Origin of the sequence: Sulfurimonas sp. (assembly GCF_026196735.1) — a bacterium.
Taxonomy (GTDB): domain Bacteria; phylum Campylobacterota; class Campylobacteria; order Campylobacterales; family Sulfurimonadaceae; genus Sulfurimonas.
Window position 1 is genome coordinate 288,357 of the sequence record NZ_JAPHUF010000007.1, and the last position, 108,128, is coordinate 396,484.

The following is a 108,128-nucleotide window of genomic DNA, read 5'->3' on the forward strand; positions in this document are numbered from 1 at the left end:
TTACGAATTGTCCAAGCACGAACTTCTTTAACACCTGCTGTAAAGTAACTCATTAGACCTAACTTGTCAAAACCTTTATGGATAATTTGATCAAGCCCAGACTCTTCAATACCGAGTTCATTTAAAAAGTCTTCAGCTTCTTGCGGCTCAAGTCCAATTAATTCTTCTTCAACCTTTGCACAAAGTTTTATGATTTCACAATTATTTTTTTGTGCATGCTCTGCTAATGCTGCAACATATGGATTGTCATCCATTGAATCACCCTCATCAGTCAGACTTTCCTCATCAACATTTGCACCATACATAATCTCTTTATTGGTTAAAAATCTAACTTCATGATTTAGTTGTTGATACTCTTCTGTATTGGTTTTTTCAAAGTTCCTAGCTAAATTACCTTCTGCTAAAAACTCTAAAAGTTCTTCTGCTATACCTAAAATCGCTTTAGCACTTTTATCGGCTTTAGCTTGTTTTTTTAGTCTCTCTATTCTATTTTGTAAAACTTCAATATCAGCTAAGATTAGCTCAGTCTCAATAATCTCAACATCTCTTAATGGATCTATGCTTCCCTCGTTATGGACAATATTGTCATCATCAAAACATCTTACGATTTGTAAAATAACTTCTGTCTCACGAATGTTTGATAAGAACTTATTTCCCAAGCCTTCACCTTTTGATGCACCCTTAACAAGACCTGCAATATCAACAAAATCAAGTGTTGAGTATTGGATTTTTTCAGGGTTTACTATTTTGGCAAGCTCTGCTAGTCTTGAATCAGGAACTGGAACTACCGCTTTATTTGGCTCTATCGTACAAAAGGGATAGTTTGCCGCTTCTGCATTTTGTGCTTTTGTCAGTGCATTGAAAGTTGTTGATTTGCCTACATTTGGAAGTCCCACAAGACCGATACTTAAACCCATATTTTCTCCGATATTATTTTATAAATTTACATTTAAACTACAAATTTAATAATTTGTGGAATTATACTGAATAAACCTTATAAACTACAAACCACTTATTGATATATAGACAGAGTTTTGTTCAATAAGTAAGTTATAATTATATTGAAAATCTTTATATTTAAAGATGTGATAGAATAATCAAATAAAATGCAATAATATAAAACATATAAATTTGAGTTTAATTGTACAAAGTAGTGAATTCTTTTATGTTTTTTATAATTATTTAAGAATGTCTTTAGAATATGAATAGTACACTTATAGTATATAACAAAAAGGATATAAGATGAAACAATATACATTACTATCGGTGGCTTTGGTACCTGCACTTTTAAGTGCTATGACCGTGACTGAAGTTGTTCAAAAAACAATTGAAACACATCCTCAAATGACAATGAAGAGGGAGACGCATAATGCACAAAAAGAGTTGCTCACATCAGCTAAGTCCGGTTATCTGCCAACGCTAGATATATCGTATTCAGTTGGTCCTGAACACACTAGAACAATAGCAAATGGTAGAGAAACTGAAAGTTTAACGCGTCAAGATGCTTCAGCTACTTTGGCCTTAAATGTATTTTCTGGTTTTGATACAAAGTATGGGGTTGAACAGCAAGAAGCGCTTATCTTGTCTGCAGGTAATTCGGTTATGGAAAATGCAAATAATTTAGCACTAGAAACTGCTTCATATTATCTAGATGTACTTAGATACCATGAACTGCTTCAAATTGCTAAAGAAAACACAGAAGTTCATAGAAAGTACCTTTCACAAATCAAAGAAAAAGTTGATGCCGGAGTTGGTCGTGCGTCTGATTATAAGCAGACTCTTTCTCGTTATGAGGGTGCTTTAAGTGTTCAGTATTTAGCGCAGCAAAACTATGATAACTCAATCGCAAGTTTTCAGCGTATATTACCAGGACCTGTATCTGCTGCGGATTTAGAGAAACCGACAATTGGAAATATTCCTGCTGATAACATGGAGTCTTTAGTTGAGATTGCTTTGCAATACAATCCTACTATAAATGTTTCTAGAAATGATATAACAGTAGCTAAAGCAGCTTTGAGACGCTCTAATTCAGCTTTTTATCCAAGAGCAGATATTGTTGCTACAACTTATTGGAATAAAAATGTACATGGTATCTCTAGCAGTACAAGTGCTGTAAATCCACTAGGTCACGAGATAGACTCTGGACAAAATGCTCTCTTGGTACTTAGTTATAATATCTTTAACGGTATGTCAGATAGAGCAAATGCACAAGCAAATCAACATAAACTACTTAACAAAAGAAGTACACTTGTAGATTCAGAGCGCTATATCAAAGCTTATACACAAATTGCATGGCAAACATTTGAGTCAACAAGAGAACAGTTGGTTCATATTGAGAAAAATATTGACGCAAGTGCTGAGACAGTAGCTGATTATAGAAAAGAGAATGAACTAGGTCGTAGAAGTATTATTGACCTTTTAAATATTGAACTTGAATATAACGGTGCAAGAAATCTTAAAGTCACAGCAGAATATGATCGCTTGTTGGCTTACTACCAAATCTTATCATACACTGGCAAAATAATGGAAGAAATGAATGTCATCCAAGTTTGTGACTAAAGATCCGATACTTGAGTGCTTGGTGATTTTCACCAAGCTCTACAATCGTCCATTTAGTGCAGATGCTCTTGTTGCCGACCTTCCAGTTGCTCCTGGCAGGGTTACTCCTAAGCTTTTTTCACTTGGGACAAAAGGTTCAAAATCAGCTTTTCATCGTGCAGCACAGCGTGCAGGATTTAGCTCTAAGTTAGTAAATTACTCACTTAAAGATATATCCCCTTTGCTTTTGCCTGTTATCTTGATCTTAAAAGGTGATAAAAACAATGAGAAAGCTTGTATTTTAACAGAAATAAGCCCAGACAAAAAGTATGCAAAAATTATTTTACCCGAAGTAGGAGAGGGTGAAAACTGGATTGAAACAGAGTTTTTAGAAGCAGAGTATATTAATTTTGCTTATTTACTAAAGCCTGAACATCACTACAAGGATGCACATAAACGCTTATTAAAACATGAAAAGAACCATTGGTTTTGGGGAACTCTCTCCTTTTCTAAAGGTATCTATATGGATGTGATTGTTGCCTCTTTTTTGATAAATCTTTTTGTTATGGCAAGTCCGATTTTTACTTTAAATATCTATGACAGAGTTGTACCAAATAATGCTATAGATACCATGTGGGTCTTTGCTACGGGTATTGCGGTAATTTATGTATTTGATATAATTTTAAAATTTTTGCGCTCGTATTTTCTTGAAAATGCAGCTAAAAAAAGTGATGTTATTATGTCATCAATGATATATGAACATGTAATGAATCTTAATATGGCATCAAAACCTGGTTCTGTTGGATCATTTGCTAGTAATTTGAAAGATTTTGACTCAATTAGAGGTTTTTTTACTGCATCTTCGATTGCTACAATGATAGATCTTCCATTTACGATTATATTTTTATTTATTATTTATATCATTGGAGATTGGTTAGTAGCAATTCCAATGATTAGTGCTTTAATTATAATTATTTATAGTTCCATTGTTGAAAGACCAATGCGACATAGTGTTCAGAGCACATATGAGGCATCTGCACGAAAAAATTCTGTATTAATCGAGTCAATAGCGGCATTAGAGACTATTAAAGCTTTAGGAATAAGCGGGCAGTATCAATGGAAGTGGGAAGAGGCAACCGGTGATGTTGCACAAAAAGGTCTAAACTCTAAAATATTGTCAAATTCAATTTCAACATTTGTCAATTTTGTAGTTCAGTTAAATACTGTCGCTATCGTAATTGGCGGTGTTTATGCAATAGGCGAAAAATCCTTGAGTATGGGTGGATTGATAGCTGTTGTTATGTTGGGTTCAAGAACGCTGGCGCCTCTAGGACAGGTTGCATCTTTAATAGCTAATTTTCAACAAACAAAAACGGCATACGATGGTATTAACAACATAATGCAGCTGTCTGTTGAGCGTGATGAAGCTAAAAAATTTGTTCATCGTCCAACATTTAAGGGTAAAATCGAATTTCAACATGTAAGTTTAATTTATCCAAATACAGAAAAAAAGATTTTAGATGATGTTAGTTTTGTAATAAACCCTGGAGAATCTGTTGGTATCATAGGTACAAATGGTTCTGGAAAAACAAGTATTGAAAAACTTATATTGGGACTATATGAACCTACTGAGGGCTCTATTTTGATTGATGGAATTGACATTAAACAGATAGACCCTGCTGATTTAAGAAGAAGTATATCTTATGTACCGCAGGATGTTGTTTTATTTCAAGGTACTTTAAAAGACAACATTATTTTTCGGTCTCCTGACGCAAGTGACGAAGATATATTGTATGTTTCAAAACTGAGCGGAATAAGTGATTTTGTTGATAAACATCCTATGGGATATGACATGCCTATCGGTGAGAGAGGTGATGGTCTCTCTGGCGGGCAGAAACAGTCTATAAGTGTTGCTAGAGCTTTTATCCATCCTGCACCGATTATTTTGCTTGATGAGCCAACAAATTCAATGGATAGTATGCATGAGAATAACTTTATAAATACGCTGGCTTCTTATAAAAAAAATAAAACCACACTATTAATATCACACAAAAATAATTTATTGGCACTCAGTCAAAGACTTATTTTGTTAGATCAGGGTAGGGTAGTTCTAGATGGAACATATGCTGAAGTTGTCAAAAAACTAAATAGACCAAAAAAAAGAGTAAATCATGAGTCTTGAAGATAAATTTGTAGAGTACTCATATAAAAAAAAAGATATTAAAAATCTTCGTGTAAAAGACGATGACGATTTGGAGTATATGAACTCTGTTAGTTCAGCAATGTTGATGCATACATCATTAAGCACTAAGCTAATGTTATGGACAAGTGCATTTGTAATTGTATGGTTGATATATTGGGCTTATAATGCTGATATTGACGCGTTAACCCGCGGTCAAGGTAAAGTTATTCCTTCTCAACAGATACAAGTAATTCAAAATCTAGAAGGTGGTATTGTTAGTGAAATTCTAGTTAAAGAAGGAGAGGCTGTAAAAAGAGGAGATATTCTTATCAAAATTGATGATACAAGTTTTCTCAGTAATTTTGCAGAGAATCAACTTCGCTACAATGAACTTCAAGCAAAAACAACCAGACTTTTAGCCGAATCAACCGGCAAGCCGTTTAAAGCATCTAAAAGAATAAAGCAAGAATCACCAGAGCTGATCAAGCATGAACTCTCTTTATACAGAAGTAATAAAGAACAGTTAGAAAACAATATACTTATTTATAACCGTCGTTTGCAGCAAAAAAGAAATGAGCTTACGGAGGCTCAAGCAAAATTGGTTCAACTTACCAATAATTTCAATCTAATCTTAAGAGAAGTGGAACTTAATAAACCATTAGTCAAAAAGGGCATTGTATCGGAGGTGGAATTTCTGCAACTTCAAAGACAAGCAAGCAGTATAGAAGGCGAAATGAAAGCTATAAGTCTATCTATACCTCGTCTTATTTCTGTGCTGGAAGAACAAAAAAATAATATAAAAGAGGTTGAGTTAGCCTTTAGAAATGCAGCAAAAGAGGCATACAATGAGGCTAAGGCTGAAATGGAGAGAATTGAGAGATCAAATATTGCCCGTGAAGACAAGGTAAAGCGTACATTTGTTCGTTCTCCGGTGGATGGAACAATAAAACAATTATTGGTTAATACTGTCGGTGGTGTCGTTAGACCGGGAATGGATATGCTCGAAATAGTCCCAGTTGATGATAAACTTTTAATAGAAGCAAAGGTAAGACCTGCTGATATTGCGTTTTTATTTCCAGGACAAAGAGCAATAGTGAAATTTTCTGCTTATGACTTTGCAATATATGGTTCTCTAAGGGGCACATTAACACACATAAGTGCGGATACCATTATTGACCCAATTGATAAGCAAAGTTATTACCTTGTACGAATTAAAACCGATAAAAATTACTTGGGCAATGAAAATAAAAAGCTACATGTCATGGTTGGTATGACGGCAGATGTAGATATTATTACAGGAAAGAAAACTGTTTTAGACTACATATTGAAACCAATTTTGAGAGCAAAAGAAAATACATTAAGCGAAAGGTGACAGTTATGCAAAAGATAATACTATTTACAAATATGTCTTCTATTAGAAAACATTGGGAAAATGCTCTTACACAAACTTATCAAACTGTATGCATAGATGATTGTAACAAACTGGCATCATACTTAAACAAACATACAACGCCAATAATTATACTTTTTGATGAGATGAGTGTTGCTGATATTCATAAGTCACTACAAATATTAAAAAAATACAATTTTATATCAGTTTTGCTTTTTAATGCTGCACCGGAAGTACATCATGCATCTACCCTTTTAGGAGAGGGTATTAGAGGGTATGAAAATTCATACATACATAAAGACAATTTACTAAAAATGATTGAGAGTGTTAACAATGGGCACAATTGGCTTTTTAGTGATTTAACGCATTATATTATCAATAAATATATTCAAAAAAATGCTGAAGACGAACCTGACTTTATGCCAACTTTAACGGAAAAAGAAAAAAGTATCGCACTTATGGTAGCAGATGGATTATCAAATAAAGAGATTGCAAAACTCGAAAGAATAGCCCTCTCAACGGTCAAAGGACACATAAGACATATATTTGAAAAAGCAAATGTAACGGATAGAATATCACTTGCGTTAAAATTTAAATAATAAGCCTCACAACTCAAAGTTTTTAATTAATATTTGCGATAATTTAGAAGGAAAAATTTAAATAGTTTGTGAAGTAGATTCCCACGCTTTTGCGTGGGAATTAGTAAAACTATAACCTAGTCTACATCAATTGGTATTTCAATATCAATCAATAATTGTACACTAGTATCAGCTACATTGGTGTATGTGTTATAACCACTTTCAGTTACTGTAGGAGATGTGTCGACTACCCAACCGTTAGCAGCTATGTCATTGACTGAATCACCTGCATCGCCTGTGATTTTAAGTACATTATCGGCATCGGATAACTCAATAACATCAGCTAATGTAATATTTGATAAATCGTGATTACCAACAGTTAAGTCTATCTCATCTAAAGAATCTGGTATGCCAGTTTCAATAGTACTAGTATCATTATCAAGATCAAAATCATTAGCTTGATCTACTAATGCTTCTACATCAATTGTGCCCTCAGCAGAAGTATCAAAAGTAAGAGTCTGATTTTCAAAATTGATTTCAAAGTTGTCTAAATACCACACCTCAGCCCAACTATCCCCGCCTTTAGTGTTAGAATCTAAAGAGACATCTACTTTACCATCTTCATCAGCTATAACTTGCATAACTACATGGTATACACCATCGCCGCTAGTTGCATAAAGTGTTTGCGCAGAATCATTTGCTGTAATCTCTATAGAATCGTTACTATTCCAACTATAATATTTGCCTGGTTGATTTAGTATTAAATCAAATTCTACTGAGACTTCTAGATTTGCATAATCGCTACCCAAATCAAACTCTCTATGTACTACAGTGTTTTCATCAAATGGACCAAATTTATTTTTCGATAAATCCCAGTCGCCACTAGCACTAAATCCACCTTTTGTGTAGTCCCAGCTCCAGCCTTCATTATCCCAGTTAGAAAAATCTTGCGATACAAGATTGCTAACATTAGCGGTTACAACTCCTGTAATATCATTAACACTAACTTCCAAAGTTTTCATATCAGAAGCACCGAACTGATCTGTCACTCTTACATCTAAATTGTACGATGGAGCAAGTTCGTAATCTAAAGATTGACCATCTTTTACAAAAATACTCCCATTATTGTCAATATCAAAGATACCGTAATCATTATCTAATGAGTATGTTAAGACAGCACCCGCATCAACATCATCACCAACAACATTTCCAACTATGCCAGATGTAGTTTCGTTAAAACTAGTAGCTGCATAAAGCTGTACATTATCAAGAAGTGGACCGTAATTGTCTGAAGATTCCTCGGCAAACATCAATGTATTTGCACCATCTACAGCATCTACTTCAAAAGTAAATGTTTTCCATGTGCCATCAGTTTCATGCATATCTGCTTCAGTAATAGATGCTATTTGAGTACCATTCCAAAGAACTATAAATGCATTGTCTTTTGTTGCCGCATCTCTTGTTGCTGCATCAAAATTTAAGATGAATTTTCCTTCTTTTAAATTAAGTGTTTGTGATAATGTATCAACCACTCCGTTATAGTCTAGCTCTGCATGCTGATCACCATCTGACGCAGCATAACCGTATGTGCTAAGGTGATCCCATATTTCAACTTGATCTGCAGCTACCCAACCTGGAACTCCAGTTGCAAAATGTGCCCATGTTCCTGATGAAATATCAGGATTTTCAAAACTTCCATTAACAACTAGATTATCTCCACCGAACACGCTAAGAGTTGGTGCATCATTTGTACCTTGTATTTCAACTACTACAGGTTGTGTATCTGTAGCACCATGCTCATCAGTTACAAGAACATTAAATACTTCAGTAACAATTTGATTTTCATTAAGCGCTTCTGTCGCTGGTAAATCATTGTTTAGAGTATATGTCCATGTTCCAGTTGTAGAGTCTATAGTAAATGTTCCATATGTGTCACTTGGATCTATTACGCTCCATGTCAATATTGCTCCATTGTCTTCATCGGTTGCGTCTAAGTCTCCAGAGACTGTAGGTATTCCATCTACTACAACACCTGAGTCAGTTGTTCCGGCTTCAATAACAGACGCTGCTGCTTCGGCTCTAAAGTCAAAGTTTTCAGATGAGAATGCTATATATTCTCCCTCTGCCTCAATATTACCTATTTTGAGTTCTGGTTGGAATATATACTCGATACCTTGATCCCACCAATATATCTCAATATCGTGAAATCCATCACTATCTAAGCTAAAGCTATGATAATGAGTTTGAGGTGATTGATTAGCAGTTCTTGTTGCAACCGCCGTACCATCAATAATTATCTGGTACCCATCATCTGATAAAATTTTAAATGTATACTCACCGGCATCAAGTTCAACTTGACCTGTTAAACGAACTCCACCATCACTAGTATTGCCTGGATCAGCACTTAGAGTATGTGCATCAGCTTTGAGAAATGTTTGTAAACTCTCATCTGTAGAAACATGATATGTATCACCGTTTGAAAAGCCATGTGTTGTAATACCTAGTTCTCCATAATCAATATTTGTAGCTCTAAAGGTTGCATCTGGATCTTGATCCAAGATTTTTGCTTGAAAATCAGCTAAACTGTGAATTTGACTTCCTATGCCATAATACTCTCCGTTTAATCCGTTAAAGATATTAGGATTTGTACTATCTGTAATCTCTGGTGCATCATTTGTACCCGTTACAGTAATGGTAACTGTTTTTACTTCTGACATTGATGCTTCATTATTACTATCACCATCTAAAGGTGCACCGCTGTTATCTAAAGCATAATAATCAAACGAGACTGTTGCTGTTTGACCAGCTGCTAAAGCATTAAAGTTACCACTCATAGTGTAAGAACCATCGCTGTTCACTTCTATATTTAAATCGGTTACTCCCGGGGCACCTGTAACTGAAGGCTCACCATTCATATGATAAGTATGTAAGTCATTAAAATCATCATCTACAAGTGTTTCTGAAAGAGTTCCTGCAAATGTAGTTAATACATCTGTTTGATCAAAATCTGTCAAAGGATCTCCAGAGCTAGTTGTTTCAAGTAACTCTTCACTAATATCACTTACAATCGGCTGATCATTAGTACCAGTGATAGTTAATGTAACAGTTTTAGGTTCTGATATTGAAGATTCATCGTTATCTGTTCCAGTTCCAACACCGTTATTGTCAACTGCATAATAGTCAAATGTTACGGTAGCTGTCTCACCCGCTGCTAAAGCGTTGAAATTACCTGTAACTGTATAATCTCCATCTGTATCAACAACTACATTAAGCCCTGTAATAAGAGCTGGGTCTATAGCTTCTGACGCTACATCTGCTGTCTCTGCGCTGAGGAAATACTCATGTGTATCATTTGTATCATCGTCTTGAGCTGTTGCCAAGCTTGCATTAAATGTTGTAAGAACATCATCTTGTGTATCATCCACACCATTTTGGTAAGCATCGTCATCATGTGATTCATAGATTGCAGTTGCGGCAATAATAACTTCTTGTGAAACATTTCCTACTGTTTGAATATCAGTTACAGTACCACCCGATACATGTTGAATGTTTAATGCCGAATCTACAACTGTATCTCCAGAATTCATAACACCGAAAGTTATCGTATGAGTACCGGCTGTTGTAAAAGTGTGACTCAGTATTGTGTTTCCATTAACATCAGTATCAAAAACATCTTCAAGTGTTGTTAATACACCATCAATAACAACAAATGAAAAATCATTATAATAACTACTGTCATTTTCAGCATCAAAGAAATCCCAGTTAAAACTAACAGTCTCATTCGCAGCACTTGTTAAAGTAAACTTAATCGCCGAACCGTCAGTAGGAGAAGAACCAGTGTTTGAAATACCCATCTCGGCTAATGCTTCAATGGTAGCCAGAGTAGCCCCGCTAGCAACTAAACTCCAAAGTGAAACCTCTTCACCATTCGCATTTATGTCACTTACTATCGGCTGATCATTAGTACCGGTAATAGTAAAGGTAATAGTAGCCGGCTCAGATGTGTCAGACTCATCATACGGGTTTGCAGGGTCTGTCCCAACTCCACTATCATCAACTGCATAGTAGTTCACTGTAACTGTTGCTGTTTCACCGGCAGCCAATGCACCGAAATTTCCTACTATTTCATAATTAGCTGAATGTGGAGTTGCATCTTCATACGCATTATCTGTTAAAGTAATACTCTCAATAGTAACATCAACTGGTGAATCTATTGTTATACTTTCTTCATCTACAACAAATACATGTGTATCGTTTGTATCAACATCATATACACTTAACTCACCTGTTAAAACATTGTTTCCATCATCTGTTGTATCATCTACAAGAGGCACATCTGTATCGTCATGAGTTTCATAAATAATATTGTAAGTATTTACAAAATCTTCAAGAAGATTTGCAGCATAAATTTTCATATTAGCAACCACATTAGAAGGACCACCGTTGTTAAGATAATAATCTAATGGAATTGTTGAATATATAACAGTACCTTCTCCATAAGTGTATGCAAAAGTAACTACATGTGAAGGGTCTCCATCAGTCATAAGAACTTCCGCCCCCTCAGGTAAACTTTCTAAATCAACATATCCATGGTTGGAAGATGTTCCGCCATCTAAAGATGTATCATCAATGTCTCCACCAACGCCAGTTTCTAAATCATCATCAATTATTTCAATCTCGTCGTCATTTCCAAAATATCTATGAAAAACTATAGAACCTCCGTCTGGAAGTATTAGTGAACCACCTGTAACATATCTATCATGTATAATTAAAGTCATCCCACTATTAACAGCATCAGCTATACTTCCTAGCTGACTAAGATATTCCGATCCGTAACTTGAATTGCTTGGATTTTGAACATAAAGAGTATCTATACCTTCAAGTTCTGCAGAACTAAGGTGAAATAGTTGAATATCATCCAAACCAGCAGCATTAATACTTTCGACTTGTGTACTAACTCCTTCTCCCTGATTCATATCGTAGTATCCAACAACACCACCTGTTGATTCACCATTTATATTTATATCAGCAACATACGGCTGATCATTAGTACCGGCAACTGTAATAGTAACAGTAGCTGGATCACTTTCAAAACCTTCTGGAGTGTGAGTTTCTACAGTCTTATATGTAAAAGTAACATCTCTTGTCTCGCCAACACCTAAATCTTGGAAATCATCTTCAGTATTGTAAATATATCTACCATCAGGAAGCAAGATAAGAGAACCTTCGCTTGGTCCATCTACTAAAACAAAATGAAAAGGGTTTCCATCAGCATCATGACCTAAAAGTTGTCCAACAACATTATTTGGATTATCTTCCATTGCCGTATTGAAAGCATCTTGGGCTGTTGGAGCATTATCATTTGTTTGATCATCCATCGTACCGACATCAACACCATCTAAACCTGCAAGGCCAGGGTTTGGACCTCTACCAAAACCCTGCACACTTGATTCAGCAACGATGTCACTAGGAGTAAATTTTCCGCTTCCTTCAGCAGCCTCTTCACCGGCTGCTGTCTCTAAATTAAATATATCAGCTAAGTTTTTATCACTAGCCAAGCTATCCATAACATCTGCACCGGCAATAACAGAACCATCTGTTAAAACTCTAAAGATACCATCATACGCAGTTGCTTCGGGAAGAGCCGTGTACTTAACCTGAAATAGCGCTTCAGGATCGACACTGATAATCTGCTCACCCTCATATATGAAACCATCATACGCTGGCTCACGCGCAACACCGTCAATACCGATAATCTTAACAGAACCTTCAGAAACCTGAACCTGTCCAATTGTTTTTCCACTAGCCATAACACACCTCCAAAATATAATTATAACTGCATGTTAACATATGTGTTTTAGTATGTAAATAGTACTTTGGTATTATTCTACAATTAAAGAACATATTAGTGTTTGTAATTGTTTTTTTATATTAATAAAACTTTTGATTTGTTAAAGAAAAAGGGAACTTGCTCTCCAAGATGGAGAGACTTAAGTTTTGGTTTAGGTTATATAGTTTTTAAAAAATGACTCATTAAACGGACGCCGGCACCGGTTCCGCCGTAAACATTACAATCCCATGGTGATTCCGTATAAGCAGAACCTGCAATATCAAAATGCATCCATCTGTTTTTATTTTCTTCTTTAATGAATTTATCTAAAAACATACCTGCAGTAATAGCACCGCCAAAAGGCTTTGAAGCAACATTTGAAATATCTGCTATCTCACTTTTTAGAAGTTTTTTTAGGTGTTTGTTAAATGGAAGAGAGCTGATAAGTTCACCAGAAGCCGTCCCGGCCTTTGACATGTCATGCTTTAATTTATGAGAATGTCCCATAAGACCTGTAGTGTACTGACCAAGAGCTACCATACATGCACCTGTAAGTGTTGCAAAGTCAAAGATATAGTCAGCTTTAACTGTGTCTTGTGCATAAGATAAAACATCAGCTAAAACCAAACGGCCTTCAGCATCTGTGTTTCTAACTTCAATAGTAGTTCCACTTCTTGATACAAGAACATCATCAGGTTTGTAAGCATCACCGCTTATCATATTTTCAACTGCACCGACAAAAGCGTGAATCTCAACATCAAGTTTTAACTCACTTGCAGCTTTAATCATACCTAAAACAGCACATGCGCCGGCTTTATCCATTTTCATAGTAACCATTGAAGTAGCAGGTTTTAAGCTAAGTCCGCCACTGTCATAAGTTAAGCCTTTTCCAATAAGGGATATAACTTTTTTAGGATTTGCAGGTTTGTATGCTAGATGAATCAATGCACTTCCGTGAACTGATGCGCGGCCAACAGCAAGCATAGCACCCATGTTCTCTTTTGCAAGACCTTCTTCATGAAGTATATTGCACTCTAAAGAGTTGTCGTTTGCAAGTTTCATAGCTAAAGCAACCATAGTTTGGGGATTTACTTCTTGAGGAGCATTATTTACAATATCACGAGTAAAACAAGTGGCATTTGCCACTATAAGTGCTTCATTGAAAGTTGTTTGCAGTTCGTCAAAATCAAGTTCATTGGCAGCTAGAGAGATCTCTTTTAAAGTCATCTCTTTTGGCTCAGATTTATAATTATTGAACTCATAGCCACCCAAAACAATACCTTCAACTAATCCAGTTAAGGAAGAGTTGCTTGCAACACTTATCTTTGCACTTTTATAATTTGAAGTTTTGAGTACTTTTATCATGCATGCAACGGCACTTCTTATCTCATCGTTCTTCTTTTTTTCTACACCACAAAACAAAATTCTTTTTTCATATAAAAAACATGTAGAATCTTGTTCTGCTTTAAAACCGGCACTCTCTAGTGTTTGGCTGTATTCATGCTCTGCTAAATCGTTAGGTGCTAAAAATTCTACCAATATCTCTGAGTCTATATCAGATATATTCTTGTTTATTAGTTCAATATTCATATTATTCCTATATTAGTTTATTTTAAATGCGGATGATAACCAAAAGTGTATAAAGTTGAGTTAATATTTTCATCTAATATATTTTCATAAACTCTTTTAATCATCAATCATCAAAGTGCAGTAAATCTTTAGCTTGAATCATATCTTTATCGCCTCGACCGGATAGATTTACGATAATTAATTTATCTTTTATATTTGGTAGTTTTTTTAGATATGCAACCGCATGTGCACTTTCAAGAGCAGGGATAATTCCCTCTTTTTGAGAAAGCCATACAAAAGCATCGAGTGCTTCTTTGTCAGTAATAAAATCATAACTAACTGATTTGTTGTCTTTATGAAAAGAGTGCTCTGGACCTATGCCTGGATAATCAAGTCCGGCACTGATTGAGTGAGCTTCTTGTACTTGACCGTCATCATCTTGGAGTAAGTAGCTCATTTGACCATGTAAAACACCTGGGCGACCTTGATTTAATGAGCATCCATGCTCTTTTGAGTCTATACCGTGCCCGCCAGCTTCAATACCTATGCATTCAACTTCCTCATCTTCTAAAAAGTGTTGAAACATCCCTATTGCGTTTGAACCACCGCCAATACATGCAATAACATGATCCGGAAGACGATTTTCTTTTTCTAGTATCTGTGCTCTTGTTTCATAACCTATGATAGCTTGAAAATCTCGAACCATCATAGGATATGGATGAGGACCGGCAACAGTTCCTATGATATAAAAAGTGTCTCTTGCATTAGTCACCCAGTGGCGAATTGCATCGTTCATGGCATCTTTTAAACTTCTTGAACCACTCTCAACCGCATTTACTTTAGCACCGAGAAGTTTCATGCGAAAAACATTAAGTTCTTGTCTTACAGCATCTTTTGCACCCATAAAGATTTCACACTCTAAATCTAAAAGCGCACAGATTGTAGCAGTAGCAACACCGTGTTGACCGGCACCGGTTTCAGCAATGATTTTTTTATAACCAAGTCTTTTTGCCATAAGTCCTTGAGCTATAACATTATTTACTTTATGAGCGCCGGTATGGTTTAAATCTTCTCTTTTAAAGTAAATCTTTGCACCAAGCTCTTTTGACATGTTCTCAGCATAGTAAAGTGGAGAAGGGCGACCTACATAATCTTTGAGGTAGTAATGTACTTCTTCCCAAAAATCTTTGTCAAATCTAATCGCATCATATTCATCACGAAGTTTTAAAAGTGCAGGCATAAGAGTTTCTGGAACATATCTGCCGCCAAAAATTCCAAAATGTCCATTTTTATCAGGATCAAACTTTGAAGGAGAGGGTATATACATCAGTTAACCTCTATCAGGGAATAAACATCAGTCTTTGTTTTTAGATTGTCAATACCATCTAAAAAGCTAAGACCAATTATAAAGCAGGCCTCAACACACTCTGCTCCAGTTTGGTTTATAAGTGTTGCAGCGGCATTTGCTGTTCCGCCGGTTGCTATCAAATCATCAATCATAAGTACTTTTGCATTTTTAACTTTTGAAAAAGCATCTATATGAACTTCAATCTCGTCCACACCATATTCGAGTGAGTATTTTTCACTTATAGTAGTATATGGAAGTTTGCCTTTTTTACGGATGGGAACAAAGCCAAGGCCAAGCATCTGTGCAAGTGCAGCTCCAAATATAAAACCTCTAGCATCAATGCCCGCAATATAGTCTAGATTATATTCTTTGTATCTTTGGTATAAATGATTCATTAAAACGCTGTAAGCTTCTTTGTCATTTAAAAGAGTAGTTATGTCCTTAAACACAATTCCAGGCTTAGGAAAGTCTTTTATGTCTCTGATAGAGTCTTCGATTATTTTTCTTTCTATTTTGCTTAATGTCATTTTTTCTCCTTTATAGTAAAGCGTCTATACGACCCTCAAGTGCTTTTATTTTGTTATTTAGGCGGTCAACATCACCTCTATGCTTCGTATTTCTTTGTTTAAGTATTTTAAGCTCATTTCTGAGTTTAGTTAATTCATCACTCAAAATATCAACATTACCCAAAGCGCGTTGTAGTTGAATCTGATACTTTCTAATTAGTATTTCTGCTTCTTGCAAAGTGAGCTTCATTAACTCATTGCTTCTTTGTTCTTTGCTAGTGATGCTTTTAAAGTAAAACATCTTAACGAATAGATAAACAGATACAATAGATAAAATTGTTAAAAGAGACCATTCCCAAAACATAAGCTTTCCTTTATTTTTTAAGAGTTTATTGCTTCAATCTTTGCTACTCTGCCAGTATGACGACCGCCATCAAAACTACCTGCACACCATGCATCAAGTATGGACTCAGCTACACCGCGACCTACGATTCTCTCACCAAAACATAGTATATTTGCATCATTGTGTCCGCGTGCAACTGTTGCAGTATATGCATCATGGCAAAGTGCTGCACGAATGCCGTGATGTCTATTTGCTGCCATACTCATGCCAATACCGGAACCGCAGATAAGAATACCTTGAGAGTCACTATCTGCTAAAACAGACTCTACAACTTTAACAGCATAATCAGGATAATCAACTCTATCTTTATTAAATGGACCAAGGTCTATTACTTCATGACCTTTGTCTTTAAGCAGTTCAACTGTGTAGTCTTTTAAATCAATACCGGCATGGTCAGTCGCAATATAAAACTTCATTTTTTTTCCTTTTATGATAATAGCAGATTTAAAACTGTCTGTACAGGCATTAATAGCAAATAATCTTTAAGCGGTGTCATTAAAATTATTAAAACAACAATTATTCCATATCTCTCATTTTTATAAAAAAATTCTGCAACTGCATTTACTTTGTATTTTAATGCCAAGTGCATTAAAAAATGAGCTCCATCAAACTGAGGAATAGGAAGCAGGTTAAAAACTCCCAGAACAACATTTATGATAAGCAGTTGAAATACAAATAGATAAGCGAAAATATATACCAAACTGTCAGCGTTTGTAGGTTGACTCATAGAGACTATAGCTATTGAAGCAAAAACTGCGAGAGTAAAGTTATATACAATTCCAGCTAAATCAACCTGCATTGCACCGTTGTATCCAGCATTTCTTATCACTGTTGCGGTGTTTATCGGTACAGGTTTAGCCCAGCCAAATAAAAAACCACTTTCTCCACCTAAAAGCATTGGTAAAAAGTACATAGCTGCAGGAACAATAATAGTACCAACCAGGTCTACATGTACAAGAGGGTTTATAGATAATCTGCCTGCATTTTTGGCAGTTGTATCACCGTACTTGTAAGCAACCCATCCATGCATTATCTCATGCCCAATGATTGCAACAGCCAGTGCTAAAACAGCTGCTAAAATTTTTAGTAAATCAATAGATTCCATAATCGTCTTTATCTGTTTTTATTCTCTCTTGAACGGCTCTGTTTAAAATAGAAGGAGCTTCTAAGTCCGTTGGAGTCTTTCCTATACGATCCCATCTGATTTCCCAGTCTTTGTCAACACTAAAGTAAACAAACCATGGCGTTCCTTCTATGTTTTCATAAGGAACTGCTCCCCAGAAACGGCTGTCATTTGAGTGATCACGGTTATCACCCATCATGAAATAATTGTCTTCGTCAACTTTAATTGGAGCGTAATTAAATAGCTGCATAGGGTATTGTCCGTTATTTATGATTTTTTCATCATTATGAATACCGGGATGTTTCTTCCTGTATGGATTTTTAACCCAAAGTTTTTGGGCAAAAACTACAAGTTCATGGTCTTTAAAGTTCTCTTTTATCCACTCGTCACCTTCGCTGTGGTGTATAAAAAGATCTTTCTTTAAAAGAAAAAGCTCATCTCCAGGAAGGGCAACACATCTCTTTACAAAGTGTGTTTTTGGATTGTGTGGAGGTCTAAATATAACAATATCACCTCTTTTTGGCTTGTCTCCATCCATAAGACGAAGAGAATCACTCCATGGCATGATAGATACTTCCAAAAATGGAAGATGCGGCATAGGTATGCCGTATGCAAATTTTTTAGCAAAAAGATGATCACCAATAAGAAGAGAGTCTTTCATTGAGCCACTAGGGATTCTGAAAGCCTGTGCAATGAAAAATATAACAAAAAGAACTATAATGATAGTTCCAGTCCATGAGTTAGAGAATTTATATGTTTTGTGTAAAAATTCTTTCATTAAATATTAGTCTCCATATCTGCTTTGGCTTTTGCATTTACTTTTGCAGCTTTTAGGGTATTACTTAAAAGCATTGCAATAGTCATAGGACCGACTCCACCGGGGCTTGGTGTAATGTATGAGCTTTTTTTACTTACATTTTCAAAGTCAACATCACCGACAAGTTTTCCCTCTTTGGTTCTGCTTACACCGATATCGATGATTACAACATCATCTTTAACCATATCTTGTGTTATAAGATTGATAACACCTACACCAACAAAAATCATATCAGCATTAAGAGTGTGTTTTTTCAAATCATCAGTAAAAATATGACATATTTCAACCGTAGCATTAGCATTTAAAAGTAGGGCAGCCATAGGTTTGCCGACAATATTTGATGCACCTACAACTACACAGTTTTTACCTTTTACATCAATGTTGTATTCTTCTAAAAGCTTCATAACTCCAAGCGGTGTACATGGCACAAAACCATCAAGGTTAGTGGCTAAGCGACCAACATTAAATGGATGAAAACCATCAACATCTTTCTCAGGAGCAACAAGTTCTAAAAGCTTAGTTGTATCAATGTGCTCCGGCAGAGGAAGTTGAATTAAAATACCATCAACATTCGTGTCATTGTTTAACATTGTGATTGTTTTTTCTATTGCTTCTTGCGAGATACTTTGAGGCATATCATGTGTAATAGAATAAAAACCAACTCTATCACATGCTTTTTTCTTCATATTTACATAAGCAGCACTTGCCGGGTCTTGACCAACTAAAACAACTGCTAAACCGGGTGTGCATCCACAAGTGTCTTTTAGTTTTTTTACTTCATCCGCTACTTGTATCTCTATTTTTTTTGAAAGTGCTCTACCATCAAGAAGTTGCATTTAAACCCCATAAATTATTTTTTTGTTATTATACCGTTATATATTAAAAGGTCGCTTTATGAGATATGTCTTGTTTTTATTATTACCATTTTACTTATATGCAGCTAGCAGTTTTATCACTCCTATGGAATACTCTTCATCATTATATAAAAATCCAAGAGGAATAGGCTGTAACAACTGCCATGGTAAAAATGGTGAGGGTAAATTAGTTGCTACTTATATGCACAAAGGCGAAAAAAAAAGTTTTGGCGGTCCTGCAATTAACAGTATGGATTTTGATAGATTTCATGAAGCCTTAAACAAAAGAATAAATGGAATGCCTAGATATTTTTTAACAAAAAAAGAGATTCAGGCACTTTATTTCTATTTGCAGCAAAAAGATAAGAAAAGTAAAAAAAATGAAAAATGATTTACTTCAAAAAATAAAAACAGCTTATGAAAATAGAGACTTAAAAGCTCTGGACACACTTGCTACTCCTGCATTTAGAGAAATCAATAAAAATAATGATTTTCGTTCTGTCTTAATGCTCTCATGTAATAATATAAAACACTTAAGTAAGATAGAGCAGCTTGAAGCAGAGTGTATTATGTTAAATTTAGAAGATGGAGTAAGTCCGCAAGACAAGTCTTTTGCCTTGGTATTATGTGCCATATTTTTAAAAGAACATCAAGAGAGTAATAAAAAAATTGTAGTAAGAGTCAATGCACTTGATGAAGGCGGATACGAAGAAATTACCTATTTAAATCAGTTTATGCCTGATGCTGTAAGAGTCCCAAAAATTAGAAATAAAGATGAAGTAAAAAGAATTCGTGCTCTATTACATGATGATATTGAGCTTCATCTTTCTATAGAAACTGCTGATGCATGGCATAATCTCTCTTCATTGAAGATTGACAAAAGAGTAACAACTTTTTATCTTGGCATATTGGATTTGTTTGCAGATATAAAATTATCCCAAAGTCTTATAAGAAGAGATAACCCAACAATGCTTTATATGCTTTCACACTTCTTAATTACATGTAAAACAATGGGTGTAAAACCAGTCTCATTTGTATATCAGGATTTTAAAAATTTAGAAGAGTTTAGTAAATGGGTTGAACTTGAAAAAAATATGGGCTATGATGCAAAAGGCTGTATATCTCCCCAGCAAGTTCTACATGTCAATAGTATATTTGTAGATGAAGAAAAAGAGCTAGAGAGAGCGCAAATAATTATAAAACTGTATGAGATGCATGCGCAAGAAGGCGTTACAGGCTTTGTAGATGAAGAGTTTGGATTTATCGATGAACCTGTCTACAAAGGTGCTTTGGCTTTAATATCAAAAGTTTCAATATCTAGCTAGATTGTAAAATACGTTATATCTGATTAGTATTTTCTCTTGCGGTCTTGGATATCTGCTGTAAGCGTATTCAATAGTCTCTTTTGTTGTGTCGTCCAGTACAAAATAGCCACTTGTTTTTATAAACTTAAAGTCTGTCATATCTCCATTTGGATGAAGGTAAAACTCTATTACATTGGTTCTGTTTACGTTAAGGTCTTTGGAAAGGTTTACTCTTGCTACTCTAGTTAATATTTGTTGTGTAATCCTTCTCATAATCTCTCGATTATCTAAAATATATTGTTGTTGACCAGGAGTAAGTTTGCCAAACTCGTCACCATATAACTCTTTTATATCATTGGTTATGTTGCTGCCGCTGCTTACCGTTTTCTTCTCTTTTTTAACTTCTTCATCTGATTTATCTTCTAAAAGCCAGTCATAAGAGTCATACTTAGGTTTTTTGACTTCTTTTGGTACTTTAGGCTTTAGTTCTACATATGGTTTAGTAGGCGGAAGAGGCTCTATCTTTGGTAAAGGTTCCGGCTCATGTTTTTCTTCTATTTTCTCAGGAGGGTTTATAGGCATCTTTTTAACAACCGGCATCTTCTCTATTTTCTTTTGGTCATATTTAACAGGTTCTTTTTTTGCAGGTTTAACTATCTCTTTTAGTTGTTTACCTTTTGGCATTGGCGGTGCAATATTTCTTGGTTGTTCAACAACTTTTTTAACCTCTCCTAAATCTTTGATTTTTTTTGGCATCTCTTTTAGAGCAACCTTTATCCTTTTTTCTTGGGGTTTTTTATCTTCTTTAATCTCTGGTAACATGCTCCCCAGTAGCCAAAATAGAAGAAGAAATATAAAGTGAATTAAAAGTGCTACAAAAAGTGCAAAATATGAACGATTCAAACGATTCCATTTATTTAAAGATATTTGAATTATTATAACTAATATAAATTAATACTTCTTAGCTATAATAACAAAAAAATATTAAGGTTATTTATGAGTATTGATAATTCACTTAAAGCTTTTGAGCAAGCACAAGATTTAATCCCAGGTGGAGTAAACTCTCCAGTAAGAGCATTTAGCAGTGTTGGAGGTTCTCCTATCTTTATAGCTGAAGGTGAGGGCGGATACTTAAAAGATATAGACGGCAACAAGTATGTAGATTTTGTGCAGAGTTGGGGGCCGCTTATCTTTGGTCACAGAGATGAGTCGATTGAAGCTGCTGTTATAGAGGCTGTTAAGCATGGTTTGAGTTTTGGTGCACCAACAAAGGCAGAGACAGAACTTGCAGAGCTTGTGGTATCTATGTTTGATTCTATAGACAAGATAAGATTTGTAAGCAGTGGAACAGAAGCGGTTATGAGTGCAATTCGTTTGGCTAGAGGTTACACGGGTCGTGATGATATTGTAAAATTTACGGGTTGTTATCATGGTCATAGTGATTCACTTTTAGTTGAAGCAGGAAGCGGGGCAGTTACATTTGGTAATCCAAGTTCACCAGGGGTTCCAGCCGATTTTACAAAACATACACTTTTAGCTACATACAATGACATAGAAAGTGTAAAAAAATGTTTTGCAGATTCAAAAGATATAGCATGTGTTATTATTGAGCCAATAGCAGGAAATATGGGTCTTGTTCCTGCTGATAAAGAGTTTTTAGCCCAGCTAAGAAAGATTTGTGATGAAAATGGAACGCTTCTTATTTTTGATGAAGTTATGAGTGGTTTTAGAGCTACAATAAATGGTGCTGAGTCTATTACTGGAACTAAACCTGACATAGTTACTCTTGGTAAAGTTATCGGTGGCGGTATGCCGGTTGGTGCTTTTGGTGCAAGAAAAGAGATTATGGCACAGCTTTCTCCTGAGGGACCGGTATATCAAGCCGGTACATTAAGCGGAAATCCGGTTGCGATGGCAGCGGGACTTGCAGCACTTTCAAAATTAAAGAAAAATGCATCAGTTATGTCTGTTTTAAATGCGCGCGCAACTAGACTTGTTGAGGGAATGCAAAAAGAGGCTGAGGCTTGTGGAATCACAATGCAGATAGATACAAGAGGAAGCATGTTTGGATTTTTCTTTAATGAAAAGCCTGTTAAAAACTTCGCAGATGCATGTAACTCAGATGCAGCACTTTTTGCAAAATTTCACTCTGGCATGCTTAATGAAGGTTTTTATTTTGCGTGTTCACTTTATGAGACAGGTTTTATTTCAACTGCAACTACTGATGAGATGATTGAAGATACTATCAAAGCAAGTGCAAGAGTATTTAAAGCGATAACGAATGCCTGAAGACAAAGAAGAACACACAGAAGAAAAAAAGCCTAAAATAAAACCGATTATTGAGGCTGCTGACAGTCTTTCACTCGGGATATCAATGGTCGTAGCAATTGTTATGGGCATTGGAATAGGCTATCTTCTTAGAAGTCTCACTGAAATATCTTGGACTTTTTGGATTGGTGTTTTTATCGGTATTGCTGCTGCAATTTTAAATGTATACAAAGCTTATTCAAAGCAGTACAAGGCGTATGAAGAGTTAGCAAAAGAACCTCGTTATGCAATGAAAAAACAGCTTGATAACAAAGATGACGATGATGAGGATTATGGTGAAAAAAACTATTAGACTTTTGTTTATAGTTGAGGCACTAATCTTATCTACAAATATAATATCATTTGAATTTTTTATTAATTTACAAATAGCCTTCCTTAGTAGTTTTTTTATTATTATGGGCTCAATGTATGCTTATAATAAAATGATTAAGACTCAGGTTGCTCAAGATAATATTGATGAACAAAGAGATGTCCTTGATGAAATAGAGGACCCTCATGAACTTTACGATGATGAACCTATAAATAATACTCCAGTAGAAGAGTTAGATTTAAAGGCCATAGTTAAACAAGAGAAGAAAAAGATAAAAATTTTAAATATAAAAGATATGAAAAAAGGCGGTAAAGCGAGTGTTTCACTTTATAGACTCGCACCTTATCTATTTTTGATATTAGGGTTTATCGCGCTCAAAAACAATGAACTATTGAATATTGGCATATATCTTCCATCACTGCTTGTTGGAATTGTTATAGGTTATAGTAGCTCTAAGAGTCTATATAGCACTTAAGATGTAATCATAGGAATATTGATAGTTACGGATTTTTTGATATCCATGTAAAAGCTTGTGTCTGTAGTTAAAACTTCCAATTCATTTATTTTTTGAGTATTGATGTTGTCTGCGGTAACTTCAACACAAAAAATACTATATTTCTTATCTTCAAATTTTATATGCTCACCAACTCTATAAAATATCTTAGTTAATATTTTTTTGTTTTCTTTAAAACAATCATATGTTTTATTTAAAATCTTTATAAAACTGCTTGAGTTAATAACTACATCGGGTATAGTTGGGTCAAATTCTTTAAGAAATTTTATTTTAGAGTTGATAGAATTTGTTGATATGCATAAATCTACAAGTGTATATATATTGTTTACTTCACCGACAGGTTTTGGCTTGTCTAGTTTAAAAGATGGTGACTGATACAATTTTATGCCAATTTCTTCATCATTTTCGTAACCGACTGTTAGAGCAAAAAATTTATATCGTCCAAAATCTAAGTCAATAAATGTGGTTTTAAAACCAAAAGAGAAGTTTGCATAAGTGGTTGCGAGGCTAAAAAGTTCGCTTGGAGTGATAGCACCGAGTAAAAATTGCGCTTGTGCATTTAGTGATATGACTTTGCCGTTTGAGCTAAAGAGTACGAAAGGGTTATAGTCGTACTCTATCCACTGTTGCTCAAAAGTCATATTGTTCAAGTTTTATTCTTCTATGTAGTTTTTAAGTTTTCTTCCAACTTTAGGATGTTTTAACTTTTTAATCGCGCTTGATTCGATTTGACGAACGCGTTCACGCGTTACGCTAAGCTCTTTACCGATTTCTTCAAGTGTTCTATCGCTTTCATCGTCCATAATTCCAAAACGAAGTTTTATAACAGCTTTTTCTCTTTCGTTTAGTTGTTCTAAAACGCCTTCTATTTGAACTCTTAAATCATCTTTTAATATCGCATCTGATGGAGAAAGTGATGCTTTGTCTTCTATGAAGTCGCCAAAACGGCCATCATCTTCGCTACCGATAGGAGCTTCAAGAGAGATAGGTTCTTTTGTTATCTTGATTACATTCTTAACTTTTTCAACTGAAAGCCCGACTTCTTCTGCGATTGTATCAACATCCGGTTCTTTACCGTGTTCTTGAAGGTGTTTACGCATAATTTTATTTATGCGGTTGATAGTTTCAATCATATGGATTGGAATACGAATAGTTCTGGCTTGATCTGCAATAGCACGAGATATAGCTTGACGAATCCACCAAGTAGCATAAGTTGAGAACTTATAACCTTTTTGGTATTCGAATTTATCAACCGCTTTCATGAGACCGATGTTTCCTTCTTGGATAAGGTCAAGAAAAGGTAGTCCACGGTTTGTATATCTTTTGGCAATTGATACAACAAGTCTTAGATTTGATTTTGCCATCTTAGTTTTAGATATTTCAGATATATTTTTACCGCGTTTAATCTGCTCTAAAATGTCAGCTAATTTTTCAGGTTCCATATCAAAGCTATTTTTTGAAGCTTCTTTTGTTTGAACAAGCTTTTTTATTTCCATATATGTACTAACCATAGTTGCTTCAGGAACCATATTGGCAATATCTTCTTTGTTGAGATCTTGAATTTTGCTAACAAGAACTCTGTGATTTGCTTTTAGAGTCGCATTAAATAGAGGAAGTTTATATTCCAATCTTTTTAGCTCTTTATCGTAACCCTCATCACTTTTAAGTGCAGTCTCCATCGCTTTTACAAGTTCATTGATAAGTTTTGAAGTTGGTCCTAAATCTAGCAGTTTTTCTTTTAAAACAGATTTTTTAAATGTCACATTTAAAAAATATTGAACTATTTCTAGAGTAAGTTCACCATCTAAATCTTCAGGTGCTTTTTCAGCAAGTTTTATCCACTCTTTTTTTGCTTTTTCTAAAGCTTTGAAGCTAATAGTGACTTTTTCAACTCTAGTTTTGTCTTTTGCTGTTAATGTTTTTTCTTCTTCATCTTCTGACACCTCTTTGTCTTCAGCATCATCATCTTCTTTTTCATCTTCAAAGCTTTTAAACAGCTCTTTAACTCTTCTCTCACGGTTGATAAGAGGCTCTTTGTAGTCTAAAATGAATTCTATCAGATAAGGAACAGAACAGATTGCATCAATGATGATACTCTCACCACCTTCAATCTTTTTGGATATTTCAATTTCTTCTTCTTTAGTCAGTAAAGGAATCTGACCCATCTCACGAAGGTACATACGAACTGGTGAGTCTGAACGAGACCATTCAAGCAGTTCATGCTCTTTTAATATATCAAACTTATCTGTTTCATTATTTTCAAGCATTTTTCTTTGCGCACTTCTTCTAGCTTCTGCTTCTTTATCGTTAAGAAGTTTTGCATGTTCAGATGAAGTGTAGATGCAAGCTTTATGTTTTTGAATAAGCTTAAATATATTTTTTGCCTGTGCTGCTGTTGGTTGTTTGTCAAAAAGTTCTATTAGAGATTCGTATGTTGAACACTCTTTTGGTTTTTGATTGGTAAAGAATGTTTCAATAGCTTTGTTGAGTTCTTTAGCTGTCATATAGAATATACCTTGTGGATGATTTGTATAAGATTTTTCAAAGGTGGATTATACCGAAATAGTCTTAATATTTACTTCTGTTTATTTTGGAACACCCTTTGCTTTATGCTAGAAAATATTGCAGATAAAGGGAATTCATGCAGAGTGGATATTATAGTTCAGCAGCAGGAATGGTTACACAGTTTAATCGTCTTGACACTATTGCAAATAATCTTGCTAATGTGAATACGGTTGGTTTTAAAGAAGATAATGTTGTTGTTGGTGACTTTATGCGTCTATATAAAGAAGCCAGAGATGAACTTCCAAATGCTAATCATACTAAAGAAGCAGCGCAATTCCTAAATAGAACAATAACTAAAGCACCTCAGGTTGTTGATTCTTATACTAATCACTCTCTTGGAACAATGCAGCAAAGTAACAATCCTTTAGACCTTGCACTTTCAAGAGAAGGACTTTTCTTTTTAGTTAAGACACCCGACGGAGTAAGGCTTACTAGAGACGGCTCATTTACAAAAGATGATGAGGGGAAGCTAGTCACAAAAGGTGGATATGAAGTTTTACCTAGTGATTATTTTGATTCTGAGGAGCCAATTAGACTAAGTCAGGGAGACACTGTTCTTGAAATAGATAAAAATGGACAAATGTTAACAAATGTACCCGGTACAGTAACTCTTACTGCTGGTTCAAAACTTTTTGTAGCGCAACCTGATAATATCGCTCTTCTTAAAAAAGAGGGAGATAACCTTTACAGATATGACGGTGTAGAAGAACTTAAGAGTTTGGAAGACACCGGAGCAGTAAAGCAGGGTTTTGTTGAAAAAAGCAATGTAAATGCTGTAAAAATGATGACACAGATGATAGAAACAAATCGTTTAGTTGGAATGTATCAAAAAGCTATGCAGGTACAGATGGATGATATGAATAACGACGCAATTAATAAACTAGCAAACACTAAAGGATAAAATATGATGCAATCACTTTATACTGCCTCAACAGGAATGTTAGGGATGCAGACACAGATAGATACAACAGCCAATAATATTGCCAATGTTAATACAATCGGCTTTAAGAAATCTCGTGCAGAATTTGCTGACTTGATGTACAAAGTTATGGAGTATGCCGGTACTTCAACAAGTGATGTTACTAAGAGTCCAACAGGTATAGAAGTTGGACTAGGTTCTCGCCCTACAGCTATCAATAAGATATTTTCAGAAGGTTCTTTGAAGCAGACTGACAACCAACTTGACATGGCTATCACCGGTAAGGGGTTTTTTAAACTTGAACTTCCGGATGGAACAGAAGTTTACTCAAGAAACGGTGCAATGAAGATTGATGCCAATGGCGCTATTGTAAATAGTGATGGCTACATGTTAGTTCCTCAAATGACTATTCCTGAAGATGCGACTAATATTACCATAGGTACTGATGGTACCGTTACTGTTGTTCAGCCTGGGCAGACACAGGCAACACAAATTGGGCAATTAGAATTGACTAACTTTGTAAATCCGGCAGGTCTTCACTCTATGGGAGATAACTTATACATCGAAACTGACAGTTCCGGCCAACCGGTAGCGGGTACTCCAGGTGTAGAGGGTTTAGGTATTCTTAGACAGGGCTTTGTAGAACTTAGTAATGTTGAGCTTGTTGTTGAGCTTACAGATCTTATTACAGGCCAAAGAGCTTATGACTCTAACTCAAAAGTAATCACCACAAGTGATGAAATGCTACAAACTACGAACAATCTCAAAAGATAATAACTTCATATAAATAAGCTTGATATTTGTTAAATATCAAGCAAGCTTCCCTTTAGCAATATCATTTTATAAAACTACAATCACATTTTAGATATAATCGCAAAATTAAATTAGAAAATATAGTTAGGAATTTATATGCAAAAAGCAAATATTGATGGTAAAGTTTGGAAATTCGGTAAAGATATAGACACAGATTTAATCATAGCGGCTCGTTATTTAAACACTTCAGTTCCCGAGGAACTAGCAAAGCATGTTATGGAAGATGCAGACCCAGAGTTTGTAACTAAAATGAGTGTTGGGGATGTTATAGTTGCCGGAGAAAATTTTGGTTGTGGCAGTTCGCGTGAACACGCACCAATCGCTTTAAAAGCTGCCGGTGTTGCCGCAGTAATCGCACCTACTTTTGCAAGAATATTTTATCGTAATGCATTCAACATGGGACTACCTATCTTTGAACTTAAAGAGAGTGCTGAGATAAATGAAGGTGATGAGATTAGTGTTGATATGAACAACGGAACTATAACAAATAAAACTACGGCTAAAACATACAACTTTACACCTATTCCAGAGTTTATGCAAGAGTTAATCGATGCAGGCGGACTTATGAGTTTTGCTCAAAATGAAATAAAAGCTCAGGAGAGTAAATAATGAAAACATATAAAATTACACTTATAAAAGGTGATGGAATCGGACCGGAGATAATAGACGAGGCTGTAAAAGTTTTAGACTCTGTTTCTTCATGTTTTGATTTCGATTTTGAGTATACAGAAGCTTTAATGGGTGGTTGTGCTTATGATATTGCAGGAGACCCGCTTCCACAAGAGACTATCAATGCTGCTCTAAATAGTGATGCTGTACTTTTTGGGGCAATTGGTGGAGAAAAATGGGATTCATTGCCTCGTGAGAAGAGACCAGAGAGCGGGCTTTTAAGATTTCGTAAAGAGCTTGGAGTTTACGCAAACCTTCGTCCGGCAGTTGTGTATGATGAGCTTATCAACGCATCATCATTGAAACCTGAGATTATCAAGGGTGTTGATATTATGGTTGTTCGTGAGCTTATCGGCGGTATCTATTTTGGTGAGCCAAAAGGTCGTACTGAAGACAAAGGCTGGAACACTATGGTCTATACAAGAATGGAAATAGAGCGTATTGCACATCAGGCATTTAAAATAGCACAAAAAAGAAGCAAAAGAGTTTGTTCAATTGATAAAGCAAATGTATTAGATGTATCTCAGCTGTGGCGTGATGTTGTAACAGAGATTTCTGCTCAATACCCGGATGTAGAACTTTCTCACATGTATGTAGATAATGCTGCAATGCAGCTGGTTTTAAATCCAAGTCAATTTGATGTTATGCTAACAGGAAATATTTTTGGTGATATTTTAAGTGATGAAGCCTCTATGTTATGTGGTTCTATCGGGTTGTTGCCATCTGCATCGGTTGGTGAGAAAATAGGTGTATATGAGCCAATTCACGGTTCAGCTCCTGATATTGCAGGGCAGGGAATTGCTAATCCGATTGCTACTATATCTTCTGCATCAATGATGCTAAGATATGCTCTTGGAGAAGTTGACGCGGCAGATAAAATTGAAGCTGCTATAAAAAGAGCTCTTAAAGAGGGATACAGAACAAAAGATTTGGCGCAGTATGATGCCAAAGAAGTTTGTTCAACTAGTGAAATGGGTTCTATTATTGCAAACTATGTAGCAAAATGAAAACATTAACCTTAGCAAATATATATGAACTTCAAGGACTTAAAGAAGAGGCTCTTGATATTTATAAAGAGATTTTAAAAAAAGACCCTTCTAACGGTGATGCTAAAATTGCTATAAGAAGACTCTCTGGAATGAGAAAAAAGTTTTTAAATGTAAATACACAGATGAAAGAGTTTTTTTTAAAAATGGACGGTGATGTTGAGTTTAACGAATTTGAAAGGTGGTTATTGAAGTCATGGAATTAAAAGATGTAATACTTTCTACTTTGGCAGAAATGGAAGATGTAAATAAACAAAACGACGATATAAAGCCAAAAAACAATATTGAAGTTAAGCCAAGAGAAGAATCCAGCCCCGTAATTCAAACAGAATCTCAAGTTTTTTCTGATACTTTGTTAACAGAAGAAAAAGGTTCTGATAATGAGATGATTTTTTTAAATTCAATGAGAGAAAGACTTCTTGTACTCTTTGAAGGTTTTCAAGCACCAAACAATACTAATATAGAAGCAAAAGTAGATATGACATTGAATTTTTTAGAGTATATGCTCGTTAGTATAGATACAAGAGTCGAAGAACTTGAAAAAGGTCATAAATAATGAGTCAATACAGAGTGCTTATAGATACAGATGATGAAAAAGGTCTAGTTCATAAAGTATCTACAGTTTTTTACAAAAATGACTTAAATATGCTTTCAAACAGCGAGTTTGTTGATAAAGAGAACAATAAGTTTTTTATGAGAAGTGTTGTTGATGGTGATATTGAGCTTAAAAAATTAAAAAAAGAAATCTCAGAGGCTATACCTTCAAATGCAAATATTGAAGTAATAGAACCAAAGAAGAAAAACATAATCATTATGGCTACAAAAGAGATGCATGCACTTGGTGATATTCTTGTTCGTCATGAAGCTGGAGAGCTTGAAGCAAATATACTTGCTGTAATATCTAACTATGATGATTTAGAATCTTTTGTAAAAAAGTTTGATATTCCTTTTATTACAATTTCACATGTAGGTTTAGACAGAGCAACACATGAGAGTAAAATACTTGAATGTTTAGCAGGATACAAAGATATTGACTATATTGTTTTAGCAAAATATATGAGAATTTTAACTCCTAGGTTTGTAGAAGCTTATGAAGATAAAATAATCAATATCCACCACTCATTTTTACCTGCTTTTATTGGTGCAAATCCTTATAAACAGGCTTATGATAGAGGTGTTAAGATTATTGGTGCTACATCGCATTTTGTAAACAATAACCTTGATGAAGGTCCGATTATAGCTCAAGAAGTTATACATGTAGACCATGCTTATGGCTGGAAAGATATGCAGCGCTCCGGTAAAGATGTGGAAAAAGTAGTCCTTTCGCGTGCTTTAAAATTAGCACTCGAAGATAGAATTTTTGTATATGCCAACAAGACTGTAATCTTTTAACATGTCGTTTAACCTTGTTCTTGTAAACCCACAAATACCAAATAATACCGGTGCTATTGGACGATTGTGTGTAAATGCCGGTGCATCTTTGCATATTATCAAACCAATAGCCTTTGATATTGATGAAAAAGCAGTAAGGCGAGCCGGCTTAGATTATTGGGAGAAACTGGACTTACATGTATGGGAGTCAATTGATGAATTTTTTCAAAAGAATGAAATAACCACAAATGCTCATTTTGCAACAACTAAAACAGATAGACCATACTTTGAAGCAGAGTTTAAAGAGGGTGATTTTATATTTTTTGGTAGTGAAACAGCAGGAATTCCTGAGGATATTTTAAATGCATACAAAGAGCAAAATATCACTATACCAATGACTAAAGACGGTAGAAGTCTAAATCTCGCTATAAGTACAGGTATAGTTCTTTATGATGCAGTCAGACAAAATTACTCTACATTTGGAGACAGTTGATGGGTGGATTTATTGATGGAGTGATGATTATTCTTTTTGTACTCTTTATGATTTTTATTTTTGGCGGATATCATAAAAATAAATCAGCAGCTCGTGAAGCAGAGAATGATATGAATAAAAAAAAATCTACTGAACAAAACAAAGATAAATAAAGCTAAACTATTAAAAAACTCTCTCTGCCCATTTTTCTAAACTATTTTCAAATCTCTCTAATAGACTTTGTGCATTTTTTACAATGATTGTCATTTCAAATCCTTTAATTAATTGTTAAATAGTACACATAAATTTATATTAATATTAAAAATATTGCATTTTGTCATATAATCTTTGACATTATTGCAAAAAAGTATTATAATTTGGTGTATTTGAATTAAAAATAAAGGAAATGTCATGAAAAACTTTTTAGAAATCATAGAAGAAGTTAAGAGTATTGTTTCTGCTGAATATAATGGTAAAAAAATATTTGATAAAGATGTTGCCGATCTGTTAGGCATTAGTCAAATGAACTTTGCAACTATGAAAAAAAGAAATAAAATTCCTTTTGGTGAGCTTTTAGATTTTTGTGCATTAAAGTCCATATCAATTAACTGGATGCTATATGGCCAATCACCAGAAAGCCTTATTGATGCAACAAACAAATTTTTTATGGTTAAATACTTTAATGATGTAAATGCATCTGCCGGTGGAGGCGGAGAGAATGAGTATGAAGATGCTCAACAGATAGAAATACCGCATGAATTTGTCCAGATGCTTGGAGGTGAGAGAGAGCTTCAAAATATAGAAGCTATTAATGTCTCCGGTGATTCTATGGAGCCTACTTTTAGCTACAATGACATAGTCTTTATCAATAGAAGTAAGACTGACCTTCAAAGAGGCGGTGTCTTTACCATAAGAACAGAAGCAGGCTTGTTTATAAAGAGAGTTCAAAAAAGAATAGACGGAAAAATAGATATAATATCTGATAATGAAGTCTATTCAACACAAACGCTTGACCCAAGAGAGATTGAAGTTATAGGTAGAGTAGTTAGTAGATTTGGTGAAGTTGACTAAAGGTTTTTAATTGAAATATGTTTTTATAATTTTATCTATTGTTATACTTGTCGGCTGTACGGTTAAAGAGCAAATACAAGTAGATGTAATAACTCCTGTTAAAGAGATTGCGGTTAAAACTGATGAAAACCTTACTTTAGAAGAAGTATCGGTAAAAGTTCCAAAAAAAGTCATACAAATATCTGACTTGATCAACATACCACAAGATGTTACACAATACTCACAACATATCTCTAAAAATGCAGTATTTGACACTACTCAGGAAAAATATGAAAAATATTATTTTAGAATATGGAATATTAACGATGTGCCAGAAACCTTAAACTCTATTAAATGGCCTTTTTCATCATTTAGTTTTGGTGAAAGTTATGGAGAGAACTTTCAGTTATTGGAGAAGAGTTTTTTTGACTATATGCTGGAAAATGCAAACTTTGATACATATGCAACAGTAAATAAAAATGCAGTTACATTGAATAATATTGATATTAGAACTTTTCCAACAATAAAACCGCTTTTAATGGATCCAACTCTTGCAGGAGAAGGCTTTCCGTTTGATTATATGCAAAACAGCACAATTTCTGCAAATAAACCAATATTTATTTCACACTATTCTAAAGACAGAGAGTGGGTATATATCTTTAGTAGTTTTGCATCAGGTTGGGTTAAATCGGATGAAATAGTTATAATAGATCAAGCATATAGTGATTTGTGGCAAAAAGCACAACAAGTCAGCATTGTAAAAGAAGATGTTCCAATATATGACAATAACGGAAACTTTTTGTTTAAGTCAAAGATAGGGATGATGTTCGCATTGATACAAGAAAATACGGATACATATACAATACTTACCGTCTCATCATATAAACATTCAAAACCACTTTATACAAAATCTAAAATATCTAAAGATATAGCTAAAAAAGGCATACTGAAGTTTAATGAGCACAATATAAATAAAATTGTTTCTGAAGTCTCTAAAACAAACTATGGTTGGGGCGGAATGTATGGGCAAAGAGATTGCTCTTCAATGCTTAGAGATATGTACGCTCCCTTTGGCATCTGGCTTCCTAGAAATTCGTATCAGCAGAGTAAAGTAGGAAAAGTAGTATCACTTGAAAATCTCAGTGACGAAGAGAAGATAAAACTCATAAAAGATGAAGCTGTTCCATTTGAGACATTTTTGTATAAAAAAGGACATATAGTTTTGTATGTTGGAACTTATAATGATGAAATTATAGTCTTTCACAACACTTGGGGAATCAAGACAAAAAAAGATGATGTAGACGGCAGAGTAGTGATCGGTAAGCCGATATTTAGCACTCTAAGATTAGGAAAAAATCAAGAAAATTACGATGAAGACTCAGAGATACTTCGAAATTTAAAAAGTATGAATACTTTTACGAAGCACCCTAAAGAAGATTAAGCTTTTATGTCTAAAAGCGAGCCAAACATTTCATCTTGTGTTTGAATGGCAGAAACATTTGCAGATGTTGCGCCTTGTACTATCATCTGGTCTGGAATCTCTTTAGATAAATCAGTTTGACTCTTTTGTGAGCCTGTATCATCTGTTTTACGGCTGTTGGCAGTAACAGAACTTCCAGTCTCTGACATCACCGTATCTGTCGGTCTAAACTTATCCGTATTTACATTTGCAACATTGTGCGCATTGTTGTTCATCATGGTTTGGTGAGCTTGTATAGATGAGATATTGTTTGATATATTCATTTGTACACTCCTTATCAGCTGTAAATTATAATAGTTAGAAGCTAAAAGTATGGTTATTTATTTGAAGTAGTTTTTTACATATAGAAAAGTATTCTACACCCCAAGAGTACTTCTTCGTTTTACTCAGGGCGTATGAAAAGAGATATATCTAGTGAAGATCGGCGTTTAGCTTAATCTCTCTGGTTGAACGAGAAGCTGTAATCTCACCGGTCATAGAGTTTTGTCTAAAGTGAAGACCGTGAAGTCCAGCTAGGCTTTTTCCTTTAAAGATTTCACCTTCCATAGTTAAACCTTTATTTACTTCTTGAATTTTAGCAAGCTCAGCAGGGTAAATACCTACTTTAGTACCTTCAAGAATTGCTAAACCTGCATCGATAATGCAGCCGTCACCCAATGGAATACCACAAGTTGAATTTGCTCCAAGAAGTGTGTTTTTACCAATAGAGATAGGGTTTCCGTCAGTTCCACTTAGTACACCAAGGATAGAAGCTCCACCACCAACATCACTTCCTGCGCCAACGATTGCAGAACTTGAAATTCGTCCCTCAACCATAACCGGTCCGGTTGTGCCGGCATTGAAGTTAATATAAGAAGAACCTGGCATTACAGTCGTTCCGGCTGCTAGCTGAGCACCAAATCTAACTTTTGAAGTGTCAAGGATTCTAGTGTTATCAGCAGGAATGATGTGCTGAAGGAATCTTGGGAATTTATCTACAAAGTCAATATGAGGATATTCATTTGCTAATTTTAGTTCAATTTCAAACTCACGAAGGTACTCAAGCTCAATTGGCTGACCGTTTGACCAAGCTACATTTGGAAGAGCTCCAAAAGCACCGTTAAGGTTGATGCTTCTTAGTTCAACTTTTGCTTGACTCATCGCATATAGTTTTAGGTATGACGCTTCAACGCTTTTTAGTGCTTCATCAGCAAATATAAATGTTACTTTAAACTCGCCTTCTAAAGAACCGCTATTCATGATTTGATTGTAAAGTGCAGATACAACTTGAATATTTTTGTGAGCATCTCCGTAAGCTTCATCCGCATAAGGAGTGAAGGCATTTAAACAGCTCTTTAAGAACGCAGCATTGATGTTACACACAACTTCACTCTCATTAAAATCTACTTCAATACCTTGTTCTGCTAGTGCTTTTATAAAAATAGCAGCACTTCCAAAATTCTCATTCCAGTTTACTAGAGGGTAAGTTGCCTGAAGAGTTTTTTCAATATTTAGCTGTCCGAAATCTACTCTACATATACCAAAAGCTAAAGGATCTTTATAGCCTTTAGTAGATGATTTGATATTTTCTATAAGTGCTTTAAAAGCATCTGTTGTTTCAATTATTTCCATGAATTCTCGCTTAAGTAATTTATTGGTCGCATTATACTTAAAAACTACTAACAAGAATTTATATATACTATCGTTCTAGGTTTTAATAACTAAATTTATATAAAAAAGAAAAAACATGGCTATGCATACCTGGATAGAATTTTTAAAAAACAACGACTACTTAAGTGTTAAAAAACATATAAAAGATGGATTAGATGTAAACGATGCCAATGAAAACGGTGAATCTGTTTTAGCTCATGCTCTTAGGTATGGGTGTGATATGGACTTGTTGATGCTTCTAATAGATTCCGGTGCAGATGCGTACGACTTTGATGAAGAGGGTGTGAGTATCTTTGACATGGCAATTACTTACGATAATTTAGACATGGTTAAATATTTAATAGATGAGGGCATAGATGTAAATGCAACACGAAGAAAAAGCGGGTTTACTCCCCTAATGGCTGCTGCATGCTATGGAAGAATTGAGGTAGCCAAGTTGCTGATAGAAAAGGGTGCTGACAAAAATGCGGTTGACTCAAAAGGAATTAGTGTTATTGATTTTGCAAGAAAGATGAATAAAAAAAGTATTTTAGGATTACTTGATTACGATGAAAACAGTCCTAAAAACACTTCTTATGCTAGATAAAAACTCTTAATCAAAAAATTTGCCTTGTCTCTCATCATCAAGAGGTTTGCGCTTTTCTTTAGCTAGCCACTCTTGAAGAAGTGCTTCAACAACTTTACTGAGACTCATCTTGTACCTATTTCTAGAGTACTTCATAGCTTCATCCCATGTTTTTTTATCTATTAATAAACTTCTTGTTACTTCATCTTTTGGCTGCATTATAGTCCTTAAGATGCTTGAAGCAGATTTACAAAACTTTTGTAACTCTCTACAATTTTTTTATTTTTTTGACTCTGTATATAAAATTCTATTGCTTTTTTCCCTAGTCTAGGTATTTCATTTTTAACTGCCCAACTGCTAACCGTACCTTCTGGAACTTCAAGTATATTAGCAAGATGTTTTTGTGTGATTTGCAGTTCACTACAAACTTCTTTAACTATATTTGCCTTTGCTTTAGATCTTTTTTTTCGTTTTTGCGGCTCTAAAACAAGGATATCCTCAGGCTCTTTTTTTACTTCTGTTTTTGTAGTGTTTTCATCTATCCAGTCCAATACTTCTGACGCACTTAAGACCCAATCTCTGCTGTTCATATTTTTTATAACTTCATTGGTAAAATTTAGAACATTTGTTTTAGCAAACTCTTCATTGGAGAGTTGATACAGGATTGAAAATGCCAATTGTCTCGCAGCAGGACCGGTATGACCCCAATCAAAGCCATTTTTTGATTCAGAATATAAATCATTTCTCAGTGAAAGTTCTAGTTCTCCGTAGGTTACAAACCTTGCTCCAAGTAATGTTTTGTGCCCTTTAAAAGCATGGTTGTTTCTCATGTTAGCCATATTTGCCTCTTAAATTTTAAATGTATAATGATCATCGACTTTATTGTTTTTTGCTTTTTTGTCACAAAAAGAAAAACGATAGACAACATATATGGATACACTTAGCAATAATAGTGCCAATAACCAAATTAACATGATGAATTTCCTTGATTTTTACTTATGTAGTAAATATCGACATGTGCATGATTATATTAAGCTGTAGGGGATTTTTAACTCGTTTAGATACTTTGTAAAAAGATTAAAATTGTTTTGTACATGTGACTTGTCTGAAGCACATAGTGATATCTCAACAGAGACTTTATCTTCGCCTAGTATAGGTAAAGAAGATAGTTCTATATCTGAAGGAATCTCTTTCATAACGGATACAAGGGTGTTTTCACTGGTTTGTGCAAGCAGAGTCAGTCTGTATTTTTCATCTGGTTCACTAAAAAATTCCTCAATTGCTGCACTAATCATAGGGTGTGCCATCTGCGGAAATCCCGGAACAAAAAAATATCTGTTTTTCAGAGAAAATCCTGACATGTTGTTTACAGGATTAAATAGCAAACTTGAGTCTACAGGCAAATCTGACATGTAAATTCTGTGTGGATATGCCTCGTCGCCAAATCTATCTACTATATCCTGCTCAAATTTTTTATGTCTTTGAAGTGGTTTTGATGTGAAAACTTCTGCAGCAATAGCCCTAGTCAAGTCATCTGGAGTAGAGCCTATTCCTCCAAATGAGAACATAACTGATTTTTTGTCATTTTTTATAAGAGTGTATATATTTTTAATAAGCTCTTCATTGTCTTTAATAATAAATGAAGCGGTTAGTTCATGCCCGTATTTAGCAAGAGCATTTTTTAAAAACTCAAAATGTTTATCTATTCGGCGACCATTAAGTATCTCAGTGGCAATTATGCAAGCGTAAAAGTTCATTGTGGTTTCTGCTTTTTATTTAATGTTATTTAGAGATTATACTATTATATAGAGTATAATTACAAAATTAAAATTATAAAAGGTGTTTTATGTCTTATGCACAAAAACTACAAGAGTTACTAACAAAGAGCGTTATCCCTGATTTAGATGAGAGATTAGACGAAATATTTGAAGAAATTGCTGACAACAAAGAAGCAAGCGAAGATGCAAAAGAAGAGATTGAAGAACTTCGTGAATTCAAAGCTGATTTGCAAGATGTTTTAGAAGATATAGAGAATGGGGATATTGAAGAAGATGAGTGCAAAGAGCTTATAGACGACATTTTAGAGGCTCAAAAAAGCAGCGAGGAAGAAGATTTTGGATTTTTTGAAGAGAATGAAGTTGAGCAAGACTAAATAACAACTTCATTACAGATATATAATTAAAAAATCAGGAGTCTTATGAACTGGAGAAATAAAACAGAATCTTTTTTAGAAAAAATGGGTTTAATTATTGCAAGAAATCCAAAAAAAATCATTTTAATAACTTTAGTGTTAAGTCTTGCAATTATTTCAAATGTTCCAAAGATTACCATAGATACATCAACTGAAGGCTTTTTGCATAAGGATGATCCTGCTTTAATCAGGTATGAAGAGTTTAAAAAGCAGTTTGGCCAAGATGAGATGATACTGTTGGCTGTTAAAACAAAAGATATATTTGATATAAATTTTTTGAAAAAGTTAAAAAAGCTACATGTAGATTTAAAAAACAACACTCCGCATTTAAATGATATAAACTCAATTATCAATGCCAGAAATACAAGAGGTGAGGGTGATCGGCTTATAGTTGAAGACCTGTTTGAAAACTGGCCAAAAGATGAAGCAGAGCTAAAAAACATAAAAGAAATAGCACTAAACAGTGAACTTTACAGAAATCTTATTTTTAATGATGACATGACTTTGACAACTATTATCATAGAGCCAAGTGCTTATGAGGATAGTGAGGGTGGAGATGATTTAGCAGGGTTTAGCGATGATAGTGCACCTGCAAAGGAACTTGAATTTTTAACTGATGAATCAAAGAGTGAGATGTCTAGAAAGGCTTATGAGATAGCACAAAAATATAAATCTGATGATTTTGAAGTATATTTAGCCGGTTCTTTGGCCGTTAATGATTTGATTAAAAAATCTATACAAAAAGATATGCAAAAGTTCGTCAAACTGGCACTTTTGATGATGATTATATTTTTATTTGTAGTGTTTCGCCGTGTTAGCGGTGTCGTTCTTCCAATCTTTATTGTTTTCATCTCTTTGCTTACAACAGTTGGCGTTATGTCGCTGTCTGGCACGCCTTTTACTATACCTACGCAGATACTTCCATCATTTCTTTTAGCTGTTGGCATCGGTGCTACCGTTCACTTGCTTGCAATGTTTTTTAAGCACTTTAATAAGCATGGCTCAAAAGAAGAAGCAATTGCTTTTGCGTTGGGACACTCTGGGTTGGCGATTATTATGACATCACTAACAACAGCTGCCGGACTTCTATCTTTTGCTTCTGCAGAGATTGCTCCTATTGCTGACTTGGGTATTTTTGCAGCTATCGGGATAATGATTGCACTTGTAAATACAATAATTTTATTACCGGCGATGTTAGCGGCAATTCCTATTAGGCCGGCAAAAGACAAACATGTGCAAAAATCTTTGAAGATGGATAAGTTATTAGTTTCGATTGCTGATTTTAGTATCAACAATGCTAAGTCCATAGCAGCTACAGGTGTTGTGATTTTTGTTGTTAGTTTATATCTTGCAACGGGTGTCAAATTTCAGCATGATCCTCTTAGTTGGCTGGAAGAAACATCTCATGCAAGGGTTGCTACGGCTCTAGTGGACAGCAAACTTAGAGGTTCTGTAACTATGGAAGTGATAATAGATACGAAAAAAGAGAATGGACTTTATAACTCGATACTGCTGCAAAACCTTGATAATGCAAGAAAAACAGTTCAAATGATAGAAAATGACAACTATTTTGTAGGAAAAGGATGGAGTGTTGCTGAAGTTTTAAAAGAGATTCACAGAGCCTTGCATGAAAATAAGCAAGAGTATTATGCTATTACAGACAATAGCGCTCTTATACCTCAAGAATTTTTACTTTTTGAAAACAGCGGAAGTGATGACTTGGAAGATTTGGTTGATTCATCGTTTTCAAAAGCGAGAATGACATTGAAACTGCCATGGATGGAAGCAAGTGAGTACGGTGAGCTTGGTAGCGAGCTTGAAACTATATTGAGAGCTGAGCTGGGAAATGATGTTGATATTACTATAACAGGTATGGTTCCATTGTTTCAAAGAACGCTTGTGGCAGCTATGAGTTCAATGGCTTCTAGCTATGTTACTGCCTTTGTGCTCATTACGCTTATAATGATAGCTATACTAGGAAGTGTAAAAGTTGGCTTAGTCAGTATGCTGCCAAATGTTTTACCGGTTGTCATGACGCTGGCAATAATGAATATTGCAAATATGCCCTTGGATATATTCACTATGCTTATCGGAGCGATTATTATAGGTTTGTCAGTTGATGATACTGTGCACTTCTTTCACAACTACTCGCGCTATCATGCCAGCGGTGTAGGTGTGAGAAAAGCTATACAAGAGACAATGATGGGCACGGGCAGGGCTATGATAGCAACTACTATTGTTTTGTCTTTAGGTTTTTATATCTACATGTTTGCTTCCATGAGCAACCTTGTAAACTTTGGAATACTAACCGGTAGTGCAATTATTATTGCTTTACTATCAGACATATTACTTGCTCCGGCTCTATTAAAACTTATATCTAAGGAAAACAAATGATTTTAAAAACACTGTTGGTAACTTTACTCTCATTAACGCCCCTTTTTGCTCTTAGCGGAGTAGAAATAGCACAAAAAGTGCATGACAGAGACGAGGGTGACAATGTAACATCGAAAATGAAGATGACGCTTATAGATAAAAACGGACATGAGAGAGTCCGTTTGCTAGACACATACGCAAAAGATAAAGGTGAAGACACGCTAAAGTTAATGTTTTTCTTATCTCCCGCAGATGTTAAAGATACAGGTTTTTTGACATACGACTATGAGGACAGCTCAAAAGATGATGATCAATGGTTATATCTGCCAGAGCTTAAAAAAGTAAAAAGAATCGCTTCTAGTGATAAAAGTTCATCGTTTATGGGCAGTGATTTTACATACTCCGATATGACTTCAAGAAATGTAGAGGACTATACATATGAAATTATGAAAGAGCCTGTTGTAAATGGTCATAAGACTTGGCAGATGCTGGTTACTCCTAAAACTCAAAAGACTATAGATGAAACCGGATATACTAAATCTATTGTTTTTGTAAGACAAGACAACTTTGTAATAATTCAAGCACTAAACTACATTAAAATAGGTAAAAAACTAAAATATATGATGGTTACAGGCCTTGAAAAAATTGAAGGTATTTGGACAACTACAAAGATTCAGATGGTGACGAAAAAAGGGAAAAAGACTCTTCATAAAACTGTTCTTGATTTCTCGGATATAAAATATAATCAAGATTTAAAAGAGTCGCTTTTTACCACTCGCACACTTGAGGTCGGTCCGTAAAAATGGCAAAAAAATCTCTTGTTTCATTTTATATCATTGCTGTTATTTTATCTGCAAATATTTTCGCAAACGAGTCAATAGAGGATGATTTAGGTGGTTTTGGGCAAGAGATAATTACCAAAGAAGTATTGCCGATACAAAAAGAAGAAAATGACTTTATACTTAGTGGTGATTTAGCTTTTAAAACCTCTGTTGGATATAAAAAACATAGTGTTGATGGTATTGAATACTCTGGTATAAATCAAGCTCAAACATCACTATATCTTCAACTTGACGGCAAGCTTTCAGATAACTGGAAGGTACGAATAAGTGCAAATGTGTTTTATGACGCCATTTATGACATGTATTCGCACAATGACTACAGTAAAGATATAAAAGATGATTACAAAACTCAGCTAAGGCTTGATGATACTTATATTCAAGGTAAGATTACTTCTAATATAGATGTAAAGATAGGCCGTCAAATCGTCATTTGGGGAAAATCCGACACCATAAGAGTAACAGATGTGATTAATCCTCTTGACAACCGCCTGCCGGGTATGACAGATATAGAAGATTTGAGACTAAGCGTTACTATGGCTAAGCTTGATTATTACAGTGGAGACTGGAATTTTTCTTTTATGAGCATTTTTGAAAACAGAATTATGCATGAAGCACCGCCAAGAAGTGAATTTTTTCCGGTAGATAGCATGTTTGCAGTTGCACCGGATCCATTTTTAAATCTTGAGACACCTAGTAACTCTTTTGACAACATGCAGTATGCTTTTGCTGCAAACGGTACATTTTCAGGCTGGGATCTGTCTTTTTACGCTGCACATGTACTTGATCAGAAGTGGCATTTTGACCATGTTCAGGGCAGTGTAGCTCTAACAGACACAACGAGAATAGTAAACAAAGTAGACATGCTAGGCTCTGCTGTAAACATAGCAGACGGAAGCTGGCTTTACAAGGCTGAAGCAGTGTATTTGAGCGGAGTGGGTTACAATACAACAGCAGACAAAAAAAATCGTTTGGATTTTTTAGTGGGTTTTGACTACTCTGGTTTTCGCGACACCGTAATCTCTTTAGAGGTTGCAAACAGACATATCTTTGAGTATGAAGCGCAGATGAAAAATCAAGCTGATTATGTAGATAAAGATGAGATGCAAACGGCTATTAGGCTTACTCGCTCTTTTGAGAACGAAACCATCAATGCAAATGCTCTAATAAGTATGTTTGGCTCAGAGTGGGAGAACGGAGGTTTTGCTAGAGTTTGGGTTGATTATGAACTTGCAGAAGCTTTGAGTTTAAACCTTGGAATAGTTGACTACATAGGTGGAGACAAAGTGTTCATGGACGCCATAAAAGATAACGACAGGGTTTTTGCAGATATTACTTATAGTTTTTGATTAAGGATAGATATGAGCTGGCGAATCAAAACTGAATCGTTTTTAGAAAAAATGGGCGTTACAATTGCTCTACATCCTAAAAAAATAATCTTTATCATATTGACACTAAGTATGATTATCATTTCAAATGTACCAAAAATAACTATAGATACCTCTACAGAAGGCTTCTTGCACAAATACGATCCTGCTTTAACACGCTACGAAGAGTTTAAAAAACAGTTTGGTCAAGATGAGATGATTTTTTTGGCTGTTAAAACAAAAGATATATTTGATATAGATTTTTTACATAAGCTTAAAGAACTACATGTAGATTTAAAAAACAATATTCCGCATCTCAATGATATAAATTCACTTATTAATGCAAGAAATACAAGAGGTGAGGGCGATATTCTTATCGTTGAAGATCTATTTGAAAACTGGCCTCAAAATGAAGTTGAGTTAAAAAAAATTAAAAACATAGCCGTAAATAATGAACTTTATAAAAATCTTCTATTTAATGAAGACAAAACCTTGACTACTATTATTATAGAACCAAGTGCTTATGAAAACTCTGTTGATGGTGATGAGCTTGAAGGCTTTGCCGATGAATCAATCGTACAAGAGGAGTTTGAGTTTTTAACCGATGAGTCAAAAGGAGAGATGCTTAATTACGCAAATGAAATTGCACAGAAATATAATTCTGAAGATTTTGAGGTTTATTTAGCAGGGTCAATGGCTGTGAATGATTTTATTAAAAAATCTATTCAAACAGATATGCAAAAGTTTGTAAAACTTGTTTTGTTGATGATGCTTATTTTTCTTTTTATTGTTTTTCGTCGCCTTAGCGGAGTAGTTCTTCCAATTTTTATAGTTTTAATCTCATTGTTAAGCACTGTAGGTGTCATGTCGCTGTCAGGTACACCATTTACAATACCAACTCAGATACTTCCATCATTTCTTCTGGCTGTGGGCATTGGAGCTACAGTACACCTGCTCGTGATATTTTACAAGCACTTTAACGAAAATGGCTCAAAAGAAAAAGCTATTTCCTATGCTTTGGGACACTCCGGTTTGGCAATTATTATGACATCAATAACAACAGCAGCCGGACTTCTGTCGTTTGGTATTGCTGAACTGGCTCCTGTGGCTGACTTGGGCATATTTGCTGCTATTGGTATAATGATAGCTTTAATTAATACTATTGTTTTACTGCCGACGATATTGGCGGTGCTGCCTATTAAACCTGCAAAAATGAATCATTTAAATAGCTCTATGCGGATGGATAAATTTTTAATCTTTATTGCTAATTTTAGTTTTAACCATGCTAAAACGATTGTGCTTCTTGGTATCGCTGTTTTTGTTGCCTCTGTTTACTTTGCTGCAGGTATCAAGTTAGAACACGAATCCCTTAGTTGGCTGCCTGAGAGCTCGTCAGTCAGAATATCTACAGAGCTGTTTGATAAGGAACTTAAAGGCTCCGTAACTATGGAAGTTATTATAGATACAAAAAAAGAGAATGGGCTTTATGATTCAGAACTTTTACAAAAAATAGATTTAGTCCGCAAAAAAGCTGAAGCCATAGAAAATGACAAATATTTTGTGGGTAAGGGATGGAGTGTTGCTGAAGTCTTAAAAGAGATTCACAGAGCTTTGCATGAAAACAGGCAGAATTACTATGTTATAACAGATAATGACGCTCTGATACCGCAAGAGTTTTTGCTTTTTGAAAACAGCGGCAGTGACGATTTGGAAGATTTTGTTGATTCATCCTTCTCTAAAACAAGATTGACCTTTAAGTTGAAATGGGTAGAAGCAGGTGAATATGGTGATCTAAACGAGGAACTTCGATCGCTTTTGAGAAGTGAATTAGGCGAGAGCGTAGATATTACAATAACGGGAATGATACCACTTTTTCATAGAACGATAGTAGCAGCCGGAAACACCCTTGTTTCTAGTTATGTAACTGCATTTATTCTTATCTCTCTTATAATGATTATACTGCTTGGAAGTGTGAAAGTTGGTCTTGTAAGTATGATTCCAAACATTTTACCGGTTGTTATGACTTTGGCATTTATGAATGTAACCGGTATGCCGCTGGATATGTTTACTATGCTTATAGGAGCGATTATAATCGGTCTGTCTGTTGATGATACGGTTCACTTCTTTCATAACTTTTCAAGATATCACAATCAAGGTTTAGGTGCTAAAAAAGCCATAGAAGAGACTATGCTGGGAACTGGTAGGGCGATGATAGCAACGACTATTGTTTTAGCTCTTGGTTTTTATGTTTATATATTTGCTACGATGAGTAACATTGTAAACTTTGGTATATTGACTGGAGGGGCTATTATTGTTGCTCTTATAGCAGATATCTTGCTTGCTCCTGCACTACTAAAACTAATATTCAAAGATGAAAGAAGAGACTTCAAAAACTTATAGCTATCTATTTGCTTTTTGTAGAGCTTTTTCTCTAAGCTTATCTTTTTTACTTTTGCTTTTGCCTTTGACGGGTGCCGGACCTTTTAGTTTTTTAGGAGCTTCTCCTTTTAGTTCAAACCCTTCTATCTGCTCAGGTGTTAGTTTTACCTTACATTTTTTCTCTATAATGCCAAAATGGTCTTTATCCTCATGAGATACAAACGAGATAGCTATTCCTGATTTACCAGCTCTTGCAGTACGGCCTATGCGATGTATATAGTCTGTTGGTGAGCGTGGCAGATCAAAGTTGATTATACATGTGATATCGTTAATATCAAGACCCCTCGCAGCAATATCTGTTGCAAATAAAATACGGATTTTTTTACTCTTAAAATCATTTAGAGTCTGTGTGCGCTCATCTTGGTAAAGGTCACCGTGAAATGATTCTGCCGAATAGCCATACTTTATGAACTTTGCAGCTATATTGTCTGTAGCTCTTTTATTTGCCATAAATACAAGTACCTGTTCCCACTTCTCTGTATCAAGTAAATATCTTAGCAGTGGACCTCGATTTTCACGATTTACTTCTATGACACGCTGAGTAACACTCTCAACTGTCGGTACTTTATTTTCTATCGTGATTTGAACAGGCTCTTGAGTGATTCTAGAAGCAATATCCAAAATCTTTTGAGGGTAGGTTGCTGAAAATAGAAGATTTTGACGCTTACTGGGTATCTCTTGGAGTATTACTTCAAGTTCTTCAGAAAAACCAAGATTTAGCATTTTATCTGCTTCATCAAGAACAAAAAAGTCAAGGTGAGAGAGGTTCATCTGTTTTTTTGTAAAAACATCAAGCAGTCTTCCGGATGTCGCCACCAAAATATCACACCCTTTTTGAATAGCAAAAATCTGATCTCCAAGACTCTCGCCACCAATAACACTAACCACCTTTGGTTTTCTATCTAAATCTGCACCAAATGTATTAAAAGTATCCGCAACTTGAAGTGTAAGCTCACGAGTAGGTGTCAGAACTAATGCTTTTATCTTTGCTTTACCCTCACCGACATTTTTTGACCAAAGTTCTAAAATCGGCAAAACAAAACTAGCACTCTTTCCGCTTCCTGTCTGAGCCATAGCCATAACATCCTTGTGCTCAAGTACAAGAGGGATAACTTTTTCTTGTACCGGTGTCGGTTTTGTATAGCCACTTTTTTTAAGCGCGTTTTGTATTTTTGCAGATAGTCCTAGTTTTGAAAATGGCATTTGGTTTCCATTTTTATTTTATTTACGCCGTTTATTGTAGCATTAATAATAAATCCTTTTTAATTAAGTTTATAATTTTAAAAAAACTTCTTTAGTAAGTCAGAACTACCGGATGCCGGAGAAAAGCTTGTGTTTATGCCACCTAAAGCATCTTGTTTTGAGTTAAGTAAAGAGCCAACATCACCAAGGTCCGCAGAAAGCCCTTCGCTTGAGCCTCCTGCTTTTTCCATTATGCCTGCTGTAAGCTCTTTTTCAAATCCTTTGGTCGCTTTTGAGACCATTGACTTCATACCCGAAGCTAGTTGTTTGTCTAGGTCACTTTTTACTTTAATATCTGGTTTTTTAATATCTCCGTTTAGAGATATATCTAAGTTGAACTTTGAGATGCCAGAGAGCAGGTCGTTTACAAGTTTTTGCGAAGGCATTGCAAGTTTCACTTCTTCAACGCTTACATTGCTTTTTGCTTTTATATTCATATCTGATACCTCACCATCAAATTTTGCATTTGCAACTATATCATTCATGCTTAAGGCCTTTATATCAAGTGCAGCTGTTTTAAAACCTGTAGCTTTTACATCGAAGTATGTATGTGCTTTTTCACCGCGTCTGTCATCAAGAATATCCACGGTTATTTTTTTGTACTGTTTGCCTGTAGCATCTGCATGAACCATCATAGGTTTCCAATAGAGTTTTTGGTTGCTTGAGAGATCTTTTACTTTTACCTCTAAAGTATCTTCTTTTAGTTTTATATTTATATTTGACTCTTTAATAACAAGCTCTGGAATCTCTGAAAGATTGGCATACTTAATCCATCTTCCTTCCCCGCGAGGAGGAGCAACTTCTTTAACTTCTTTTTTAGAGCCGTCATTTAAGTACGGACGCAACATTTCATAATATTTCAGTGCTTTTTGCATATACATGTCAATCTCATCGCTCATAAGCGTACCTATAAGGTTGGCTCCACCGCTTGCACTCAAAGAGTACTTCTCTTTAAGACGGTCTATGTCTTGTTGGGGAAGATTTTTAAGCTCATAAATCTGTTTTTTTAAGCGTTTTTGGTCTGCATCAAAATCTTTTTGTAGAGATGTATACTTATTTTTTAAGCTGGTTATTTTTGATTTTAGTTTATCTATATCACTCTTAGCAGAAGCTATTTTTGAGATGTCTGCATTTTGCAGACTTTTTTGCAGCGCGGCAGCATCTGCTTTTATCTCATCCACTTCATTTGTATTTTTTAGCTCAGATAAGATTTTTGTCCACTTATCTTTGGTCGCTTGTATGTCAGCACGCAGCTTTTGAGCTTCTGTAACCGACTTTAGTTCCTCTTTAGCTAAGATATCATCTACGCTTGGAATAGAAAACGGATTGCTTATCGTTGATGATGACTTTTTATCTTTAGTAGCGGCAGTAGCTTGTGTCTGTGAAATATAAGTGCTGTCGTAAGGATCTGCTGCAACTTTTCTTTTTTCATTAAAAGCCAAGGCATTTATATTTAGTTTCTCTATCATTGCTTTTTTCTCAACTAAAGCAGAAAAACCAAGGTCAAACTCTACATCTTCAACTTGAACGAGGTTATGTGTCAGCTTGTCTTTGTCTGCCACTTCTATGCCAGATATCTTTACATTTAGGTCTGAAAAACTTGAGCTAAAATCTTTAACACTTACCTTAGTTTGCAAAGAATACGAAAGCCCTTTTTCTATAGCCATACGAGCTAAAGGGTCAAAAATCACAACAAAAATTATAATTATTGCAGCTGTTAAGCCTCCAAAAACACCAAGCCCCCACCAGCGAAAAAATGAACTTGATTTTGCTTCTTCATTAAAAAGGTTCATCCAGCGAGTAAGTTTCCACTCGTTTAGTTTTATGCCTATCTGCTCTCTGTATAGAGTTACAACTTTGTTTAAAATTAACAGCATTGGAATAGCAAGTATAGTTGAAACAACTACTGAACCGGTCACGAGTGTATAGTTAAACGAGCTCCATCTAAACAACGCCGAGTTATACATGGAAGTAAATAGAGCATTTAAAGCATCATTTGTGAGTACTGTGTAACCAATAGACTCAAAAAGCGGGTCAAAGAGATAACCAACACCGCTAAATATCACAGTAAAAAGAAGAAAAAGTCCAAAATTCACATTTAAAATAAGTGCTATCAAAAGAATATCTAAAAGTATAAGAGAAAAGGATGGTAAAAATCCGGCGAACATTGCCAGGACTATTGCCCCTGAGAGTTGCCATGACTGACCTGAAGAGTTTAGAGCCTTAAACAGTTTGCGTGCAAGTTTAAACATTTTTAATCCTTATAGAATAATTTGACTATTATATACTAAGTCAATTAAAAACAATCAAATTGTATAACTGAAATATATTATTGTTTGTGTTTTGGTATACTTGCTGCTGTAAAAAAACTAAATATTACATGAAGGATTTTAAATTGGGAAAACAATACAAAGCATTACCAACAGCAGAAATAGAGTTCATCAAAGAGCAAAAACTTTTTTATATTGCATCATGCTCTAACCATGAGGTAAACCTTTCACCAAGGGGCTATGAGTCTCTACATGTCATAGATGAAAATACTTTGTACATGATAGACTATTTAGGTAGCGGAAACCGTACAGCAAGAGACATAGGCGAGGACGGAGAGATTACTCTTGTGTTTAATGCTTTTGAAAATAAACCAAAAATTCTTCGTTGTTTTTGTAAAGGAGAGGTTATTTTAAAAGATAATCCTGAGTTTGCAACAGCAAGTAGTTTTTTCTCTGAAGATATGAATGCAATTCGTCAGATATTTAAATTTAATATATATGCCGTAGAGACAAGTTGCGGTATGGGCGTTCCTATAATGGAATACAAAGAAGAGCGACCGCAAGTCCGTAATTTTGCACTTAGAATGCAAAAAGAAGGAAAGTTTGATGAGTATGTAAAAGATCATGAAGTTCCGCCAAACTTAAAAGAATTGCAAAGTTAGTTTTAACTTCATTTATATATAATTTCATCAATAAAACATATAGGATAAATATGAGAATAATATTATTAGGAGCACCGGGTGCAGGAAAAGGTACTCAGGCTCAATTTTTGACCAAAAAATACAACATTCCTCAAATCTCTACAGGTGACATGTTAAGAGCAGCTATCAAAGCCGGTACAGATATGGGTAAGATGGCTAAAGCTGCTATGGATGCAGGTCAGCTCGTAACTGATGAAATAATTATCGGTCTTGTAAAAGACAGAATTGCTGAGGATGACTGTAAAAACGGTTACCTTTTAGATGGTTTCCCTCGTACGCTTCCTCAAGCTGATGCTGTTACAAATGCAGGTATCGTTATTGACGCTGTTATCGAGATAGATGTTCCGGACTCTGAGATAGTTACTCGTATGGCTGGCCGTCGTGCTCACCTTGCAAGTGGAAGAACTTATCACTTAGTTTACAATCCGCCAAAAGTTGAAGGCAAAGATGATGAAACGGGAGAAGATTTAGTTCAGCGCGATGATGACAAAGAAGAAGTAGTTCTCGATAGACTAAAAGTTTATCATGAACTTACTCAACCACTTATCGGCTACTATAAAGACCAAGCATCTAAAATCGACACATTAACTTACATAACTGTTGACGGTACTGCTGACATCGCTGATGTTGAAGCAGCAATCGTTTCTAAGCTAGGCTAATCAACTTCTACATGTAGTGTCCAGAATTCTTCTGGGTGCTTTTATTGTTTTAAATTTACACCTCAAGATAGGTGGAACTTTGCCCTGTTTTATGACACTTCAAAAACTCTTAAAAATTTAGCTTATACAAAAGGTTACATAACTAATATGAAATTACTTTTGTATTGTTATTTAAGCGCAAAGCATAATATATATTGCTACTATCTTCCTAAATTATAGTTAATAAAAGGTAAAAAAATGAGCTTATCTGCAAGTGAACCGCAAAAATACACTCTTGAAGAAATAGAACTTGAAATTGCAGAGTTAAAGAAAAAAATCATATTATCAAAAGTTAACCATCACATGCATTTACATTTATGCATTCCCAGTTTCGGACTTTGGCCAATTGTTTGGGGCTACATTACTGTAGCTGCAAAGATCGAAAGAAATAAATATAAAAAAAGGTTAAACGAATTAACTAAAGAAAAAGAACTTTTAGTATAAAGTTTAATTCTAAAAAAAGTAAAATATTTTTTCCCGCTCCCGTGCTGTGTTTAAGAGCTATATTTTACTTTTAACGAAACTTCCCATTTCAGAAACTATTGTCTCGATAGTCCCTTCGCCACTTATTACATGCAAAAGATTTTTTGACTTATAAAAAGATTGAATGTCCGCTAAAGGCTCTGTGTAAACTTTCATACGATTATTAAAAACCTCTGTGTTGTCATCAGCACCGCGGGCGCGACCAAGAACTCTATCGCGAGCTGTATCTTCACTAACACGAACTTCGATAACGCTAGTAAGCTCTAAAGAAGAGTCTTTGCTAAGATACTCATCTAAAGCATTTAACTGCTCCATGCTTCTAGGATAACCGTCTATAATAATAGTGTCAGTAGGAGCATTTTTAATAGCATTAGTTATAGTTTTTATTGCTACTTCAATTGGAACGATTAAACCTTTAGAGATGTACTTATCTATCTCTAAACCAAGCTCACTCTTTGTTGCAACTTCTGCTCTTAACATGTCGCCGGTAGAGTAGTGTGTTATTTTGTCATTTTGCTTTGCTATTAACTGGGCATCTGTAGTTTTACCAGAGCCTGGAGCTCCGATAATAAGAAATAGTTTTTTCATAAGTGGGACTATTTAGTAGCTTGTTCGCGCAAACGAATATGTAAATCGCGAAGCTGATTGTTATCAACAGCACTTGGCGCTTTTGTAAGAATACAAGAAGCTTTTTGAGTTTTAGGAAATGCAATAACATCTCTAATACTTGCTTTTTTAGTTATAAGCATCATTAATCTGTCAAAACCTAAAGCAAAACCACCGTGTGGAGGTGCTCCAAATTTAAGTGCATCTAGTAAGAAACCAAATTTTTCTTGTGCTTCTTCTTCATCTATTCCAAGAAGTTTAAATACTTCATTTTGAACTTCTTCTTTATGAATACGGATAGACCCACCACCAAGCTCAGTACCGTTTAAAACAATATCGTAAGCGATAGATTCTATATCTTCAATATCTTCTTTATCAGTGTCTTTAGGCATAGTAAACGGATGGTGAAGTGCTTTTACACGACCATCTTCAATTTCAAACATTGGAAAATCAACTACCCATACAAATTCAAATGCATTTTCATCTACAAGATTCATTTTTTCATGCTCAGCAATAAAATTTCTTAATCTTCCCATATAATCCCATACAGTTTTTTTATCGCCAGCACCAAAAAACACAACATCGCCAACTTGCATATCAAGTCTCTCAACTAAAAGTGTTATGTCATCTTCGCTAAAGAACTTGATAAGTGGACCTTTAAGGCCATCTTCTTTCATTTGAAAATAACCAAGACCATGAGCACCAAATTTGCGTACATAATCTTCAAATGTTTTCATCTCACGCTTAGAAAACACTAAATCTGCACCAGGAACTTTAAGTGCTTTAATACGGTTAGTATTTGGCTTTTTAGCAATGTTTGTAAAAATTTCGTTGTCACATCTCTCAAAAATATCTATAACATCCACCATTTTAAGGTCGTACCTCATGTCAGGTTTATCAGAACCATACCACTCCATAGCATTTGTATGTGTTATACGGTTAAATGGAGCTTGAACTTCAACACCACAAGCTTTAAACATAGCAGTTAGAAGATCCTCAGCTACTTTTATAACATCTTCTTGATTACAAAAACTCATCTCAACATCTATTTGAGTAAATTCTGGTTGTCTGTCAGCTCTTAAGTCTTCATCACGGAAGCATTTTGCTATTTGGAAGTATCTGTCAAATCCGCCAACCATTAAAAGTTGTTTGAAAAGTTGTGGAGATTGAGGTAGTGCGTAGAATTCGCCGCTGTGAACACGAGATGGAACTAAATAATCTCTAGCACCCTCTGGAGTTGATTTAGTTAAAATTGGAGTCTCAACTTCTAAAAAACCGTTTTCATCAAGAATATTTCTAGCCGCGATTGCCGCTTTAGAACGAAGACGAAACACTTCATACATGTCAGGGTCACGAAGTTCTAAGTAGCGGTATTTTAGTGTAGTTTCTTCACCAACACTTTTATCGCCAATTACAAATGGAAGTGCAGCTGATTTATTCTCAATGATAAGTTCATTAACTATAATCTCAATAGCACCTGTTTTTAGTCTTGGGTTAGTTAAACCTTCACCACGAAGACGAACAGTACCTTTTGCAATAAGAACAAACTCATCACGAACACTATCTGCAACTTTATGTGCTGCTGCACCATCTTCTGGGTCACATGTAAGTTGAATAAGACCTGTTTTGTCTCTTAAATCGATAAAGATAATTCCACCGTGGTCACGGTAGTTGTTTGCCCAACCAGTTAGAACAACATCTTGTCCTACATTTGCTTCATTTAAATCTGTACAATAATGACTTCTCATAAAATAGAGTCCTGCTAAATAATTTTCGCGATTATATCGAAACTTAGCTTATAATTTCTTCAATGTCCTGAGAAAGAACGACACCTTCTCTTCTGTAAAGAATGGTGTCGCTGTCTTTGTATATGACCATCGTAGGAAGTCTGTGGACATGATACTGCTCTGCAAGATCTTGACAATCATTGCAGTCAATAAGTAAAAGAGATACATTTTCATTATCTTCTTCTAAATCTTCAAGTTCACTTTCAAGCGCATGACATGCATCACAAAACTCTGAGCCAAATTTCAATATAACTATCTGATTTTTGGCAAATTCTTGCGCCATAATGTTGTGAAACTCTATCTCTTGTATCTCAAAAACTGCCATTATTTCTCTCTTGTTTTCTTATTTGTGCAAATTCTAGCATATATATTTGTATATATAGTCAAATAAACAGTAGGAATAAAAATTGCTTGTTACATATAATTAAGGAGTGTTTTTGATAGGTATTAATAGCTACAATTCCAGTATTTCCACTGCTCTAAATACATCACAACAAAACTACAACAGAAGTAGTGAGACAAAAAATTCTGAAACAAAGAGAGTCTCTGAAGCTCAAGACTTTTACGATATAGCTAATAGTTATGATGTTAAAAACATTAGTGTTGGTGAAACGGCTGCTTTGTCCAAAGAGTTGTACAATAAAGAAGAGATCACTATAAAAGAACATGTAATGCTGTCTTCTGATGATAGAAGTTCTCAAGCAGATAAAAATGGAAACTATAATTTGATAGAAGAGTTTAAAACCAGAATGGAGCTAAATAAAAAACTAAGCGAAGAACAAAGTTTGAAAAACAACAAAGAAATCTTAGAAATTCTTACAAAACTAGATACCCTCAAATCAAGACAACCTTTAGATATAAAGATTTAACCCTGCAAAATTACGCTATCGTTGAGTTTTGATTGCAAAAAACTGTATAATCAACAAAATATTTTAAAAAGAGTCGCGTTTGAACAGTAAAAAAATCAAAACCGTTGGTGTAGTTTTAAGACCATCAACCCCCGAACTAAAAGATAGCTACAATAAGCTAAAAAAAATTTTCAACACTTATGACATAACTGTGCTTATAGAAGATAATAGTGCAAAAATGATAGGACTTGATGGAAAGGACTTTAAAAGTATCTGCCTTGATTGTGATTTCATAGTTAGTATTGGTGGAGATGGAACACTGATATCTACCGTTAGAAAATCATTTGATTTTGAAATACCGATACTCGGTATTCACGCTGGAAACTTAGGCTTTTTAGCGGATCTTTCCATAGATGAACTTGACTCTTTTGTTCAAAAAATAATTAAAGGCGAGTATATAGTTGATGATAGAGTGGTTCTTGAAGCGACAGTTATTAAAAACTCTAAAAAAGTTAAGATATACGCTTTTAATGACATCGTATTGACGCGTACAAGAGTTTCAAATATGATACATATTGAGACTTTAATCGACTCCAAATCTTTTAACACTTACTATGGTGATGGTGTAATAGTCTCAACACCAACCGGCTCTACAGCATATAATCTCTCCGCCGGCGGACCTGTGTTGCTGCCGATGACAAATGTGTTTTCCCTAACGCCGATATGCCCACACTCTTTAACTCAAAGACCCGTTGTACTTCCGGGAAAATTTGCAATAGAGATGAAAACATCAGAAGAGAGAGCCTTAATAATCATAGATGGACAAGATGTACATGAGCTTGAGCTAGGGGAGAGTGTACATATAAGACTAGCAACTAAAACTGTCAAGCTTATGCACAAAGACGACTATAACTATTTTGATGTACTAAAAGAAAAATTAAGATGGGGTGATTAGTCTTAATGTTTATCTAGAGAGTACTTTTTCCAAGCTTGTTTGGCTTTGTCAAAATTAGCATTTTTTGATTTTTTAACTAAAGCTGCACCTTTTTTAAGATCTTTTTTCACTCCCGATCCGGTTACAAAAAGCATGCCAAGATTGTACTGGGCTTCTGCTCCTTCTTTATCTATTGCTGATTCAAATAGATTGATAGCTAGTTTGTTTTTTTCGCTGCTTCCCAAATTTTTATAATAAGAAAGAGCTACGGTTATAAGAATAGTCTCGTCATTTTTGTTGAAAGTTTTAGCAAGTAAAGAGGCAGCCTTTTTAACATCTAGTTCTACATCATCTCCTCGTAAATATAGTAATCCCAACATAAACTGTGACTCTATTTCCCCAGCTTGAGCGCCTTTTTCCCAAAAACTAACAGCCGTCTTTATATCATCATCCCCATATGCCTCATCACCTTTTTCATAATAGCTTGCAAGTAATACCGTCGTAAAAAGTATTGTGGTAAGGACATGTTTGAACATTTTTTATATCTCCGTTTTTGTTTTGAATAATCAAGATTTTATACAATTGTATATATTATGTTAAAACTATATCATAAAATATACTATCAATAAATTAAAATATTGCATATTGACATAGAATTATTTACATGTAATAAAAAGAGATAAAATTAAAGAGTTAATAATAACAAAGTATAATTTTAAAATATTTTACAAGGCTACCTGAATGATAGAGAGATTTTTTTTAAAAGATTATCTTAGTTTCAAAGAAATAGAATTAAATTTGGCATCCGGTCTGGTTGTTTTTACCGGACCAAGTGGAAGCGGTAAGTCTATTTTAATGAACTCGATTCTATCATCTGTAGGCTCTGAAGCTTGTGAGGCATCACTCTGTGAATCAACAGTAACATGGGAACTTGATACTCAAAATACGGGTATAGAAAGTGATGATATAAATGTTTTTAAACATATAAAAAAAGAAAAATCAAGATACTTCATAAACAATCAAAGTATTTCAAAAAAAGCTATGAATGCTCTTGCTTCAGATTATTTAAGACATCTCTCTCTTAAAGATTTCAGCGACTTTGAAAATGAGAATCTGCTTTCTATTTTAGATGATAGGCTTGAGAATAAAAAACACAATGTGTTTGCTCTTAAAGATGAATACGCAGAGGCTTATTTAGAGCATAAAAGGGTAAAAAAAGAACTCACTAGTATTGAACAAGAGCAGAAGAAAATAGTAGAACTAAAAGAGTTTGCAACTTTTGAAATAAAAAAAATAGAAGATATAAATCCTAAAATCTCAGAAGACAATGAGCTTTTGGAAATTAAAAAAGAGTTGTCCAAAAAAGAAAAAGTCCTTGAAAGTATCTCCTTAGCCAGCTCTATATTTGATTATGAGCACAATGTATTTGCAGCTTTAAATTTACTAGATGTTGAAAACTCTTTCTTCTCAGATGCAATGAATGAGCTTAGAGCTACGATGGAGAGTGCTCAGGAGAGGTTTTCTGCTCTTGATGAAGTTGACATAGAAGAGGTTTTAAACCGTATAGAGGCACTCTCAGAGCTTAAAAGAAGATACGGAAGTGTTGAAGAGGCTCTTGAATATAAAGAGCAAAAGATTTTAGAGTTGCAAAAATATGAAAACATAGAGATAACCAAGGGTGACTTAGAGGCAAAAGAAGCAAGTCTCGCTAAAAAAGTAAAAGAGCTAGCCACTCAGCTTAGCAAACTTCGACATGTAGAAATAAAATCATTTAGAGATGACTTAAACAAGTACCTTAAAGAGTTGTATCTCAGAGATGCACAGATAGAAATAAAAGAGATAGACTATGAGCTATTTGGAAAAGATGAACTTGTATTAAAATTAAACTCAACAGAGCTTCAAAAAGTCAGTACCGGTGAGTTTAACAGACTGAGATTGGCTATATTGGCATTAAAATCAGAGTTTATGAGCAAAAACGGCGGTATTTTGATGCTTGATGAGATAGATGCAAATCTAAGCGGTGAAGAATCTATGAGTGTTGCAAAGGTTTTAAAGCAGCTCTCAAAGCATTTTCAGATATTTGTTATTTCTCATCAGCCGCAACTTACTTCTATGGGAGATCAGCACTTCTTGGTACACAAAAATGGTGATGAATCACTTGTAAGTGAGTTAGAGTTTGATAACAGAGTAGATGAGATAGCTAGAATCATCAGCGGTGACAATATAACAGACGAAGCTAAAAAGTTTGCAAAAGAGCTTCTACAAGCAAATAAATAAAGGCTGATTGATTGATAGTAGATACACATGTACATTTAGACGATGAAAGATACAGAGATGATTTGAACGAAGTGCTAAACCGTGCTAGAAAAGCCGGTGTTGAGCGTTTTATCATACCGGGTGCTGATGCAAAAACAATAGATAGAGCAGTTGAAATCTCTGAAGAAAATGATGATGTTTATTTTGCAGTCGGCATTCACCCTTATGATATGGATGGTTTTGGTGCTCTTGATTTTGACATGTATGCTAAACACAAAAAGTGCGTAGCTATTGGTGAGTGCGGGCTTGATTACTATAGGCTTGAAGGAACTGATGAGGAAAAAGATGCCCAAAAAGCAAGACAAAAGGAGGTTTTTATTGCTCAAATAGAATTGGCCAAAAAGTATAAAAAACCTCTGATTGTACATATACGCAATGCTTCTAGAGATTCTAAACAAGTACTGCTTGATAACAATGCAAAAGAGGTTGGAGGAGTACTGCATTGCTACAATGCAGATGAAGAGCTACTTAGCCTTGCTAATGAGAACTTTTACTTCGGTATCGGCGGAGTATTAACCTTTAAAAATGCAAGAAAACTTGTAAATGTACTTCCTAAAATTCCACAGGATAAACTTCTTATTGAAACTGATGGACCATATCTTACTCCAATGCCTCATAGAGGAGAGAGAAATGAGCCACTATATACTACCTTTGTTACACAAAAAATATCAGAACTTTTAGAAATACCATTGGATAACATTGATCAAATAACTACCAATAACGCCCTTAAACTCTTTAATATTTCTTAATATGAATAGCTTGTTAACTTGTTTTTATGTTTTTTTGGATAAAATCAATCTTTAAATCTAACAAATAGAGTTATATATTGAAATATTTTTTATTAATTTTTTTACCCGTTTTAGTAAGTGCCAGTTTAACATTTGATACGAACCACAACAAAGAAGTATCTATACTTGAGTCTTTTGACATAGAAGCATCTTTTTTGTATGATCCAATTTTAAATCAAATGAAAAATTCTAACAAGACTATCTATAAAGACAAACGATTTTTTAAAGCAATGGACGATGCATACCTGTTTATTCCAGCGATAAAAAATATTTTGGCTCAAAACAACATACCGGCAGAGTTTCTTTTCTTGGCAATGGCAGAATCCAATTTTTCAACTAGAGCTTACTCAAAAAAAAGAGCATCCGGTCTCTGGCAGTTTATACCATCAACAGGTAAGTTATACGGTCTTAAAATTGATCAGTATGTTGATGAGAGAAGAGACTTGGTAAAATCCACAGAGGCTGCAGCAAAATTTCTTACCCACCTACATAAAAAATTTGGAAAGTGGTATCTGGCTGCAATAGCTTACAACTGTGGCGGCGGAAGACTTAGCAGAGCAATAAAAAGAGCTAAAACTGATGATCTGTCTGTTTTGCTTGATCCAAAAAAGAAGTATATACCAAGAGAAAGCAGGCTTTACATCAGAAAAATCGTTGCTTTGGCTATGATGGGTAATGATGAGCAGTTTTTACTAAACAGCGAGTATGAATATCTTCTTAATCGCGCCAACGCATATTCGATTGCTACTGTAAAGGTGCCAAGGGGTGAGTCACTAAATAGAATTTCAAAACTTATCGGTATACCATTAGATGAGTTAAAAAAGCTAAACAGGCACCTCAAGTATGACTTTGCTCCTCCATATTTAAAGGGTTATGAAATGTATATCCCTTATGTAAAACTATCTGATTTTAAGCAAAAATATTTTGAAGAAAAAATACAAAATATATATAGAGTTCATGTTGTTTCAAGGGGAGAAAATCTCTCTTTAATTGGTAAAAAATATGGCGTTAACTATAAAGTTATTATGGATTTCAATAAATTGAAAAACTCAAGACTAAGTCTAAAGCAAAAACTAATTATTCCGATTGATAATAAAGCCAAGATTGAAAAAATTAATAGTAAGTTTTACTACATGGTTAAAAGTGGCGACACTCTAGAGTCTATCTCTAGGGCACACAAGATTAGTGTCAAGAGCTTGAAGCAGCAAAACAGCATAAAAGGCAGCTTGATTAAAGTAGGAGAGAGGCTAAAACTATATGAATAAACTTTCGATGCTGTTTATTGCTGCAGCGCTTTTATTTACAACCGGTTGTAGCACCAGAGACAAAAGAGTATATAAAAATTTTGGACAAACTAAAACTTATTCAGCAGATAAGAGTTCACATAGTCCTTATGTAAATAAAAAAGATTTTTCTCATCCTACAATGAGACCGTATGTGATTAGAGGGATAAGATATTATCCAACAGTAGTTAATGTCGGTGACGAGTTTAGCGGTAATGCCAGCTGGTATGGTCCAAAGTTTCACGGAAAACTTACTTCCAACGGTGAAAAATACAATATGCATGATATGACGGCAGCTCATAAGACTCTGCCTATGAATACTATAGTTAAGGTAACTAATCGCAGAAATGGGAAAAGCACTGTAGTTAGGATAAACGACAGGGGCCCATTTATCGCAACTAGAATTATAGATTTGTCAAATAAAGCGGCACATAAAATAGATATGGTCGGTGCCGGAACCGCTCCTGTAACTATTGAGATATTAGGATTTGACTCTAAGGGTAAAAAAAGAATACCTACGAAGAAGCAACTTGACGGTTCTCCTCAACAACAATCTTTAGAAGGATTTGCTCTGCAAATCGCTTCTTTTACAAGATTTGAAGGCGCGATTGCTACACAACAAAAACATGACGGAACTGATGGTTATAAGACTGTTATTAAAGATATGGAAACTGAGAGAGGCAGAATGTTTAAAGTATGGCTAAAAGGCTTTAAGAGTGAGCAAGAGGCTAGAGACTACAAGTCTCTTGGAAATTTTAAACATGCATTTATTGTGAGAGATGATTAATTGAAGAGGCTAAAATGATTACAAAAACAAGAAAAACAAAAGAGACAGATATTACAATTTCACTAGAATTAAACGGCACCGGTAAAAGCAATATAAATACAGGCGTTGGATTTTTAGACCATATGCTAGAAAGTTTTTCAAAACACTCGTTGATTGATATGGATATAGAGTGCAAAGGTGATACGCATATAGATGATCATCACAGTGTAGAAGATATTGGTATTGTTCTTGGCTCACTTTTGGCTGAAGCTATTTACCCTGTAAAAAATATGGAAAGATTTGGCTCTGCAAATATAGTTATGGATGAAGCATGTATCTCTTGTGATTTAGACCTAAGCAATCGTCCATTTTTAGTGTACGAGGTTGATGTTCATGGCAAAGTAGGGCAGTTTGACACAGAACTAGTCGAAGAGTTCTTTAGAGCTTTTGTTTTAAATGCTTGTATAAGTACGCATATTGTAATGCAAAGAGGAAAAAATAAGCACCATATTATCGAAGCCGCTTTTAAATCATTGGCTGTTGCTATTCGTCGTGCAACGCAAAAAAATGACAAAGTCGGAATACCAAGTACTAAAGATGTGCTGTGATTAAACTACTTATTCTTGATGTAGACGGCTGCATGACTGATGGTGGAGTTGTGTACTCATCAGACGGAGTTGAGAGCAAAACTTTTAATATCAAGGATGGACTTGGTATAAGTACATGGGTAAAAATGGGTCATCAGGTTGCCATTATCACGGGAAGACAGTCTACTATAGTAAAAAGACGCGCAGATGAACTTGGAATACAGCATATTTTTCAAGGTATTAAAGATAAAGATAGAGTCTTAAAAGAGCTTTTGGAGTCTCTTAATCTTAAACCTTATGAAGTTGCTGCCATAGGGGATGATTTGAATGATTTTAACATGTTAAACCTTGTCGGCAGAAGCTTTACCCCAAACAATGGCGTAAACGCAATTAAAGAGCTTGTAGATACTGTGTTGTCAAAAAATGGCGGAGACGGTGCTGTTAGAGAGATGATAGATATTTTAGTCGAAGAAAATGATTTAACAGATAAATTTTTGGCTGTTTGGGCATAGCATGAATATAAATATTTTTTTTACTATTGTATCTGCTATTTTGTTACTGATACTTTTTGCATTTAAGCCTTTAGATATCAAGCAGCAAGAGTTTACTGATGTACCTCTGTTTAGTATTACATCTTTTACAATGCATGAGTTGAATCAAGAGGGTTTAATTACTCTTATGAATGGCACCAAGGCAGTAAGATATGAAGATAGGTATACTGTAGATTTTATGGATTATACAGACAATTCTAAAGAGTATATAGCAAACATGAAATCTAATACCGGCGTGTATAAAGACGAAATCGTTGACTTAAACGGTGATGTAGTATATTTTAGAGAGGATGGACTGACTTTTGAAACGCAACATGCTGTTTATAATAAAAAAACAACCATAGCTCATGCAGACGGTAAGTATGTTTTATATAGAGGCAAGAATGTAGTTACGGGAGATAGGCTCCAATACAATAACTCCTTAGAGAGAATAAAATCTAAAAATGTAATAGCAAAATATCAACTTAAAGAGAGTAAAAAATGAAGTATATAACAATATTAACTGTTTTTTTAGTATTAAATCTATTTAGTGCAGAACTAAAAATTAAAGCAAAAACTTTTAGTGCTGATCAAAAGAGCGGAGTATCAGTATTTGAGGGTGATGTTAATATAATCAAAAATAACGATGAGTTAAATGCTTCTAAGGTAACTGTTTATACAGACAGCAATCAAGAACCAACAAAGTTTGTGGCAGAGGGTAGTGCATCGTTTACTATACAGACACTAGATGGCTCAAAATATAAAGGCAAGGCCCAAAAAGTAATATATATGCCAAAAGAAAAAGAGTATCATTTCTTTAAAAATGTTCAATTGAACCAGATTAATGAAAAAAAAGAAATTCACGGTGAAGAAGTTGTTTTAAAGACTATAGAAGGAAAAGCGTATGCTAAAGGCGCAGACACAGAGCCTGTGATAATGATTTTTGATATGCCAGAAGAGAACGAAAAGAAGAAAAACTAATGATTGAAATTGTTGACGCAAGCTTTGTAACATCTGCTCCAAATATTATGGCTGCACCAGACACCACGGAGCAGAATGAAGTTGTTTTTATGGCTCGCTCAAATGTTGGAAAAAGTTCTTTGCTAAATGCTCTTACAAACCATAAAGGTTTGGCAAAAGTCTCCTCAACTCCGGGTAAGACAAGACTAATCAACTACTTTGATGTTACTTTTATTGATAGAGAAAATTCTGAAAAAAGTTTTGCAAAATTTGTTGATTTGCCAGGCTTTGGTTATGCAAAAGTTTCAAAATCAATTAAAAGTGATTGGGAAAAGAACTTAACCGACTATATTTCAAAAAGAGCACAAATAAAGATCTTTATACACCTGATAGATTGCAGACATCCATTTTTAGAGATTGACAAATCGGTTAGTGACTTTTTGCTGGAAAACTCCAATGAAAGTCAATATATTTTGCAAATATTCACAAAGATTGATAAGCTAAACCAAAAAGAACAAAATGCACTGAGAAAAGAATTTCCTCATGCAATAATGGTTTCAAGTTCAAAAAAGAAAGGCCTGCCAAAAGTACTAAAGATTATTCACGATATTTTAAAAGAGTCAAGTGATTTACAAGAGTGTATTGATGAATATTGAATTAACAAAGGCAAAACTATCTGATATCCCAATGATGCAAGAATTAGTTCTTCCAGAAGTTGAATCGGGTATAATTCTTGTTAGATCTTCAGATGAAATAGCGACTAATATAAGATCATACATATTAGCTAAAGAAGATAATGTACTGGTTGGTTTTTGTGCACTTCATATCCATGCGCCATCATTGGCTGAAATTAGATCCTTGGTGGTTAAAGAGGATAAAAGAGGCAATGGAATTGGTGAAAAACTTATTGCGCAGGCAATGGATGAGGCTAAAACTCTTGGTGTTCACAAAGTTCTTAGCCTGACTTATAAACAATCTTTTTTTGAAAAACTGGGTTTTGTTGAAATTCCTAAAGAGTCCCTTCCAGAACATAAAATCTGGGCTGATTGTATTAAATGTAAACACTTCCCGATATGCAACGAAGTATCCCTTATAAAAATTCTTTAGCACCATATATATATGTTGCTTTATATTTAATATACACTGCTTTAAGCGGTATATATCTATTTTTACCGCCGCTATTAGCAGTTTTGTTTATACTCTTTACTAGAGCAATTAAGAATGAAGACAGTATTGGAATCATGCTTGTATCTTTGTGTTTAGTGTTTTTTGAAGCAGAAAACGGATATGCATTATTTAGTACTATTATATATTTTAGTATACTTTACAAGTATATAATGCCAAAAATAAGTCAAAATTTTAGTTGTAACTCTTGTATAAAACTAGCAACGGTACTTTTTGTATATCTTGGTTTTTTTCTTTTTTATTCTATTTTATCCAATGTCTTTTTACTTGAGATGCCCAGCATTAACTACTATATTATTTACTATCTTGTAATTGAATTTCTTATATTGAGCATATTGTGAAAATTAAATTTATTCTTTTTTTATTTATATTAACTTGGTTGGCACTGATTGTAAGAGTCTTTTTTCTTTCAGTTGAGTCAAATACTTACTATGAAAAATTATCTTACGATAACACAATAAAAATAGAAAAAATTGCTCCCGTAAGGGGTGAAATAGTTGATTTTAAAAACAGACCTATTGCAATAAATAAGCTTGGATTTAAAATACAATTAGCTCCACATTTGAGATCAAAGAAAAATATAGGTCAGTTTGAAGCTGAAATAGATAACTTGATTAAATTACTACCGCAGCTTGACAGAGAAAAAATCACTAAAAACTATATTAAGATGGATTCATATTATAATCATAACTATATTGATATTGTTGGTTTTGTATCGTATGAAGAGATTATGCCGGTATATTCGATGCTTAACTTAAGAGAAAATTTGAAAATAGTTTCATCTCCAAAAAGATACTATCCTTATGATGGTATTGGAGCTCATTCTATAGGCTATGTTTCTCGTGCTAACAAAAAGGATATTAAGGACAATAAGTTATTGGAGCTAATAGGATATACAGGTAAAACAGGTGTTGAGAAATATTATAATACCTACTTGCAGGGGCTTTCAGGAGAAAGAGAAATAAAAGTTAATGCAAATAACAAAGAAGTAGAAGAGTTGTCAATAACCCCAGCCAAAGAAGATAGAAAATTAACTTTAAATATAGATATTGAGTTACAAAAATATATATCATCGATGTTTGATAAAAAGGCTGGTGCTGTTATAGTGATGAGTGTAGACGGTGCTATTTTATCAGCAAGTAGCTTTCCTGAGTATGATTTAAATACTTTTGTATCCGGAGTTTCTTATGATACATGGAATAAACTTTCAAACTCTCTTGATAAACCTTTTACCAACAAACTAACCCATGGTTTATATCCGCCAGGCTCTATAATTAAAACCGGACTAGGTCTTGTGTATATCACTACAGATGTTAATCAGCACTGGAGTGTTAATTGTCGATCATCAATGCCTCTTGGAAAAAGAATATTTAGATGTTGGAAAAAGGGTGGCCACGGAAAAACCGGATTAAAAAAAGCTATAAGGGAAAGTTGTGATGACTACTTCTATAAAGGCAGTATTCAAGTTGGCATAAAAAAAATGAGCGAAGGATTGATTAGGTATGGACTCGGTAGAAAAACAGGAGTGGATTTGCCAAATGAGTTTATCGGCACTGTTCCGTCTCGTGAGTGGAAAAGAAAAAAATATAATCAGCCATGGTATATAGGTGAAACTGTAAATACTTCTATTGGTCAAGGTGATTTCTTGGTTACTCCGATGCAAATGGCGCAGTTTACCGCTTTGATGGCTACATCTAAGCTTCCTCGTCCATATTTTGCTAAGCAGGTTGGCGACATTGAAATTTTGCCAGAAACTCAAGATGTGTTGAATGACGATGAATTAAAAAAATTACCAATAATACAAAAAGCAATGTACGAAGTTTGTAATTATCCTAGCGGTACTGCTACAAACTATCTTAGCTCAAAGGTTACTATTGCAGGCAAAACAGGAACAGCACAGGTTGTAGGTATTTTACAAGACATCGAAGATAGAGAGCTAGAGCATGAAATGGAGTACTATACTCGCTCTCACGCTTGGTTTTCAACATATGGACCATATAAAAACCCACAGTATGTTGTTTTAGTTTTGGTTGAACATGGTGGACACGGTGGTGCTGCCGCCGGTAAAATAGTTTCTAACATATACAATAAACTCTTAGAGTTAGAATATATAAAGAAATAATCTACTTATTTAAAACAGATTTTTTAAAAAAACTGAGCTCCAAGAGAGCATTTTCTAAAGAAACTGAGCTCCAAGAGAGCATTTTCTAAAGAAACTGAGCTCCAAGAGAGCATTTTCTAAAGAAACTTCTTGTTACACAATTGCGTTTTGAATAAAAAGAGCTAATATTATTAGTAAAAATATTGCTCCAGCCTTGTTGTACAGTTTATTTGCCAGTATAAATACAAGTGTTATAGATGCTGCTACCATAATAAACATGTCAAATTTGGTTGCTATTAAATCGACTGTCAGTGGATTGACAAGAGATGCAGCCCCTAAAACCATAGAGAAATTTGCTACATTAGAACCGATAATGTTTCCAATACTCATCTCTGCGTTACCTTTTTTTATTGCAACCAAAGATACAACCAGCTCAGGTAATGATGTACCTAAAGCAATTAAAAATATTCCTATTATCCATTCACTTACACCAAAAGTACGCGCTATGTTTGTACCGCTCTCAACAACAAAACTGGCACCACCGATTGTAAGTACAAATCCAATAGCCAGAAGTACAATGGTTTTTGTCCACATGAAATTATTTTTAACTAAATCCTCATCTATATCACCTTCTAGATCTTCTCTAGAGTTTGAAAATAAGAATATAATATATGAAACCATCAATAGCAAATATAAGGCACCGTCAACTCTGCTGATCTCTCCATCTTGAACCATTATAAAAAAGAATACCAGTGGAACAATAACCCAAGCACTGTCGAGCGAAAAAAGGTCTCTGTTTGGAGTCATTTTTTTACTTATAAAAAATACAATACCCAGTACCATTGTAATGTTAAAAATTACACTACCGACAACATTTGCAACTGCCATCTCACTTTTATTAACTGATGCAGCCATCATGGATGCCGCCATTTCAGGCAGAGATGTACCAAATGCTACAAGAGTAGCACCAATAACAAAGTGTGAAATATTAAAGCGAAGAGCAATTCTCTCTGACTCTCTGATTATGAATTCAGCACCAAATATTAGGGCTGACATTGCTGCAATAAAAATTATAAAGTCCATTAAAATTCTATCCTTGTGTTCTTACTATTAAACTTTTTGGTAGCTTGAATTTTTCGATAAGCTCTTCTTCTTTTTTTCTCATTTGGCCATTGTCGACTTCATGATCAAATCCTAAGAGGTGTAATATACCATGTATAAAAAGCAGAGCTAGCTCATCATCTGTTTTATGATTTAATTCTTTTGCTTTACTTGTGACATGTGAAGATGATATTACAATACTTCCAAGAGGACTCATGGGCATCTCTTCGTACGGAAAACTTAGTACATCAGTATCTTTGTCTATGCCTCTGTGAGCCTTGTTTATCTCTCTTATCTCTTCATTGCTTGTAATAATTAGTTCTATTTCTTTTTTTGTTAGTGCTTGAGCTATAGTCTCTAACATATCTATATCAACATTCAATAAAGTTCTATTATCCAATTCAATCATAAGTGGAATTATATCTAAAGAGGCTTATTATTTGCAGATACACATGAAAATATGTGTGTTTTAAAAAGTTTTGGCAAAAATTAACTCATAATATCTACACTATTGCCAACACCGGTTTTTTGTGCCACATTTTTTTGCTGTGTGTCTTGAGATTCTTTCTCTATGCCTTCTAATACTTTTAATACTTGCTGTTCTTGAACTTCTGCAGCTTTTTTCATTACATCTACTTGAGCAGAAACTGAACCAGTGCCAGATGATACATCCATAACATATCCTTTTTTCTGTATATGGACACATTATAATCCTTGTTTCTTTCAATAAAGATTAAAAATTTATGTTAAAATCTTATTATGGATATTAAGAATAAAAAAGCTGTATGCGTCATGAGTGGTGGTATGGACTCAACACTCAGCGCATATATGATGAAAAATAGCGGATATGAAATAGTTGCTGTACATTTTAATTATGACCAAAGAACACAGAATAAAGAATTGGAATGTTTTCATAAAATATGTGATACATTGGGTGTGATAAATAAATATGTACTAGATTTGGTTTTTTTTAAACAACTAGGTGCTTCAGCATTAACTGACAAAAACATAGAAGTGCCAACGGAGGGTTTAAAAGATGGTGTACCTCTAACATATGTACCATTTAGAAACGGAATATTCCTTAGTATGGCAGCAGCTATAGCAGAAAAAGAGGGTGCTGAGGCTATTAGTATAGGCGTAGTCGAAGAAGATAGCAGCGGTTATCCAGATTGCACAGAAGAATACATCAAGAGTATGCAGAGCAGTATAAATCTCGGTACAAAAGATGAAACAAACATAGAGATAAAAATGCCTTTGGTGCATCTGCAAAAATCTCAGATTGTGCAAAAAGCGTTAGAACTTGAAGTTCCACTCTCTCTTACTTGGAGTTGTTACAAGAACGAGGATGAGGCTTGTGGCATGTGTGATAGTTGTCGTTTACGATTAAATGGCTTTAAAATAGCGGGTGTAGATGATCCAATCAACTATAAATGAGATAAGTTTTAATAACTTGCAAATTAAGCATATCTGTAAACCAAAGCTAAAAAACAGTTATATAAGTGTTAGTAAAAGTGGCGAGATAACTCTAAAAACATCTAGGGTCTCAAATAAGTATATACATGAATTGCTTACGCAAAAGGATTTGTGGATAAGAAAACAGCTTCTACATGTCAAACAAAATCCACCGTTTAAGATGAATTTAGAAGATGAAGTTTTACTATTTGGAGAGGTTTACAGTGTTGATATTGATGAAGCAAAAGAGCTAAGAGAGTATTTAGCTAAAGTAAAAATACCAAATGAACGCAATATACTAAAGTGTTATGACATTTTTTATAAATCCTACGCCAATAAATATTTGATTCCAAGGGTTGAGTATTTTTCAAATATTATGAATCTAAACTATAGTGAGATAAAATTTAGAAAGATGAAGAGTAGATGGGGTAGCTGCAGTTCAAAAGGTGTAATCACTTTAAATACACAGTTAATAAAAATAGATAAAGAGCTGATAGACTACATCATAGTCCATGAATTGGCGCATTTAACACACATGAATCATTCAAAAAAGTTTCATAATTTAGTTGAATCATACATTTCAAATCACAAAGAGTTAAATCAGAGACTAAAAGCTATTTACCTTCTTTGATAAAGTAGTTAAGATGGTATTTGCTTGATGGTGACCACATCATCCAGCCGCTTGTATTAACATCTTCTGTTGCTCTTATTTGCTCATTTATCTCAAACTTACGATAAACTTTTTTTCTGTCTGAGTAATCCTTAAAGTATTGAAGCCATGGTCTGACTCTTGAAGAATCTATTCTGTCTTTTATATTTTTAATGCTTCTATAAACTACAGCATGCGGGTGTTCAGCGGGGTAATCAAAATAAAATGAACCGCTTGCAAAACCTGATGGATAAAGCATCGGCGCTAAATAATCAGCGTGAGCAGCCAAAGATGTTACTGTTTGACCAATATTATTGTCATCGTCGCTCCAGCATATGTTTCCGTAGGTGTCAACAGAGATAAAAACACCATATTTTCTTAGTCTGTTTTGTGCCAAAATTAAAAAATCACTAATAGCTTTTATTCTATTTTTCTGTGTATTTTCTTTTGAGAATTTAAGTCCACTCCTAGCAGGAAATCTTATATAGTCAAAGTTTATTTCATCAAAGCCGACTTTTGCCGCCTCTTGGGCTATCATTATTGTGTATTCATGTGCTCTTTTATCATATGGATCAACCCAAGCCATATCATCATGATTTCTCCAAATGGTTCCATCAGGTTTTTTAATCGCATAATCTTGGTTGTTTGAGGCTTGAAGTTCATCTTTAAAGGTAACTATTCTAGCTATTGTATAGATGTTTTTTGATTTCATCAACTTCATAAACTTATGTATATCTCTATTGGTTCTGTCTTTGTGAGCTCCGTAACTATTTGCTTGCTCAAAAGAAGTAAGATATGAAGTTGAGCCATATTCGTTTTTTACATCAACTACAATGGTATTGATTTCTGATTTATCAATTATGTTTAAGAGTTCTTTTAGTCTTGGAGAATTGTTGCTGGCACGCCAAAAACTAAGGTATAGGGCTTTTACGGTTAAAGGTTCTAATTTGGCAACCGTGTTGTTATTTTCAGTATTTATTTTGTATGGTCTATATCCGCAAGCTTTGACATGTAGAGTTGTTTCATTAGAATCAATTGTAAAAGACCCATTTTCATCACTCTTAACACTGACATGTGAATCACTGATAGTAGCATTGTAAATAGGCTTAGAAGTATTGCCATCAGTAATACTACCGGTAAAAGAGGCAAAAAGCAAAGTTTGTAAAAGGGCAGTGATAAAAAATATTGGTTTCAAAAAAATCTCGCTATATTAAAGTATAAATGTGATTATACTTACTAATCTGTTATCTCTCATTTAAAAAATATCTTAAACTAGCATCACTCCACTCTTTAGATAGGCTCAAGTGCTTGTCAATTGAGTTAAAAACCTTTTCAAAATCCTTATTTTTGGTGCTTAAATCAGAAATAACTTCTTTTAATGCTTTTTTACCGGCTTCTATTACATCTTTTGGAAACTGCTGTATAGATATATCCAGCTCTTTTAATTTTTTAAGCGCATGAATATTTTGGGCATGAAATTCATAAGTCATATTTGAGTTCATTTCACTTGATGCAACTTCAATCATGGACTGATGCTCAAAAGCTAGTTTATTCCAAAACTGCTTATTAAAGGTGAGTTCAAGTATTGAACCTGGCTCATGCCATCCGGAATAATAGTAGGGTGCAACCTTATAAAAGCCCATCTTGATATCAAGTGCAGGACCAACCCATTCTGTGGCATCTATAACTCCACGCTCCAGAGATGTATAAATTTCTCCAGCTGGTAGAAGTATGGGGTTTACACCCATTTTTGACAAGACCTCGCCTCCTAAACCGGGAACACGCATTTTGAGACCTTGCATATCATCAATCGATCCAATTGGTTTTCTAAACCATCCACCCATTTGTATGTTAGTATTTCCGCCCATAAAAGGATGAAGATTATACTTAGCGTACTGCTCGCGCCAAAGTTCTAAGCCACCGCCAAAAAGCATCCACGAATTAATCTCTTCAGAAGTAAATCCAAAAGGGATACCGCTGTAAAGCGAAAATGCTGAGTTTTTGCCTTTCCAGTAGTACGGTCCGGAGTGAAAAGCATCTATCTGACCGCTAGAACATGCATCAAAAACAGCCAAAGCCGGGACTAGTACATTTTTTGGATATAGTTTTATTTCCAAAGAACCGCCACTTACATCTTTTACTCTTTGAGCAAATTTTTCAACACCCGTACCCATAATAGGAAAATGCGCAGGCCAGCTTGTAGCAAGCTTTATAACAATTTTTTTATTTTTGTTTATGTTCACTCTTTTTTTATACCCCAGGGCACCCTCTCTGGCTTCGCCATTCACCTCGTTATCATCTTTTTTTTGTGGGTGTTTAGAGTAGTCTATTGCTTGACGATTACTATCGTTGCATCCACTAAGAGCAAGTGCTGCAGAAGCTGTCGTCGCGGTCGTTAAAAAGTCTCTACGGTTCATATTTTAGTAATACCTTAAAAATTTCAAGTTCTTGTATTGTATCTAAAAAATATTATAGACTTAAAGTATAATCTCAAGAAAATATCGCATAATTAAAAAGTACTAAGGAACTACCATACATGAACATTATATTAAAAACATTTCTATCAATAACTTTTATCTCTACTCTGCTTAGTGCGAGTGAACTAAGCAGTGAAAACATAATCCAAAAGATGATAGTGGCATACGGTGGAGAAAACAATCTTGAAAAACTAGCTTCTTATGAGCAAACATGGGATATTGAAGCTAAGACAACAAACAAAAACGGTACTGATAATCGTAAGGTGATGATGCCTGATTTTCTAAGTACAGAGCTTATATATCCACATAAAACAGAGATAAGGATTCTGGCTAAAGATAGTGCTACAAAACAGTTTGGCAATAGAAAAATCCAAGCACAAGGCCCTATGTTGGATGCTATGAAACTGCAACTTATGAGACTGTTTAATCCTTTGGTTTTAAAAAATAAATTAAAAGATATAACACTACATGTAAAAGAAAACAGTTATCTGATTTCATTGAAAAATAACACCATAACAGCAGAGTATTTTGTCTCAAAAAATAATTTTTTAGTTGAAAAAGTTATCGGACGACTAAAAATGGGTTCACACAAGATGGAATTCTTAACAATATATGAAGACTACAAATCAGTCGACGGTGTCCTTGTGCACCATAAAGAGATAAAATATGCAGGTAGTGTAAATACAGCAATAATGAGACTTAAAGATATGAAATTTATACAGATAGAAGAAAATAGTATATAGTTTAAAAGTCTAAAGTTAACTGTGTTTGATTAATTATTGGTCTGTTTAAGATAGATTTATCTACACCGACAATAAGTGCAAAGTGAAAATTATTATTTTTTAGTATACCCATTATATCTTCTTGATTGTTGTAGATAAAAATATTCTCTGCTTTATCATATTTACATGTATGAGGAATAATATATACTATTGTAGCCCAATTCGCATTTTTTTGTAAAAACTTTATTTCTGCATCAATCATATCGCTATTTTTCTCAAATATAAGTACTCTATCGCTTGTACCAAAATCTTTTGGTTCAAAATTTTTATTTGTAAAAACAGCTTCAAAATGTTCTATAGGCGTAAATTTTCTAAGTCTATAGTTTATTTTTAGGCTTGTGTATAGATGCAGCAGTTCTTCTAAGTAAGGCATGAAAAACGGAGAGATAAGTTGTCTCTCGTAAAATACATTATCATATATGAAAGATGTCTCAAAGAGAGTCTGCTCCATGATTTCTATTGGTTTATAAATAGCATTAGGAATTGTTTTTACAGTTGCAAATATATTTTTATCATTTAGAGCAGGGCAGAAAAGTATGGTTGTTCTATCCTCTATGTTCCAAAGTGATTTAAAAATAGACCTTGTATCACCGCTAAGCGTAAGAAAATTTGTTTGAGTTATGACCTGCAGAGATAGTTTGAGAATTATTTCATTGCACTCGTAAGCTACTACCTCTTTTTCAATCATTTTAAAGCGCAGGAACCTTGTTAAAGCATTGTCAATACTCTCAACTTTTATCCAAGCAATCTCAGTGTCACTTATTTGTGTTGGTTTATCAAAAACAACACCGTATGCACCATTTAACACTGCTAATTCAATATCTTTCTCATCGTAAGCAAAAAAGAGATCACCCCTTTTTACTTTTTTTGCTTCAAAAGTTATATTTTCAAAAGTGTTTACGCATGGCTCATTTACAAGTGTTGCATGCGTAAGTGCTAGAAAATTTTCTAGTCTCATCCAATAGGTGTACCGACTTTTTTAGGTTTTTCCGGCCTAATCAAGCATAAGCCGTCTTCATCTTTTGCAGCTAGTAGCATACCCTCAGACATCATTCCCATGAGTTTAGCAGGCTTTAAGTTAGCAACAACACATACTTGTGTACCTATTAGCGACTCTGCTGAATAGAATTCTTTTATTCCAGCTACAACTTGTCTGTTGGAATTTTCACCCAAATCAACTTGTAATTTTAGAAGTTTTTTACTTTTAGGAACTTCCTCTGCTTCTACAACAACACCGACTTTTAGAGATGTTTCAAAAAATTGACCGATTTCTATAAGATTATCTTCTTCTTTTTTCTCTTTTTTAGCTGCTAATTCTTCTTTCATCTCATCGTTTGGATTATCATCAGGCATAGCTTTTGGCGCTTCTTCCATCAATGGCTCTTCAACGCGAGGGAAAAGAGGCGGAACTTTTTTAATATTAAATAATTTCAATAGTTTTTTATCTACAACAAGCTCTTTATAGCTAGTATTATCTATAGAAAAATTAAGTGCGTCAGCAATTATGTTTGTTGTTTTAGGCATTACTGGGCTGAGCATGACAGATGCCTTAGCAAGTATATTTGCAACAAGGGCAACTGTAGCTAAAGCTTCATCTTTTTTATCCTCTTTTATCTTAACCCATGGCGCATGTTCTTCAATGGCTTTGTTGCCTATAGAAAACAACTTCCATAACTCTTCAAGATATCTGTGTGTCTGAAGATTTTCCATAAGAGCATCAAGGTTATCAAGTATCTCGTTCATGTCGTTGAGTTCTTTTGTGTGATATTTCTCTACATCTACACTATTTATCTCAAAATCAGAGTATTTACCGCTCATACCGATGATACGGTTAAGTAGGTTACCAAGGTCGTTGCTAAGCTCTGAGTTGATTCTGTCGATGAATGCTCTTTGAGAAAAATCACCATCTTGACCAAATGGAACTTCTCTAAGCATGAAGTATCTTAGGTTTTCTACGCCATAAGCATCTGCAACTTCTTTTGGTGAGACAACATTACCTTTTGATTTGGACATTTTTTCGCCATCTCTTGTCCACCAACCGTGTGCGCCGATATGTTTTGGAAGAGGAAGATCAAGACTCATCAAAAATGCAGGCCAGTAAATAGCATGAAATCTAAGGATATCTTTACCAACAAATTGAGTTGAAGCTGGCCAGTAGTTCATCAGAGCATCGTCTTTGCCGTATCCAAGAGCAGTTATGTAGTTTAAAAGAGCATCAAGCCAAACATACATAACATGCTTGTCATCATTGAAAGATTTTGGCATCTTCACACCCCACGAGAAAGATGTGCGGGTAACAGAAAGGTCACGAAGACCTCCTTTTACAAAGTTTATAACTTCATTGCCACGAGAACGAGGTAAAATAAAATCAGGATTATCTTCATAATGTTTTAGCAGTCTGTCTTCATATTTTGAAAGTTTAAAGAAGTAGCTTTCTTCTTTTACGATGTTTGTTGTTCTTCCGCAGTCAGGACAAAACTCACCATCAGTAAGCTGAGTTTCCGGAAAAAAAGTTTCACAGCTTATGCAGTAGTTTCCCTCATAAAAACCTTTGTATATATCACCTTTTGCATACATTACTTTAAAAGCTTTTTGCACACCTATTTTGTGGTTTTCATCAGTTGTTTTTATAAACTTATCATAAGCTATTTCAAATTCATCCCAAAGATTTTTAAAAGTAGCACTCATCTCATCTGTAAATTCTTGAATAGATTTACCGCTTTTTTTTGCCGACTCTTCAATCTTTTCACCATGTTCGTCGGTACCGGTTAAAAAGTAAGTATCATGACCTTTTAATTTCTCATATCTAGCTATAGTATCAGCTATAAAAGTTGTGTACGCGTGTCCTATGTGAGCTTCGCCATTAACATAGTATATAGGGGTTGTTATATATTTACTCAATTTTTGTCCTTTTAAAATTCAAATCCACCAGTGTCGCCCTTGGACATACTGTTGTAAACAGACTTAACATAATCAGTCCGCAGTTCACAACTCAAATAGTGTTCACAACTACTGCAACTATTTAAGTTTTTGTCTATTTGACAGTTTTTAACTTTAACTATCATCTCCTCTAGATGCAGCTCAAACTTATCTAATTCATGACTACTTGTTACTTGCATAAACTTCTTTTACTCTTGCTATTTCGTATTTAGAACCGAAGAAACAAGGAGATGTATCGTGTATATGAGCATAATCAATTGTCATCAAATCATTTTGACCGTCGATAGCTCCTCCTCCTGCAGTTTTGAATATAAATGCGAAAGGAAATACTTCAAATAACTTACGAAGTTTACCTTCTGGCTTGTCAGATGTACCAGGATAACTAAATAGTCCACCACCTTTAAGAAGAATTTGGTGTAAATCAGGAACCATTCCTCCGGAATATCTTAAGCGATAACCCTCAGCAAAGAAACTATCTACCATCTCTTTATGGTATGGCTCCCAGTTTTGCTGAGTTCCTCCAGGTGCATTTAGTTTGCCTTTTTCATTCAAACGAATCTCTTTAGTAAATTCCCAATTTTCACCTTGAAGTAAATGAAGTTTTGCTTTATTATGGGCAAATACCATCTCAACGCGAGGACCAAAAACAACATAACATGAAGCAACCATATTTTTTGCACCAAATGCATTTTCGTATATTCCAAAGATAGAACCGACACTTAAGTTTACATCTACTAAAGATGAGCCGTCAAGTGGGTCGTAAGCAATAAAATATTTGCCATCTTTGTTCATTAGCATCTCTTTTTCTTTCTCTTCACTTGCAATTGTGTGTATAGAAGCTACACTAGAGAATTCCTCTTCAATTATCATGTCACATTTGATGTCAAGCTGTAACTGTGTCTCCCCAGAGCTGTTTTCTTGCTGTGAGTAACCGATATCTTTTACATCTATAGCATCTTTAATTCTTATTGCGCTTTTTTGAATTGCATCAAATATGTCAGTCATCTATTTATATTTCCTTCGCATTTTTAAATATCCAAGATATTACATCTTCGCAGTTGTTTATGTCTAAAATATCGACACCACTTGGTATATCGTACTCTTTTAAATCTAGACTATCATCTGTTGCAAGTGCATTCATATATGGAAAATAATCACTATCAATAAATTCTCTAAAGATACTTATTCTAGGCAGCGGCAGGTTTTTAAGCCCTTCAACTAAAAGAATATCAAATTTATCAAAAAGTCTTACCATCTCATCAAGCTCTTTTTGTCTATTTGAAAAATAAGTTGTACGATTAGGGGAGGTTACTATAACCTCTGCTCCGGTATCTGAAAACTTATAACTATCTTTTCCCTCAACATCAAAACGAGCCTTATCTTTAGGATCATGTTTGATTATGGCTACTTCTTTGCCATAATCATGAATGAGTTTTCTAGCTACTTTTAATATAAGTGTTGTTTTACCGCTGTTTGATGGACCGGTAAATGCGACGGCTAATCTTTTGCTCAAGTTATATCTTTTATTTAAAATTTAAGTGATTATACAAAATACTCGTTAAAAGCTTGTTTAATAAGATATAATTCTATCATTATTTACAGGAATTAAAATGAAATCTTTTTTAATACTATCTATTTTCTTATTGCTTTTTACCGGTTGTTCAAGTAAAAATGCCTTTGATCAGTTTGATATGGACGAGAAACAAGAACTAACTGTATCAAATTTACAAAGTACTAAGCTTGTGAGTAAAGACGGTGATGTAACCGGCATCGTATCGGTGGTTTATTTAAATGAAGTCTATCCATATTATTTTAGTGGCAAAGAATACTTTTTTGTGTACATGTATCTTAAAGACTCTAAAAATACAGAGTTAAGTATGACAATGAACGGTGAGGCGCCTCTTAAGTTGAAAAAACTATCAAAAATTAATAATTTCACTCATTTAGTAGATGTTAAAAGCGATTGGAATAAGTATTATTTAGCTACATTTGCCAATAGCGGCGATGATATCAACCTCGTTTTCGAAAGCGATCAGTCTTCTTCGGTTGTGTTAAAGTATCAAAAAGATCTAGAATAGAAACTTTCTCTCCTAAAACTTCTTTATACATTACATAGTTAGCTAAGACTTTCTTTCCATACTCTCTGCTTTCTGCGTTGGTCATCATTTCCATACTTAAAAAAGGTTCGTATTTTCCTTCTTTAAACTTGTCTTTGCGTAAAAACTTCTTTAAAAAACCCAAACCTCCATTATATGCATAAGCTATAAAAAGAGGGTGATATAGTGATTTTTTCATCCATTTTAAATGTGCTTTTGAGTATCTGATGTTATTTTTTGGAATAAACATGTCATCATAACGGGTTATTGGCTCATCAATAGTTTTGCTAATATGGTCTGTTACAAAAGGCATTATTTGCATAAGTCCTAAGGCATAAGAGTGAGATAATGCGGATGGTATCATATTGCTTTCTTGTCTCATAATCGCATATACTAAAGCTCTGTCATCGAGGCTTAAGTCTTCGAGATGCTCATCGTACGGCATTACATAGCCATGTATATTATATTTATACGCTTTTTGAATTATCAAAGATCTTACAGGCAACATGTCTTTTTGTTTATACTCTTGGGCAAGGTCAAAAAGGTCGTCCGTTTGTGTGGTTTTTATCTCTTTTAATATTTCATTCCAATGAAAAGGGTCAAGCAAGTTTTTGTTTGAAGTATTTTTATTGGTTTGAAGGCCGGTAAAGTAGTTGTCAACTCTCTTATCCATTTTGTCATGGGCATATAAAGAGTATATATTGATATCTTTGCTTTTTAGCAACTTGTCTAAATACTCTTGTTCTTTTGTTATAAAATATATCCAAAAATTATTTTTATCAATATTTTTTTGATACTTAGCCTTTGAGGCAGATAACTTGAAAAATTTTACGGCACTAGCTTCGTCGGAGTGTCTTAAATGGTTTAGAGCAAGATAAAATGTGGCTTGAGAATTTAGACTTTTACCACTCATTTTTAAAAGTGATTTTTGTAGTTTATTGAATTTATCATTATTTACCATAGTCTTAATAAAGTAAGAAATTTTTCTTGACTCGGCTAGTGAGTCGATAAACTCTTTATCAAATTCTATATTTAAGTGCTTGCTGCGATATTTGTAACCTGTGTTTGTCAGCAGTGTCAATATTGTGTCCGCATCGTAAGTTTTATAAGCATTTTTCGAATGATTTTCATTTAGTATTTTCAATATATTTATTTTTGATTCAGATTTTAATCTTTTTGCTAATTTTTCTCTTTGAGCGTTTGAAAGCTTGGTCGCTTTATAGGGAGTAAAGGCAAGCTCTAGGCACTCTTGGTCTTTGATAGATAAAAGGTTTTGTTCTTTTTTGCAAGAGAGCTTATATTTTACATGTTTATTTTTAGTTTTTTTTGCATAAGCATAAAAAAGTCTATTGTTTTTATTGTTATAGACCTGTTCGTAGGCTTTGTCTGCTTCGTCTGGAGTTATATTTTGTTTTAAAAATTGCCAAATCATAAAGTCTTTAGCACGACAAGGAGGCTTTGAGTTAATGTCTTCAAGACTTATCTTCGCATATCCGCTAACAAATAAAAGCGAAGATATAAGAAGATATTTAATCATATCATGTTACTTTTTACAGCATACCAGCTAGCACATTAAAAACATATGTCAAAAGTATGCTTACAACTTGCAAACCTATGATGATAACAAGAGGTGCTAAATCAATGCCATTGAAATTAGTTTTAATGTAGCTTTTAACCAGGCTGTACGCTGGATTTGTGATTCTATGAAGAAATTGTACTACCGGATTGTATGGATCAGGGTTTACAAAGCTAAGAAGAGCAGCGATAATAACGACCCATATATAAATCTCAATAATTCCTGTAAAAAGAGAACCTAATTGTAGAACTGCTTGACCTAAATTACTCATTTTACAATCTCTCCTATATAGTTTTTAATATATTTGTATATTTTAGCAACATCCGGTCCATGTTCGGCTCCAGTAAGCAAAAAACCAAGTGTTTTGGAGAAATCTGCATCTTTAAGTCCGGATTCTTTCATTATGTGATTTTTAAAATCATCATATTCATCAAAGTAGGGCGCATTTTTAATACTCTCTGTCACTATTTTAGCATCCTCTGTGAACTCTTTAGGAATCTCTTTTTTTGCAAAGATAGGTGCTATCTTAGATTTTAACTCTTTTGTAGTACTTACTTCTTCAAGATAAACTCTTGCAAGCTCACCAATCTCAGCATCAGCAAAACCAACATATCTTGAGAGTTCTTTTGCATCAAGGTTTTTGAGATGTTCTTTGTTGACATGTCTTAACATGTCGATATCAAAACGAACAGGGAATTTTGATATATTGCTTAAATCAAGCCACTCAATAGCTTCTGACATGTCAAAGATTTCTTTTGGCGGTTTGTTTCCGATGAGAATCAAATAGTTAGCGATTGCAGATGGTAAAAACCCTTCCTCTAAAAGCCATTTAACACTAGATGCATCATCTTTTATGCTTACCTCTTCGCCGTTGTCGTTTAATATAGCCGGCAAGTGAGCGTACTCTATTTTTTTCTCGTAAGCAAGTGAATTTCTTATTAACTCCTGTTTAGGAGTGTTTTTTATATGCTCTTCGCTGCGAATAACTAAAGATATATCGTTTAACATGTCATCAACAGCACATGCAAAGTCATATGTTGGTGTTTTGTCCTGTGACATAATGACAAAACTATCTAAATCTTCAGGTTCAAAATTGATTTCACCTTTTATATGGTCTTTTACAACTATCGCTTCATCAGGCTTTTTAACTCTAATGGTAAATGGATTTAAATTATCAATTACTAACTCATCAGGCAGATTTCTACAAGCATCATCATACAGATATGGTTTTTTTTGCTCTTTTGCTTCTTTGCGCTTTTTCTCAAGCCATTCAGAAGAGCAAAAGCAGCTAAATGCTTTTTTCTCATGTAGCAGTTGAAGCGCCATTGCCGTATGAAAACGAACATTTTGACTCTGATGTATTACCTGAGAATACTCTATGCCAAATAAATTTAAAATATCTAGTATTTCATCATCTTTACCCTCTATGTTTTTCTCTTTATCTAAGTCTTCTATACGAACGATTAAATCTTCGTTTCTTTGTTTTGAAACAATATAGTTAAATAGGGCAACTCTAAGGCTGCCTATGTGCATATCACCAGTTGGACTAGCTGCAAATCTTAACATTAAAAATCCTAAAAGTTATTTTTGTGATTTTAACAAGTTTTTGATTAAATACAAGATGTATGCTTATTATTCTTTCTCCTTCAAACAACTTCTCTAAGATGCTATAAGCACAAAGATGATAAAATACAACTCTTATAGTAAAAATTTCAAATCAAAACAAAGTTTCTTTAAAAAGGTTTAATAATAATGAGTCAAAGTAAAGATTTTTTACGCACAATAGTTGAAGAGGACTTAAAGTCAGGCAAGTATAAAGAGGTTGTTACAAGATTTCCACCAGAGCCTAATGGATTCCCGCATATTGGACATGCAAAGTCTATTTTTATAAATTTTGGAATTGCAAGTGACTACAATGGTCACTGTAACCTGAGAATGGATGATACCAATCCAACTACAGAAGATACGATATATGTTGAGGCTCTTAAAGATGCTGTAAAATGGCTTGGATTTGACTGGGGCGATGCTGTATATTTTACATCTGATTATTTCTCTAAGATATATGACTATGCTATACAACTCATTAAAATGGATAAGGCATATGTTGACAGCCTAACAGAAGATGAGATACGAGAATATCGCGGGACTGTTACAGAGTCAGGCAAGCGCAGCAAATTTGCACAGCGAAGTATTGAAGAAAATCTAGACCTTTTTGAGCGAATGAAAAAAGGTGAGTTTAAAGATGGCGAGCATGTTCTTAGGGCTAAAATAGACATGTCAGCAGCAAATATGAAAATGCGTGATCCACTTTTATATCGCATTAGACACGCACATCATTTTAGAGCAGGGGATGAATGGTCTATTTACCCGATGTATGACTTTGCTCACTGCTTGTCTGACTATATCGAGGGAGTTTCTCACTCTATCTGCACACTAGAGTTTGAAAATAATCGTGATATTTATAATTGGGTACTAGATACGCTTGGGCTTGAGTTGCCGCGTCCTTATCAGCATGAGTTTGCACGACTTGGCATTAACTATACAGTTATGAGCAAAAGAAAGCTTTTAGAATTAGTTGAAAATGGACAAGTTAGTGGCTGGGATGATCCTCGCCTTCCTACAATCGCTGGATATAGAAGAAGAGGGTATACTCCTGAATCTATTTTGAACTTTTGTGATCAAATAGGTGTAGCAAAAGCAAACTCAATGGTTGATGTCGCACAACTTGAATTTTGTATAAGAGATGACTTAAATACAAAAGTACCGCGCGTATTAGCAGTGCTTGATCCTTTAAAAGTGACAATTGAGAATTATGAAGGTCACGAAGAGATTGATGCTCCATACTACCCACATGATGTACCTAAAGAGGGCTCAAGAAAATTGCCTTTTTCTAAAAATATTTATATTGAAAGAGATGATTTTAAAGAAAATCCTCCAAAAGGTTACTTCCGCCTTACACCTGAGCAACCTGTGAGACTTAGACACGGGTATATTATTACATGTAAAGAAGTTATAAAAGATGCCGGTGGAAATATCTGTGAAATAAAAGCTGAATATCACCCTGATTCAAAAAGCGGCTCAGACAGTAGCGGTATCAAGGTTAAAAGTGCTATTCAGTGGGTAAGTGCAAAAGAGGCTAAAAGAGTGGAAGTAAGGTTATATGATAGATTGTTTTCTTGTGAAGCTCCGGAAGGAATACAAGATTTAAATCCAGACTCTTTACATGTTATAAAAAATGCACTTATTGAACCTGCTGTAATTCTGGATAAACCTGATGAGAGATTCCAGTTTGAAAGACAGGGGTATTTTTACGCTGATCCTATTGACTATACGGATGAAAAGCCTGTATTTAATAAAATTGTAGGTCTTAAAGATTCTTGGGGTAAAAAGACAAAAGCAGACAAACCTACACCAGAGCCTAAAGCACAGGCTAAAAAAGTGCAAGTGGATGGCGAAGTTGTGGCTATGACTGAAGCTGAGCAAGCACTATTTAATAAATATACTGCTCGTTCGATAAGTATTGAAATTGCAAATACACTGGCTCGTGATGAGAATCTTTCGTCATTCTATGAAGAGACTCTATCTGTGCTTAATAGTCCCGTGAGTTTGGCCAACATAGTAGTAAATGAAGTAGCTAGAGAGCTAAAGCAAACGCAAGCAAGTGAGCTAAAATTTAGCGCAGATCAAATAGCCGAGCTTGTTAAAATGGTCGATGATGAGACTATCTCAAGTAAAATTGCCAAAGAAGTATTTGAAGAGATGGTTAAAAGCGGAGAAAATCCAAAAAAAATAGTTGAAGACAAGGGACTTGTGCAGATAAGTGATCCCTCTAAAATTTCACCTATTATTGACGAAATAATTGCAAAAAATCCAGACAATGTAGCCAAATTCAAAGCAGGTAATACTAAACTTTTAGGCTTCTTTGTCGGACAAGTTTTAAAAGCCACAGGCGGCAAAGCAAACCCGACAGTGGTGAATCAGCTTGTAGCTGAGAGTTTAAAATAATAAACTAACCAAAAAGGCTAGTATTCGTACCAGCCTTTGTACATGTAACTCTGCTAATACCTTCATCTACAATAAGCTTAATCACTTTATCATAGCTCATCATACTTTTTATTTTGCATGCTTGAGAAAAATATCCAGAGCCGTTTGTTATGGCTGGTAGCATATTGGCTTGCATAAAAAAACAATGTCCGCTTTTATTTGCTTTTATATCTATTTGTCCAAAATCTCTAATTCCTAAATCAATGTATGCATCTATGGCAAGTTTGTTTACGCTGTTCATTACGGCATTGTTTTCAATTTCAACAAGTTTTTCTATATCATCTTTTTTCATTTTCTCGCCCAAAACTCTAAGCCTGCCGCTTGATTTAGGAGGTATTACTTCAATAGAAGATATTAATAGTTCATCATCTTTTGTTTTAATGATGGCAACGGTGAACTCTTGTCCATCCAAGTACTCTTCAACTAGAACAGGGATTTGATACAAATCATACAATGAAGATACTTTACTCTCAAACTCTGCAAAATTGTTTACAAATGATAAGTTGTCTGTGCTATTTTCAACTGAAGAATCTGAAGGTTTTAAAAATAGAGGATAGTTGATTGGTAAATCATTGTCTCGTTTATATTCTCCTGGAACTGCTGTAAAAAACCTTGCAGTACTTATGCCCTTATCTTTTAAGTATAACTTTGCAAGCACTTTATCAGAATCAAATTTCAAAGTCTCTCTTGATGAACCGGAATAATTAATATTATTTTTTTCAAAAAATTCTGAGAGCCAAATATTATCATCATTCTCGGTAGTAATATATTTTACAGCCAATAAAACTAAATCCGGTTTTCTGTGCACTACATCTTTTAAGTCTTTAAGTGTGTTACATATGCTTAGTTTAGTTGTATATCCTATCTTATTGATAGAATTTAAAATACTTTCGCACGCTTTGTTCTGTGTTGTAATAATTTCTATATTCATGGTACCCAACTTATCTGTTGTAAATAATATATATCGCTTTTAAAAAAAGCTACATTTGATTCGTCACATGTATATGTAAGTAATCAAGGTGTTTGATTGGTGTTGTTCTATAAAATAAGTTTAAGTAAAATTATAAGTCTGCCATCCCAAAAACAATGGAGCCTACTTGCCAACTTGTATGAAGTAACTAATATGTATATGTTGTATTATACTGTGTCCAGCTTATTATTGGCAGCGATTGTGCGTTTAATATAGAAATAGTTTTATAGTTGAAATTTTGTAAAAGTAAGTGGTGACCCCGAGGAGAATCGAACTCCTGTAACATGGATGAAAACCATGGATCCTGACCGCTAGACGACGGGGCCACATACAGTAATGGTTACTGAGCCGAAATTATATAGATTTATATCTTAATAAAGTATAAAAGGGCTCAGGTTTAGTGAAAATATATAATCTTAGTCGTAAAAATTACGAAGTGCTCTGATTATTACAGCATTTTTAGAAATACTTTCAGATTTTGCATTTTCATTAACAATTTCATAAAGGTCTAGAGGAAGAGAAATAGAGAATGTTTTTGTTTCAACTTTTTTCTTTTTCGCAATCATAGATACAACGCTTGTTAAAAGTTCGATTATCTTTTTTGTGTCAATTGGTTTTTGAATAAAACTGTTTACACCAACTTCAATTGATTCAGATATTTTTTCTATGTCATTACTCGCAGAAATTACAATAATAATTTGATTAGGATTTATCTCTCTTATTTTTCGTGAAAGTTCTATACCATCCATTTTTGCCATAATAATGTCAACAAATACCACATCTGGTTCACTTTTTGAGTATTCTTCTAATGCTTCTTCACCGTTAAAGCATGATTTTACATCTGAAAAAAAGTTTTTGAAAGTCGAACTTAGTAACTCATTTGCTACTTTTTCATCTTCTACAACCATAGCTGATAATTTTTTTGTTTGTTGCGTTAACTGCACTAAATCTACATTTGTCATAAGAAATTCCTTGTTTTAATATATTAAAGGAATTATAGCAGATTATTGAGTAACAAATTAAACAGAATTAGTATTGAATATGTTTGTACTTAACGAAATAGCACGAAATAGGGGAGATTAATGCTCAATTTGTTTTTAATCATTATATAAATATAATATTAATAACTGAATAAAACATCACTTTTTTTATTTTTTATAAATTATAATCTTAATTATTTTGTTTTTTAAACTGCTCTAGCCACTCTAAATCTGCTTCTTTTTCGTTTTCTTTTTGATCAAGCAAAGAATCAATAATACTAATTAATGTATCTTCGTCCATAAATTCAAGCAAAGCAGGATTGATATCTGTTTTGTGAATGCCATCATATGTGTTAAGCAGATTCTGTATATCTTTTATTAGTTGTTCTTTTTTACTCATTTATTTCTCCATGCTGTATTAAAACTCATTTTATTGATGTATATATCAGTAGATAATTTGACCAGACCGGCTCTGCTCATAATTAATTTAGCTTTTTTTGGCCAAGTTTTTCTATAATTAAACGAATGAGGGTGTCCACCTATCATCTCAATAAACTTTTTATTTGTTTGCTCGTTAAATAGAACCTTTAAACCTTTACTAGAAACTTCTTTGTCAAGCCAAATTCTAGCATCTCTAAATACTTTTACTTTTGAATTGCTTTTAATCCATCTGGTGGCAAAATCGTTTAAACATGCCTTGCAGGCTTTTTCTTTTAGTTTTTTATCATATTTTAACAGTGCTAGATTTCTTGTAGATCCAGCATATTGTTCTGGCCTATAATCTCTTTTTAAACTTTTTGGTCTTTGTTTCCATAATAAATCATTTTTAGAGCGTTTTTTAATCTTATTTTCATCAAATAAAATACTTTTACTTGATTTTGAGTAGGGCAGATATAATGCCGGAAGTTCTCTGTCGCCTTTAAAAGCCCCTAGGCTTAGAATATTTCCGGTAATCTGTGCTACATAGCCACTACCGTAGCCTGACTCCAATCCTGCAATCGCCATAATAGCTGCTGGAGGAATTTTATGTTTTAAGCCAACTTCTATAGTATCAGAACTAATATCTGAGTAAAAACTCTTTACATGTTGATATTTTCTAAAGCTAAATTCGTTTGAATATAAGTTTGTTAAGCTAAAAGCTAACAATAGCACAGAAAACCGTGCATAAGTATTATTAATAAATATAGAAATGCTCCTGTTGTAGATATATTTTGGTTGATGCAATTTAAATCGAAATATAGCACTAATCATATACATATGTCAATTTATATATAAAGCAGTCTGTATAAATCACACAAACTGCTAAAATTATTTTAAGTTCATTACTCAATACACTTTTTGTCATTGTTTAAAGGTTTGGTAAATTTCAAATACAACAACGGTAAAATAATTAAAGTTAAAAGCGTTGAACTAATCAGACCGTTAATTACAACAATTGCAAGCGGTTTTTGAATTTCAGAACCTGGACCATCAGCAAAAAGCAACGGCAATAAGCCAAGAGCAGCGATTGTAGCAGTCATAAGAACTGGACGAAATCTTTTCATAGCACCTTCTCGTACAGCATCCAAGATTTCGTAACCGTTTTGAACAAGATAGTTAAAATAGTTAACCAGTACAACCCCATTTAGTACAGCAATACCTAGCAGGGCAATAAATCCAACTGAGGCTGGTACAGAGATATACTCACCACTAAAGTAAAGTCCGGCAAAACCTCCAATAAGAGCTAATGGAACGTTAATTAGTACTAAGGCCGCTTGTGTCATAGAGTTAAACGAAACAAAAAGTAAAATAAATATCAAAAATAGTGCAATCGGTACGATTATCATTAGCCTATCAGCTGCACGTTGTTGATTTTCAAACTCTCCGCCGTATGTTACATAGTAACCAGCAGGCATTTTAACTTTTTTCTCTATTTGCTCTTTTGCTTCTTCCACAAAACTAACTAAGTCCCGACCCTCAACATTACTCTGTACAACTGTCTTTCGGTAACCATTTTCATGCTCGATTTGAACAGGTCCTGTAGTTCGTTTGTATGTTACAAAATTAGCAAGAGGAACACTTTTACCATCAGGCAAAACATAATAAAGCTTTTGAAGTGACTCAAGTGATCTATTAAGAACATCTTCACCCTTTACCATTAGGTTAATACGGCGCATTCCTTCTTGAACAATACCTACTTGTACACCGGTAACCATTGTCTTCATAAAAGAAGCTATCTCACGCTCAGTTAAACCGTAATAACCAAGCTCCTCCTGGTTAAAGTTAAGTTCAAAGTACTCTATTCCTTCATTACTCTTTTTATAAACATCGCTATTGCCTGGAACCTGTTCTAAAATACTTTTTATTTCTTCTGCAATGCGTTCAAGCTCATTGTGGTCACCTCCGAAAATATCTATTGCAAGGTCTCCTCGTACACCTGTAAGCATCTCTGATACACGCATTTCAATAGGTTGAGTAAAGACATACTCTATACCTACTAAACTATCCAGAGACTTTCTAATTTCATTCTTCACCCACTCTTTTGATTGAATTCTCCACTCTTGCATAGGTTTTAAAATAAAGAATGTATCAGTATCGTTTAGGCTCATCGGATCAAGACCAAGTTCATCTGTTCCGGTACGCGCAATAATAGATTTGATTTCCGGTACATCTGACATAAGTTTAGTCTGAATCTTGTTATTTAAATCAACACTTTCCTCAAGACTGATAGACGGTAACGATTCAATCATCGCAATTAAAGTACCCTCATCCATTGTTGGCATAAATGCTTTTCCTGTTTTTGAAGCAAGATATAATGAGCCCGAAAACAATAGTATAACAGTTACGAATACGGCTGTTGTATGTTTTATAGAAAAATCAAGAGCCGGTTTATATAACTTTAGCAAATTTTTAATCAGCCATGACTCTTTATCAGGGCGTACTTTCATGATAAACGAGCTAAGTACAGGAATAAGTGTAAGTGCCAATACAAGTGAACTAAATAGGGCGAACACAATACTAAGTGCTACTGGTTTAAAAAGTTTACCCTCTAGACCTTCAAGTGTTAACAATGGCATAAAAACAATTATAATAATGAGTACACCTGTAATAATAGATGGTGCCATCTCAACGGCAGCATTGTATATTATGTTTATTTTAGTCTGATTTTTATGCTTTGTATTACCAAGTTCCGCTGTAATATGTTCGACCATAACAACGGCCGAATCGACTAGTATTCCTACGGCAATAGCAAGACCACCAAGGCTCATGAGGTTTGCACTTAGTCCAAAGTATTTCATGGCAATAAAGCTCATTAACAGTGCAAAAGGTAAAATCAAAGCAACACTTAGAGCTGAAGCAAAATTACCAAGCATCAAAAGAAGCACTATAATAATAAGGATACCAGCTTCTAAAAGTGCATTTTTTACACTGTCAGTTGCAAGCTCTACAAGAGTAGAACGATCGTAAAATATATCAATCTTAGTTCCCTCAGGAAGCATTCCTTGCATTTTTGAAATTTCAGCTTTTACCTGCTTTAAAACATCCTCTGTATTACTTCCTTTTAATCCTAATACCAATCCTTGAACAACTTCACCTTGTCCATTTTTTGTGGAGAATCCTGCCCGTGTGAGGCTACCAACGTGTACAGTAGCTACATCACTGATCTTAATAACTTTACCGTTAACAAATGCAACGCTAAGTTTGCCAATATCTGCAATATCATTGATTCTACCTGCACTACGAACTAAAATACCTACAACACCTTGAGTTACGCGTCCTGCACCATCGTTTAGATTATTATCCTGAAGTGCATCCATAATCTGATTAAGTGTTATTCCATATGTACGCATCGCTTCGATATTTGGTGTTACTTCATAAGTTTTGACCTTGCCGCCAAGTGCATTAACCTCTGCAACACCGGCAACTGAACGTATCTTTGGTGAAATAACCCAATCAAGCAAAGAACGCTTTTCGATTAAGTCCAGCTTATCAGACTCAATTGTGAACATCAAAATTTCACTAAGAGGTGTACTAATAGGGGCAAGTCCTCCTTCAAGATTTGCCGGTAAATCATCCATAATAGAATTTAAACGTTCATTGACTTGCTGACGTGCCCAGTAAATATCTGTTCCCTCTTCAAAGTCGATAGCAATATCACAAATACCATATTTGGCAGTAGAACGCATTATTGTCTGGTGTGGAATACCTAACATTCCCATCTCTACTGGAATGACAATGCGTGATTCTACTTCATCTGGTGTCATACCACTTGATTTCATTATAATCTTCACCTGCGTAGGTGATATATCTGGAAATGCATCTACAGGAAGTTCATTATATGATTTCATCCCAAAGCCTAATATTACAAGGGCCAACAAAGATACAAAAAGTCTTTGTGAAAGGGTAAAGGATATTAACTTATCCATCATTCGCCTTCTTTAAGCATGTTTTGAAATATGCTTGTGCTGCTGATTACAATAGAACCGTTTAGTGCAATGTTATAATCTAAATAGCATGACTCAGCATTTTCTGCTATGACATTTACTTCTTGTGCCTTATATTTCTGACCATCTTTTATAAATACTAGATTACGATCACCATCTTGTACAACTGCTTTTTTATTTACTATAAAAGCTTTTTCTTTAATGTTAAGCTGAACCTTCTGTCTTAGTCCAGATAATAGATTTGCTTCTTGAGGTAAAGAAAAACGAACATATCTAGTTTGATTATGAGGATTTATTACAGGCGATACATTAAGTACTTTTGACTGTATATCTTTACCGTTAACCGTAATAATGACCTCTTGAGCCGACTTTAGATTTTTTGCAACCGCTTGAGGTATGTCACTCTCTAACCAGTTTTCTCCATCAACTTTAATAACAAAAAGAGCACTGGAAGGCGATACACTTTTCCCTGGCTGAATATTTACTTCAAGTAGAGTTCCTTTTACGGGAGACAGCAATTGCATATTTGGCAGGATAACTAAATCTGTATACACTTTTTTAATCATACTTTCACTTGCTCCGTATGCTTTAAGAAGTGTTTTTGATGCTGAAAGTTTTATTTTATCTGTTTTAACTTCTGCTTCTGCTACAAGACACTCTTTTTGAGCAATAATTTCTTCTTGACAAAGTTTTGCTTTGCGCTCCGCCAAATGTTCGTGATGCATAAGTTCAATAGTATCTGCAATTGCTTTTCTCTGAGCTTCAATCCACTCTGTCGCCGTTAACAGAGCTAAAGGCTCACCTTTGTCTACTTTCTCAAAATTCACTCTGTTTAGATTTACAATTTGAGCTTCATAAGGGACAGATAGTGTGTGTAAAAGTTTTGGAGGCGTTGTAACCTTCATTATATATTCGCCTAGGGGTATATGAGTAACTTCTTTGCCGACAACTGTTTTAATTTGCCAATTTTTTTCTTCTTCAGCAGACAATGTAATATCTGCAAAAAGCGATAAACTTAATAATATTTGTAAAATAATAATCTTTTTCATAATTAATCCTTAATTTCTAAAATGCTGTAAAGTTTAAATAGCATTTCATAATAGTTTTTATGGTGTTGAATAAGGTCTTTTTTATACATCCACATCTCACGCTGGCTTAATAAATACTCAATAGCAGAATCTTCGCCCAAGCGGTATCCTCTTTCAATAAGCGGCATTAGTTCGTTCTCATATTTATTTAACATTGATTTTACTGATTCAATATTTTGATAACTTTGCAGCAGTCGTTTTTCAAGAAGTTTCATTTTGGATTCTCTTTCTAATCTTAATCCTTGCTTTTCATACTCTAAAGCACTTTTCTTATGCATAGCCGCTGCTCGTTTTTCTTCATTAATGGGACTAGTGAAATTAAGTGGAATAGATAAACCAACGACAAACCTTTTTGTATCAATCTCATCTTGATAAGCTGCAAAAAGAGTATATGAGTCAAATATGGAATCGTATTGATTAAAATCACTTTGAGCACTTTTAATTTTCTTATTCAGTGATTTTACTTGCAATGAAATTTCATTATTATTTATTACCAGTTTCTCTGTAACAGCATAAGTGTCTTTGCAAGAGAGTACACTTTCTTCAAATATAGGTAAAAGAATCTTTGATTGCAAGTTATTACGAGAAGTTTTTTCCTCATTTTCAATATGTTTATACTCACTGTTAAGGCGATCCAGCTCTATTTGAAGTTGTAAAAGTTCTTTTTTTGATATCTCCCCGTATTTATATGCTTTTTCCTTTTTCGTATATAAAGTTTTAAAAGAAAGATAAGATGCTTTATATTGTTCAATTGCCTGTTTGTCAAGACAATTAAGATGATATAAAAGACGTACATCATTTTCTAGGAGTAAAAAATCATGCTTAAGGTTTAAGATTTCAGCATCGCTTTGGTAGCGAGCCGACTTGGATAAGCTCTCTTTAACACTAGAGTTCATAAATTTTTGCTCAACTCCAATACTATACTCATATCCGAATTTGTCTAAATCTGGTTTAGCATAGCTTCCATCAGTAATCAACTGCAGTGCTTCTCTTGATGATTTTGCTTTATTGTCTGCCTTATATAGAGCTTCATAAGCTTTAATAGATTTAGACACAGGGTGTTCATATCTTAGTTTTTGCAAAATTTCATCTAGGCTTATTGTTGATGCTTTAACAAGCACGCTTGTTATCAAAATAAGTAGTATTAAGCGCATTTGTATTCCTTATTTTAATTTTTTTTCTATTACTGTTGCATCTAAAGCATTTATAATAAGCTTATAATTTTGAGTATTTATTTTGTAAATCAAGTATTTACCGCTGCGCGTTAGTTTTATAGACTCAATATCTTCTTGTGTCAATTTTTTCACTAAATTTTCTGCTTCTTTCTCATCTACTTTATTCAATTGCTGCATTCTTGATTTTTCATGCAGTTGTTTAAACGGTCGTTTATCCGCATTAGTAAAAAACATATAATCTGATATGCTCATTGTTTGGCCTGAAGCAAAAAGTATAAACGGGATTGCTAATATTATTAAAGTTTTCATAGTTACCTTTTTTATAATCTGCGTGATAGTACACATGTGTTTATATGCAGAATTATTTTATTTTTATTTTAGTCTGTATTTATATTGTTGAAAAAAGGTCTATACGATAGGGGGCTTTAGGAAGTTGAAATAATTCCAAGATAGAAATACTTTGCTATTTTTAAAAGAATTTTTTATCTTTTTAGTATTAGAAAGTAAAAGTTTTTTTGTTGGACATAAGTCTACGGTGTGATACTCGTTGTGAATATCATGTATAAATTTATCAGTATGAGTATCAGAAGTTATTACTGTACTTAGATATTCTTGCACAGAATGTTGTATCTGTGAAGAGTGGTGTTTTTTATCTAATAGCGTAAGCGTATAATCATGCGCTATTGAAAAACTTAGAGCAGTTAACAATAGCAGTGACCATAATTTTCTTGAATTCATAAAAAGATTGTAACTTAAGATGATTAACCATAAGCTAATAAGAATCCTAAAGTAGATATATATATTGGTTAACATAATGTAAATTCTATTGAAAATAATTTTGAGTCACACTTCTTAGTAAATCCAATGCTGACATTTTATTCACACTTTATATTTTAATATTAAATAGTATCTATACCTAATAGGCTTGTTGTAGAATCGCTTAGTAACTAAGTTATCCATATAGTAAAGCTTACATGTAAAAATAAATAGGCACAACATAAGCCGAGTTTAGAATTATACCTAAACAAGGGTTTTAATGCAATTTTGTGACTGCTTTACTATGATTATATGCTTTTAACGGTCAATATTTGGTCAAGTTTATTATTTGACAATACATACTAAAAGGTGTATAATTATACACATAAGCTAAAGGAAGTGATTAAAATGAATACTGTAAGATTAAATATAACTCTACCATCTGCTGTTAATGATGATATGAATCATTATGCTAAAGAATTAAATGAGAAGAAAAGTCATATTATTTCTTCTGCTCTTGATATGTATTTTGATTATTTAGATATTAGAGTAGCAGAGAAAAGACTTAACGATAATGAGCCTACTGTTTCAATGGAAGATTTTTTCAAAGAATTAGATTCAGATGTATAAAATTGATTTTAAGCCTAATGTTAAAAAAGATTTTAAAAATATTGATAAATCTGATATAGCTTTTGTTCGTGATTCTTTATATGATTTTGTAAAAAACTTTTCTTCTGATTATGAAAAATCACTTATGCACTCTGGTAAGATAAAAAAGCTTAAAGGACAAAAAGAGGTTCTTTATCGCCTAAAACTTCGTTCTTATCGTGTCATTTATAAAAAGTATGATGATAAACTTCTTATTTTAGTTCTACATGTAACTACCCGTGAGAGTGCTTATAAGTAGTTTTGCCCTATTCTACTGGTATAACTTTATACTCCAATATCTCATTATTTTCTTCAATGTATTTATATGCTCCAGCTGTCAAGCATTCTTTTGAAGTTACATACAATATTTTTTGTTCATAGCTTTTTATTATGTTGAAAAATTCTTTGTTTTTTTGTAAATATTCTCTTATATCTGTTCTTGTTGCTTTTACTTCTTTATGATTTATTTTCCATTTTTCCCAATTTTTACATTGAACAAAATAAATATAATTTTCTTTTTTTATAAGTAAATCTATACTGTTATCTTTTACACCCTTTTCTTTTCCATGTTCCCAAACATAATATCCATTTTTTTTAAAAAAGTTTGCTATGTATTCTTCATAATTATCGCCTTTTTCTTTTTTTTCTTTGTTTGTCATTTTATTTGTTGCTTTTTTTATTGTGTCATACTGGTTTGTAGCCTTATCTTTTGTATCTATATTTTCTTTTATTTTTTTTACTTCATTTAATACTTCTTTATTGTATTTTATTTGAATATCCCACATAATGTATTTTTGTTTAGTTCTTGCATTGTATTTTTCTTCTGCCCCCTGCTCTATCCCTTTTTTAGTTGGTATTGTCCATTTCCCTGATTTTTCTTGCCATTGTAATTTTTCTAAAATAGTATTTAAATTTTTAGAAGAAATGTTAAAGTATATTGCTATATCAGATACGCTTTGACTTGTTGAATTATTATCATTATCCTTTTTATACATATCATTCCAATTTGTATTTATCTTGTTGTTTGCTTTTCTATAGTTATTATATATTTTAGTATTTTTATATGATTTGTCTATATATTTTTTATCCTCATATTTTTTTATTAAATATGCAATTCCTAAACTAATAAAAAGTATTATAAAAAATGTTGTCATTGTTTTACTTCAGCTTAAATTTACCGCTATTAGCTTTCTCTTTAATAGCTTTCAAGTTTTCTAAATGTTTTTCTGTTGCTTCAATACTATCATCTAGTGCAAGACCTTGATTAACTAATCTTACTAATTCTGGTTTCTCTTTTTCCCATGCATTTAGTGTTTGTCTTGATATGTTTATTTTGTCTGCAAGTTCTTGTCTTGTCATTTAATACAACCTTTTTTATACTAATTGTATGATTAACATACATTTTAAGTTTCTTCTAAGTACATATAACATACAATTATAATATTAAATGTATGTTTATTTTACATAAGGAGTGACAAAATGCAAGAAAATCAAAATATTCAAAAATCGGTTTTATTTGATGATTTAATCCCATATATTAAAACATCTTCAAATAATTCTAATGCTGTTCATAAAAAATTTGTCACTTCTACAATCTCTAATAATAGCAAAAAATTACTTAATAGTAAAAAGACACAAATTAACGCTTTTGCTTCGATGTCCAATAAGTCGTTAAAAGATACATACGCAGTAACGGGACTATAAACGGAAAAATATGTAAGTCGTCAATACATGGCAATGAGTTTGAACCATGATAATCAAAGCTAACTCCCCTCTTTCAGTCACTTCTAAGAGGGTTAAAAAAAGAAGTGAATAGTTAGGTTTACAAAGCATATTTTGTATGTTTAATAAACTTAATTAATGACAGTTGGTTAAGTAAAATAATTCACTGAGGAGTGACACATGAATGTAATTAAACACGGGTTTTCAATCAAAACAGAGGTTTTAGAAATTTCTTCTATTAAGCCAGGCGGAACTACAAATTATCAAGGTACAGATTACCCTGCTTCTACTAAGTTTAGAACTTTAAACATGCTTGAAGAGCCTTTTGAAGATTCAATCAGAGAAGTTGAAGAAATAGTTGAATATCAAATTGTTTGTGCTAGTAATCAAGAAGCTGCTGATGTTTCTAATTTACTTCGTAATCTTCGTTCTAAGAAACTACCAGTATTTGTTAATTCAAATATTCCAAAAATGTATCAAGGTTCACAAATTTATGCTGCAAAAAGTATAGATTTAGGTAAGGAGTTTTTAGAGTTAAATCGTACACATGAGAAAAAAGCTAGTTAGTAGTTTTATCACACTATTTTTTCTGAAAAAAAAATAGGGTCAACAACTGAAAGGCGTTAGAACTTCTAAACAGTCTTTGAAAGGAAAATATTTTGTGTTTTAAGAACAATAGGTGTCATTTGAGATTGATTCGTAGACAAATTATCGTTTCAAAATGTCGTCTTTTTTACACAAAATATGGCTTATATTTCTAACATTAATATTAATATCGCATTGAGAAGCGTAATTTTTTCATTGCGGTATTAATCATTACGGGTTAGTACTAGCTTATTTTTTTAAAGGGTTGAGTCATGGATTTAACTGGTTTAGTGTTTAACACGGCTGATGCTGTTGCTGTTGGTGGTTTGGTTTTAGTTGGTACTGCTGTACTTTGGGGTGTTCGTAGAGCTATCGGAATGGCAAGATAGTTTTATGGAATTGCCTAATATCAATTATAGTGTAGTTTCTTCTCTTTTCGGTTTAGCTTTAATTGCTCTTACCGCTTTTTGGAGTATTAACAAAGCTATTATTGTTAGTAAATCTCATTAGCTTATTTTAGCTTTTGAGGTTTATATTACACTATTTTTTTTAAAAAAATAGGGTCAACAACTGATTAAGGCGTTAGAACTTATATTAAATTTTTAAAGGTAAAAAAAATGAAGTACTTAATAATTTTATTATCATCAATATCATTCTTAAATGCTTCTATGCTTCTTGATAAAGATACCCCTACCTGTATAGAAAATTTTTATTATCAAAATGGTCGTATTTATTATCAAAGTAGCGATACTCTTAATTGGTCGTCAACTTCTGAAAATTCTGTAGTTGAACACATTCATCCTAATTATATATATGATTCTGTTAATGATACTTGTTCCCCTAACCTTTCATATATTTTAGGTATGGATATAAAAGATTTTAATTTTTTACTCGGTTTTATTGGTGTTATTTTTGGTGGAATTTTTATGTTTTTTATAGTTCATGCTTTTATCAATGTAGGTGGAAAAAGATGATTTTTATAGAAATTACAGATGTCAATATTATCAATTATTTTGCAAGCATTCTTATAAATCTTTCTGCCGTAATTGCTCCGCTTTTTGGTGCAATAGCACTTACTAGGCATTAATAATGAGATATTTTAAGTGCTTATTATATAGTTTTATATTTAGTTATTCTTCTTTGTATTCTTATACTGTTGAGTCTGTTCGTGCCACTACTGAAAATAGTAGAAGTGACTATTATAATGGCTCTTGTGGTTATGTTAGTTCTGATTATGTTCGTGGAGTTTATGAATCTTATTATCCTGCTGAATTTGTTGCGACTGCTTCTTATACATCTGTTGCTACTACATACACAAATTATACTTTAGTTCAGTCTTTACTAGCTAATCCTGATTTTGTTTTTGTTTCAGGCTCTGCAATAACAAACAATACTTATACTCATTGTCAAACTAATGGAGCAGAAAGTCCTACGGGCTCATTATATGCTAAAGGTAATTATGATTATAAAATTATTACTAATTGGCAGTTTGTCGGAACTTGTTCCCCTGATACTGTTTATGATGATGAGTTAGGTGTTTGTGCATATCCCCCTATTATGTCTGATGATGATTTTGACGATGACGGTACTCTTAACAAATGTGATAAGGATTTTGCTCTTTCTCATCCTGATTTATATGATAGTTATGATTGTGATGGCGATGGTATTCCTAATGATAGTGATTTAGATTATGACGGCGATGGCGTTCCTGATTCTACACAGACATCAAGTCCTTATTGTGGTGGTGCTAATACTTCTGCTTCCCCTACTTTTTATGGAAATATTTTTGAAGTCTCAACTTATAGAGCTATTGGGCTTTCTAATCCTGATGATTGTTCATACTATGGAACTTCTGGCGGTGGATGGGATAGTACCTTTTCTTATCCTGATTTAAATCCTAATTGTTCTGATAGTGTTTGGTGCTATGCTCATGAAAAAGATTCAATTGATGAATGCAAAGAGACTGCTTCTTCTAATCAGCCAATAGGTTTTATATATAAAGAATCAATTACCGATGCTTCTTTGTGTAGTTCTATGGTTGATGGCATTACTTATTCATCAGATTATTTTTATACTGGTAATTTAACTATTTGTCCCGACGCTAAATATTGTTATTTACAGCCTGTCGCTCCTGTTGATGAAGATACTAATTCAGAAGACACAGATACTTCAATGGAAGTTTTAGATTTAAACTCTACTACTAGCGAATTATCCCCTTTGCTTCAAGCTTCAAATACTACTAATAAACATTTAGATGATTTAAAAGATAAAACTGATATCACTAATGACAAATTAGATGATTTAAAAGAACTTGCCAATCAATCTTTAACAAGTAGTAAAGATATAAAAAATACTTTAGATGATATAAAATCAAATTCTGATAAATCTATTTCTAATCAGCTTGAAAATATATCTAAATTATCAAATATTAATAATTCATTATCTGATACTAATTCTAGATTAAATTCTTTAAATCAAATAGGTTTAGATTCTAATAATCAATTAAAAAATATTTTAGAAGCTATTGAAAATAAAGATATAAATAATAGTGGCTCTGAAATCGATTTAAATGCTACAAATTCTTTGCTTTCTAATATATCTGATAAATCTAATTTTATAAGTAATGCTTTAAACGGTAAAGATTCTGGCGGTCTAGATATTGATGTTTCAGATTTGACTAGCAATTTTGATACTGGGACTTCTTTATTTTCTGATATTCAAGAATCTTTTATCAATGTAGGTTCTTCTTATGATAGTCTTTTCAATAATTTAAATACTGGTTTTAATTATTCTGTTTCTGGTGGCTCTGGTGCTGTTATTTCTACTACTGCATTAGGAAAAGATATTGAAGTCGATTTCTGTTCTTTTCTTCCAACTCTTGCACCCGTTTTTTATTATTTTATGTATATATCTTTAATGATTGTTTCATTGAGATTATTTTATGAGGGTTTCAAGGTTGTTTAAATGGGTAAAATAATATCATATATAATAGCTTGGATTTCTAAAAAAGCTCTTTGGGGTGTCATTTATTATTCTTTAGCGACTGTTTATTTTTTGAGTATGGTCGCAATGATTACCGCTTTTTTTGTTGCTTTAGATTTTTTTATTCAAGAAATTAGAGTTTTGATTTCTATGATGTCGTCTTATGATGGTGGTAGTGATTTAGTAGCTAAAGTTTACGGTGTTTTAAATTGCGTTGGTATCACTCAAGCTATTAACGATGTTTCGCCTCTTTTTAGTTCTGCTCTTGTTTTTTTAGTTGCTCGTGTTCTTATTCAACAAGTAAACCGCTTTTATAAAAATATTTTTGGCATTGTAAGTTCAATTATGAAAACTGGTGTTTGATATGCTTATTTTTTTAACTGGCGTACCTGGTAGCGGAAAAAGTTATTTTGCTGTTAATAAGATATTTAATAATTTTTCTGATTCTGAAAATGCTAAACCTGATTTAAATAAAAATTATAAAAATTGTTATACTAATATTAATGAATTTAAATTCGATAAATTTCAAGATGTTTATAAACTTGATTTTGATGATTTAAAAGATAAATTGACTCAATTATATGCACTTTATAAAGATAAAGTTTCTGATTCTGAATTAATTAAAAAGTGTGATGAGTTTGAAATTAGTAACACTTTATTTGTTATAGATGAGGCTCATAATTATTTTGATATAAATGATAAAGTTTTGATATGGTGGTTATCATATCATAGGCATTTGTTTCAAGATGTTTTCCTTATCACTCAAAATCTTGCTTTGATTTTTTCTAAATATAAATCATTTGCTGAATATTTTTATAATGCTAAACCTACAACAGTAGTATTCAATAGAAATTATTTGGTTTATGATTCTTTTATAAGTTCTCGCCTTTCTATTAAGTCTCATTCTGGTCGTATTAAAGTTAAAAAAAATAAAGAAGTTTTTGATTTATATCATAGTGGTGATTCTGTTAAATCTGATAATGTTATTTTAAAATATATTGGTTATGCGGTTTCTTTTTTTGTTTTGGGTGCTATTTTATTTTTTATTATTATCAATAATTTTGGTAATAAAGAAGATGATAATTTACCTAAACAATCTCATATTGATAATAAACATATAAATAATAATATTTCAAATGAATCTAGTTTTAATGATACTGAAAATTTTAATTATGATGAAGATAATATTTTTTTTATTTTAAATTGTACTAATAAAATTTGCATTAACAATGATATTTCTATCCCTCCTGAATTGGTAACTTATTTTATAAATTCTTCTGATTTTAAAATTTTATATACTGAAAAAATAACTAATAATTATTATAGATTTTATATTGACACTAAAAGTTCTTTTTATGATTATTTAAATATTAACAAAGGGGTTAACAATGAGAAATCTAGTTCAAATCTTAATACTGCTAAATTGCTTAGTATCGGCAAATGATAAAAATATATCTTTACTTGATTTTGCCAGTCAATTATCTTTAAAAAATAATATAAATATTTATATTGATGAAGATATAAAAAGTAAAAATATTTCTTTGTATGTTCCTGAAAAAATATCTAATAATGATTTATTTTCTGTTTTTAAAAGCTCTATTGATAAATTAGATTTTATGTTAATAAAAAAAGGTTCAATTTATTATTTATCTAAAAAAGTTGAAGCACCTATTAATCAGTATCTTTATAAATTAAAATATAATTCTTTTAAAGACTGTGATAAAATTTTAAAAAGTTTTAATTTTCCATATTTTTATCTTTCTGATTCTAATACTTTTATAATCACTTCTACAAAAAAACAATATGAACTTATCAAACAATATTTAAGAACTGTTGACATAAAACAAAGTCAAGTTATTTTAAAAATTATGATATTTGAGTTTAATAATAATGACTTAAAAGAAAGAGGTTTTAAATATTCATCTATTTATAAAGATGAGCTAGGCGTTACAGAAATAGCTTTTAATTCTATTGTTGCTCCTTTAAATACATCTTCTTTAACTTTATCTAATACAGAGTATTATGGTGCTTTGAAATTACTTAATGAACATAATTTGTTAAATGTTAAACAATTCCCTTATATATTGGCCCGAAATAATGATGATTTTAAATTTGAAGCTGTTGAGAATGTTCCTTATTTAGTTACAACTGTAAAAACAGAAGCAACTAATACAAGTGAACAAACTAATATTGAATATCGTGATGTTGGTCTTAAAATCAATGGAAAAAGTCTTATATATCATGATTATATAACTTTAAATTTAGATTTAGTTATTGAAGATTTTATGCAAACAACATTAGAAACAAATACACCAAAAACATACAAGAGATATTTAAAATCAAATACTAATATTGATTATAATAATGTTCTTCTTCTCTCTGGAATTAAAAGAACTAAGCATGAAGTTACTGATTATAACATCCCTTTTCTTTCTAATATTCCATATTTAGGCGAAATATTTAAATATAAATCAAATAATGAATCAGAGTTAAATATTACTATTGCTATTGAAGTTATAAAAAGTAATGACTTTAATAATTCATCATTTATAGATGATTTTTCTAATCTTATTGAAAAGGATAATACTAAATAAAGTAGCCTCTCCGACTTCTTTGCACTTTTTGAGCTTGCGAAAAAATGCAAAAAGAGAGAGGCTCTTGTCTATTTAACAAAAGTTTACCGACATCTTAAAAAAAACAATTAGGAGTGACAAATGTTTGGATTAAATAAGAACGATTTAAAAATGATACAGAATAAACTTGATAATCAAAGTAGCTATTTAGATAATAATTATTTTACTACTTCATCAGGTCAAATTAAAACGCTTAAAGATGTTAGCTATAGTGCTAATCATTCAGTTAGATATTATGCACAACTTAATAATAAAATTGACACTATGACTAAAACTGCTCTAAGTCAAGGTTTACATAGTTGTTTTCTTACTATGACACTTGATGGTTATTTTAGAGATTTATTACATGGAGATTATACTAGATTTGATAATCTTTCAAATGAAGATAAATTTATAGCTTTGCAAGGTGTTCCATCAAGTGAAGCTCTTGGAGAGGTGCGTCAAAAGATAGAATCTAGAATGAAGCTTGATATAAAAGATTTATATAATATACTTAATCATCAAACTAAAAGATATTTAAAAAGTTATGCTTTCAAAAAATTAAAAAAAGCAAATCAAAATTATATGTATATCAGAACTGTTGAGCCTCATAAGGACGGTGTGCCTCATTTTCATATGATGTTATATATTCCATTTGAACATATTGAACAGTTTAAAAAAGACTTTATTAAATCTTACCCTGCTCCACAAAACAGACGCATAAGAGATAGTAAAAAATATATTCAAGATTTTAAAATTGATAATCAAGAATTGGAATCTTTTCAAACAAAAATTGAAGATACCACAGCTTATGTTATGAAATATGTTTTAAAATCTTTTATGGATGTTAAAAATCAAAAAGAGATTGATTATATTCAAGCATGGTACATTAAGCATAGAATTATGCGTTGTGTTACTTCAAGGTCTTTAGTTCCTCAATGGGTTTATCAGTTGGCTTATGCTTTTGAAAGTGATTGGTATCATTTAACTGACTTGATGAATGATAAAAATAATTATGTTGAGTGGAGCAAAGAAGATAATTATTTTTATTTTATTGATAATCATACTAAAAGAGAATTGATTTATCAGTATGGTAAATTTCAAGTAGTTTATGAAGATAGGGTTATAAAAGAGATTGGTCAAGTTAGAGAGAAAAAATTTAGCATTGAAGTATATGACAAAACTCCCACAAAGTGGATTAAAAAAGAGATTCCTGTACCTATTTATCAAGATGATAAATTAATAGGATATTTTACTAAACAAAATGGTTTTAAATCAGAAATTATTCAACCTTATCAGATGAATCATTTAGATTTATATAATTATTTTCATAATATGGATATTGAAACTGTTAATCTTTCTCGTTATATGGTAACTAGAAATTTAATGATTGATAGATGTCTTTTACAAGCTGATAAGCTCCCTATTGATATTCATAAAACTTTAGAAGTGTTTTAAAAGATTAATCATGCAGCTACAAACTATCCAAAAATTATCTGAAAATGTTGGAATTGATACATCATATATTAGAAAAATGATTAAAGATAAGGTTTTAACTCCTTATAAAATGGATGGTTATAAAAGAATATACATTGATTTGGATGAATTTAATTCAAATATAAAGCCTGTATTTGATATCGATTCAAAAATAGATTTAGAAAAATATTTAATATAAAAGGTTATTATTATGCTTCATAGTAAAGTTGTCACTACTAAAAGAGGTAAAAAAGGAATGACAACACATTATATTATTGGCTCTATGATTTGGCTAAATTATTATGTTGATGGTGTTCGTATTCGTAAATCTACAAAATTAAAAAATACACCACAAAATATTAAAATAGTTATAGAAAAAATCATACCTGCCCTTGATACAAAAATAGCAACTGGCGAAATATATAAAAAGAAGCCTAAAACATTTGAATATTATGGCAATATATTTCTAAAACAAAAGGATAGCAATAAAAGTTATCATTTAAAACAAGGTTATTACAAAAAAGTTATTGAACACTTCAAAGGTCAAAATGTAGATACTATTACTAGATTAGATATAAAAGAATTTTTAAATTCATTTAATATCACTTCAAAATCTAAAGGTGTCTATAAAACGACATGTAAAGAGATTTTTGAATTAGCTGTTGATGATGGTGTAATAAGTTTTAACCCTGCTCTTGATATAAAATTAAAAGCAGATGTTAGAAAAGATGTAGAATATTATACTAAATGTGAAGTAAATCAGCTGTTATCTTCTTCAACTGGAATTATGAGAGCTTATCTATTTATAGCTTTTAATACTGGTATGAGAGTTGGCGAGATATTGGGATTGCAATTATCTGATTTTAAAGATGATGGATATATACATATTAAGAGAACTAGAACTAAAGGCATTATAGGAAGTGGTAAAACTAACAATGCTATAAGGAAAGTTCCTTATCCTAGATTTATTCTTGATGAAGTTAGAAATATTTTAACTAATCATGTATTCATATTTAATAATATTAATGACGCTTCCCTGCTTCGTAGTCAATGGTCTAAAGTCCTTGCTGATAGTGGAGTACCTAAATATAAGCTATCTTCAACTCGTCACACATTTGCTACATTGATGTTAAAAGAAAATATAGTTAGTATTAATGAGCTATCAGGTCTTTTAGGACATAGTACGCCTAAAGTCACTTTAGAGCATTATGCTAGTGTTATTAAGTCTGATAATATTCATTTAGGTGTTAATTTTTCTTTATTTGGTCAAGATTCGGTCAAGATTGATGATGAGGATAGCTATAAGAGCCTATAAATAGGGCTTAAACGAAATAGGTACAACTATAAGCCGAGTTTTGTTTTGATAGTATTAATCTACCACACCATTTACATAGTGTTTCTAGCGAAACAGTAGCTAAAAGCAAATATACGGCTAAATACCATATATTTACCCCTAAGACGCTGACCACCTGTTTCTTGCTGCCATGTTGGGTTTACAAGCTCTCTATGTTGCCATAAAGACTGGTGGTCTCTTACACCACCTTTTCACCTTTACTACCATAAATGATAGAAGTCTAATCTCTGTTGCACTTTCCCTCGCATTGCTACGGCCATTAGTTAAATGGAACACTGTCTTAGAGCAGCTCGGACTTTCCTCTTGATCGAATCAAGTGACTATCTGTTGTACCTTTGAAATACTACTATTTTTTTCTTTAATTTAAGCTCTAAAACATCAAGTGAACGATTGTTCTTTTATTCTTATTACAATATGAACAAGTGTTCTTTTATTCTAAGCTTAGATTAACAACTGTTCATATATAATACTTTTTAAGTTAACAAATGTTCATATTGGATAAACCCCTATTTTATGGACACCAAAAGGAATGCATTAAATGATAAATACAAAAGAAAAAATACTAAAAGTGTCATCTACCCTATTTTCAGAGCTTGGATATAAAGGTACAAGTGTGCGAAAAATAGCTTCTGCAGTAGGTATAAGAGAGAGTGCGTTGTATAATCACTTTAAAAATAAAGAAGAAATATTTCTTAGTGTTGCAAAAGAAATATTTACTTCGCCCTTCTCTGTAGATAATGAGGATATTAAAGAGTCTGCACTTAAAGGAAAAGCTTTTTTGCAGAAGTTTGCTATGCAGTATAAGTTGCTTACATTTGATAAGAACAACGAGAACATGTTTAGGTTGTTAATGATAGAGCTATTTGCAAACAAAGAGCTCAGAGAGCAGTTTATGGATGAGTTTCACACGCAAAATATAAAAATGCTTTCTGAAGCTTTTTTTATAATGATGCAAAACAATCTTATTCGCTCATCAGATCCAATGATGGTCGCATATGAGTTTCTATCCACCCTATTCTATATTAGACTACAGATAACACTTATGAGGTTTGATAATAGTTCTACAACTGGCATGTCAACTCAGTTTGAGAAACATGTAGAGTTCTTTTGGGAGAGTATAAGAGTTTAATATTCTTTAGTATGATATAAATATTAATTAATATTAAGCAAAGATTTAAAAAAAAGACAACCCATTACAGGTTGTCCTCTTTAACGATACTATTTAGCCATAGCTTCTTTAGCATATTTTTCACCAAGCTCATAAGCTTTTTTATTTACATCATGAACTTTAGCCGGTACTTTAGAAAGCATTGTTTCTACTAGTACATCTTTATCAATAGCATTCATCATAGTATTTGCAATAGCGAGTGCAACAACTGATTGAGTAATTACATTCCCTACTTCTTCTTTTGCAATAGTAATAATTGGAATCTCATGGATTTTCCAAGTTTTTCTATCTTCATCAGTTGGATGAACAAGGTTTGGATCAACAACGATAATCCCACCAGGTTGAACACCACCTTTGAAAGAGTTGTAACTCACATTAGCAACAGAAAGCATAAAACCGATTTCACCATCATTCGCATATGGGTAATAAATCTCTTGATCATCCAATTGAATATCAACAACGGTCGGTCCACCACGAACTTGTGATGTGTATGTTGCAGTTTTTAGACCTTCGCCGCCAGTTTTGATTTTTGCAGCTGCAAAAATCTCACCAGCAAGAAGAACACCTTGTCCACCAACACCTGTAAATCTCATTAATGTTTTACTCACAGTGTCTCCTTATATTTTTTTAGCAAAGTCATCTTGAGAAATTGGTTTTCTCAGACCTTGTTGAGCTTTTTGAATCTCCGCATACATGTCACAATACTCATCAGCTTCTGTGTCTTGTTTTAATATACCAGTTGGAAGTAAGTTTAATTGCTCTTCTGGCGTCATAGCATCATATTTCTTTTTAGAAACAGTAATGCTATCAATCCACTCAAGGTTTTCCATAGCAGAAACCATTTTATTTTTTCTACCAAGGTTAATATGACAGTTAGAAAGTACTTCAGCCATAGAGAAACCTTTGTGCTCCATTGCTTTGATAAGCATTTTTTCTAATTTTTTAGGGTCTAGCATGCTTTCACGAGCAACAAATGAAGCCCCAGCAGCGATTGCTAAGTCACAAGTATCAAAAGTTGGGTCAATATTACCAGCTTTTTGAGTTACAGTCCACATACCTTTTGGTGTAGTAGGTGAAGTTTGTGAGTTAGTTAAACCATAGATGAAGTTATTGATAACAATCATAGTCATATCAATATTTCTTCTACAGCCATGAATAGTGTGGTTACCACCAATAGCAAGTGCATCACCGTCTCCGGCAACACACACAACTAGTTTGTCCGGTCTTGCTAACTTAACACCAGTTGCATAAGCAACAGTACGACCGTGAGTTGTATGAATTGTGTTGAAATCAACATAAGAAGAAAATCTTCCCGAACAACCGATTCCAGAAATTACACATACATCATTTTGAGATATACCCATTTTTTCAATTGCTCTAACGAATGCTTTAAGGATAACACCGTCACCACAACCCCAACACCAAAGTGTTGGCATCTTCTCAAGTCTTAAATATTTATCGTAATTAAATGCCATCTTATAACTCCTTTACTTTGTTTACAATCTCATATGGAGATATTGGGCGGCCATTTACTTTAAATAGACCTTCAATATCAAGTCTAGCCGCTGCTCTTTGAATCTCGCTGTGATATTGACCAATGTTAAGCTCTACAACTAAAACCTTTTCAATCTTGTCAGTATGCTCTTTGATTTTTTCAGCTGGAGAAGGCCAGATAGTAATTGGTCTAAATAGACCAGCTTTAATACCCTCTTTTCTTAAGTGTCTAATTGACTCTTTAGCTGCCAATGAAACAGAACCGTAAGCAACGATCATGATTTCAGCATCATCCATCATAAATTCTTCATAAGACTCAACTTCATCTTTATGAACTTCAACTTTATCTTCTAGTCTTTGGATTAGTTTTCTACAAGTTTCAATTTCCTCAGTTGGGAAACCATTTTTGTCATGGTGAAGACCTGTAAAGTGATATCTGTAACCTTCAAACATCGGGTTAAGAACCGCAGGCTCTGTAGGTCCGCAATCATATGGAAAATAATCTTCAGGAGCTCCATCAAATCTTTTTCTAGGAACAATTCCAGCTTCTACTTCTTCAACAGATGGAAGTTCAGCTTTACCGTGCATGTGACCGATAGTTTCATCAAGTAAAACAATAACCGGTTGCATAAATCTATCTGCAATGTTGAATGCTCTTACAACTTCAGTGTAACATTCTGCTAATGAACCTGCACATAAAGTGATTGATTTATAATCACCGTGTGATGGGTTTTTAGACTGAAGGATATCACCTTGAGATACACGAGTAGGAAGACCAGTTGATGGACCACCACGCATAACATTAACACAAACTAAAGGTACTTCAGCCATTTGAGCAAGACCTAAGTTTTCTGCTTTAAGACTCATACCAGGACCTGAAGTTGCAGTTAATGCTCTGTCTCCAGCCATAGCAGCACCGATTACACAGCAAATACCGCCTATTTCATCTTCCATTTGAATTGCTACACCGCCCTTTTTAGGTAAAAGGTCAGAGATAACATGCATTACCTCGCTTGATGGTGTTAGTGGATAACCACCAAAAAATTTACAACCAGCATCAACCGCCGCTATTGCAGCTAGTTCATTACCGGTAGATATTACTTCTCTAGTTGCCATTCTTTAGCTCCTTTTTTGATCAAGAGACATGTAGTTGTTAGCAATAATAGCTGCTTGTCTCTCTTTAGCTTCGTCAGTAAGTTTAGCAAACGCAAAACCAGCTGCTTTATACTCTTTAGGATCTGCTACATAAATAGCAAAATCTGGACATGTGAGTTCACACTCGTTGCACCCTATACACGCTTCAGGATTATCAACAGAAATCATTGCACCAAGAGTTGATGTAGATTCATATTTCATTCCAAGAACACCTGACGGACATACTGAAACACATATATCACATGCTTTACAGTTATCTGTATTTACCCATACCGGTTGATCACCTGGGTTTACCATTGGACTAGCTGCCATATTTTCTCCTATTATTAAGATACAAATTTAATTTGTATACTACTATTTGTTTACAAAGAGTAGCTAAGTTTTGATAATTTTACTATAAATTGTGCTCTTAGCGCCACATAATGCAACTTTATGTTACATTACGAGGCTCGCACAAATATAAAATTAATTATTTAAAGCCTTAGTTACTGCTTTGCCAATTTCAGCTGGACTTACAACAACTGTAACACCAGCAGCTTCAAGAGCAGCCATTTTCTCAGCTGCAGTTCCCGCTGAACCAGATACAATTGCACCGGCATGACCCATTGTTTTACCTTTAGGTGCAGTTTGACCTGCAATAAAAGCAACAACAGGTTTAGTAATTTGTTCTTTGATTAGCTTAGCTGCTTGTATCTCAAGATCTCCACCAATCTCACCAATCATAACAATACATTCCGTCTCTGGATCAGCTTCAAACATTGGTAAAAGTTGGTTATATGAAAGACCAATAATTGGGTCTCCACCAATACCTACCGCAGTAGTGATACCATAACCTTCTTGAACAACCTGATTTGTACCTTCATAAGTCAATGTTCCACTTTTTGAGATAAGACCAACATTACCTTTTTTGAAAATCATACCAGGCATAATTCCA

The 108,128-nt window shown here is 33.6% G+C and carries 113 protein-coding genes, 1 tRNA gene, 1 other RNA gene and 1 pseudogene (1 of these 116 only partly in view); 60 read left to right on the plus strand and 56 right to left on the minus strand.

The genetic code is table 11. The annotated features are described in order from the left end of the window. Positions 1 to 917, minus strand: partial view of a redox-regulated ATPase YchF gene (gene ychF / locus OQK60_RS04670; RefSeq protein WP_297684590.1) — the 5' portion only. It extends 202 nt beyond the left edge of the window; 917 of the gene's 1,119 nt are visible here — the first part of the coding sequence; its start codon is at positions 915 to 917; its stop codon lies off the left edge, out of view. A 325-nt stretch (positions 918 to 1,242) separates the two neighbouring features. On the opposite strand from ychF, the gene OQK60_RS04675 reads away from it, so the two are divergent. Genes OQK60_RS04675 through OQK60_RS04690 form a run of 4 tightly spaced genes read left to right on the plus strand, consistent with a single transcriptional unit; the run spans position 1,243 to position 6,709 of the window. Then, positions 1,243 to 2,559: a TolC family outer membrane protein gene (locus OQK60_RS04675; protein ID WP_297684592.1), complete on the plus strand. Its 1,317-nt coding sequence runs from the start codon at positions 1,243 to 1,245 to the stop codon at positions 2,557 to 2,559. Beyond that, positions 2,537 to 4,720, plus strand: a complete 2,184-nt coding sequence (locus OQK60_RS04680) for a type I secretion system permease/ATPase (protein WP_297684594.1) — start codon at positions 2,537 to 2,539, stop codon at positions 4,718 to 4,720. The genes OQK60_RS04675 and OQK60_RS04680 overlap by 23 nt, the downstream gene beginning before the upstream one ends. Then, positions 4,710 to 6,092 (plus strand): HlyD family type I secretion periplasmic adaptor subunit, encoded by a 1,383-nt coding sequence (locus OQK60_RS04685; protein ID WP_297684596.1) that lies wholly within the window; start codon positions 4,710 to 4,712, stop codon positions 6,090 to 6,092. The genes OQK60_RS04680 and OQK60_RS04685 overlap by 11 nt, the downstream gene beginning before the upstream one ends. A gap of 5 nt (positions 6,093 to 6,097) precedes the next feature. Continuing rightward, a complete protein-coding gene (locus tag OQK60_RS04690) occupies positions 6,098 to 6,709 on the plus strand; it encodes a LuxR C-terminal-related transcriptional regulator (protein WP_297684598.1) in 612 nt (203 codons plus the stop codon). Between the two features lie 116 nt (positions 6,710 to 6,825). Here OQK60_RS04690 and OQK60_RS04695 read toward each other — a convergent pair whose 3' ends face one another. The 9 genes from OQK60_RS04695 to folD form a co-directional block, all read right to left on the minus strand. After that, the gene (locus tag OQK60_RS04695; protein WP_297684600.1) at positions 6,826 to 12,498 is read right to left on the minus strand and encodes a VCBS domain-containing protein; all 5,673 of its coding nucleotides are present in this window, start codon (positions 12,496 to 12,498) and stop codon (positions 6,826 to 6,828) included. A gap of 197 nt (positions 12,499 to 12,695) precedes the next feature. Next, the gene (locus tag OQK60_RS04700) at positions 12,696 to 14,108 is read right to left on the minus strand and encodes a leucyl aminopeptidase (RefSeq protein ID WP_297684602.1); all 1,413 of its coding nucleotides are present in this window, start codon (positions 14,106 to 14,108) and stop codon (positions 12,696 to 12,698) included. A gap of 103 nt (positions 14,109 to 14,211) precedes the next feature. After that, on the minus strand, positions 14,212 to 15,414 hold the full coding sequence (gene trpB / locus OQK60_RS04705; protein WP_297684604.1) for a tryptophan synthase subunit beta: 1,203 nt from the start codon (positions 15,412 to 15,414) through the stop codon (positions 14,212 to 14,214). Continuing rightward, positions 15,414 to 15,962 carry an adenine phosphoribosyltransferase gene (locus tag OQK60_RS04710; protein WP_297684606.1) on the minus strand — a complete coding sequence of 183 codons (549 nt, stop codon included), beginning with the start codon at positions 15,960 to 15,962 and terminating at the stop codon, positions 15,414 to 15,416. The genes trpB and OQK60_RS04710 overlap by 1 nt, the downstream gene beginning before the upstream one ends. 10 nt (positions 15,963 to 15,972) lie before the next feature. Further along, the gene (locus OQK60_RS04715) at positions 15,973 to 16,305 is read right to left on the minus strand and encodes a hypothetical protein (protein WP_297684608.1); all 333 of its coding nucleotides are present in this window, start codon (positions 16,303 to 16,305) and stop codon (positions 15,973 to 15,975) included. Between the two features lie 17 nt (positions 16,306 to 16,322). Further along, positions 16,323 to 16,760: a ribose 5-phosphate isomerase B gene (gene rpiB / locus OQK60_RS04720; protein WP_297684610.1), complete on the minus strand. Its 438-nt coding sequence runs from the start codon at positions 16,758 to 16,760 to the stop codon at positions 16,323 to 16,325. An 11-nt stretch (positions 16,761 to 16,771) separates the two neighbouring features. After that, positions 16,772 to 17,449: a site-2 protease family protein gene (locus OQK60_RS04725; RefSeq protein WP_297684612.1), complete on the minus strand. Its 678-nt coding sequence runs from the start codon at positions 17,447 to 17,449 to the stop codon at positions 16,772 to 16,774. Further along, positions 17,436 to 18,245 (minus strand): signal peptidase I, encoded by an 810-nt coding sequence (gene lepB / locus OQK60_RS04730; RefSeq protein ID WP_297684613.1) that lies wholly within the window; start codon positions 18,243 to 18,245, stop codon positions 17,436 to 17,438. Before lepB ends, OQK60_RS04725 begins: the two co-directional genes overlap by 14 nt. Continuing rightward, a complete protein-coding gene (gene folD / locus OQK60_RS04735; RefSeq protein WP_297684615.1) occupies positions 18,245 to 19,120 on the minus strand; it encodes a bifunctional methylenetetrahydrofolate dehydrogenase/methenyltetrahydrofolate cyclohydrolase FolD in 876 nt (291 codons plus the stop codon). The genes lepB and folD overlap by 1 nt, the downstream gene beginning before the upstream one ends. A 58-nt stretch (positions 19,121 to 19,178) precedes the next feature. Between folD and OQK60_RS04740 the strand changes: the two genes are divergently transcribed. Together OQK60_RS04740 and OQK60_RS04745 are read left to right on the plus strand one after the other, a co-directional pair. Further along, a complete protein-coding gene (locus tag OQK60_RS04740; protein ID WP_297684617.1) occupies positions 19,179 to 19,529 on the plus strand; it encodes a c-type cytochrome in 351 nt (116 codons plus the stop codon). Next, positions 19,519 to 20,463 carry an aldolase/citrate lyase family protein gene (locus tag OQK60_RS04745; RefSeq protein ID WP_297684619.1) on the plus strand — a complete coding sequence of 315 codons (945 nt, stop codon included), beginning with the start codon at positions 19,519 to 19,521 and terminating at the stop codon, positions 20,461 to 20,463. Before OQK60_RS04740 ends, OQK60_RS04745 begins: the two co-directional genes overlap by 11 nt. Here OQK60_RS04745 and OQK60_RS04750 read toward each other — a convergent pair. Then, positions 20,449 to 21,345 carry an energy transducer TonB gene (locus OQK60_RS04750; protein ID WP_297684621.1) on the minus strand — a complete coding sequence of 299 codons (897 nt, stop codon included), beginning with the start codon at positions 21,343 to 21,345 and terminating at the stop codon, positions 20,449 to 20,451. The genes OQK60_RS04745 and OQK60_RS04750 overlap by 15 nt on opposite strands. A 93-nt stretch (positions 21,346 to 21,438) precedes the next feature. On the opposite strand from OQK60_RS04750, the gene hemL reads away from it, so the two are divergent. From hemL to OQK60_RS04765, 3 genes are read left to right on the plus strand one after another with little or no spacing between them, the layout of a single operon-like run. Next, positions 21,439 to 22,731: a glutamate-1-semialdehyde 2,1-aminomutase gene (gene hemL / locus OQK60_RS04755; protein ID WP_297684622.1), complete on the plus strand. Its 1,293-nt coding sequence runs from the start codon at positions 21,439 to 21,441 to the stop codon at positions 22,729 to 22,731. Continuing rightward, positions 22,724 to 23,062 carry an AtpZ/AtpI family protein gene (locus tag OQK60_RS04760; RefSeq protein WP_297684623.1) on the plus strand — a complete coding sequence of 113 codons (339 nt, stop codon included), beginning with the start codon at positions 22,724 to 22,726 and terminating at the stop codon, positions 23,060 to 23,062. Before hemL ends, OQK60_RS04760 begins: the two co-directional genes overlap by 8 nt. Beyond that, positions 23,046 to 23,555: a hypothetical protein gene (locus OQK60_RS04765; protein ID WP_297684624.1), complete on the plus strand. Its 510-nt coding sequence runs from the start codon at positions 23,046 to 23,048 to the stop codon at positions 23,553 to 23,555. Before OQK60_RS04760 ends, OQK60_RS04765 begins: the two co-directional genes overlap by 17 nt. Here OQK60_RS04765 and OQK60_RS04770 read toward each other — a convergent pair. Then, a complete protein-coding gene (locus tag OQK60_RS04770; protein WP_297684813.1) occupies positions 23,552 to 24,235 on the minus strand; it encodes a hypothetical protein in 684 nt (227 codons plus the stop codon). The two genes, OQK60_RS04765 and OQK60_RS04770, sit on opposite strands and share 4 nt — an antisense overlap. Before the next feature lie 12 nt (positions 24,236 to 24,247). After that, entirely contained in the window at positions 24,248 to 26,098 is a 1,851-nt protein-coding gene (gene rpoD / locus OQK60_RS04775; RefSeq protein ID WP_297684626.1) for an RNA polymerase sigma factor RpoD, read from the minus strand. 137 nt (positions 26,099 to 26,235) lie between these two features. Here rpoD and OQK60_RS04780 point away from each other — a divergent pair, with 137 nt between their 5' ends. The 11 genes from OQK60_RS04780 to OQK60_RS04830 all read left to right on the plus strand — a co-directional run bounded on the left by OQK60_RS04780 (position 26,236) and on the right by OQK60_RS04830 (position 33,940). After that, positions 26,236 to 27,060 (plus strand): flagellar hook-basal body protein, encoded by an 825-nt coding sequence (locus OQK60_RS04780; protein ID WP_297684628.1) that lies wholly within the window; start codon positions 26,236 to 26,238, stop codon positions 27,058 to 27,060. Positions 27,061 to 27,063: 3 nt separating this feature from the next. Continuing rightward, on the plus strand, positions 27,064 to 27,852 hold the full coding sequence (gene flgG, locus OQK60_RS04785; protein WP_297684630.1) for a flagellar basal-body rod protein FlgG: 789 nt from the start codon (positions 27,064 to 27,066) through the stop codon (positions 27,850 to 27,852). Between the two features lie 135 nt (positions 27,853 to 27,987). Beyond that, the gene (locus OQK60_RS04790; protein ID WP_297684632.1) at positions 27,988 to 28,500 is read left to right on the plus strand and encodes a 3-isopropylmalate dehydratase small subunit; all 513 of its coding nucleotides are present in this window, start codon (positions 27,988 to 27,990) and stop codon (positions 28,498 to 28,500) included. Then, positions 28,500 to 29,567 carry a 3-isopropylmalate dehydrogenase gene (leuB, locus tag OQK60_RS04795; RefSeq protein WP_297684634.1) on the plus strand — a complete coding sequence of 356 codons (1,068 nt, stop codon included), beginning with the start codon at positions 28,500 to 28,502 and terminating at the stop codon, positions 29,565 to 29,567. Before OQK60_RS04790 ends, leuB begins: the two co-directional genes overlap by 1 nt. Beyond that, complete coding sequence (locus tag OQK60_RS04800) at positions 29,564 to 29,812, plus strand: tetratricopeptide repeat protein (RefSeq protein WP_297684636.1); 249 nt, start codon at positions 29,564 to 29,566, stop codon at positions 29,810 to 29,812. The genes leuB and OQK60_RS04800 overlap by 4 nt, the downstream gene beginning before the upstream one ends. Continuing rightward, complete coding sequence (locus OQK60_RS04805) at positions 29,803 to 30,162, plus strand: hypothetical protein (protein ID WP_297684637.1); 360 nt, start codon at positions 29,803 to 29,805, stop codon at positions 30,160 to 30,162. The genes OQK60_RS04800 and OQK60_RS04805 overlap by 10 nt, the downstream gene beginning before the upstream one ends. After that, positions 30,162 to 30,998, plus strand: a complete 837-nt coding sequence (gene purU / locus OQK60_RS04810) for a formyltetrahydrofolate deformylase (RefSeq protein ID WP_297684639.1) — start codon at positions 30,162 to 30,164, stop codon at positions 30,996 to 30,998. The genes OQK60_RS04805 and purU overlap by 1 nt, the downstream gene beginning before the upstream one ends. 1 nt (position 30,999) lies before the next feature. After that, positions 31,000 to 31,470 carry a tRNA (cytidine(34)-2'-O)-methyltransferase gene (locus OQK60_RS04815; protein ID WP_297684642.1) on the plus strand — a complete coding sequence of 157 codons (471 nt, stop codon included), beginning with the start codon at positions 31,000 to 31,002 and terminating at the stop codon, positions 31,468 to 31,470. After that, entirely contained in the window at positions 31,470 to 31,622 is a 153-nt protein-coding gene (locus tag OQK60_RS04820) for a hypothetical protein (protein WP_297684644.1), read from the plus strand. The genes OQK60_RS04815 and OQK60_RS04820 overlap by 1 nt, the downstream gene beginning before the upstream one ends. 238 nt (positions 31,623 to 31,860) lie before the next feature. Continuing rightward, positions 31,861 to 32,520 carry a LexA family transcriptional regulator gene (locus OQK60_RS04825; RefSeq protein WP_297684646.1) on the plus strand — a complete coding sequence of 220 codons (660 nt, stop codon included), beginning with the start codon at positions 31,861 to 31,863 and terminating at the stop codon, positions 32,518 to 32,520. A 10-nt stretch (positions 32,521 to 32,530) separates the two neighbouring features. Beyond that, entirely contained in the window at positions 32,531 to 33,940 is a 1,410-nt protein-coding gene (locus tag OQK60_RS04830) for an SH3 domain-containing C40 family peptidase (protein WP_297684648.1), read from the plus strand. Here OQK60_RS04830 and OQK60_RS04835 read toward each other — a convergent pair. Next, positions 33,937 to 34,242: a hypothetical protein gene (locus OQK60_RS04835; protein ID WP_297684650.1), complete on the minus strand. Its 306-nt coding sequence runs from the start codon at positions 34,240 to 34,242 to the stop codon at positions 33,937 to 33,939. The genes OQK60_RS04830 and OQK60_RS04835 overlap by 4 nt on opposite strands. Before the next feature lie 148 nt (positions 34,243 to 34,390). Then, a complete protein-coding gene (locus OQK60_RS04840) occupies positions 34,391 to 35,590 on the minus strand; it encodes a tetrahydrodipicolinate N-succinyltransferase N-terminal domain-containing protein (protein WP_297684652.1) in 1,200 nt (399 codons plus the stop codon). A gap of 115 nt (positions 35,591 to 35,705) precedes the next feature. Here OQK60_RS04840 and OQK60_RS04845 point away from each other — a divergent pair, with 115 nt between their 5' ends. Beyond that, positions 35,706 to 36,215: an ankyrin repeat domain-containing protein gene (locus OQK60_RS04845; protein ID WP_297684654.1), complete on the plus strand. Its 510-nt coding sequence runs from the start codon at positions 35,706 to 35,708 to the stop codon at positions 36,213 to 36,215. Between the two features lie 6 nt (positions 36,216 to 36,221). Here OQK60_RS04845 and OQK60_RS04850 read toward each other — a convergent pair whose 3' ends face one another. The 3 genes from OQK60_RS04850 to OQK60_RS04860 all read right to left on the minus strand — a co-directional run bounded on the left by OQK60_RS04850 (position 36,222) and on the right by OQK60_RS04860 (position 37,951). Beyond that, the gene (locus tag OQK60_RS04850) at positions 36,222 to 36,413 is read right to left on the minus strand and encodes a hypothetical protein (RefSeq protein WP_297684656.1); all 192 of its coding nucleotides are present in this window, start codon (positions 36,411 to 36,413) and stop codon (positions 36,222 to 36,224) included. A gap of 8 nt (positions 36,414 to 36,421) precedes the next feature. Further along, on the minus strand, positions 36,422 to 37,033 hold the full coding sequence (locus OQK60_RS04855) for a DUF6166 domain-containing protein (RefSeq protein WP_297684658.1): 612 nt from the start codon (positions 37,031 to 37,033) through the stop codon (positions 36,422 to 36,424). A 186-nt stretch (positions 37,034 to 37,219) separates the two neighbouring features. After that, positions 37,220 to 37,951 carry a molybdopterin-binding protein gene (locus tag OQK60_RS04860; protein WP_297684659.1) on the minus strand — a complete coding sequence of 244 codons (732 nt, stop codon included), beginning with the start codon at positions 37,949 to 37,951 and terminating at the stop codon, positions 37,220 to 37,222. Positions 37,952 to 38,040: 89 nt separating this feature from the next. On the opposite strand from OQK60_RS04860, the gene OQK60_RS04865 reads away from it, so the two are divergent. From OQK60_RS04865 to OQK60_RS04885, 5 genes are read left to right on the plus strand one after another with little or no spacing between them, the layout of a single operon-like run. Next, positions 38,041 to 38,346: a hypothetical protein gene (locus OQK60_RS04865; RefSeq protein ID WP_297684661.1), complete on the plus strand. Its 306-nt coding sequence runs from the start codon at positions 38,041 to 38,043 to the stop codon at positions 38,344 to 38,346. Positions 38,347 to 38,391: 45 nt separating this feature from the next. Then, positions 38,392 to 40,779, plus strand: a complete 2,388-nt coding sequence (locus OQK60_RS04870) for an MMPL family transporter (protein ID WP_297684663.1) — start codon at positions 38,392 to 38,394, stop codon at positions 40,777 to 40,779. Next, entirely contained in the window at positions 40,776 to 41,558 is a 783-nt protein-coding gene (locus OQK60_RS04875; RefSeq protein ID WP_297684665.1) for an outer membrane lipoprotein-sorting protein, read from the plus strand. The genes OQK60_RS04870 and OQK60_RS04875 overlap by 4 nt, the downstream gene beginning before the upstream one ends. 2 nt (positions 41,559 to 41,560) lie before the next feature. Continuing rightward, the gene (locus OQK60_RS04880; RefSeq protein WP_297684668.1) at positions 41,561 to 42,946 is read left to right on the plus strand and encodes a DUF1302 family protein; all 1,386 of its coding nucleotides are present in this window, start codon (positions 41,561 to 41,563) and stop codon (positions 42,944 to 42,946) included. A 12-nt stretch (positions 42,947 to 42,958) separates the two neighbouring features. Then, positions 42,959 to 45,364 (plus strand): efflux RND transporter permease subunit, encoded by a 2,406-nt coding sequence (locus OQK60_RS04885; RefSeq protein WP_297684670.1) that lies wholly within the window; start codon positions 42,959 to 42,961, stop codon positions 45,362 to 45,364. Here OQK60_RS04885 and OQK60_RS04890 read toward each other — a convergent pair whose 3' ends face one another. After that, complete coding sequence (locus OQK60_RS04890; RefSeq protein WP_297684672.1) at positions 45,365 to 46,606, minus strand: DEAD/DEAH box helicase; 1,242 nt, start codon at positions 46,604 to 46,606, stop codon at positions 45,365 to 45,367. It abuts the gene before it with no gap. Positions 46,607 to 46,683: 77 nt separating this feature from the next. Next, the gene (locus OQK60_RS04895; protein ID WP_297684674.1) at positions 46,684 to 48,897 is read right to left on the minus strand and encodes a TIGR03545 family protein; all 2,214 of its coding nucleotides are present in this window, start codon (positions 48,895 to 48,897) and stop codon (positions 46,684 to 46,686) included. 143 nt (positions 48,898 to 49,040) lie between these two features. On the opposite strand from OQK60_RS04895, the gene OQK60_RS04900 reads away from it, so the two are divergent. The 3 genes from OQK60_RS04900 to OQK60_RS04910 all read left to right on the plus strand — a co-directional run bounded on the left by OQK60_RS04900 (position 49,041) and on the right by OQK60_RS04910 (position 50,758). Continuing rightward, positions 49,041 to 49,577, plus strand: a complete 537-nt coding sequence (locus OQK60_RS04900; protein ID WP_297684676.1) for a pyridoxamine 5'-phosphate oxidase family protein — start codon at positions 49,041 to 49,043, stop codon at positions 49,575 to 49,577. 50 nt (positions 49,578 to 49,627) lie between these two features. Then, positions 49,628 to 50,275, plus strand: a complete 648-nt coding sequence (gene adk / locus OQK60_RS04905; RefSeq protein WP_297684678.1) for an adenylate kinase — start codon at positions 49,628 to 49,630, stop codon at positions 50,273 to 50,275. A 237-nt stretch (positions 50,276 to 50,512) separates the two neighbouring features. Further along, positions 50,513 to 50,758 carry a hypothetical protein gene (locus tag OQK60_RS04910; RefSeq protein ID WP_297684680.1) on the plus strand — a complete coding sequence of 82 codons (246 nt, stop codon included), beginning with the start codon at positions 50,513 to 50,515 and terminating at the stop codon, positions 50,756 to 50,758. Between the two features lie 57 nt (positions 50,759 to 50,815). Here OQK60_RS04910 and OQK60_RS04915 read toward each other — a convergent pair whose 3' ends face one another. The 3 genes from OQK60_RS04915 to OQK60_RS04925 are packed head-to-tail and all read right to left on the minus strand — an operon-like array spanning position 50,816 to position 53,515. Next, positions 50,816 to 51,385, minus strand: a complete 570-nt coding sequence (locus OQK60_RS04915; RefSeq protein ID WP_297684681.1) for an adenylate kinase — start codon at positions 51,383 to 51,385, stop codon at positions 50,816 to 50,818. Between the two features lie 8 nt (positions 51,386 to 51,393). Then, positions 51,394 to 53,151, minus strand: coding sequence for an aspartate--tRNA ligase (gene aspS, locus OQK60_RS04920; RefSeq protein WP_297684683.1), 1,758 nt, complete (start codon positions 53,149 to 53,151; stop codon positions 51,394 to 51,396). Positions 53,152 to 53,194: 43 nt separating this feature from the next. After that, positions 53,195 to 53,515 (minus strand): thioredoxin family protein, encoded by a 321-nt coding sequence (locus OQK60_RS04925; protein ID WP_297684685.1) that lies wholly within the window; start codon positions 53,513 to 53,515, stop codon positions 53,195 to 53,197. A gap of 112 nt (positions 53,516 to 53,627) precedes the next feature. On the opposite strand from OQK60_RS04925, the gene OQK60_RS04930 reads away from it, so the two are divergent. Then, positions 53,628 to 54,059, plus strand: a complete 432-nt coding sequence (locus OQK60_RS04930; protein ID WP_297684687.1) for a hypothetical protein — start codon at positions 53,628 to 53,630, stop codon at positions 54,057 to 54,059. 79 nt (positions 54,060 to 54,138) lie between these two features. Further along, positions 54,139 to 54,993 carry an NAD(+)/NADH kinase gene (locus tag OQK60_RS04935; protein WP_297684689.1) on the plus strand — a complete coding sequence of 285 codons (855 nt, stop codon included), beginning with the start codon at positions 54,139 to 54,141 and terminating at the stop codon, positions 54,991 to 54,993. A 2-nt stretch (positions 54,994 to 54,995) separates the two neighbouring features. On the opposite strand, the gene OQK60_RS04940 is transcribed toward OQK60_RS04935, so the two are convergent. After that, positions 54,996 to 55,508 carry a tetratricopeptide repeat protein gene (locus OQK60_RS04940; RefSeq protein WP_297684691.1) on the minus strand — a complete coding sequence of 171 codons (513 nt, stop codon included), beginning with the start codon at positions 55,506 to 55,508 and terminating at the stop codon, positions 54,996 to 54,998. Between the two features lie 205 nt (positions 55,509 to 55,713). On the opposite strand from OQK60_RS04940, the gene OQK60_RS04945 reads away from it, so the two are divergent. The 10 genes from OQK60_RS04945 to OQK60_RS04990 all read left to right on the plus strand — a co-directional run bounded on the left by OQK60_RS04945 (position 55,714) and on the right by OQK60_RS04990 (position 63,309). Further along, entirely contained in the window at positions 55,714 to 57,249 is a 1,536-nt protein-coding gene (locus OQK60_RS04945; RefSeq protein WP_297684693.1) for an AAA family ATPase, read from the plus strand. 11 nt (positions 57,250 to 57,260) lie between these two features. Then, positions 57,261 to 58,037 (plus strand): TatD family hydrolase, encoded by a 777-nt coding sequence (locus OQK60_RS04950; RefSeq protein WP_297684695.1) that lies wholly within the window; start codon positions 57,261 to 57,263, stop codon positions 58,035 to 58,037. Positions 58,038 to 58,114: 77 nt separating this feature from the next. Further along, a complete protein-coding gene (locus OQK60_RS04955; RefSeq protein ID WP_297684697.1) occupies positions 58,115 to 59,341 on the plus strand; it encodes a lytic transglycosylase domain-containing protein in 1,227 nt (408 codons plus the stop codon). After that, positions 59,334 to 60,146 carry a septal ring lytic transglycosylase RlpA family protein gene (locus tag OQK60_RS04960; protein ID WP_297684699.1) on the plus strand — a complete coding sequence of 271 codons (813 nt, stop codon included), beginning with the start codon at positions 59,334 to 59,336 and terminating at the stop codon, positions 60,144 to 60,146. Before OQK60_RS04955 ends, OQK60_RS04960 begins: the two co-directional genes overlap by 8 nt. Positions 60,147 to 60,160: 14 nt before the next feature. Continuing rightward, positions 60,161 to 60,733, plus strand: a complete 573-nt coding sequence (gene hisB / locus OQK60_RS04965) for an imidazoleglycerol-phosphate dehydratase HisB (protein WP_297684701.1) — start codon at positions 60,161 to 60,163, stop codon at positions 60,731 to 60,733. After that, positions 60,730 to 61,224, plus strand: a complete 495-nt coding sequence (locus tag OQK60_RS04970) for an HAD-IIIA family hydrolase (RefSeq protein ID WP_297684702.1) — start codon at positions 60,730 to 60,732, stop codon at positions 61,222 to 61,224. Before hisB ends, OQK60_RS04970 begins: the two co-directional genes overlap by 4 nt. Position 61,225: 1 nt before the next feature. Continuing rightward, on the plus strand, positions 61,226 to 61,747 hold the full coding sequence (lptC, locus tag OQK60_RS04975; protein WP_297684703.1) for an LPS export ABC transporter periplasmic protein LptC: 522 nt from the start codon (positions 61,226 to 61,228) through the stop codon (positions 61,745 to 61,747). After that, the gene (lptA, locus tag OQK60_RS04980) at positions 61,744 to 62,223 is read left to right on the plus strand and encodes a lipopolysaccharide transport periplasmic protein LptA (protein WP_297684705.1); all 480 of its coding nucleotides are present in this window, start codon (positions 61,744 to 61,746) and stop codon (positions 62,221 to 62,223) included. The genes lptC and lptA overlap by 4 nt, the downstream gene beginning before the upstream one ends. Further along, positions 62,223 to 62,858 (plus strand): ribosome biogenesis GTP-binding protein YihA/YsxC, encoded by a 636-nt coding sequence (gene yihA, locus OQK60_RS04985; RefSeq protein WP_297684707.1) that lies wholly within the window; start codon positions 62,223 to 62,225, stop codon positions 62,856 to 62,858. The genes lptA and yihA overlap by 1 nt, the downstream gene beginning before the upstream one ends. Next, on the plus strand, positions 62,848 to 63,309 hold the full coding sequence (locus OQK60_RS04990) for an N-acetyltransferase (protein WP_297684709.1): 462 nt from the start codon (positions 62,848 to 62,850) through the stop codon (positions 63,307 to 63,309). The genes yihA and OQK60_RS04990 overlap by 11 nt, the downstream gene beginning before the upstream one ends. Here the strand turns inward: OQK60_RS04990 and OQK60_RS04995 are convergent. Next, positions 63,293 to 63,445, minus strand: coding sequence for a hypothetical protein (locus OQK60_RS04995; RefSeq protein ID WP_297684711.1), 153 nt, complete (start codon positions 63,443 to 63,445; stop codon positions 63,293 to 63,295). The two genes, OQK60_RS04990 and OQK60_RS04995, sit on opposite strands and share 17 nt — an antisense overlap. Before the next feature lie 279 nt (positions 63,446 to 63,724). On the opposite strand from OQK60_RS04995, the gene mrdA reads away from it, so the two are divergent. Beyond that, positions 63,725 to 65,509, plus strand: coding sequence for a penicillin-binding protein 2 (mrdA, locus tag OQK60_RS05000; RefSeq protein WP_297684713.1), 1,785 nt, complete (start codon positions 63,725 to 63,727; stop codon positions 65,507 to 65,509). A gap of 132 nt (positions 65,510 to 65,641) precedes the next feature. Here mrdA and OQK60_RS05005 read toward each other — a convergent pair whose 3' ends face one another. The 3 genes from OQK60_RS05005 to OQK60_RS05015 all read right to left on the minus strand — a co-directional run bounded on the left by OQK60_RS05005 (position 65,642) and on the right by OQK60_RS05015 (position 67,264). Beyond that, positions 65,642 to 66,571 (minus strand): calcium/sodium antiporter, encoded by a 930-nt coding sequence (locus OQK60_RS05005; protein WP_297684715.1) that lies wholly within the window; start codon positions 66,569 to 66,571, stop codon positions 65,642 to 65,644. A 7-nt stretch (positions 66,572 to 66,578) separates the two neighbouring features. Continuing rightward, a complete protein-coding gene (gene ybeY / locus OQK60_RS05010) occupies positions 66,579 to 66,998 on the minus strand; it encodes an rRNA maturation RNase YbeY (protein WP_297684717.1) in 420 nt (139 codons plus the stop codon). Positions 66,999 to 67,078: 80 nt separating this feature from the next. Then, the gene (locus OQK60_RS05015) at positions 67,079 to 67,264 is read right to left on the minus strand and encodes a hypothetical protein (RefSeq protein ID WP_297684719.1); all 186 of its coding nucleotides are present in this window, start codon (positions 67,262 to 67,264) and stop codon (positions 67,079 to 67,081) included. A gap of 84 nt (positions 67,265 to 67,348) precedes the next feature. On the opposite strand from OQK60_RS05015, the gene queC reads away from it, so the two are divergent. Both queC and OQK60_RS05025 read left to right on the plus strand, forming a co-directional pair. Then, positions 67,349 to 68,023 carry a 7-cyano-7-deazaguanine synthase QueC gene (gene queC / locus OQK60_RS05020; protein ID WP_297684721.1) on the plus strand — a complete coding sequence of 225 codons (675 nt, stop codon included), beginning with the start codon at positions 67,349 to 67,351 and terminating at the stop codon, positions 68,021 to 68,023. Then, a complete protein-coding gene (locus OQK60_RS05025) occupies positions 68,001 to 68,672 on the plus strand; it encodes a SprT family zinc-dependent metalloprotease (protein ID WP_297684723.1) in 672 nt (223 codons plus the stop codon). The genes queC and OQK60_RS05025 overlap by 23 nt, the downstream gene beginning before the upstream one ends. On the opposite strand, the gene OQK60_RS05030 is transcribed toward OQK60_RS05025, so the two are convergent. Next, positions 68,656 to 69,885: a putative glycoside hydrolase gene (locus OQK60_RS05030; protein ID WP_297684725.1), complete on the minus strand. Its 1,230-nt coding sequence runs from the start codon at positions 69,883 to 69,885 to the stop codon at positions 68,656 to 68,658. The two genes, OQK60_RS05025 and OQK60_RS05030, sit on opposite strands and share 17 nt — an antisense overlap. A gap of 49 nt (positions 69,886 to 69,934) precedes the next feature. Further along, entirely contained in the window at positions 69,935 to 71,107 is a 1,173-nt protein-coding gene (gene dctP, locus OQK60_RS05035; RefSeq protein ID WP_297684727.1) for a TRAP transporter substrate-binding protein DctP, read from the minus strand. Between the two features lie 119 nt (positions 71,108 to 71,226). Between dctP and OQK60_RS05040 the strand changes: the two genes are divergently transcribed. Next, the gene (locus OQK60_RS05040) at positions 71,227 to 71,910 is read left to right on the plus strand and encodes a hypothetical protein (RefSeq protein ID WP_297684729.1); all 684 of its coding nucleotides are present in this window, start codon (positions 71,227 to 71,229) and stop codon (positions 71,908 to 71,910) included. Position 71,911: 1 nt separating this feature from the next. Here the strand turns inward: OQK60_RS05040 and OQK60_RS05045 are convergent, their stop codons facing one another. Genes OQK60_RS05045 through mobB form a run of 5 tightly spaced genes read right to left on the minus strand, consistent with a single transcriptional unit; the run spans position 71,912 to position 76,402 of the window. Continuing rightward, positions 71,912 to 72,907 (minus strand): hypothetical protein, encoded by a 996-nt coding sequence (locus OQK60_RS05045; RefSeq protein ID WP_297684731.1) that lies wholly within the window; start codon positions 72,905 to 72,907, stop codon positions 71,912 to 71,914. Continuing rightward, complete coding sequence (metG, locus tag OQK60_RS05050) at positions 72,904 to 74,850, minus strand: methionine--tRNA ligase (protein ID WP_297684733.1); 1,947 nt, start codon at positions 74,848 to 74,850, stop codon at positions 72,904 to 72,906. Before metG ends, OQK60_RS05045 begins: the two co-directional genes overlap by 4 nt. An 11-nt stretch (positions 74,851 to 74,861) precedes the next feature. Continuing rightward, positions 74,862 to 75,068 carry a hypothetical protein gene (locus OQK60_RS05055; protein WP_297684735.1) on the minus strand — a complete coding sequence of 69 codons (207 nt, stop codon included), beginning with the start codon at positions 75,066 to 75,068 and terminating at the stop codon, positions 74,862 to 74,864. After that, positions 75,052 to 75,894: a class 1 fructose-bisphosphatase gene (locus tag OQK60_RS05060; RefSeq protein WP_297684737.1), complete on the minus strand. Its 843-nt coding sequence runs from the start codon at positions 75,892 to 75,894 to the stop codon at positions 75,052 to 75,054. Before OQK60_RS05060 ends, OQK60_RS05055 begins: the two co-directional genes overlap by 17 nt. Positions 75,895 to 75,898: 4 nt before the next feature. Beyond that, positions 75,899 to 76,402 carry a molybdopterin-guanine dinucleotide biosynthesis protein B gene (gene mobB, locus OQK60_RS05065; RefSeq protein ID WP_297684739.1) on the minus strand — a complete coding sequence of 168 codons (504 nt, stop codon included), beginning with the start codon at positions 76,400 to 76,402 and terminating at the stop codon, positions 75,899 to 75,901. Between the two features lie 97 nt (positions 76,403 to 76,499). On the opposite strand from mobB, the gene OQK60_RS05070 reads away from it, so the two are divergent. Beyond that, positions 76,500 to 76,967 (plus strand): hypothetical protein, encoded by a 468-nt coding sequence (locus tag OQK60_RS05070; protein WP_297684741.1) that lies wholly within the window; start codon positions 76,500 to 76,502, stop codon positions 76,965 to 76,967. Here OQK60_RS05070 and OQK60_RS05075 read toward each other — a convergent pair. Genes OQK60_RS05075 through gltX form a run of 3 tightly spaced genes read right to left on the minus strand, consistent with a single transcriptional unit; the run spans position 76,900 to position 80,127 of the window. Next, on the minus strand, positions 76,900 to 78,522 hold the full coding sequence (locus OQK60_RS05075) for a lytic transglycosylase domain-containing protein (protein WP_297684743.1): 1,623 nt from the start codon (positions 78,520 to 78,522) through the stop codon (positions 76,900 to 76,902). The two genes, OQK60_RS05070 and OQK60_RS05075, sit on opposite strands and share 68 nt — an antisense overlap. A gap of 13 nt (positions 78,523 to 78,535) precedes the next feature. After that, the gene (locus OQK60_RS05080) at positions 78,536 to 78,832 is read right to left on the minus strand and encodes a YggT family protein (protein WP_297684745.1); all 297 of its coding nucleotides are present in this window, start codon (positions 78,830 to 78,832) and stop codon (positions 78,536 to 78,538) included. Next, complete coding sequence (gltX, locus tag OQK60_RS05085; RefSeq protein WP_297684747.1) at positions 78,829 to 80,127, minus strand: glutamate--tRNA ligase; 1,299 nt, start codon at positions 80,125 to 80,127, stop codon at positions 78,829 to 78,831. The genes OQK60_RS05080 and gltX overlap by 4 nt, the downstream gene beginning before the upstream one ends. A 186-nt stretch (positions 80,128 to 80,313) precedes the next feature. Between gltX and OQK60_RS05090 the strand changes: the two genes are divergently transcribed. Then, a complete protein-coding gene (locus OQK60_RS05090; RefSeq protein ID WP_297684749.1) occupies positions 80,314 to 82,566 on the plus strand; it encodes a glutamine--tRNA ligase/YqeY domain fusion protein in 2,253 nt (750 codons plus the stop codon). A gap of 4 nt (positions 82,567 to 82,570) precedes the next feature. On the opposite strand, the gene OQK60_RS05095 is transcribed toward OQK60_RS05090, so the two are convergent. The 10 genes from OQK60_RS05095 to OQK60_RS05140 all read right to left on the minus strand — a co-directional run bounded on the left by OQK60_RS05095 (position 82,571) and on the right by OQK60_RS05140 (position 91,980). Beyond that, positions 82,571 to 83,536, minus strand: a complete 966-nt coding sequence (locus OQK60_RS05095) for a D-alanine--D-alanine ligase (RefSeq protein ID WP_297684751.1) — start codon at positions 83,534 to 83,536, stop codon at positions 82,571 to 82,573. Between the two features lie 290 nt (positions 83,537 to 83,826). Beyond that, positions 83,827 to 83,901 (minus strand) — tRNA-Glu (locus OQK60_RS05100). Positions 83,902 to 83,991: 90 nt separating this feature from the next. After that, positions 83,992 to 84,537, minus strand: coding sequence for a response regulator (locus OQK60_RS05105; RefSeq protein ID WP_297684753.1), 546 nt, complete (start codon positions 84,535 to 84,537; stop codon positions 83,992 to 83,994). 208 nt (positions 84,538 to 84,745) lie between these two features. Continuing rightward, positions 84,746 to 84,955, minus strand: a complete 210-nt coding sequence (locus OQK60_RS05110; protein ID WP_297684755.1) for a hypothetical protein — start codon at positions 84,953 to 84,955, stop codon at positions 84,746 to 84,748. Continuing rightward, a complete protein-coding gene (locus OQK60_RS05115) occupies positions 84,952 to 85,707 on the minus strand; it encodes a hypothetical protein (RefSeq protein ID WP_297684758.1) in 756 nt (251 codons plus the stop codon). The genes OQK60_RS05110 and OQK60_RS05115 overlap by 4 nt, the downstream gene beginning before the upstream one ends. Before the next feature lie 170 nt (positions 85,708 to 85,877). Next, positions 85,878 to 88,961, minus strand: coding sequence for a CusA/CzcA family heavy metal efflux RND transporter (locus tag OQK60_RS05120; protein WP_297684760.1), 3,084 nt, complete (start codon positions 88,959 to 88,961; stop codon positions 85,878 to 85,880). Then, a complete protein-coding gene (locus OQK60_RS05125; RefSeq protein ID WP_297684762.1) occupies positions 88,961 to 90,028 on the minus strand; it encodes an efflux RND transporter periplasmic adaptor subunit in 1,068 nt (355 codons plus the stop codon). The genes OQK60_RS05120 and OQK60_RS05125 overlap by 1 nt, the downstream gene beginning before the upstream one ends. Positions 90,029 to 90,030: 2 nt before the next feature. Next, on the minus strand, positions 90,031 to 91,221 hold the full coding sequence (locus OQK60_RS05130) for a TolC family protein (RefSeq protein WP_297684763.1): 1,191 nt from the start codon (positions 91,219 to 91,221) through the stop codon (positions 90,031 to 90,033). A 9-nt stretch (positions 91,222 to 91,230) separates the two neighbouring features. Continuing rightward, positions 91,231 to 91,551 (minus strand): hypothetical protein, encoded by a 321-nt coding sequence (locus tag OQK60_RS05135; protein ID WP_297684765.1) that lies wholly within the window; start codon positions 91,549 to 91,551, stop codon positions 91,231 to 91,233. A gap of 99 nt (positions 91,552 to 91,650) precedes the next feature. After that, positions 91,651 to 91,980, minus strand: a complete 330-nt coding sequence (locus OQK60_RS05140) for a hypothetical protein (protein WP_297684767.1) — start codon at positions 91,978 to 91,980, stop codon at positions 91,651 to 91,653. Between the two features lie 426 nt (positions 91,981 to 92,406). Between OQK60_RS05140 and OQK60_RS05145 the strand changes: the two genes are divergently transcribed. Together OQK60_RS05145 and OQK60_RS05150 are read left to right on the plus strand one after the other, a co-directional pair. Next, on the plus strand, positions 92,407 to 92,628 hold the full coding sequence (locus OQK60_RS05145) for a hypothetical protein (protein WP_297684769.1): 222 nt from the start codon (positions 92,407 to 92,409) through the stop codon (positions 92,626 to 92,628). Beyond that, on the plus strand, positions 92,621 to 92,905 hold the full coding sequence (locus tag OQK60_RS05150; protein WP_297684771.1) for a type II toxin-antitoxin system RelE/ParE family toxin: 285 nt from the start codon (positions 92,621 to 92,623) through the stop codon (positions 92,903 to 92,905). Before OQK60_RS05145 ends, OQK60_RS05150 begins: the two co-directional genes overlap by 8 nt. Before the next feature lie 7 nt (positions 92,906 to 92,912). Here the strand turns inward: OQK60_RS05150 and OQK60_RS05155 are convergent, their stop codons facing one another. Next, a complete protein-coding gene (locus OQK60_RS05155) occupies positions 92,913 to 93,800 on the minus strand; it encodes a restriction endonuclease (RefSeq protein ID WP_297684774.1) in 888 nt (295 codons plus the stop codon). A 4-nt stretch (positions 93,801 to 93,804) separates the two neighbouring features. Continuing rightward, positions 93,805 to 94,005, minus strand: a complete 201-nt coding sequence (locus tag OQK60_RS05160) for a helix-turn-helix domain-containing protein (RefSeq protein WP_297684776.1) — start codon at positions 94,003 to 94,005, stop codon at positions 93,805 to 93,807. A 120-nt stretch (positions 94,006 to 94,125) separates the two neighbouring features. Here OQK60_RS05160 and OQK60_RS05165 point away from each other — a divergent pair, with 120 nt between their 5' ends. From OQK60_RS05165 to OQK60_RS05210, 10 genes are all read left to right on the plus strand, one after another. Beyond that, positions 94,126 to 94,350 carry a hypothetical protein gene (locus OQK60_RS05165; protein WP_297684778.1) on the plus strand — a complete coding sequence of 75 codons (225 nt, stop codon included), beginning with the start codon at positions 94,126 to 94,128 and terminating at the stop codon, positions 94,348 to 94,350. A 198-nt stretch (positions 94,351 to 94,548) separates the two neighbouring features. After that, positions 94,549 to 94,935 carry a hypothetical protein gene (locus OQK60_RS05170; RefSeq protein WP_297684780.1) on the plus strand — a complete coding sequence of 129 codons (387 nt, stop codon included), beginning with the start codon at positions 94,549 to 94,551 and terminating at the stop codon, positions 94,933 to 94,935. Positions 94,936 to 95,570: 635 nt separating this feature from the next. Further along, positions 95,571 to 95,927, plus strand: coding sequence for a hypothetical protein (locus OQK60_RS05175; protein WP_297684782.1), 357 nt, complete (start codon positions 95,571 to 95,573; stop codon positions 95,925 to 95,927). A 115-nt stretch (positions 95,928 to 96,042) separates the two neighbouring features. Then, complete coding sequence (locus OQK60_RS05180; protein ID WP_297684784.1) at positions 96,043 to 97,917, plus strand: hypothetical protein; 1,875 nt, start codon at positions 96,043 to 96,045, stop codon at positions 97,915 to 97,917. Beyond that, positions 97,918 to 98,298: a hypothetical protein gene (locus tag OQK60_RS05185; RefSeq protein WP_297684786.1), complete on the plus strand. Its 381-nt coding sequence runs from the start codon at positions 97,918 to 97,920 to the stop codon at positions 98,296 to 98,298. 1 nt (position 98,299) lies between these two features. After that, positions 98,300 to 99,379, plus strand: a complete 1,080-nt coding sequence (locus tag OQK60_RS05190; RefSeq protein WP_297684788.1) for a zonular occludens toxin domain-containing protein — start codon at positions 98,300 to 98,302, stop codon at positions 99,377 to 99,379. Next, the gene (locus OQK60_RS05195; protein WP_297684790.1) at positions 99,324 to 100,529 is read left to right on the plus strand and encodes a hypothetical protein; all 1,206 of its coding nucleotides are present in this window, start codon (positions 99,324 to 99,326) and stop codon (positions 100,527 to 100,529) included. The genes OQK60_RS05190 and OQK60_RS05195 overlap by 56 nt, the downstream gene beginning before the upstream one ends. A gap of 120 nt (positions 100,530 to 100,649) precedes the next feature. Further along, positions 100,650 to 102,005: a replication endonuclease gene (locus OQK60_RS05200; RefSeq protein ID WP_297684792.1), complete on the plus strand. Its 1,356-nt coding sequence runs from the start codon at positions 100,650 to 100,652 to the stop codon at positions 102,003 to 102,005. 10 nt (positions 102,006 to 102,015) lie between these two features. After that, positions 102,016 to 102,222, plus strand: a complete 207-nt coding sequence (locus OQK60_RS05205) for a hypothetical protein (RefSeq protein ID WP_297684794.1) — start codon at positions 102,016 to 102,018, stop codon at positions 102,220 to 102,222. A 12-nt stretch (positions 102,223 to 102,234) separates the two neighbouring features. Further along, a complete protein-coding gene (locus OQK60_RS05210; protein ID WP_297684796.1) occupies positions 102,235 to 103,338 on the plus strand; it encodes a site-specific integrase in 1,104 nt (367 codons plus the stop codon). A 13-nt stretch (positions 103,339 to 103,351) separates the two neighbouring features. On the opposite strand, the gene rnpB is transcribed toward OQK60_RS05210, so the two are convergent. Further along, an RNA gene (gene rnpB, locus OQK60_RS05215) (RNase P RNA component class A) lies at positions 103,352 to 103,713 on the minus strand. Between the two features lie 202 nt (positions 103,714 to 103,915). Here rnpB and OQK60_RS05220 point away from each other — a divergent pair. Further along, entirely contained in the window at positions 103,916 to 104,506 is a 591-nt protein-coding gene (locus OQK60_RS05220) for a TetR/AcrR family transcriptional regulator (protein WP_297684798.1), read from the plus strand. An 89-nt stretch (positions 104,507 to 104,595) separates the two neighbouring features. On the opposite strand, the gene OQK60_RS05225 is transcribed toward OQK60_RS05220, so the two are convergent. The 5 genes and pseudogenes from OQK60_RS05225 to OQK60_RS05245 all read right to left on the minus strand — a co-directional run. Beyond that, on the minus strand, positions 104,596 to 105,153 hold the full coding sequence (locus OQK60_RS05225) for a 2-oxoacid:acceptor oxidoreductase family protein (RefSeq protein WP_297684800.1): 558 nt from the start codon (positions 105,151 to 105,153) through the stop codon (positions 104,596 to 104,598). A 9-nt stretch (positions 105,154 to 105,162) separates the two neighbouring features. After that, entirely contained in the window at positions 105,163 to 106,020 is an 858-nt protein-coding gene (locus OQK60_RS05230) for a 2-oxoglutarate ferredoxin oxidoreductase subunit beta (protein ID WP_297684802.1), read from the minus strand. 1 nt (position 106,021) lies between these two features. Further along, positions 106,022 to 107,155 (minus strand): 2-oxoglutarate synthase subunit alpha, encoded by a 1,134-nt coding sequence (locus OQK60_RS05235; protein ID WP_297684804.1) that lies wholly within the window; start codon positions 107,153 to 107,155, stop codon positions 106,022 to 106,024. 3 nt (positions 107,156 to 107,158) lie between these two features. After that, the gene (locus OQK60_RS05240; RefSeq protein ID WP_297684806.1) at positions 107,159 to 107,506 is read right to left on the minus strand and encodes a 4Fe-4S dicluster domain-containing protein; all 348 of its coding nucleotides are present in this window, start codon (positions 107,504 to 107,506) and stop codon (positions 107,159 to 107,161) included. 153 nt (positions 107,507 to 107,659) lie between these two features. Beyond that, positions 107,660 to 108,128: pseudogene (locus OQK60_RS05245) on the minus strand (succinate--CoA ligase subunit alpha); the annotation flags it as partial.

Excerpts from the sequence above, each read along its gene's own strand:
- OQK60_RS04675 (WP_297684592.1), top strand. The coding sequence starts at position 1,243 with ATGAAACAATATACATTACTATCGGTGGCTTTGGTACCTGCACTTTTA.
- OQK60_RS04680 (WP_297684594.1), top strand. The coding sequence starts at position 2,537 with ATGTCATCCAAGTTTGTGACTAAAGATCCGATACTTGAGTGCTTGGTG.
- OQK60_RS04685 (WP_297684596.1), top strand. The coding sequence starts at position 4,710 with ATGAGTCTTGAAGATAAATTTGTAGAGTACTCATATAAAAAAAAAGAT.
- OQK60_RS04690 (WP_297684598.1), top strand. The coding sequence starts at position 6,098 with ATGCAAAAGATAATACTATTTACAAATATGTCTTCTATTAGAAAACAT.
- OQK60_RS04695 (WP_297684600.1), bottom strand. The coding sequence starts at position 12,498 with ATGGCTAGTGGAAAAACAATTGGACAGGTTCAGGTTTCTGAAGGTTCT.
- OQK60_RS04700 (WP_297684602.1), bottom strand. The coding sequence starts at position 14,108 with ATGAATATTGAACTAATAAACAAGAATATATCTGATATAGACTCAGAG.
- trpB (WP_297684604.1), bottom strand. The coding sequence starts at position 15,414 with ATGTATATACCCTCTCCTTCAAAGTTTGATCCTGATAAAAATGGACAT.
- OQK60_RS04710 (WP_297684606.1), bottom strand. The coding sequence starts at position 15,962 with ATGACATTAAGCAAAATAGAAAGAAAAATAATCGAAGACTCTATCAGA.
- OQK60_RS04715 (WP_297684608.1), bottom strand. The coding sequence starts at position 16,305 with ATGTTTTGGGAATGGTCTCTTTTAACAATTTTATCTATTGTATCTGTT.
- rpiB (WP_297684610.1), bottom strand. The coding sequence starts at position 16,760 with ATGAAGTTTTATATTGCGACTGACCATGCCGGTATTGATTTAAAAGAC.
- OQK60_RS04725 (WP_297684612.1), bottom strand. The coding sequence starts at position 17,449 with ATGGAATCTATTGATTTACTAAAAATTTTAGCAGCTGTTTTAGCACTG.
- lepB (WP_297684613.1), bottom strand. The coding sequence starts at position 18,245 with ATGAAAGAATTTTTACACAAAACATATAAATTCTCTAACTCATGGACT.
- folD (WP_297684615.1), bottom strand. The coding sequence starts at position 19,120 with ATGCAACTTCTTGATGGTAGAGCACTTTCAAAAAAAATAGAGATACAA.
- OQK60_RS04740 (WP_297684617.1), top strand. The coding sequence starts at position 19,179 with ATGAGATATGTCTTGTTTTTATTATTACCATTTTACTTATATGCAGCT.
- OQK60_RS04745 (WP_297684619.1), top strand. The coding sequence starts at position 19,519 with ATGAAAAATGATTTACTTCAAAAAATAAAAACAGCTTATGAAAATAGA.
- hemL (WP_297684622.1), top strand. The coding sequence starts at position 21,439 with ATGAGTATTGATAATTCACTTAAAGCTTTTGAGCAAGCACAAGATTTA.
- OQK60_RS04760 (WP_297684623.1), top strand. The coding sequence starts at position 22,724 with ATGCCTGAAGACAAAGAAGAACACACAGAAGAAAAAAAGCCTAAAATA.
- OQK60_RS04770 (WP_297684813.1), bottom strand. The coding sequence starts at position 24,235 with ATGACTTTTGAGCAACAGTGGATAGAGTACGACTATAACCCTTTCGTA.
- rpoD (WP_297684626.1), bottom strand. The coding sequence starts at position 26,098 with ATGACAGCTAAAGAACTCAACAAAGCTATTGAAACATTCTTTACCAAT.
- OQK60_RS04780 (WP_297684628.1), top strand. The coding sequence starts at position 26,236 with ATGCAGAGTGGATATTATAGTTCAGCAGCAGGAATGGTTACACAGTTT.
- flgG (WP_297684630.1), top strand. The coding sequence starts at position 27,064 with ATGATGCAATCACTTTATACTGCCTCAACAGGAATGTTAGGGATGCAG.
- OQK60_RS04790 (WP_297684632.1), top strand. The coding sequence starts at position 27,988 with ATGCAAAAAGCAAATATTGATGGTAAAGTTTGGAAATTCGGTAAAGAT.
- leuB (WP_297684634.1), top strand. The coding sequence starts at position 28,500 with ATGAAAACATATAAAATTACACTTATAAAAGGTGATGGAATCGGACCG.
- OQK60_RS04800 (WP_297684636.1), top strand. The coding sequence starts at position 29,564 with ATGAAAACATTAACCTTAGCAAATATATATGAACTTCAAGGACTTAAA.
- OQK60_RS04805 (WP_297684637.1), top strand. The coding sequence starts at position 29,803 with ATGGAATTAAAAGATGTAATACTTTCTACTTTGGCAGAAATGGAAGAT.
- purU (WP_297684639.1), top strand. The coding sequence starts at position 30,162 with ATGAGTCAATACAGAGTGCTTATAGATACAGATGATGAAAAAGGTCTA.
- OQK60_RS04815 (WP_297684642.1), top strand. The coding sequence starts at position 31,000 with ATGTCGTTTAACCTTGTTCTTGTAAACCCACAAATACCAAATAATACC.
- OQK60_RS04820 (WP_297684644.1), top strand. The coding sequence starts at position 31,470 with ATGGGTGGATTTATTGATGGAGTGATGATTATTCTTTTTGTACTCTTT.
- OQK60_RS04825 (WP_297684646.1), top strand. The coding sequence starts at position 31,861 with ATGAAAAACTTTTTAGAAATCATAGAAGAAGTTAAGAGTATTGTTTCT.
- OQK60_RS04835 (WP_297684650.1), bottom strand. The coding sequence starts at position 34,242 with ATGAATATATCAAACAATATCTCATCTATACAAGCTCACCAAACCATG.
- OQK60_RS04840 (WP_297684652.1), bottom strand. The coding sequence starts at position 35,590 with ATGGAAATAATTGAAACAACAGATGCTTTTAAAGCACTTATAGAAAAT.
- OQK60_RS04845 (WP_297684654.1), top strand. The coding sequence starts at position 35,706 with ATGGCTATGCATACCTGGATAGAATTTTTAAAAAACAACGACTACTTA.
- OQK60_RS04850 (WP_297684656.1), bottom strand. The coding sequence starts at position 36,413 with ATGCAGCCAAAAGATGAAGTAACAAGAAGTTTATTAATAGATAAAAAA.
- OQK60_RS04855 (WP_297684658.1), bottom strand. The coding sequence starts at position 37,033 with ATGGCTAACATGAGAAACAACCATGCTTTTAAAGGGCACAAAACATTA.
- OQK60_RS04860 (WP_297684659.1), bottom strand. The coding sequence starts at position 37,951 with ATGAACTTTTACGCTTGCATAATTGCCACTGAGATACTTAATGGTCGC.
- OQK60_RS04865 (WP_297684661.1), top strand. The coding sequence starts at position 38,041 with ATGTCTTATGCACAAAAACTACAAGAGTTACTAACAAAGAGCGTTATC.
- OQK60_RS04870 (WP_297684663.1), top strand. The coding sequence starts at position 38,392 with ATGAACTGGAGAAATAAAACAGAATCTTTTTTAGAAAAAATGGGTTTA.
- OQK60_RS04875 (WP_297684665.1), top strand. The coding sequence starts at position 40,776 with ATGATTTTAAAAACACTGTTGGTAACTTTACTCTCATTAACGCCCCTT.
- OQK60_RS04880 (WP_297684668.1), top strand. The coding sequence starts at position 41,561 with ATGGCAAAAAAATCTCTTGTTTCATTTTATATCATTGCTGTTATTTTA.
- OQK60_RS04885 (WP_297684670.1), top strand. The coding sequence starts at position 42,959 with ATGAGCTGGCGAATCAAAACTGAATCGTTTTTAGAAAAAATGGGCGTT.
- OQK60_RS04890 (WP_297684672.1), bottom strand. The coding sequence starts at position 46,606 with ATGCCATTTTCAAAACTAGGACTATCTGCAAAAATACAAAACGCGCTT.
- OQK60_RS04895 (WP_297684674.1), bottom strand. The coding sequence starts at position 48,897 with ATGTTTAAACTTGCACGCAAACTGTTTAAGGCTCTAAACTCTTCAGGT.
- adk (WP_297684678.1), top strand. The coding sequence starts at position 49,628 with ATGAGAATAATATTATTAGGAGCACCGGGTGCAGGAAAAGGTACTCAG.
- OQK60_RS04910 (WP_297684680.1), top strand. The coding sequence starts at position 50,513 with ATGAGCTTATCTGCAAGTGAACCGCAAAAATACACTCTTGAAGAAATA.
- OQK60_RS04915 (WP_297684681.1), bottom strand. The coding sequence starts at position 51,385 with ATGAAAAAACTATTTCTTATTATCGGAGCTCCAGGCTCTGGTAAAACT.
- aspS (WP_297684683.1), bottom strand. The coding sequence starts at position 53,151 with ATGAGAAGTCATTATTGTACAGATTTAAATGAAGCAAATGTAGGACAA.
- OQK60_RS04925 (WP_297684685.1), bottom strand. The coding sequence starts at position 53,515 with ATGGCAGTTTTTGAGATACAAGAGATAGAGTTTCACAACATTATGGCG.
- OQK60_RS04940 (WP_297684691.1), bottom strand. The coding sequence starts at position 55,508 with ATGTTCAAACATGTCCTTACCACAATACTTTTTACGACGGTATTACTT.
- OQK60_RS04945 (WP_297684693.1), top strand. The coding sequence starts at position 55,714 with ATGATAGAGAGATTTTTTTTAAAAGATTATCTTAGTTTCAAAGAAATA.
- OQK60_RS04960 (WP_297684699.1), top strand. The coding sequence starts at position 59,334 with ATGAATAAACTTTCGATGCTGTTTATTGCTGCAGCGCTTTTATTTACA.
- hisB (WP_297684701.1), top strand. The coding sequence starts at position 60,161 with ATGATTACAAAAACAAGAAAAACAAAAGAGACAGATATTACAATTTCA.
- lptC (WP_297684703.1), top strand. The coding sequence starts at position 61,226 with ATGAATATAAATATTTTTTTTACTATTGTATCTGCTATTTTGTTACTG.
- lptA (WP_297684705.1), top strand. The coding sequence starts at position 61,744 with ATGAAGTATATAACAATATTAACTGTTTTTTTAGTATTAAATCTATTT.
- yihA (WP_297684707.1), top strand. The coding sequence starts at position 62,223 with ATGATTGAAATTGTTGACGCAAGCTTTGTAACATCTGCTCCAAATATT.
- OQK60_RS04990 (WP_297684709.1), top strand. The coding sequence starts at position 62,848 with ATGAATATTGAATTAACAAAGGCAAAACTATCTGATATCCCAATGATG.
- OQK60_RS04995 (WP_297684711.1), bottom strand. The coding sequence starts at position 63,445 with ATGATTCCAATACTGTCTTCATTCTTAATTGCTCTAGTAAAGAGTATA.
- OQK60_RS05005 (WP_297684715.1), bottom strand. The coding sequence starts at position 66,571 with ATGGACTTTATAATTTTTATTGCAGCAATGTCAGCCCTAATATTTGGT.
- ybeY (WP_297684717.1), bottom strand. The coding sequence starts at position 66,998 with ATGATTGAATTGGATAATAGAACTTTATTGAATGTTGATATAGATATG.
- OQK60_RS05015 (WP_297684719.1), bottom strand. The coding sequence starts at position 67,264 with ATGGATGTATCATCTGGCACTGGTTCAGTTTCTGCTCAAGTAGATGTA.
- queC (WP_297684721.1), top strand. The coding sequence starts at position 67,349 with ATGGATATTAAGAATAAAAAAGCTGTATGCGTCATGAGTGGTGGTATG.
- OQK60_RS05025 (WP_297684723.1), top strand. The coding sequence starts at position 68,001 with ATGATCCAATCAACTATAAATGAGATAAGTTTTAATAACTTGCAAATT.
- dctP (WP_297684727.1), bottom strand. The coding sequence starts at position 71,107 with ATGAACCGTAGAGACTTTTTAACGACCGCGACGACAGCTTCTGCAGCA.
- OQK60_RS05040 (WP_297684729.1), top strand. The coding sequence starts at position 71,227 with ATGAACATTATATTAAAAACATTTCTATCAATAACTTTTATCTCTACT.
- OQK60_RS05045 (WP_297684731.1), bottom strand. The coding sequence starts at position 72,907 with ATGAGACTAGAAAATTTTCTAGCACTTACGCATGCAACACTTGTAAAT.
- OQK60_RS05055 (WP_297684735.1), bottom strand. The coding sequence starts at position 75,068 with ATGCAAGTAACAAGTAGTCATGAATTAGATAAGTTTGAGCTGCATCTA.
- OQK60_RS05060 (WP_297684737.1), bottom strand. The coding sequence starts at position 75,894 with ATGACTGACATATTTGATGCAATTCAAAAAAGCGCAATAAGAATTAAA.
- OQK60_RS05070 (WP_297684741.1), top strand. The coding sequence starts at position 76,500 with ATGAAATCTTTTTTAATACTATCTATTTTCTTATTGCTTTTTACCGGT.
- OQK60_RS05075 (WP_297684743.1), bottom strand. The coding sequence starts at position 78,522 with ATGATTAAATATCTTCTTATATCTTCGCTTTTATTTGTTAGCGGATAT.
- OQK60_RS05080 (WP_297684745.1), bottom strand. The coding sequence starts at position 78,832 with ATGAGTAATTTAGGTCAAGCAGTTCTACAATTAGGTTCTCTTTTTACA.
- gltX (WP_297684747.1), bottom strand. The coding sequence starts at position 80,127 with ATGTTAAGATTTGCAGCTAGTCCAACTGGTGATATGCACATAGGCAGC.
- OQK60_RS05090 (WP_297684749.1), top strand. The coding sequence starts at position 80,314 with ATGAGTCAAAGTAAAGATTTTTTACGCACAATAGTTGAAGAGGACTTA.
- OQK60_RS05095 (WP_297684751.1), bottom strand. The coding sequence starts at position 83,536 with ATGAATATAGAAATTATTACAACACAGAACAAAGCGTGCGAAAGTATT.
- OQK60_RS05105 (WP_297684753.1), bottom strand. The coding sequence starts at position 84,537 with ATGACAAATGTAGATTTAGTGCAGTTAACGCAACAAACAAAAAAATTA.
- OQK60_RS05110 (WP_297684755.1), bottom strand. The coding sequence starts at position 84,955 with ATGAGTAAAAAAGAACAACTAATAAAAGATATACAGAATCTGCTTAAC.
- OQK60_RS05120 (WP_297684760.1), bottom strand. The coding sequence starts at position 88,961 with ATGGATAAGTTAATATCCTTTACCCTTTCACAAAGACTTTTTGTATCT.
- OQK60_RS05125 (WP_297684762.1), bottom strand. The coding sequence starts at position 90,028 with ATGAAAAAGATTATTATTTTACAAATATTATTAAGTTTATCGCTTTTT.
- OQK60_RS05130 (WP_297684763.1), bottom strand. The coding sequence starts at position 91,221 with ATGCGCTTAATACTACTTATTTTGATAACAAGCGTGCTTGTTAAAGCA.
- OQK60_RS05135 (WP_297684765.1), bottom strand. The coding sequence starts at position 91,551 with ATGAAAACTTTAATAATATTAGCAATCCCGTTTATACTTTTTGCTTCA.
- OQK60_RS05140 (WP_297684767.1), bottom strand. The coding sequence starts at position 91,980 with ATGAATTCAAGAAAATTATGGTCACTGCTATTGTTAACTGCTCTAAGT.
- OQK60_RS05145 (WP_297684769.1), top strand. The coding sequence starts at position 92,407 with ATGAATACTGTAAGATTAAATATAACTCTACCATCTGCTGTTAATGAT.
- OQK60_RS05150 (WP_297684771.1), top strand. The coding sequence starts at position 92,621 with ATGTATAAAATTGATTTTAAGCCTAATGTTAAAAAAGATTTTAAAAAT.
- OQK60_RS05155 (WP_297684774.1), bottom strand. The coding sequence starts at position 93,800 with ATGACAACATTTTTTATAATACTTTTTATTAGTTTAGGAATTGCATAT.
- OQK60_RS05160 (WP_297684776.1), bottom strand. The coding sequence starts at position 94,005 with ATGACAAGACAAGAACTTGCAGACAAAATAAACATATCAAGACAAACA.
- OQK60_RS05165 (WP_297684778.1), top strand. The coding sequence starts at position 94,126 with ATGCAAGAAAATCAAAATATTCAAAAATCGGTTTTATTTGATGATTTA.
- OQK60_RS05170 (WP_297684780.1), top strand. The coding sequence starts at position 94,549 with ATGAATGTAATTAAACACGGGTTTTCAATCAAAACAGAGGTTTTAGAA.
- OQK60_RS05175 (WP_297684782.1), top strand. The coding sequence starts at position 95,571 with ATGAAGTACTTAATAATTTTATTATCATCAATATCATTCTTAAATGCT.
- OQK60_RS05180 (WP_297684784.1), top strand. The coding sequence starts at position 96,043 with ATGAGATATTTTAAGTGCTTATTATATAGTTTTATATTTAGTTATTCT.
- OQK60_RS05185 (WP_297684786.1), top strand. The coding sequence starts at position 97,918 with ATGGGTAAAATAATATCATATATAATAGCTTGGATTTCTAAAAAAGCT.
- OQK60_RS05190 (WP_297684788.1), top strand. The coding sequence starts at position 98,300 with ATGCTTATTTTTTTAACTGGCGTACCTGGTAGCGGAAAAAGTTATTTT.
- OQK60_RS05195 (WP_297684790.1), top strand. The coding sequence starts at position 99,324 with ATGAGAAATCTAGTTCAAATCTTAATACTGCTAAATTGCTTAGTATCG.
- OQK60_RS05200 (WP_297684792.1), top strand. The coding sequence starts at position 100,650 with ATGTTTGGATTAAATAAGAACGATTTAAAAATGATACAGAATAAACTT.
- OQK60_RS05205 (WP_297684794.1), top strand. The coding sequence starts at position 102,016 with ATGCAGCTACAAACTATCCAAAAATTATCTGAAAATGTTGGAATTGAT.
- OQK60_RS05210 (WP_297684796.1), top strand. The coding sequence starts at position 102,235 with ATGCTTCATAGTAAAGTTGTCACTACTAAAAGAGGTAAAAAAGGAATG.
- OQK60_RS05220 (WP_297684798.1), top strand. The coding sequence starts at position 103,916 with ATGATAAATACAAAAGAAAAAATACTAAAAGTGTCATCTACCCTATTT.
- OQK60_RS05230 (WP_297684802.1), bottom strand. The coding sequence starts at position 106,020 with ATGGCATTTAATTACGATAAATATTTAAGACTTGAGAAGATGCCAACA.
- OQK60_RS05235 (WP_297684804.1), bottom strand. The coding sequence starts at position 107,155 with ATGGCAACTAGAGAAGTAATATCTACCGGTAATGAACTAGCTGCAATA.
- OQK60_RS05240 (WP_297684806.1), bottom strand. The coding sequence starts at position 107,506 with ATGGCAGCTAGTCCAATGGTAAACCCAGGTGATCAACCGGTATGGGTA.